Origin of the sequence: Burkholderia sp. PAMC 28687, from assembly GCF_001577465.1 — a bacterium.
Taxonomy (GTDB): Bacteria; Pseudomonadota; Gammaproteobacteria; order Burkholderiales; family Burkholderiaceae; genus Caballeronia.
This window is the reverse complement of sequence record NZ_CP014507.1, coordinates 970,059-1,083,841: the sequence shown is the minus strand read 5'-3', so window position 1 is coordinate 1,083,841 and position 113,783 is coordinate 970,059. Positions and strand designations below refer to the sequence as shown.

Below are 113,783 nucleotides of genomic sequence, written 5' to 3'. Positions count from 1 at the left end.
GCGCAACGTTGACGATGGTGACATCGAGTTGAGAGACCACGAAGCCCATGCTTGCCGTGGTGACGATCAGCGCCTGACGTGTGCTCAGTCCTGCGCGTGCGGAGTGAAGGTTCGAGTTCATGTGACCCAGCTTAACGAGCTGGAACGCACGACGTTTCCGTGAATCCTGAAATGTGCGTGCAAGGTTTTTGCATCACGCCCTGTTGCTTTCGTGCATCCCGATATGTGGTCCCGACCGCACGCCTGCGAAACGCCGTTTCGCCTGAAGCAGGCACGAGTCGGCACAAGCAGTGACCTCCCGCGACATATTGAAAGCATTTGTGACCGTGTTGTCCGGGAGTTTAGGAGTTGTCCGATAGAACAAGGTGGTGCCGCTCCGCAAAATTCGCGCGTTCAAAGCGGTCTTGTGAAGCTTCACGAGACCTTCTGCGATGCCTTCGATCCATCAAGCCGAAGTCATCGTGCGCAGCGTCACCGGCATCGTCATCATGCGTATCGCAATCCTGCAGTCCGATCCCCAGCACCGTTATGTCGTCGGCGAAATCGTCGAGCGGCTCGGCCATGTATGCATTCCCTTCAGCGACGGCCTGGCGATGTCGAAGTCGCTGTCGCGCTCGACCGTCGACATGCTGATCCTCGACTGGCATTCCTCCGGCTTGTCCGGCCTGGACCTGGTCAAGTCGATGCGCTCTGGCATTGGCGAACGCGTTCCCGTCATGTTCGCTTCCGCCGACGGCGGCGAGAGCAACATCGTGCGCGCGCTGACCGCCGGCGCCGATGACTTCGTCACGCACCCGGTGCGCAGCGCCGAATTCGGCGCGCGGATCGAGGCGTTGCTGCGGCGCGCTTATCCGGCGAATTCGGCGGCCGTCACCGAACTCGGTCCGTACCGGTTCGATTCACGCCAGCAAAGCGTGACGGTGCGCGGCCAGCCGGTGCAGTTGAGCGGCACGCAGTTCCGGCTCGCGTTGCTGTTCTTCTCGAACATCGGCCGCGTGCTGTCGCGGGACCACATTTTCGCCATGGTCTGGGGACGCGAGTTCCGCGAAAGCACACGTACCATCGACAGCCACGTGTCGCGCCTGAGGCTTGCGTTGAGCATCGAGCCGATCAACCATTTCCGCCTGCAACCGGTGTACAAGAGCGGATATCGCCTGCTGCATCTTTACGGCGATGAAGAAGCCACGCAGCAAATGTTGCAAGAGGAAGCGGCCGCTTGAGGTTTGCTTGAGGTTCGTTTGTGGAACTTGGAAAAAGCCGTCATTGGAACAATGACGGCTTTTTAAATGGACCATACGGTTAAGCGGTTCATATCGATTGCAAAACGCTGCGGCGTGCCGGGTTTCATCTGTGGGTCGTCAGTGGGGATGTCAAATGCAGCGCCCTGGATCTTCAGTCGCGCGTAGCGTTCGCCGCGACGCAATTCGATGCTTTCCACAATGCCCTCGAACGCGCCCGTTTGATCTCGTGTAATCGCCGACGCCGGAAGTCTCCACATGACGTTGCCTCCCATTGCGCTATCTTGCGCAATGCTCAAACGTAACGATCCACCCAGTTCGACCACGCCCGGTTCAACGAGCACGCCTTGTCCGACGTTGTGCAGACCCAGCAATTGCGCCGCGCGCAGCGTTGCCGGCCGCTCGAACACGTCGCTCATGGAACCCGCCTGAAGCACGCGGCCTTGTTCGATCAGGAGGACTTCATCGGCGAGAAGGGCAGCTTCATCGGGATCATGCGTAACGATCACCGTCACCGCCGATATCTCCTTTTGCAGCTCGCGCAGGGACTGCTGAAGACGCCGGCGGCGCGGGGTATCGAGGGCGGCGAAGGGTTCATCGAAGAGCAGAAGCTGACTGTGTTGCGTCAGCGCGCGAGCAAGCGCCACGCGTTGGCGCTGACCGAACGACAGCTCCTGCGGCAAGCGTTGAAGCAGGCTTGAAAGTCCAAGCTGCTCGACCCATTGCCGGGCGCTCGCGGCATCTGCGCTCAAGGGAAACGCGAGTTGCTGCGCGACCGTCATGTGCGGAAAGAGGCCATAGTCTTGCGGCATATAACCAATCTTGCGTGCCTCGGGCGGAAGGCCCGTCAACGACGCATCTCCCAGCGACACCATCGCCGTTTGTCCGGTTTCAAGTCCGGCTATCAGGCGCAAGGTCATCGACTTGCCTGAACCCGACGTTCCGATGATCGCAAGACGCCGTGTTTGCGGCGCCCATTTGATATCGAGATCGAAGCTGCCCAACTGTTTCTTCAATACGATGCTCAAACGGCGGTCGTCGGTATCGATTGCGGCATGTGATTGTGAAAGGTCATTGGTATCGTCTGCATTGACGAATTCCACGTTCGACGTAACGCGCCCGTTGCGGCTATAGATCGACAGTGCCGCGCACACAATGGCGATTGCAAGCGTAGGCAAAAGCAACGGCATCATGGCGGGCAGGCCCTGTCCGCCGAAGACCACGTACGTGTACACCGGCAGTGAATACGGGTGATACGCGACCATCACGGTCGCCCCGAATTCTCCGAACGCGCGCAACCAAGCAAGTGCAAGACCGGCGCTGATCGCGGGCCAGGCAACCGGCAGCGTCACACGAAAAAAGCGGCTGCCCGCGCGATGACCGAGCGTCGCGGCCACGTCTTCGAACATGGGGTCGACGGCGGCAAACGCCGAGCGTGCTGCAATGATCAAAAACGGCGCGGCGACAAACGTCTCCGCCAGCACGATGCCCGCAAACGAGTCGGTCAGCTTGCCGCCGGTCAGTTGCCCGACCCAGCTATAGGGGCCGAGCAAAAACAGCAGCAATACGCCACTGGTCAGCGGCGGCAACGCAAGCGGCAACTGCACGATAAAACCAAGCAACGCCGAACGCTTCGAAGTGGATCGTGCGAGCAGATACCCCAACGGCACGCCGCCGATCAGGATGACAAGCGACGCGACGCTCGCGCTTCCCGCCGATACCGCGACTGCCGAAAGCGTCGAGCGCCAGTCGACACCCTGCCAGTCCGCCGCGCCGATCTGCGGAATGCCGGCGAGGAACGGCGCGCATAGATAGACCGCGAGGAGCGCTGCGAGCCACGACAAAGGTCGCGCAGCGACGCGCCTCATTGCGTCGCGTCGATCACAGCCTGGAGCGACGGCGGCATGGCCTGCGCGTTACCTGTGACAGCGGGCTTGATGACATCGACGCCATGTTCCTTCAGCAACTCGCGTCCCTTTGCACTCAGCAGGAAGTCGACGAAACGCGTGGCGCCTGTTGAATTTGGCGCGTCGCCCAGGATGGCGAGCGTGTAGCTCGCCTTGGCCTGCAATTCAGGCGCGGGACGAATGGATGGAATCTTCAGGTCCGACGTTTCGGTCGAATAGAAGAAACCTGCATCGAGTTGTCCGGATTGCAGACGTCCGACAAGCGTTTCTTCAGGCAAGACCTGCTCCGGATTCTCGGCGGCGCCAAGGGTTTTCTCGACCAGATCAGGCTGGTGATAAAGGCCGGCCGCCTTCGTCACCATCTCGACCGTGAACGCGCCCTTCGGATCCAGCTTGGGATCGGTACGGCCGACCTTGATGCCCGGTTCCTGCAGAACCTGATCCCAGCGCTTGGTCTTGAATTCGCCCGCGAACTTGCTGCGCGGGTTATAGCCGATCATCAACGGCGATTCGGCGAAGGTCACATACCACGCGACATGATCGCCATTGGCCGCGCCCATCAAACCCGTGTTGACCTTCGGGCTTGCGCTGATGAACACATCACCGCGACGCAGTTTGCCCTTGATCTCGTTGGCAATCTTGTTTGAACCCGCCGCGTAGCCCTGGAAATGAAGACCGGTTTCCTTCTCGAACGCAGGACCGACACTGCGCTCCATCAGGTTCACGAGCGAGCCTGCATACAGGACGTTGACGACGTTGTCGTCGGCTACTGCGGTGTGCGCGAACATTGCGCCGGCCATCACTGCAACAGACACCATTGCCTTGCGGATCATCTTGTTCTCCACGGTTTTCCGATTCTGGTTGAAAGGTACCAAGAGGTAATAAAGTGCGTAATAAAGGGCGCTATATTACGCTGAGACATACGGAGTTCGCTAACCCGATCATCACGTCGAAAGGCGGTTTTTCGCGGCAATTGACTCGCGTCCGCCCTGTTGCGCAGGTAAACTTCTGGCTTGCCTGCGAACCGGCAATCACACTACAACGTGCGTTCTTGCCTTGCGGCCGTTCATGCCCGCCTGAGGACGCCGCAACCGGAGATAAAAATGCGTACAAGCGCCCGAAATCAATTTGTGGGTGAAGTGGTGGATGTCAAACACGGCGCCGTGAACGACGAAATCGTGCTGCGCGCCAACGACGGCCTCGAGATTGTCTCGGTGATTACGCATGGCAGTGCGACGTCCCTGGGTCTTGCGGCCGGAAAGGCTGCGTTTGCGTTGGTCAAGGCGTCGTCGGTCATCGTGATGGTCGACGTGGCCAACAGCCAGACGTCGGCGCGAAACAGCTTTGCCGGTACGATCTCGGCGGTCACGCCGGGCGCCGTGAATACGGAAGTCGTCATTACCGTAGCGGGCGGCGCTCAGATCGCGGCGATCGTCACGAATGAAAGTGCTCAACGTCTTGCGCTCGCGACCGGCAACGTGGCTACGGCGATCTTCAAGGCGTCGAGCGTGATCATCGGCGTGGATGACTAAGTCAGATTAGTTAGTGGCAGCGGCCTGGCCCAGCGGAATGATCCTCAAAATGCTGGCGCCGTTTGCTCCTTTTGCACGGTCCACGACGTAAAGCGAATGGTGCAAAGGGTCGATTGCCACACCGCGCGCATCGTCGAAACCGTTTGCGACTTCAGTCACCGTGTTGTCAGGCGTGATCCGGCATACCGCGGTTGCGTTGCATTTTGTGTAGAGCGCACCGCTTGTATCAATGGCAAGCAGATCCGGACCGTTGATCTTCACCACTTGCGTCTTGAGGCCGCCCGCTTGCGAATGATCCAGCAATCCGGCAAGGCTGGTCTTGAGAATCATGTTGTTCCCCTGGTCCGAAATCGATACCGCATCGCCTCGCAGGACAATTCCCACAGGTTTCGCCAACCCGGACAGCACGTTGTGTTCGGATGCCACGTGTGTGGATTCGTCGTAAGTGATCAGGCTTACGCCGCCCGTTGCGGGCGCGCTCCCCTCCTTGACGAACCATGTTGAAAGCAATCTTCGCGGGCCGATAACGGCCAGTCCCAACCGGCGCCGTGCGGGATCGATCCCCGAAAGCATTGCCACCGATTTGTTCGCGCCGATCTCCATTACGGCGCCGGACGTACCAAAACCGAAGCGTTCTATCAGCAATGTGCCCTTGGTCGAGAACGTCACCTGACTGAGCGCATTGGGTTGTCCCGCGACTGGCGCAATGACGGCAAACGGCACAAAGGTCTTGCCATCCGCCGATACAAGCACACTGTTGGTTTTATCGTCGGTTATGAAAATGCGGCCATCGGCTTGAGCAATAGCAATGCCGTTAGGGCGCGCATCGAGCGTTATTCGCTGAGGCGCGCTTGCGATTTGCGCAGACCCGCAACCCGCAAGCGATAACGCCACCGACGCCGACGACGCACAGAAAGCGATGCGCGGAAGGCTCACAAAACGCGCGGTCAGATATGAAAAATCCATGTTGGTTCTCGTTGCAGCGGGGCACTTAATATAACGCTTAAGTCCCGGTTGTTCCCGGCCGCACGCCGCATATGCGAAAAGCGGTATGTCCAACATGGCTCACGCGCATGTCAGCGTCGCTTTTCGACGTCGTAATATTCCGGTGGATATAATGACGTACCAGTTTTCTGCAACCGGTCCCTGGAGGACACAAGATGAGTGATGCCAACGCTCAGGCACTCTTAGTCGAGGACGCCAAGACTGTCATTTCGCTGGAGGGCGATTTCCTGCGTCCCTTGACGGTCGACCTCGCGGAATTCAGGCAACAACCTGCGGTTGTCTCCGATCCCTTCGACCTTCGCTGCTATACGACCAACCGTTTTATTCGAAGCGTGGATACGTACCGTGGCGTGCTGTTGAAGGATCTGATTCTGAGAGCGGGCTTGCAACCCGAGCCGGCAGGACAATTCAAGCGAACAGTTTTTATCGCCGTGGCGCAGGACGGGTACGCCGTGATTTTCTCTTGGCACGAGTTGTTCAATACGCCCGTAGGAGAGCGCGTGATCGTGGCTTATGAGTGTGGTGGCCGGACGATCACCAGCGAGGAGGGCGCGCCTATATTATTTTCCGGCGCAGACATTCTTCCAGCGCCGCGTCATGTAAAGCGGCTTGCGCGAATCGTGGCCCGCGTATTGACGGTCTAGACCACACTAAGCATTTGACTGCGAGCGCCGCGTGCAGCGCTCGCTTTCAATGCTAAATCAGAACTTGTGGCGCAAGCCGATACGAACCGCTACCTGGTTGTTCGCGCCCGTCCCCGAGTTGCCGAGGAAACTGGAGCTCGAACCAATTTCCGCCTGCACCGGAACGTTACGGCCATTGACCGTGTTGCTGCCAGACGCCTTCTGGTAAGCCACGATTCCGTAGACATCGGTACGCTTTGAGAACGCGTAGTCCAGCACGCTGTTGACCTGATGCCACTTGCCTTCGAAGTGGTCATCGAGCTTCGAGAACGTGTAGCCCAGGCCCGCGCTCAATGCCGGCGTGAATGCGTACTTTCCGCCCAGTTCATAGTTGTTCAGCTTCGACTCTGCGCCGGTGATCGGCTCGAACCTGGTGTGCGTCCAGAGGCCCCAGACCGTGCCGGCGCCAATCATGTAGCGCGCGCCGACGCCAAAGGTTTCGAGGTCACGCAAGCCGCCCGTGTTCACGTTGGCGATGCTTACGCTGAATGCAGGCGTGGCGCCATTCGGGAAGCGGATGTTCGTGTAGGCTGCGCCAATGCCGAACGGGCCTTGCGCATAGTTCACACCCGCGCTGACCGTGCTCGACGAACCTTGCGTGGTCGTGGTGCCGGCGGTCGTGGTCGGCGAACCGGCGAACGATCCCGCCTGGTTCGAGAAGCCGTACAAGGCGCCGAAGGTCAGGCCCGAGAAACCGGCGCTGCTGAACTTGATCGAGTTGTTGATACGGCTGGACGTGAGCTGGTCCAGGTCGTTGATGTGGTATGCGTAGTTGCCGGCAGGCGTCTGGCCGCCCATCGAATAGTTGCCGCCGAGGTAATCGGTCGAAAACGAATACTGACGGCCGAGCGTCACCGAGCCAATCCCTTTCTTCGCTATGCCCACATACGCCTGACGGCCGAACAGCGCGCCGCCCTGACCCAGCGTGCCGTCGCCGGAGCTGAAGCCGCTTTCCAACGTGAAGATGGCTTGCAGGCCGCCACCCAGGTCTTCTGCACCGCGCAGGCCCCAGCGGCTTCCTTGAGCAACGCCGTCGCCATAGCGGATCAAATGGTCGTGTCCGGTGGCCGTTGCTGCGTTGCTGACATAGCTCACACCGGCGTCGATCAAACCATAAAGCGTCACGCTGCTTTGTGCATGTGCGACTACGCCGAACGTACTGAGTGCGGCCGCCGCCACGATCTTCATTTTCATTGATCTTTCCTGGTTTTGTATTAGGTCGATGCTGCTAAGGTGTGCAGCGATCAGGCTTTTATTGAGGTGTATTTCGATTGCGAAATATCGACCGGAATATAACGATGCGTCAGCATTTGGTAAACGTGATTTTCGAGTTTGTATGGTTCCTGACACAATGGCTTGACGACATCTGCGGCGTGGCATACTGGTTGCCCACTCGGTTCGACTCATGCTCGATGCTCATCAATGGCACGTCCTGGCCCAATGCACAGAACCCGCGCTGACCTGATTGCCGCGTCGGCAAATCCGCATTCCTCTGACACCGTTTTATTCGCCACGCTGCTTTGTGCGCACGATGAACCGCATCTGCCGGGGTTGTCGCGCGAGCAAACGGCTTGGCTCTACACACGGCATTTCGGTGGGCTGGCGGCACCCATTGCCAAGGTAGGGATTCAAACAGAAGAGAACGCGGCGTTCGTTGAAACGCTTAGCCGTTTTTTGCTAAGTCATAGTGCCGATTCCGCCGATACGACGAACGCACAGTGCGTAGCGACGATCATCGCGCATGCGTGCTTGCGGCCCGACCATTTATGGCGTGACCTGGGCCTTGGCGGGCGTGATGAAGTCACTGCAATGCTTGGCCGATATTTTCCAGCGCTCGCAATGCGCAATACCGACGGAACGCGATGGAAGAAATTCCTGGCTCGAGAACTCGCGCTCTCGATGGGCATGGCGCCGCAACCCGCACCCGGATGTCCCGGCTGCGAAGATTTCGGCTTTTGTTTTGGTCCCGGGACATAGCGCGGCGGACATCCCGTCCAGCCGGCCTGCACAAGCCTCGGTCCGCGTCGCTCGTGTATGCTTTCGCGCATGGCCAAATCCACGAAAGCCCCGACCCCATCCGCATCGAATCAACCCGAGGTGCGTTTTCGCATGCGCATCCGGCAGGCGGATGCCGTTGCGATCGGACCGGGGAAAATCGATCTGCTCGAAGCCGTGCGGGAACACGGTTCCATTTCGGCCGCTGCGCGAAGTCTGAACATGTCATACAGGCGGGCGTGGCTGCTTATCGATGAGTTGAACCGGACGCTGAAGACGCCGGCGACGTCGTCGGAGACAGGTGGCTCGTCAGGTGGCGGGTGTGTGCTGACGCCGGTCGGCGAAAAGATCGTGCGGTTGTATCGGGAGATTGAAGAAGAAGCGGCAAGGAGTTGCTCGCCGCAGATTTCCGCGCTGACCCGGATGATGAAGCGCTAAGATTCGATTGCGCCGGCTTAGCCGTGCCGCAGGCAAAAGTGCGAGGCCGGGGGGTGCGAAGCTGTGCGCCTTAGTCGCGCCATCAATTCCATGAAGCTCGCGACGCTCGCGGTTCTCACCGGGTGATAATCGACCTGGTGACGATCACACACGCGCTTAAGCAGATTCACGGAATCGTGATCGATGCAATCCACCGGAAATACCACAATATCCGCACGTGGCAACGCAGCGGCAAACATGCCCTTGCGATCCTCTATGCCGCCGTCGTGCACGACAAAATCCCCACCTGCCGATTCGACCAGTTGCCTCAGCGCCGCGTTCGATCCCGGCCGGCCACCTACATACACCACGCGCTTGCCCGCGAGATTTTCGAGGTCCGCACTGCGCGATCCTGCTTTATCTCCCTGGGTGAGCATCGCTTGCTCGAGCGCGCTGCATTCGGCCTGCACGATGTTGAGCGTAGCAATGGTGTCGTCAAGGCGCGCGCTCAACGTACGTGCATGGTTCTGCTCATTGATCGTGCGTCGTTCCGCGGCTTCCCGGCGGCTGGTGTGAATTGCCAGGCGCTCGTCGCGAGCATTGAGCGCTTCGCGAAGCATCAGGACTTCAGCTTCGAGACTGCCCTCCGATACATCCGGCGCACGCTGCGCCTTCGCCGACATCTCCGCGAGTTGTCCGGTCAGCTCACGTATGGTCGCATCGCGCTCGGTGCCGAGTTCAAGCAGCTTGCCTTGCTGACGCTCGATCTTGTCCTTGAGCGCCGCATTTTCTTCCTCTAACGCGACCAACCGGCGAATGTCCGCGCGGTTAGCCGCGCCGACCAGATGCGACAGCATATGCAGGTCGCCGAACGCAACCTGCCGCACGCTCATGACGGCTTGCGGATGCGTCATCAGCGCCCAGTACGCGGGCGGGATGTCGCCGCTTTTGAGCGCTTCTTTCCACAGCGTCAACAATGCTTCAGGACTTTTTGCCGTTTCAAAGCGCCGCACCGCGCCCGAATAACGCGCATCGAGTGCCTTTTGCAAGGCCTTGGCGCCCTGGCCGCCTTCTATGGCGAGTTCCACCGCCGCATGATGAATTTCCAGGTCGCTTGCGTGCTGCTTGTCGAGATCGGTGAATTTGGGAACGAGCTTCCTGAGTTCACTCGTGCTCAGGCAGGTTCCAATAATCGAGCAATGCAGGTGCGAATCCAGGTCCACCAGCCGCGCGCGGCGGTTCGCGCTGCGAAGCTCCGCCTCGGAGGGCGCGCAGCATGCATCGGCCGATAAACGCTTGTAAGCGCCCGCGTTGCTTGCGGATTCACTCGAGGGCGCGCGGGCGAGGCCCGTCAGGGCGGAGCGGAAAGGGGGAACGGATTGCACATTCACCTCGAAACGATCTGAATTTCAAGCGGCAGGACATTAAAGCTGCACAAAACGGCACAAGGATTGTCCGGCGCATGGATACCGAAATATACCATCGAATATAACGGAGCAAATTTGAACCTCTGTGCCGGGCTTGCCGCTAGACGGATGCGCCGGTATTGGCGCGGTCGCGATAATGCTGCTCCAGCACGTGCTCGACGCATAGGCCAACGAAGGTCGCGTCCAGCCGTTGAAAGCCGCGCGCAACGCGCTGCAAACCCTCGGTTCCGCTTCCCGGCGTGACCTGGAAGACCAGGTCACGTTGTTGTTACGCCGAGCGCGCCGTGTCTATGGCAATGCGCAGATCATCGATCCGCACGAAACCCAGAGCGCGCGCGTGATCATAGAGCGACGTCAAGAGTTCGCCCAGCGACTGTCCGGTCGTCGCCTCGAGCGAGCGCGCATCGCCCAGCAAATCTTCGAGCATCAATACAAAACGGGCGACGCTTGCATGAAGGTTCCGGAACGCATCGACAACCTCGCGGATCGCTGCCGTATGTCCGGGATCGCGCGCGGTGTTGAGCGGCGTGATTGCGCCCGACAAACCAGACGGGATTGAAATCGACGCTGCGATGCGAGGTGTACTTGCCTGTTGCCCGGACATCGGGAACTCCTTGTAATGCTTTCAATAGCTATTTTCGGCTGCCGTGTGGACAATCTCCGGCGTAAGCGAATAGTACTGTGATATACAGGAGAATATAACGAACGCGACAATTCTGCGTTGCTCGGTGGTTTTTCCGGTGCTTGGAGGAGGAGGGCGACGCGTGGAATGGCTTCGTGATGAAGCCGGATCGATATGCGACTGGCGCGGGGAAAATGTCAGGCAAGCGCTGGGTCTTGCCCGACAGCAAAACGTATTTGCGCGTCGGCTTTAGTAAGCCGGCAAGACCGGGCGTGTCTCGATCGAATGCCTGATCAACGACTCGACCTCGCGCCGTTCGTCGCCTGCCAGCGGCAAGCGCGGCGGGCGGACCGGTTCGGTGCCAAGGCCGACCATCGCTTCGGCAAGCTTGATGTTCTGCACGAGCTTAGTGGAGACATCGAGCGCGAGCATGGGCGCGAACCAGCGGTAGATCGTGCGCGCATCGTCCAGGCGGCCGGCTTTAAGCAGCTTGAAAATGGCGACCGTCTCCTGCGGAAATGCGCAGACGAGCCCCGCGACCCAACCATGCGCGCCCATCAGGACGGCTTCCATTGCGAGGTTATCGACGCCACAAAAGAGCGCGTATCGATCGCCGACAACATTGACAAGGTCGGTGAACCGGCGCACGTCCCCGGCCGATTCCTTGATTGCGACGAACTTCTTTTCGTCCGCGAGCTCGGCGAACATGTCGGGCGTCACGTCCACGCCGTATGCAAGCGGGTTGTTGTAGACCATGATCGGCAGCGGGCTTGCGCTCGCAACCACACGATAATGATTCAGCGTCTCGCGACGATCCGATACATAACGCAGCCCCGGCAAGACCATATAACCCGCGGCGCCGTGCTTCACGCCGAGTTCGGCCTGACGGCAGCCGTCGAGCGTGCTGTTCTCCGCGATGGTCAGCAGCACGGGCACGCGGCCCTGGGCGGCATCGACGGCGATATCGAGCACGTCCAGCTTTTCGTCAAGCGAGAGCGTGGACGCTTCCCCCAGCGACCCGCAGACAATGATGCCGTCTACGCCTGCGCTGATTTGCGCGTCGATATTCTTACCGGTCCACTCGCGGTCTATGCTGAAATCCGCATTGAACTTGGTCGTAACGGCGGGCATGACGCCTTCCCAGATATGTGCCACGGCAGTGCTCCTGACAATGGTGAATGGAATAGAGTCTAAGCATTGCTGGACGGTTGGTCTTGCATCAGGCACGCAGGCTAGATGCCGATTTCGGCATAGCGAATTTCCTGGCTATGCCGCAAGACACCGCGATCAAACAAGCGCCGCAGCACTAGCCTGACTATGCTGAAATCGGCATTGAACGTGCCTAGTGCCACCAAGACGCAACGCGCCCCGATTCCTACGATGACAGCATGAAAACCCTGAACTTCATCGACTCGCATACCGGTGGCGAACCGACGCGCCTTGTCATATCCGGAGGCCCGGATCTTGGCACCGGGACGCTAACCCGTCGCCTCGACAATTTGCGCGAACAGCATGACGACTGGCGCGCAGGCGTCGTCATTGAGCCGCGCGGTTCTGACGTCATCGTGGGCGCGTTGTTGTGCGAGCCAGATGATCCCGAGTGCGCGGCGGCGGTGATCTTTTTCAATAACGTCGGTTATCTCGGCATGTGTGGTCACGGGACCATAGGACTCGTTGTATCGCTCGCTCATCTCGGGAGGATCCAGGCGGGATTGCACAAGATCCAGACGCCGGCAGGCGTCGTGGAAGCAACGCTCAATGAAGACGGCAGCGTGAGCGTTCGCAACGTCCCTGCGTACCGGTATCGACATGCGGTCACCGTCGATGTCCCCGGTCACGGACCGCTCACCGGCGACGTCGCCTGGGGCGGCAACTGGTTTTTTCTCGCGGCGGACCATGGTCAGGAACTTGCCACAAGCAACATCGGGCGTCTGACCGTGTTCACGGATGCCGTGCGCGATGCGCTGCAGGCGCAGAACATTACGGGCGCACACGGCGCGCTGATCGATCACATCGAATTGTTTGCAGACTCGCCGCATGAGGGTATCGACAGCCGCAACTTCGTCCTGTGCCCGGGCAGCGCTTACGATCGTTCGCCATGCGGCACCGGCACGAGCGCCAAAGTTGCGTGCCTTGCGGACGACGGCCAGCTTGCCGAGGGCGAGATATGGCGCCAGGAAAGCATTATCGGCAGCGTATTCGATGCCAGCTATCAGCGCGCTCACGTCGAAGGTAAAACCGTGGTGATTCCGGTCATCACCGGCCGGGCGCACATCATGGCGGAAGGCCGCCTGTGTTTCGAAAGTTCCGATCCGTTCGCCCGGGGAATCAAGGCCCTATGAGCGGTGGCTTCGAACCGCCTGCGGTCAGCACCAATTTTGGCGCGTGCGCGCCGCCTCTATAATCGGGCGCAGCGCAGTGCGCTCGAGGTCGATCAGTGGCCGATAAGCGCCACTCGCGGACATCGACGACGCCAGCGAGACGCGAATGATCACTACGACGGACCGTCCGGCGCCGCGTGCGCATGAACCCAGGAGCAGCCAGGCTGGCCTGCAGGCAGCGCTGCAATCTCCTGCGGGTGCGTCGACACTCGATTCCATGCTCGAGCATTTCAGGCTGCTTGAGCCCGTCTTCGACGCAATGCCCGACATCGTGTTCTTCATCAAGGACGAAGACGCGCGTTATGCGCTCGTGAACCGCGCGCTGGCATCGCGATGCGGCCTGAAAGACAAGTCCGGGTTGCTGGGCAAGACTGCGGAAGAAGTGTTCCCGCAGCGCTTCGGGCGCATCTATACGGCGCAGGATCGCTCGGTCATTGCGCAAGGCAATGCAATGATCGATCAGCTCGAACTGCATCTCTATCCGGCACGTCAGCCGGGATGGTGCATGACATCGAAACAGCCGCTGCACGATGCACACGGCAACGTGGTCGGTCTTGCGGGCATCTCACGCGACCTTCAGGCCGATGAAAGCACGCATCCCGCCTATAGCCGGCTTGCCGCCGTGGTCCAGCACATCCAGTGCAATTTCGTGCAGCCGCTGAATATGCCGCATCTCGCGGCCATGGCGAACATGTCCATCGCGCAACTCGAGCGATATTTCCACAAGGTGTTTCATCTGACGCCGCGGCAAGTGCTGCTCAAGACGCGGCTCGATGCAGCCACGGCCCTCCTTGTCACGCACGACAAGGTAACGGACGTGGCGGCGCTGTGCGGATACACCGACCATAGCGCGTTCACGCGTCAGTTCAAGGCGACCGTGGGTCTGACGCCGACGGAATATCGTGCGGTGTTGCGCTCCCACAGTTCGGGCACGTACCCGGCTGTGAAAAGCGCGGGCGTCGCGCAGTCGAATCAATAAGTCTGACGGTTTGTTGGAAGGTTGGCGCACCCAAAGTTACCCGCCTGCCGTTCAGTGCTGCGTGCTCAAAGCCACGACGTGCACCCGCGGCATTGCTCCGAACGCTTGTGCAGCATGGCTGCTGGCCCGATTGCTCATGCACTTTCTGCGGTCGGTCTGTTTTTTGCTCCATGGATGGTCGAAAGCAATGAGGCATACTGCGCCCGTTGAAAATCTTGAACCGTGCAATGTTCGACACCGGCATGCGCGGCTTACAACACGGTGCCGCATGGATCTCGCGCCGTCGTGCAGCAGTCAGCAGTCAGCCGCAATTAAGCGGACGCAGCATCGGCACCGGAATCCTGTTTGAGCTGTAAGAAAAGATAATGATGAATGAAGTAGCGAGACTGGGGCATGCCCGGATTGTGCTGGTCGAAGATGATCTGGAAAGCAGGGAATCACTGCGTATGTTGCTGGAGGAGGAAGGCGCGGATGTGGTTGCCGTTGCCGATGCCGAAGAGGGCGCCGAGACTGCCATTCGCGTACTGCCCGATGCTGTGATCTGCGACATCGACTTGCCGATGATGGATGGCTTCTACCTGATCCAACGTTTGCGCGACCACGAAATTCGAGGCAATCTGACGCCTTCGATTGCGATTGCCCTGACCGGCCACGATGGCGACGAATACCGCCTGCGAAGTATTGGCGAGGGGTTCCAGCATTTCATGACCAAGCCCGCACATCCGGACGCCTTGATCACGCTGATCCAGCAATCGCTCAGCGCGCGGATGCTGTCTTAGGCGGCTCGTACGACGGTCACGGGAGCGCATCCCATGGCCGCCGGAATCTGCCTAGGACCGGTCCCGGTTTCGCGCGCGGGTTGCGCCTGTGATGACCGCGATCCCGAGCAGGATCACATCGACGATCAGGATGGTGTGCTGTGTCACGTGCATGGCGACCAGCGCCCATGACACGCCACCGATCAGAATCAGCCAGCCGACGAGATAAATCACCAGGGTCATTGAATTGTCCTTTGCGTGCGTGTTGGTATGAGAGCCGTAAACCGGACCATGGCCCACGCATAAAGCGGGCCTAGTGCGCTGCATGCAAAAAAAAACCGACGACCGGCTCGGTTTGCCGACGCCCCGCGCACGCATGCGTGTTGTATTCTTTGCGCGTTCGCGCCCGGACTCCAACCTTTACGGCCTAGCCTACATGCTCATCGTTCACCACCTCAATAATTCCCGTTCACAACGTGTGCTCTGGATGCTGGAAGAATTGGGTGTCGAATACGACATCAAGCGTTATCAACGCGATCCGAACACCATGCTGGCGCCGCCCGAACTACGCGCGGTCCATCCGCTGGGCAAGTCACCGGTCATTACCGACGATAGCCGCACGCTCGCCGAATCCGGCGCAATCCTCGCGTATCTGAACGAGCGTTATGGGGAAGGCCGCTTTGCACCGCCACACGGCATCTCGCCTGAGCGGTTGCGCTACGACTACTGGATGCATTACGCAGAAGGCTCGGCCATGCCACCTTTGCTGCTCAAGCTGGTTGCGTTGCGCATCGGCAGCGCGCCCATGCCGTTCTTCGTCAAGCCGATCGCACGCCGGATCGCCCAGACCATGCAGGACAGTTTCATCGACCCGCAGTTGAAACTGCACTTTGGTTATGTGGAAAACGAATTGTCGAAGTCCGAGTGGTTTGCGGGAGACACCTTCAGCGCCGCCGATGTCCAGATGAGCTTTCCGCTCGAAGCCGCCAGCCAGCGCGCGGGCGCCAGATCCTTGCCGCGGATATCGGCATTCCTGCAGCGCATTCACGCGCGTCCGGCTTATCAGCGAGCGCTCGAACGCGGCGGCAAATACGACTTCGCGGACTAAACGGGCAGACGGGGCAGGGCGTTCGCGCGGCTTGCGTACAATGGCCGCTGATTTCCCGAATCCGGCTTGGAGCCAGGCGGTTTCAGGGCATGCTGAAGACGCCCGTCGATCCTCCTGAACAAGCACCCGAATCCCGTATTTAGCGCGAAGGCGAAGCATGGCTCGAATCGTCCCCGACGACTGGAAAAACCTGGAAGCGACCGGCGCGGCCGTGCGCGAACTCGACACGCTCGCATTGCTCGCGAAGCTTCCCGATGACTACACCGTGTATCACGGGGTGCACTGGACGCGCATCAACGAGGGTTTTTCCGTGTTCGGCGAAGCGGACTTCGTGGTGGTCGCGCCTTCCGGTCGGGTGCTCGTGATCGAGCAAAAGGCCGGCTTCCTGCGCGAGACGCCAGCCGGCCTGATGAAGGTCTACATGCAAAAGGAGCGCAACGTCGCCATTCAACTGGCGCGCACGCTCGAAAACCTGCACCGGCGGTTTACCGCGGCATTCGGCGCGGGCACGTATCGCATCGAAGAATTGCTTTATTGCCCGGACTATACAGTCAAGGACGTTTCCATAGCGGGCGTGCCGGAATCGCGCATTGTCGATGCCAGCCGCAAAGCGAAGCTGCCTTCGGTTGTCCTCGAGATCCTGCCGCCGGATGAACCGCGCTTCGAAGCATCGGCGCGCATCCATCATTTTCTCTCCGACGAACTCGCGCTCACGCCCGATACCAACGCGCTCGTCGGCCAGGCCGACATGCTCGTCACACGCTTGTCGGGCGGTCTGGCGACATGGGCGCGGCGCCTCGAATTCGAGCCGTTCAGGTTACGCGTGATCGGCACGGCCGGCTCGGGCAAGACCCAGCTCGCAGTGCAGGTCATGCGCGACGCAGTTGCCAAGGGACGCAGCGTGCTCTACGTCTGCTTCAACCGGCCGCTCGCTGATCACATCCGGCTGGTGGCACCGTCTGAAGCGCGCATTGCCAACTATCACCAGTTGAGCGCCGCCGTCACGCGCGACGCCGGCGCGCCGCCCGACTTCAGCCAGCCGAACGTATTTACTACGCTTGAAGAACGCTTCGCGAATGTCGAGATTGCCGAGCACTGGAAGTTCGACGTGTTGATTGTCGATGAAGGCCAGGACTTTCATGCGGTCTGGGTCGATGCGCTCGCGCGTCTTCTCAAGTCCGAAGGCGCATGGTGGTGGCTCGAAGATCCCATGCAGAACCTCTATTTCCGCGATCCCGTGCCGTTGCCGGGATGGACCACGTTGCGCGAGACCACGAATTACCGCAGCCCGCGCGACCTGCTTGCTTATATCCGCCGGATCGTGGGACGCGAAGTGAGGCTCGATGCCGGCAGCCCGTTCGACGGTTCCGAAGTCAGTCTGTCCACGTATGAAAACGGCCATCCCGACGAAGTGATCGAAGCGACCAAGCGCGCGATTACGCAAGCGCTGGCGCTGGGTTATCGGAAGCAGGATATCGCGGTGCTGTCGTTTCGCGGCAGGGAAGGATCGGTCCTGACGTCGCAGGAGCATCTCGGGCCGCATCGGCTGCGCAGTTTTACGGGATCTTACGATCTGTTCGGGAATCCGGAATATCGCGAGGGTGACGTGCTGCTCGAATCCATTTACCGGTTCAAGGGACAGTCGGCGCCGTGCGTGATCTTCACCGAAGTCGATTTCGATACCTTCGACGAACAGGTCGCACGGAAGTTTTTTGTCGGTGCGACGCGCGCGACCATGAAGCTGATCGTGGTGGCTTCCGAGCGCGCGGCACGCGCCTTCGACGAACAACACTGACCGGCGATGAAAAGGTTCGACCTGATTCGTTGCGTATTGCTGCTGCTGACCCTTGCATGCACGCCGCTCATGGCGAGCGCCGCGCCGGTCACGCTCGACGTGGAAGGGAAAATCAGTCGCACGAACGACCCTGACCACACCATCTACCGCATCAGCGAAGCCGAGCTGATGAAGTTGCCGCCGCACACCATCACGACATCGACAACCTGGACGCCCAAATCTGCCTTCACCGGTCCTTTGCTCGCCGACGTATTGCGTCTCGTGGGCGCGCATGGCGATCTGGTGGAGCTTCGCACGCTCGACGACTACGCCTACACCGTAAGCATCTCCGAAGCGGAGCGCTATGGTGCGATCCTCGCGTACAGCATGAACGGCACGCGTTTGAAGATCAGCAACTTCGGTCCGCTATTCCTGATCTATCCACGCGATGCCTATCCGCAGGAACTGACCGGTTCAGTGGCGGACGCGAAGTTCGTATGGCAAATCAAGGCGCTGGTCCTTAAATGATCGGTGCGTCGCTTCGCCGTCTGAAGGTTGCGTTGCTGCTCGCCGCCGCCATTGCGCCGCCGCTCGCGGGCGTGGGATATCTGCTGTATTCCACTTTGCTTGTGAACCAGAGCAACCAGCAACTCGACATGCCGTACGACGGTTTCTACTGGGACGGTGCACAGTTCCAGATTGCCTATGGACGCCTGGGTAATCAGATATTGCTGTATCGAAGCGGTATCGACGCCAACGTCGACGAAGTCAAGCTTCGCTACGAGATCCTTGAATCGAAGCTCGCCATCGTCACGGCTTCCACAGCGATGCTTGCTGATCGCGAAGCGCTGCGCAGCAGGCAGCAGGAAATTCTCAGGCAACTCGACGCTGCGCTCGAGTCCATTGAACCGGACATCGATGCATTGAGCGCCGACAGTGCGCACACGCTGAGGGTCATCGGCGTGTTGCGGCAGAACCAGGATGCGGTGAACGAACTGGCGAACGGGCGGCGTATCGTGGACGTTGCGGAGCGCGATTACATCGTGCGTGATTTCGTGTCCAAGCGCCGTTATCTGTTCGCGGGCGGCATGCTGCTCGCGCTGCTTTCCATGGTCGCGACGGCCATGCTGCTGCTCAACGGATACCGGCGGTCGCGGCTGATTCATCAGCAACGCGCGGCGCTCGAAGCGCAGCATCAGGCAACGCGCGCCGCGCGCGAGGCATCGCAGGCGAAGGACGCGTTTCTCGGCATGATCAGCCATGAACTGCGCACGCCGCTGCACGCGATCGTCTCGTCGGTGGAACTGCTGGAGCTCAATCTGCATAGCGAGGCCGATCGCAAGATCATCCAGCGGCTCGAAACCGGCGCACGCCATCTCGAAGCGCAGATGCGCGACCTCACCGACTTTGCGCGGCTCGGCGCCGGGAAGCTCGAATTGCGCCTGACCGTGTTCGATCCCATGGAACTGCTCGATTCCATCGTCGATGCAAACATTCCGGCCGCAACTGCAAAAGGTCTGGTGCTGCGGGGCCAGTTCGCTGGCGAAGCGGGGTTGATCGAATCTGATCAGCACCGGTTGCGGCAGATCGTGACCAACCTCGTGACGAACGCCGTCAAATACACGGATGCAGGGTCCATCGACGTGCGTTTCGAGCGCACGCTGGAGCGCCTCGATATCTCTGTAGTGGACACGGGTCCAGGTATTCCGCGCGAACAGTTGCCGTTGATCTTCAAGGAATTCACGCAACTGGATTCATCGACGACCCGCCGTTTCGATGGCGCCGGCATGGGCCTCGCCGTGGTCCGCGGTCTGGTCGAGTTGCTGGGCGGCGTGGTGAATGTATCGAGCGATATTGGGCAGGGCGCGGCGTTTCGTGTGAGCCTGCCAGCGGCGCCCGTGGCGCACGTACCTGAACGCGAACGGGCGCCGGCCGATTTGCCGCCGCTGAAAAAAGCGCGCGTGCTTGTGATCGACGACCACAATTCGATACGCGAATCGCTCTCTGAAATGCTTGCTCACCTGGGTTACGCAAGCGTGGCCATGGGTGATGTGGACAGCGCCCTTGTGTGGCTGGAGACGAATCAGGCCGACGTGATCCTCGCGGACCTGCATATGCCGGGCAAGGACGGGTATTCGTTCGTCAATGAATATCGGGCGCGTCGCGCGTCGGGCGCGAGTTTGCCGGTCATTGCGGTCAGCGCCTATGCGCCGGATCTCGTCGATCCAAGCGCGGCCATTCTGTTCTTCGATTACTTGCTCAAGCCTGTGCGCTATGAGGTGCTGAAAAGCGCGCTGGCGCGGGCTTTATCTGCGACGCGACGGGTTCATTAAAGCGCGCTACGCCCGCAACAGGCGCTTGGAAAGATCGGCGACGAGAATCGCCATGCGCGCCGGCTTTTCGAAACACGTCACGTTGTAGCGCTGGATGACGTCGCTGATTTCCGATTCGCTGGCCTTGCCGGTCGTCAGTTCGCCCGTCAGCACGAAAACCGGCGCATCAGGATTGTCCGAGTTGCGCACGGCGCGGATCGCATCGGCCGAGGTATGCGCGCCAAACAACCAGTCGATGACCACGGCATCGAAGACTTGCGTCTGCAGCGCTTCGGCAAAACCCTCCAGGCCATACAGCGCCACTGCCGCAAAGCCGCTGCGCTCCAGGTAGTCGTGGAGGTTGTCGGCGGAAGTCTGGTCGTCGTCGACTACCGCGATCAGCGGCTTGTCCATGTCGGTGCGGCGCGGCTGGATCTCGATCTTGTGGACGTCGTGCGCGGCTTGCAGCAGCACGCCTTCGTGCGTCGTCACGATCCACCTGCCATTCATGTTCTGCGCGATGAAATCCGGCCGGCTGCCGGGTTCGAGCGCGTCGCCTATCCATGCAACGCACGCGATTTCGGCGGCGCCGAGCTTGAGTACGGCGTCTTGCGCCGCGCCTTCGGTGTCGTCGACGTCGGCGTTCTTGGCATCGAAGAGCTGCAGCGCGGGTTCGTCGAAGGCTTCCGCCACGCGGCGGATCTGCGCGAGCGTCCAGGGACTGTTGCCGCGCAACTTGCGATGGCCCTGCGAGAAACTCAGGTCGAGGATGCGGCAAAGCTCGGCGGTCTGCTGCCGTTTGCCGATGCCGTGGCGATTCATCAGGTCGCGTACGCGCTGGGCGACGGCGAGGGAATCAGAAGATGAGGTTTCAGTGACCATGCTGCTGCTTACCGGTTAAAGCGTGTGGTGTCGACAGACTGAGAGGGGGGTATTGTAGGCGCAAGAGCGTGGCTCTTAGCAAAACACTTGAGCCGTTGAAAGGGTTTGCGCACATCTCGACCGGTTTTTCCCCAATGGCGGAAGGACTTTGAATCCGGTTGCGCGATACGCTAAAAGATGCAAACGTTAGCGTGGTTTGAAAGCGCACAGCGGTTATGCGGGTTCGGGATTCCCATATCGGTCAGGCAATTTAACAGCCATGCGCGTACAGTCGCAATTTGCGAAGGAAAATTTGCCGCGGGTCAATGCAGGATCGAACATCGGGGGCCGATGATGCGTGTCACCAAGTCTCTTAGAACGGCGGCAGGGTTTGCGACAGCATTGTTCGTGCTGTCGCCGGTGCTTGCACGTGCCGAGGCGATCGAGGAACAACTCGATTGCAAATCGTCGGGCCATACGTTTATCAGCGCGCTGTTGGCCGGGGGCGAGATCCAGAGCAAGCCGATGCGCGTCGAATCCAATTCCATCAATGCGTTCCGGCCGGCGCATGGCGTCAAGCTTACGGCCTACGACTACAAGGTTTTCGTGGTGCTGGGTTACCAGAAGGACGATCCCATTTTTGCGCAGGGCAAGGGCACGCCCATCGCGAATTCCGCTTATGGCGTCGTGGTGACCGCCCCTCCCGACGACGTCAGGGATCGCGTGCATCAAGCGGGAAGCAACGCGATCGTGCACGAAATAACGCCTGTCACGACTGCGGTTCTCTGCAAGTCGGAATGACGGGTTTCTTGAGAACCTTACGCTCGCACCGCACTATCACGCCAAGGCAAGCGTGCGGATGTAACCGCACGATCTTTCTCGTTGCTGGACAAAGTGGGCCTGCCGCGCCGGAAGCCATCCGTCTGCAAGGTGGTGCTGAACGCGTGCGCCGGTTCATTGGTGTCGAACGCGGGCAGCAAGCCGTGCCGGCTTCGCCGGCCTTGAAATCTACCGCGGCAGATATCCTTTGAGCGTGTCGCGGAATTTCTGGATCAGCGGTTCCTTTGAGCGCCCGCGCCGCAGGATCAGTCCAAATGGCGCCTGATAACCAAATGCTGCCGGTGCAAGCGCGCGCAAACGGCCATTGTCGACCCATGTCTGCGCATAATGCTCCGGCAAGAAGCCAATGAACGCGCCCGACAGAATGAGGATCAACTGTCCTTCCATGCTGTCGACCGTGGCTTCGCTGCGCTTGAAGCCGTGACGCGCAAGCTCGGTCTGGCTCCAGTAAGCGCGGCCGACCATCCGTTGCTGGCTGATGGTCTCGTGCGGTATCTGATGCTCGTTGAAAAGCGGATGCGTGTCGCTGCAATAAAGCCAGTGCTGCTCACGATAAAGCGAGTGATGAACCAGCCCGTTCATGCGCAGATGAAATGCGCCGATAGCAAGATCGAGCCGGTTCCCCAGCACGCTAAGCTGCAATTCGTACGGGCCTTGCACATGCAGATGCAAATGCAGCGCGGGATGTTCGCGCGTGAATGCGCCGATGACTTCGGACAAGGGCAGGGCCTTGTCGCTCACCGTTGAATCCAGCACGCCCAGCTTGATGCTGCCGCGCAACTCGCCGCGCAAGCCGGCGGCGTAACGCTCGAAGCCATCGACTTCGCCGATCAGGCGCAACGCTTCCTGATGAAACTCTTCGCCTTTGGGCGTAAGGCTGAAGCCGCCGCGCCCGCGATGACACAACACCACGCCCACCAGCGATTCAAGCTGGCTCATGTAGGTGCTGATGGCCGATGTAGATAGATTCAGTTCCTGTTGCGCTGCGGCGAAACCCTGATGCCGCACCACGCAGATAAAGATGCGCAGCAGGCGTGCTTCAGGCAAGACTGTAGCCACGACCAAGCTCCATGAAAACCGCGACAGATAAAGGCGCCGCGCCGATACTTTAGAAATACCTGAACTAAATATTTCGCACCAGCACTTTTTCGTCATGCCGCGCGCATTCAGAATCGGATGCATGCTTGTTCGATGAATGAATGCGAGGGACTTACCATGGAAAAGATCTTTCACCAGCCGCTGGGCGGCAACGAGATGCCGCGCTTCGGGGGTATTGCGACAATGCTGCGCCTGCCGCATCTGCAGTCCGCCGAGGGACTCGATGCCGCGTTCATAGGCGTGCCGCTGGATATCGGTACGTCGTTACGCCCCGGCACGCGTTTCGGGCCGCGCGGCATTCGTGCGGAGTCGGTCATGATCCGCCCTTACAACATGGCGACCGGCGCGGCGCCGTTCGACTCGCTGTCGGTGGCGGATATTGGCGACGTACCCATCAATACCTTCAATCTGCTCGACGCGGTGCGCATCATCGAAGAGCATTACGACGGCATTCTCAAGCACGATGTCAGACCGCTCTCGCTGGGCGGCGACCATACCATCACACTTCCCATCCTGCGTGCAATGCATCGGAAACACGGCAAGATCGGGCTCGTGCATGTGGATGCGCACGCCGACGTGAACGACCATATGTTTGGCGAGAAGATCGCGCACGGCACGACGTTTCGTCGTGCCGTGGAAGAGGGTCTGCTCGATTGCGAGCGCGTGGTGCAAATCGGTTTGCGGGCGCAGGGTTATACCGCCGACGACTTCAACTGGAGCCGGCGGCAAGGTTTTCGCGTCGTGCAGGCGGAGGAGTGCTGGCACAAATCGCTCGACCCGTTGATGACCGAAGTGCGGCGCAAGGTGGAGGGCGGCCCGGTCTATTTGAGTTTTGACATCGATGGTATCGACCCTGCCTGGGCGCCGGGTACGGGCACGCCGGAAATCGGCGGCCTGACGACGATTCAAGGCATGGAAATCATTCGGGGCTGCCACGGGCTGGACCTGATCGGATGCGATCTGGTGGAGGTGTCGCCACCCTACGACACAACTGGCAATACGTCGCTGCTCGGCGCCAATCTCCTGTATGAAATGCTTTGCGTGCTGCCGGGTGTGATCAGGCGTTAAGCTGTCGGGCACGCGCCACAAGGACAAGGACCCCACCATGCGAACCGCCCCGAACTCGCCTCCCGCCACGGAACAGAAAGTCCGCGAGGACCTCGCCGCGTTGTACCGGCTGGCTGCGCATTTCCGCATGACCGACATGATCGATACGCACATCACCGCGCGCTTGCCCGGCTCGCCCGATGATAAGCCCGCGTTCCTGATCAATCGGTATGGCGTGCTGTTCCACGAAATGCGGGCATCGGATCTGGTGAAGATCGACTATCAGGGCAAGGTGATCGATGACCGCGCCCGCGACATGCCCGAGCTTTTCAGGGTCAACGCGGCGGGCTTCACCATCCATTCCGCGTTGCATATGGCGCGCCACGACCTGGCGTTTGTGGTGCATACGCATACGGCGGCTGGCACGGCGGTGTCCGCGCAGGAGCACGGGCTCCTCCCCATCAGTCAGCACGCGCTGAAGTTCTACGGCAAGCTGGGCTATCACGACTACGAAGGCATTGCGCTCGACCTGGGCGAGCGTGATCGTCTTGTGGCGGACCTGGGTTCCCACAAAGCGATGATCCTGCGCAATCACGGCTTGCTCGCCGGAGGCGCTACGGCCGCGCACGCGTTCCATGAGATCTATTTCCTCGAGCGCGCGTGTCAGGCCCAAGTCCAGGCCATGGCCGGCGGCACGCAACTGCGTTTTCCTCCCGAACATGTCCGCGAACTGACCGCGCAGCAGTTCGAATCGGAGGGTGCCGACGGCATCACGGAACTTGCGTGGCAAGCGGCATTGCGTCTCATCGCCGATACGCAGCCCGACTACCGCTCGTGATCGTCCGAAAATCCGCATATGACCAAGCTCGTTCTTCCCGCCGACGACCCGCTCTGGCAGCACCCGAAAGTCATCGTCACGCCACACATGGCGGCGATCTCCACGCTGGATACCATCGGCTCGCAGATTGCGCAAAACGTGCGCCGGATGGTGCGCGGCGAACCGTTGCTCAACCAGGTCGATATCGCGCGCCACTAAGCTGCGCGGCCGCGTGTCGAGCCAGCTTGCCGCCGGCTCAGCGAACCAGCTTGCCTTTTTCATCGATGATCCGTTCGCCGTCTTCCTTGGCGAACGGACCTTTCTGCGCGGCCGAAAGAATCTCCAGGAGTTTCTCCGATGGCCGGCACAGACGCGTGCCCTCAGGCGTCACCACGAACGGACGATTGATCAGGATGGGATGCGCCACCATGGCGTCGAGCAATTGCTCGTCGGTCAGCGTTGCATCGGCGAGTTCGAGCTGCACGAATACAGCTTCTTTTTCGCGAAGCGCATCGCGCACGCCAAGCCCCGCGTCCTGAATGAGCCTGGTCAGCGCGGCGCGATCGGGCGGCGTCTTCAGATACTCGATGACCTTCGGTTCGATCCCTGCGTTGCGGATCAGCGCAAGCGTGTTGCGCGACGTGCCGCATAGCGGGTTGTGATAGATCGTGATGTCCATGTCGTCGTCTCCCTTACCTCTGAAAGTGCAGCCGGCCGGTTTTCATTCCCGGAATAATCGAAATGAAAGGATCCTTGTCGATGCAGCATAAGCAGATGCTATGACAGTTTACTCAAGTGACAGGTGGGATTGCCGTTAAAGGGTACGAGTCGGGGAACATTGCGGCTCCGGTTGCGCTCGTGGCACGGGTGTGCGCCGCCGCTTGCTAACAGTATCGAGACAACTGAGACATGAACATACTTTCGACGATCAAGGGCCGCCTCGGCATTGCCATGGCGTTTTTGGGGCTGTTGCTGGTGGTTATCGGCGGCTTGGGGCTGTGGGGCATGAGCCTGGGTAATCAAACCACGCGCAGCCTCTTCACCAATGAAATGCCCAGCGCGGTCTCCGCCGGCAACGCGGAGATGTTCACCGCGCGTGAGCGGCTCAGCTTCGACCGAGCAGCCTTGCTGGTCGGCAAGCCCGCGGCAGAGACGGCAATCGGGCGCGGCACATTGATGCGCGAACGCGCAGACAAGGAATGGGCCCGCTACGCCGCGTTGCCGCAAGGACCCGGCGAAAAGGAAATGGCCGATGCGTTCCAGGCCAAGCGTCTCGAACTGCAGAAAATGCTCGACGATGGCTACGCGAATGTCCGCGCAAACGACGCCGAGAAGATCGTTGCATCGGCGGAAGCCATGCAGGTCAAGTTCAACGAACTGGCCGCCATCGGCGAATCGCTGCGCAAGTACCAGTTCGATTCGGCGAAGAGCGACTTCGAACTCTCGCAGCAAAAGTTCAGCGAGTTCCGCACCATCAGCGTGGTGGCGATCATCATCGGATTACTGGCTGCGGCGTTTTCGTGGGTCTCGCTGCGCCGCGCGATCGGGCGTCCGCTCGACGAAGCGCTCGCACAATTCGATGCCATTGCTTCCGGCGACCTGCGCCGCGAACTGGTCGTGACATCGCGCGACGAGATGGGCCAGTTGCTCAACGGTCTCGCAAAGATGCAGGCAAGTCTGGTCGACACCGTGCGCTCGGTGCGTTCGGGCAGCGAGTCGATTGCATCGGCGACCAAGCAGATTGCAGCGGGCAACATCGATTTGTCGTCGCGCACGGAAGAGCAGGCGTCGGCGTTGCAGCAGACGGCGTCGAGCATGGACGAGCTGACCGGCACGGTGAAGCAGAACGCCGAGAACGCGCGTCAGGCGAGTTCGCTGGCCGCGAACGCGTCGGAGATTGCGAACAAGGGCAGCACGGTGGTCTCGCAAGTCGTCGATACCATGGGCGACATCAACCAGAGCTCGACGAAGATTGCGGACATCATCACGATCATTGAAGGCATCGCGTTCCAGACCAACATCCTGGCGTTGAACGCGGCGGTCGAAGCGGCGCGTGCGGGCGAACAGGGCCGTGGATTCGCGGTCGTGGCGGCGGAAGTGCGCAGTCTTGCGCAACGTTCGTCGGCGGCGGCCAAGGAGATCAAGGAACTGATCAACACGTCCGTTTCCCGTGTGCAGACAGGCACGACGCTGGTGGGCGACGCCGGCCGCACGATGTCCGAGATCATCGGCGCCGTGCAGCGCGTGACCGACATCATGGGCGAGATTGCAGCTGCTTCGCACGAGCAGAGCAGCGGTATCGAGCAGGTGGCGCTCGCCGTCACACAGATGGACGAAGTGACGCAACAAAACGCGGCGCTGGTGGAAGAGGCGGCGGCCGCGGCGCAATCGCTGGAAGATCAAGCGGGCGCGTTGAAGGCGGCGGTATCGGTGTTCCAACTGAACGATGGCGGCGTGGAAAGCGTCAAGGTCGTCGTGAAGCCGGCGCAGAAACCGACACCCCGTGCCGTTGCAACCCAGCGGCTGGCCCGGCTGAAAGCGCCGCTCGCGGGCGTGGAAAAAGCGAAGCCGGTTGCATTGGCGGGCGCGGCCGACTGGGAAGCGTTCTAAGCGGCAGTCGCCTTCTCAGCCAAGCAGCGAAACGCCAGGCTGATGCGCGGACCGGCCACTTCGCTCGTCTTCGGGATGCCGTGGTTGTGCGTGAATTGCGATGCGTAACTCATCACGAGCACGCTCCCCGCGTGCAGATCGACGTTGAGCGTGTGCCCCCTGCCTGATTTGGCGCGGATGCTCATGCGGCGCGTGGCGCCCAGCGAAAGAATGGCAATGGGCGCTTTCGCCACGAGTCCCTTGGTGTGGTCGTTGTGCGGCGCGACGCTGTCGTTGCCGTCACGATACAGATTCAGCCCGACACTGTTGAACGCCGCGCCGACGGTCGACCGGACCTGTTCCGCCGCCTGCAGCAGCGGCGCGGGCAGGTCGGCGGCATCGAGCGAAGAATGCGCCATGAGGCGTGGCACATCGACCTCGCGCTCGTACATCATGCGGCGCTGGTTGCTCCAGATCACGCCATCGAGCGCTTGCTCGAACCACGCTTGCGCCGTGGCGGGCGACACCACACCGGGCAGATAGCGAATCCCGCTTTCGGCGTCATCGATGAGATCGAGCGGCACGGGATCGAACAAATCGTTCTGATACACGATATTTCCTCAATCCGCCGAAAACGGCAGTTCGCCCTGGACGGCGATCGGCTCGGCGACATACGACCCCGCCGGCACCAGCGCCGTCACACGCACCCCCAGCAAACGCAAACGCCGGTCAAGCGGCACGCGCCGCAGGCATTCGGTGGCGGCGCGGCGGATATCGGTGGCGTCGGCCGTGGGCGCGGGCACCGTCAGGTCGCGCGTGACCGTGCTGAAGTCGTTGTAACGCAGCTTGATGCCGACCGTGCGGCCTTCGTAGCCTTTGCGCCGCAAGTCGTCGGCCACCCGCGTGCATAACTCCGTGAACGCCGCCGACAACGTGCTGCGATCCTGGCGCGGGTGAAGGTCGCGCTCGAACGTGGTTTCGCGGCTCATCGACTTGGGTTCCGAACTCACGACCACCGGCCGTTCGTCCTCACCTTGCGCGACTTCCACGAGCCACGCCGAATAGCTTCGCCCGAAGGTAGCCTGGAGCAGTTCCGGGTCCGCACGGGCCAGATCGCCGACCGTTTCTATGCCGATGCCGGCCAGCTTTTCGGTCGCCTTCGGCCCGATGCCGTTGACCTTGCGTACTGCCAGCGGCCAGATCCTCAGCGGGATATCGGCGGCGGTGAGGATGGTGAGGCCATCGGGCTTGTCCAGTTCCGAGCCGATCTTGGCCAGCAGCTTGTTCGGCGCGACGCTGATCGAGCACGACAGGGCGGTTGCGTCCCGCACGGCCTGCTTGATGCGCGCGGCGGTGTCGGCAGGGTCGCCCGGCAAATCCGTCAGATCGATATAGATTTCGTCGATACCGCGATTCTCGATTTGCGTGGTGAACGTGGCGACGGCTGCCTTGAAAAGCCGCGAATAATGCCGGTACGAATCGAAATCCGTGGGCAGCAAGAAGGCGTCCGGCGCGAGTTGCGCCGCTTTCATCATGCCCATGGCCGAAAACACACCGAGCGCCCGGGCCTCGTAAGTGGAAGTCGTTACCACGCCCCGGCCGGCGTAATCGCGCAGCTGGACGAAACGGCGGCTGCCGTCGGGCAGGGTTTGCGGCGTGGCGTTCCGGCCGCCGCCGATGACAACGGGCTGGCCGCGCAGTTCGGGATAGCGCAACAGTTCGACGGACGCGTAGAACGCGTCCATGTCGAGATGCGCGATACGGCGCGTGGTCACGACGGCGCTCCAGGATCGGACATGACATCATTTAGCTGTATGGATATACAGTATCTTACATCGAAATTGCCTGGCATGGCCGGCATCCACGCAAGGCCGGCACGTATTCAAAGGGTAAAAGCGCGTGTATAGGTCTATGATTACTCGTCTAATTTATGTCTATAGCCGGGTCCGGACCCGCCCTGGCTGCTACATGGGTTCACTCGAAGATTCAAGTAAATGACCACACAAGAAACCACCGCAGGCTTCTCCGACGAACGGCGCTTCGAGCTGCTGGTGAGCAACGTCAGTGACTACGCAATCTACATGCTCGACCTGAGCGGTCGCATCAATAGCTGGAACGCGGGCGCTCAACGGTTCAAGGGCTACACGGCCAGCGAGATCATCGGCAAGCATTTCTCTCTTTTCTATACCCCGGAAGACCAGCAAAACAACAGGCCTGCTCGCGCCCTGCGCACGGCGCGCGAAGAAGGCCGTTTCGAAGACGAGGGCTGGCGGGTGCGCAAGGACGGCACCCGTTTCTGGGCGAACGTCGTGATCGATCCGATCCGCGACCCCGAGGGCAATCTGGTCGGCTTCGCCAAGGTCACGCGCGATATCACCGAACGCAGGCGGCCGAGGAAGCCTTGCGCGGAAGCGAAGAACGGTTTCGCCTGCTCGTGCAGGGCGTGACGGATTACGCCATTTACATGCTGGCGCCGGACGGTGTGGTCACGAACTGGAATTCGGGGGCCGAGCGCATCAAGGGGTACACGCACGACGAGATCGTAGGCCAGCACTTCTCCTGCTTCTATACACCCGAGGATCGCCAGGCCGGCTCTCCTGCAAAAACGCTCGCAGCGGCTGCATCGGTGGGGAGGTTCGAGCAGGAAGGCTGGCGAGTCAGAAAAGATGGGACGCGGTTCTGGGCGCACGTTGTAGTCGATGCAGTCCATGACGATCATCAGAAACTGATCGGCTTCGCCAAGATCACGCGCGACGTCACCGAGCGCAAGTTGGCCGCAGAGGCGCTCGAGCGCGCCAACGCCGCACTGTTCCAGTCGCAAAAGATGGAGGCAGTCGGGCAGCTGACCGGCGGTATCGCGCATGATTTCAACAATCTGCTGACCGTCCTGTCGAGCAGCATGGACCTGTTGACCATGCGTCTGAGCAACCCATCGGACATCCGTATTCTCGATACGATGCGCCGAGCCGTCGAACGTGGCGCGACCCTCACGCAGCAGCTCTTGTCGTTTGCGCGCAAGCAGCCGCTGCAAGTCCAGAACTGCGACCTCAACGTGGTGATTGCCGGTTTCGAAGCGGTGCTCAAGCGCGCGGGCAACTCGAGTATCGAGATTGACTTTGCCTATGTGCCGGAACTGCGGATGGTCGCAATCGATGTTGCGCGGTTCGAGGCAGCGTTGCTCAACCTGGTGGTCAACGCGCGCGACGCGATGCCCGAGGGCGGCAAGATCATCGTGGCGGTGAACAACGCGGATCTCAAGGACGGCGATGTCGGCACACTCAAAGCTGGCGCTTTCATAGCGGTGACCGTAAGCGATACCGGGACGGGCATGCCGGACAAGGTCATTGCGCGCGCGTTCGAGCCGTTCTTTACGACCAAGGAAGTCGGCAAGGGCTCCGGGCTCGGCTTGAGCCAAGTGTATGGTTTCATTGCGCAGTCGGGCGGCGAGGTGCAGATCGACAGCAAAGAGGGGCATGGCAGCACGATCCGGCTGTATTTGCCAGCTATCGAGGACAGCGCGGTGGAGTCGAAAAGCGCGCTCGCGGCATCGCAAGAGATGATCCTCATGGTCGATGACGAACCGGACGTGCTCGACATAGGCGCGGAGTTGTGCAGGTCGATCGGCTATCAGGTCCTGACGGCGAACAACGCGAAGGAAGCGCTGGAGATGCTGAACCGGAGCGCCAATATCTCGATCTTGTTCACCGACGTCGTGATGCCTCAAGGCATGCATGGACTGGAGCTCGCGCGGACGGCGCGGGCGCTGTTGCCGCAATTGAAGGTCGTCCTTGCGTCGGGTTATCCGCTGCCCATGTTGAAGGAACAGCATGGCCCGACCGATGCATTCACCTTCATCACCAAGCCGTATCGGCTGGCCGATCTTGCTCAGGTGCTGCGCACGGCGACATAGACGAAGCGAGGAAACATGAGCAATGCATGGTTGTTCCAGATCCGGATCACTGCTTCGCCCGAACTCGCCGCGACCTTGCGCGGCGATCCGCAGCAGGTGCCGGAGCCGTTGAGTGATCTGCTGCGCCGGCATGACGCGTCGCTCGTGTGCCAGTTCGATGCATTCGCGGGTTATGTCGATGAAGCGGAAAAACTCGGAGTGGACAAATATCCGCTGTACCAATGGACCCGGGATACGATCGAGAACCCGGAGAAAAAGGCCAAATACCTGCGGTCGTTCACCGTCTACGTGAACGATGCGGATGTCTACGCCGCGGACATTGCCGACGCGCTGCAAGCGGGATTGTCCGCGCTCGCAGATCCGTCCGGCATAGAACGCGTCTCCAGGTTCGACACCAATCCGGCGAACAATCCTCGGCCGCCGGCTAAGGTCTAGCGGCATTCGCAACGGCGCCCGGCGTCCACCGGTAAACAATGATGCTCGACTCGTTGTAGTTGTCCTTCGTGACGACGTACTCGCCCGTCGAGCGCAGATAAGCCCTCAGGCCGTACATGGAATCGACGTCGTTGCCTACATCGACCGAGCCGGGATTGCTGTTCGCGAACGTCATGTCGAGACTGCCAGTCGCAAGATTGAACGCGTCGATGTTCGGCGCCGCATGCACATACCCGACAAACAAATAGTTGCCCGCCGCCGTGATCGATTTGGGATTCGCGCTCGTGAGCGTGATGACCGGGCTCGGCGACTTCTGGTTGCCCGCGCGCCAGCCGTGATAGACCTCGATGCGGGTGCCTATCGATGTCCAGTCCGCGCTGCCAATGATGCCTTGTCCGAGGATCATGGTGTCGCTGTCGGCAAGATAGATGATGCGTGTCAGCGGCAGGACGGATCTGGGCGTGGCATAGGCAAAGCCGGGTCCCCATGACGGTTTGCCGTCGGCATCGAAGCCCGTCAGCGGATAGAAGTAAATGCGGTTCGTCCTGTCCGGACCGGCCCAGACGTTCGCGTTGCTATCGAGCGAAAACCCGCCTGTGATCAACGTGCTCGAATTGAAGAGCGCGCCCGGCAGTGATCCATCCGGAATCGCAATGTATCCGTTCGCCGCGTTGAAGTGATAGACATTGAACACGCCCGGATTCTGGCCGGCCGCGACCATGACCCTGTTTGCGCCAACAGTTGCGAGTTGCGCGAAGTGCTGGCCGCGTTGGGTATCGTTGATATCGATTCGCGGGTCAGCCGGATAGTCGAACGGGTTCACCGTGTTCGCCACGAACGTGCCGCCGGCCGTGCCCGTATAGACGTTGAAACCGCCATAGAAAAACGCGCCGTCCGTGCCGGGGTCCGGTGCGCCGTTGCCCTCGAAGATGAGCGCCTGCAGTCTCCATCGAAGGATGTTCGACGTGTCGTACACATAGATGTCCGTGTTGCCGTTGCGGGCGAGGTCCCACGTGCCGCCCCACGGGTTGCTGAGCACATAGAGGTTGCCGGCCGCATCCTTGCCGATACCCACCACGCGCGTAAAGCGCCTGTCGCCGACCTGGCCCTTGATGCCGGATGTGGTGTCGAGATAACCGCCCTGAATCCCGAACGTGCCCACTTGAACCGGACTGCCCGATGTCTGGTAGATCTTGATGTTCATGTCGGGTCCCTGGTCGCCGACCAGGAGCTGCCCGTTGGTGGCATCGAAATAAAGCGCGGACGGACGCGACGCGGCGGCCATCTGGATGGTGGTCATGGTTGCACCGCCCGGACTGAATTCCACGATGGCGCCCGCTCCCTGCTGCGCGACCCAGAGGTTGCCGGAGGCGTCCAGCGCGAGCGCGCCGGGACCCGTCACGTTGATGTCGCTTTGCCAGACGCCGTCCGTGGTGTAGACGCGCACGCGATTGCCCGGGAAGTCGCTTGCGTAGAGCAGGGAGCCGGAGGTGGCAAGCCCCGTGATGACATCGGCGCGCTTTTCGGTCGTGGTCGCGCTGACGGCAATGGAAAAGTCCTGCGTCTTCGTCACGCGGTTGTACCGGCCCACGTAGCCGCTGCCTTTGTTCCTGTCATATTGCATGGCTGCAAAAATGGATGTCGCGTTGCCCGTGATCGCGCTGCCCTGAAATGCGTTGTGTATGCCGATGGAACCCGCGTTCTGGCGGTTCTGGTAGATCGCGATACCGCCCTCGTTCTCGTCCCAGAGCGACGCCGTGTAGACGATGCCTTCCGGCGCGATCCACATCGATCGGGCGCCGTTGCCTACGTAGGTGGAATTCGTACCAAACGTGTTCGCGATCCAGTCCGTGGAGTATTGCGCGTGACTGGGGCGTGCGATCGTGGCGAGCAGCACGAGCGCGCCTAAAAGAACGCGAAGGCGTGTCATAACCATGAGCGATGTTCTCCTGGACGTTTTTGGTGGGCTTGAGCGGGGTGGGCGCGTAGAGCGCGCGATTGCCCTGGGCGGCGTCTGCGAGGGGTGTATGTGATCGAGACGAGCCGATGCCTCAACCACGCTACGGCTGATCGTAAAGGGAAAATATTGGATAGCGCCGCCGATAAAAATCAAAAATAAATGGCGCGTCTTTATTTGACGTTATCGGCGTACTTGAATGCCGGAAATCTTTCGGTGATAACCGGTGGATCAGGTAATTACGTCATGCTTGGTCAACCTAATGGTGAAAGCCTGACCGGTTGTTTCAGGAATCAAACACCGTTGAAGGCACGAACACGAACCCTTCCATCAACCTGCGCGCACTTCGGCTCATGATGGCTTTCGTCACGATCCAGTCATTGTCTATCCGCCTGGTTTCGGCGCCGACCGCAAGGCTCCCCGATGGATGGCCGAAGCGGATCGACCCATGCGATTCAGGTACGAGCCGGTTGACCAGCGTCCCGGGAATGGCTGCCGCGACCGCAATGGCGACGGCCCCGGTACCGGTCATCGCATGGTGGAGTTTGCCCATCGAAAAAATGCGGGCGTTGATGTCGAGCGTCGCGGGGTCGATGTGCTTGCCGCTCGATGCCACGTAAGCGCTCGGCTTCGCGACGAACGCGAGCTTGGGCGTATGCGGCCTTGATTGCGTGGCTTCGCTGGCGGTCTTGGCGAGCCCCATGCGGACCGCCGCGTGCGCGCGAATCGCCTCGGCCTTGAGCAGCAACTCCGCGTTGCCATTCACGTCGCGCTGAAGTTCGTTGCCGTTCAGGCCCAAGGCTGTCGCATCGATGAAGATGGCCGGATTGCCGGCGTTGATCATCGTCATTTCGACTGCGCCGACGCCCGGTAAGTCGAGCACATCCGATGCGTTTCCGGTCGGGAACATGCCGCCGTCGGAGCCTTCGCCATCGCCGGCGGGGTCGAGGAATTCGATGCGGATTTCCGCTGCTGGAAACGTCACGCCATCGAGTTCGAAATCGCCTTCTTCCACGACTTCGCCGTCACGCATGGGCACGTGGGCAATGATCTTCGCGTTGATGTGGGCCTGCCAGATCCGGACCGTGGCGACCCCGTCGCGCGGGGCATCGACGAGACCCTGGGCGATCGCGAACGGACCCACTGCCGAGGTCAGGTTGCCACAATTGCCGGACCAGTCGACGACGGGTTTGTCGATGGCGACCTGCCCGAACCGGTAATCCACGTCACAATCTTCACGCGACGACGGCCCGACGATCACGACCTTGCTCGTGCTCGAGGTGGCGCCGCCCATGCCGTCGATGTGCTGGCCGTAGGGGTCCGGGCTGCCGATCACGCGCATGAGGATGCGGTCGCGCAGAGCGGGGTCTTCGGGCAGCCAGTCGTGACGGAAGAAAACGCCCTTGCTCGTGCCGCCACGCATGTAGACGGCAGGGATTTTTGTCTGGGCCAAGGTTTGTCTCCGGTGGGGGCGTGAGGGCCTATTTTGCGGCTTTAAACGTCTCTACGCTTTTCACGCCTCCACCTCCTCCATCCGCGGCACGATCGAACTCAGCCATTCCGATAACGCCACGAACGGTTCGTCGTTGGCAATTTCATCCGGGGCAACGAGGTAATAGCCCGATGCGCCGGTCATGGGTTTATCGAGGGGAACGACCAGCCTTCCCGACGACAATTCATCCGCCAGCAGGATCTCCGGCAGCAGCGCCACGCCCAGACCCGCCTGCGCGGCGCTCGTGAGCATCGTGAACAATTCATACCGGGCGCCACGGACCGCGCGCACGTCGTGTTCCAGTCCATTGAGCCGGAACCACGTACGCCAGGCGTCCGGTCTCGTCGATAAATGCAACAGCGGCAAATCAGTCAATTGATCCAGTGAAACCGGCGCGGCGCCCGCCAGTAACGACGGACTGCACACCGGCACGACCTTCCCCTCGCGGAACAGCAGCTTGCCTTGCGTCCCGGGCCAAACGGAATCGCCGAAGTACAGCGCGGCATCGAAAGGAGAGTCGCTGAACAGAAAAGGCTCCGTACGGATCGACAGGTTCACCGTGATATCCGGGCGCAACGCACGAAACTGCGGCAGTCGCGGAATCAGCCATTGACTCGCGAGCGTCGGAACGACCGCGATCTCCAGAATCCGCCCGACGCCACGCTGCGCCATCAATTCGAGCGTGTCACGTTCGATCCGGTCGAGATTCTTGCGCACGAGCGCGGCGTACTGCCTTCCGTGCGTGGTCAGCACAATGCGCTTCTTGATTCGCAGGAACAACGCGACGCCCAATCTGCTTTCCAGCGATGCCACTTGCCTGCACACCGCGCTTTGCGTGAGCGAGAGTTCGTTGGCGGCGCGTGTAAAGCTCTCATGGCGCGCGGCCGCTTCGAAAATCTGCAGCGCGACCAGATTGGGGATGCCTTTTCTCATGTGTTTACAAGCCTCGATAACGCAAAAAAACCGCACTTGGTGCATTTCAAGAACCAACTGATGAGTTTATATCAATTGCGTGGCTTTTTGACGCGTCCCAGAATCAGTTTCCATTGAATTGCGTACAGGGCTGATCGAGCCTTCCGCCCCTGCCGTACAGCATCAGCCGGAAACTCAAAGAATGAATCCCAACCTTGCCGCCCTGCTTTTTACCGTCGTTCCTGAAATGGAGGTCGCCGGATTAGTGCAATTGATGAACTTGCCCGCGGTAATGGACACGTTCACGCCAGGCACGGTCACCCGGGCCGAACTCGCTCAGGCGATGAACATGGCGCTGTTCGCCGACCTGCTCGAACGCGTGCCGAGCGGCCGTGCGTACACAGACGATCTGCAACACACGCAAACCCGCGTCCAGTTCGATCACGGCGCGCTGCGCACCGTGCGATGGAGCGAATCCGGCGCGTTGCCGCCGGGTGAGGCCGCGTTCACGCGCATTCTCCGGCCGCTGGGTTTTGTGCTGAACGGCACGTATCCGCTCGATCGAATCAAGATGACGGGGCGTTCGTACAAACACCTCGATGCCCCCAATGACATCGCCCAGTATTTCGTCAGCGAATTGCATCCCGGTCGTTTCAGCCCGGAATTCCAGCAGGCAGTGACGCGCGTGATCGGCGAAAGCGTGGATCCGCTGACACCGCAAGCGGTGGCGTCGCTCGCCGAGCTGGAGCGCGACGGCTCGCTGCCGCTCGCCATCGCGCTGGACCTGCTGCCGGTGATCGTGCGCTGTTTCGAGCGCCAGCATCCGGTGCCGCATCTGGCCGACTATGAAACGCTGCGCGCCGAATCGGCGGAAATGGCGTGGATCTCGACCGAAGGCAACGCGTTCAATCACGCAACGGATCGCGTGGACGATGTCTTCGCCGTCGCCGAGGCCCAGCGCGCGCTTGGCCGCCCGATCAAGGATTCGGTCGAGGTGTCGAAGTCGGGTCGTGTGCGCCAGACGGCGTTCCGTGCGGACCCGGTGCGCCGTGTGTTTATCGATAAAACCGGCGCGCAGATCGAGCGCGACGTGCCCGGCTCGTTCTATGAATTCATCAGCCGCGATACGGTTCTCGACAATGCCACCGGCCGCAGCGTGCTCGATCTCGGTTTCGATGCCGGCAACGCCACGGGCATCTTCAAGATGACGGCGGCCGCGTGACCACGAACGCGACTGCTGCATCGGATCTATACGACTTCACGGAGCCGTTCAAGGCGCCGCAAGGCTCCGCGATCCGCGAGCTCTTCAAGTACCTCAGCCGGCCGGGGATGATCTCGTTCGCGGGCGGCTATCCATCGAAGGATTTGTTCGACCGGGCTGGAATCGGGCGCGCGATGGAAGAGGCTTATCGCGCCGACCCGATTGCGTGCCTTCAGTATGGCGACACCGCCGGCGCGCCCGCACTGCGCCGCGCGATTGTGCGTTTGATGAACGATCGCAGCGTGGCGCGTGAAATCGATGACCTCATTGTGACCACCGGCTCGCAGCAAGGTCTCGACCTGTTGATCAAGATTTTGGTCGCGCCGGGCGACGCCGTGCTGATCGAAGAGCCTGCTTATCCGGCCGCGATCCAGGCGCTGCGTCTTGCGGGTGCGAAGCTGATTCCGGTGCGCACGGACGCGCAGGGCATCGACGTCGACGCCCTCACCGAACAACTCGAAGCGCTCGATCCGGCCGTGCGTCCGAAGTTGCTCTACACGGTGCCGACCTTCGCGAATCCAACCGGCACGACGTTGCCCGTGGAACGCCGCGAAGCGCTCGCACGCCTCGCAATGCGTTTTCGCTTCGTGCTGATCGAAGATGATCCATACGGCGAGCTGCGTTTCACGGGCGATCCGGTCAAACCGATCATTGCGCTTGCCGATGCCATTCCCGGCGCGCGCGACTGGGTCGTGTATTTCGGCAGTCTCTCGAAGATCGTTGCACCGGGCTTGCGTATCGGCTGGTCGATTGCGTCGCCCGCCATCACACGCCGCATGCTGGTCGCGAAGCAAACGAGCGATCTGTGCACGTCGCCGCTTGCGCAGGAAACGGCGCGGTTTTATCTGGAAAGCGGACGGCTGGCGGAGCACGTGCCGGTTATCGTGAAGGCGTACAAAAAGCGTTACGAGGCGTTGTCGAGCGCGCTGCGGCAGTTCGTTCCTGACGACATCGAGTATGTCGTGCCGCAGGGCGGCATGTTCGTATGGGCGCGCCTGAAGGGCGACCGCCTTGCCGCAGACGTACTCAAGCGCGCAATCGAGCAGAATGTGATTTACGTGCCTGGTCCGGCTTTCTACGTGCACAACGCCGATGAATCAAGCATGCGGCTTTCGTTTGCCGCCGCGCCGGGGGAGGCCGAAGTGTTCGAGGGTGTCCGCCGTCTCAAGCTCGCGCTGGCAAGCCGGTAACACGATGTCTCGCCAGACGCGGAGAAACGCGTTCTAATCGCATGATCCGGCGCGACGGATTGAAGGGGGTTGGTTCGTCCAACGCACCAAGTCGTACCGATTAATCATTTGCAACGGTATTTTTAGGCCCTGAAACTCTGTGCCGTCGTGTACGCATTTCATGCCGGCGCAGTTTCCAGAGCGGTGTTGATGTCGACGGCGGCGAGCCGCGCGCAACGCCCCGGCAGTAACCCGACATAAAGAGAGGAAGTGATGCAACTGAACGATATTCTTGGCGCACTCGGCGTAGACCTCGGCCAGTGGAAGGGCGACGCCCTCGTGGCGCGTTCGCCGCTCGATGGCGCAATGCTCGCCAAGCTCGCCGTCGATACCCCCGCCAGCGCCGCGCGCAAGATCGACGCGGCCCACGCCGCCTTCCTCAAATGGCGCACGGTGCCCGCGCCGCAGCGCGGCGAACTCGTGCGCGTGTTCGGTAACGTGTTGCGCGAGCACAAGGCCGCGCTTGGCAGCCTGGTGACGCTGGAAGCCGGCAAGATCACCTCCGAAGGCCTGGGCGAAGTGCAGGAAATGATCGACATCTGCGACTTCGCAGTCGGTCTCTCGCGCCAGCTTTACGGCCTGACCATCGCGTCCGAGCGTCCCGGGCATCGAATGATGGAAACGTGGCATCCGCTTGGCGTGGTCGGCGTGATCTCGGCATTCAATTTCCCGGTTGCCGTGTGGTCGTGGAACACGGCGCTGGCGATCGTCTGCGGCGATTCGGTCGTGTGGAAGCCTTCGGAGAAAACGCCCTTGACGGCCATCGCGTGTCACGCGCTGTTCGAAAAAGCGCTGCGCGAATTCGATAAGACCCATCCCGGCGTCGCGCCCGAAGGCCTGAGCCAGTTGCTGCTCGGCGAACGCGATATCGGCCAGACGCTGACCGAATCCACCAAGGTGCCGCTCGTCAGCGCCACCGGCAGCGTGCGCATGGGCATGGAAGTCGCGCAAGTGCTGGCGAAGCGCCTTGGCCGCAGCATTCTGGAACTCGGCGGCAATAACGCAGTGATCGTGGCGCCCAGCGCCGACCTGGATCTCGTCGTGCGCGGCGTGACGTTCTCGGCGGTCGGCACAGCAGGTCAGCGTTGCACGACGCTGCGCCGTCTCGTGGTTCACCGCAGCGTGGTCGACAAGCTGTTGCCGCGTCTGGAGAAAGCGTTTGCATCGGTGAAAGTGGGCAGTCCGCTTGAAAGCGATACGCTGGTCGGTCCGCTGGTCGATCGCGCCGCATTCGATGCGATGCAAAAAGCGTTGCGTGATGCACGCGAGCAAGGCGGCGACGTGAAGGGCGGCGAACGCGTGGAAATCGGCGGTCATGCCGATGCGTATTACGTGCGTCCCGCGTTCGTGCGGATGCCGGCGCAAACGGCCGTGGTCGAACGCGAGACCTTCGCGCCGATCCTCTACGTCCTGACCTACGACGATTTCGCCGATGCACTGCAACTGCAGAATGGCGTGCCGCAAGGTTTGTCGTCGGCGATCTTCACCAACGACATCCGTGAAGCGGAGCAATTCATGTCGGCGGCGGGCAGCGATTGCGGCATTGTGAACGTGAACATCGGCACGAGCGGCGCGGAAATTGGCGGCGCGTTCGGCGGTGAAAAGGAAACCGGCGGCGGCCGCGAATCGGGCTCCGACGCCTGGAAGGGCTACATGCGCCGCGCGACCAACACGATCAACTACAGCCGCGAATTGCCGCTTGCACAAGGCGTCAAGTTCGACGTGTAGTCAATAAAAGAAAGACAAGACGCCATACCCCGGCGTCGACCCTGCCGCCCGAAGCGTGCCAACCGCGGCACGTCAACCGGGCGGCGGACCTCCGCGTGTGTTCCATCGCGTTTCACTGTGAAGAGCCGTTTTTAAAGCGGCTTTTCAAGCGGTTCGCATCGCCTGTCTGATTGCTCAACTGTTTTCCGGAAGACCCTGGAGGCCACCGTGTCGTTTCTCGTGCTGGACAAACTGACAAAAGCCTACGGCGACCTGCACGCCGTCAGCGACGTGAGCCTCTCGGTCGAAAAGGGCGAGTTCGTCTCGCTGCTTGGACCATCGGGCTGCGGCAAGACCACGACGCTGCAGATGATCGCGGGTTTTATCGATGTCACGCAGGGCCGTATTTCGCTCGATGGCAAGGACATCACGAATGTCCGCCCGAACAAGCGCGGCCTCGGCGTGGTGTTTCAAAGCTACGCGCTGTTTCCACACATGACGGTGACGCAGAACGTGGGCTTCGGTCTGGAGATGCGCGGCATCGGCAAGGCCGAATGTGCGGAGCGGATTCGCGAAGCGCTTTCGCTCGTGCGGCTCGATGCGTTCGCCGCGCGTTATCCGCGTGAACTCTCGGGCGGCCAGCGCCAACGCGTGGCAATCGCACGTGCGCTCGTGATCAAGCCGCCGGTTCTGTTGCTCGATGAACCCATGTCCAACCTCGACGCCAAGTTGCGCGAGGAGATGCAGTTCGAACTACGCACCATCCAGCGCAAGGTCGGCACGACGACCGTAATGGTCACGCACGATCAGTCCGAGGCGTTGTCCATCAGTGACCGCGTGGTCGTGATGGAAGCAGGGCGTGTGACGCAGGTGGACTCGCCGTATCGTGCTTATGAGCGGCCCGAGAATCGATTTGTGTCGCAGTTCATCGGCAAGGCGAACATGCTTGCGGGCAAGGTGACCGAGGCGCGTCCCAACGAGGTGCATGTGGACCTCGGGCATGACCTGACCGGCATTGCTTGCATCGACGCAGGCACCGTCTGGCGCGAAGGCGACACGGTGACCTTATGCATTCGTCCAGAGAAATTGCACTTGTGCAAGGTGGGAACGGGACGGTTGTCGGCGACTGTCACGAGCCGGTTCTTCTTGGGCAGCCAGTGGTTGTATCGCGTCGACACCGCGCTCGGCGAAGTCCTCGTTTGCAGCCAGAACGAAGGCACGGAACCGGTGGCCGAAGGTGAGGCGGTGGGTATCGACTGGCATCGCGATTCCGTGCGTGTGATTCAGGAAGCGAACCATGGCTAGCATGCTCGAATCTACGAATAGATCTTCTCCGGACTCGTCGAACAAACCTCGCGCGCCGTGGCACGCGTTCGTGCCGCCGTGGCTGATGAGCTTGCCCGCGTTCATCTTGTTCGCGGTGCTCGTGCTCACGCCGCTCGCAATGACGGTTGTCCTGACCTTCTACAAGTTCGATCCGGCGAGCGGTCCCATCGCCGCGTTCCAGTTCGGCAATTACGCCGAAGTGCTGACGGACAGCTACTACCAGATCATCTTCGCCCGGACCTTCGGCATCGCGATCCTGACCACCTTGCTGTGCGTTGCGATCGGTGCGCCCGAAGCGTACGTGTTGTACAGGATGCGCGATCCGTGGCGTTCGATGTTCCTGCTCGTGATCCTTGCGCCCTTGCTCGTTTCGGTGGTCGTGCGCGCGTTCGGCTGGAGTATGTTGCTGAATACGGGCGGCATTGTGAACCAGTTCTTCGGACTGTTCGGCATGGGTCCGTACAAGCTCGAATACACGACGTTCGCGATCGTCATTGCACTCGTGCATGTGATGTTGCCGTTCATGGTGATCCCTGTGTGGACTTCATTGCAGAAGCTCGACCCGCAAGTCGAGAACGCGGCGCTCTCACTGATGGCATCGCCGGCTACGACCTTGCGACGGATCGTGTTGCCGCAAGTTGCGCCCGGCATTCTCTCGGGCAGCCTGATGGTGTTCGGGTTGTCGGCGAGCGCGTTTGCGATTCCGGGTCTGCTCGGTGGACGCCGTCTGAAAGTCGCGGCGACCGCGGTATACGATGAATTCCTTGGTTCGCTGAACTGGCCGCTCGGCGCGACCATTGCCATTTTGCTGCTGATCGCGAACCTCATCATCATGATCACGTATTACAGGGTTCTGGAGCGGCGTTACTCCAGAAGCCTCGGCTAAGGAGGCCGCCGCCATGCGAAAGAACGGCCTCATTGCACTGAGCTTCCACACGCTCGTGATCCTGTTCGTGCTTGCGCCGCTCGTGATCGTGGTGCTCGTCGCGTTCACGCCGGAGCAGACGTTGACGCTCCCCACGCACGGTTTGTCGCTGCGCTGGTTCCGCGCGATCCTCGACTATCCGGATTTCATTTCGGCGTTTGCGAACAGCATCAAGCTGGCGTTTTCATCGGCTACGTTGTCGCTCGCGCTCGCCTTGCCCGCGGCGCTCGCTATAGGGCGTGAACGCTTTCCCGGGCGCGAATTTCTCAACGGCCTGTTCCTCTCGCCGCTGGTGATTCCGAGCCTCGTGCTCGGCATCGCGTTCCTGCGTTTCTTCGCGATGATCGGCGCGACCGGATCGTTTCCGTGGCTCGTCGCGGCGCACATGATCATCATCACGCCGTTCGTGATGCGGCTCGTCCTGGCGTCGGTCAGTGGCATGGATCGCAGTATCGAACATGCGGCGCAGTCGCTTGGGGCTGACCGCTGGACCTCGTTTCGCCGTATCACGTTGCCGATGATTCTGCCCGGCATCACAGGCGGCTGGCTGCTGGCGTTCATCAACAGCTTCGATGAGCTGACCATGTCGATCTTCGTCACATCGCCGCAGACGGTCACGCTGCCTGTGCGCATGTACATGTACGCGACGGAATCGATCGACCCGATGATGGCATCGGTTTCCGCGCTCGTGATCTTCATCACCGCAGGCGCGATGATCCTGCTCGATCGCGTGTACGGACTGAACCGCATCCTGATCGGAACGCATTGATTCGAGCCCATGACACAAGACCCACAGCCGCAATTCGTTCGATTGACGGAGACACATCGCAAGGCCGTGAATTTTGTACTGGATGGTACATCTGCAACTGCGCTGACCGGCGATACGGTGCTGAGCGCCATCCTGCTGACCACGCGGCGCGTGCGCAACACCGAATTCAGCGGCGAACCGCGTGCGGGATTTTGCCTGATGGGCGCGTGCCAGGACTGCTGGGTGCAACTGGAAGACGGCACGCGGATCAGGGCATGTTCAACGATCATCAAGGACGGCATGTGTATTCAGACGCGGCCCATTGAAGCATGAGCGATCAAAAGCACATCGTGATTGTCGGCGCAGGTCCTGCGGGCGTGCGCGCGGCTGAGACACTGGTGGCGGCGGGCTTGAGGCCGGTTGTCATCGACGAAGCGGCGCGTGCCGGTGGTCAGATCTATCGGCAGCCGCCGGCCGATGCTGGCTTCGCCCGCGCCAAAAGCGCGCTATATGGCATGGAGGCGCGCAAGGCCGACGCCGTACATTCGACGATGGCAAACCTGATGTCGAAGCTGGATTACCGGCCGGATACGCTCGTCTGGGGATGCGGGGCGGGGCAACTCGATACCTTCCATGCGGGGCGTCAGCGCACGGTGCCGTATTCGCATCTGCTTATCGCGACGGGCGCAACGGATCGCATCCTGCCGTTCCCCGGATGGACCTTGCCGGGTGTTTATACGCTGGGCGCATCGCAGATTGCGTTGAAGGCGCAAGGCTGCTCGATTGGATGGCGGGTTGTGTTCGCGGGAACCGGGCCGCTGCTTTATCTCGTCGCATATCAGTATGCGAAAGCGGGCGCGCAGGTCGAAGCAATACTCGACACCAATCCATTCTCCAAACAATTCGCCGCGACGCCGCGTTTGCTGAAGCAACCATCTACGTTTGCGAAAGGTTTGTATTACGTCGGCTGGCTGGCGGCGCATGGCGTTCGCATCGAGCGCGGTGTGCGCATCGTGCGCGCTGACGGACACGGCGCCGTTCAGGGCATCACCTTCAGCGACGGCGCGCGTGAAATGACCATCCCGTGCGACGCAATCGGCTTTGGATACGGCTTGCGGTCCGAGACGCAGCTCGCTGATCTTGCCGGTTGCCGCTTCAGTTTCGATGTGCTGAATCGCGCATGGTTACCGGAGCGCGATACCGCTGGACGCAGCTCCGTAGCGGGTGTTTATCTGGCGGGCGATGGCGCAGGTATAGCCGGCGCGGACGCGGCTGAACTGGCCGGGCGACGCGCTGCATTGGCGATGCTCGAAGACCTCAAGCATCCTGCTGCGGACATCGGAGAAGCATCGAAACTCGACCGGCAACTTTCGACCATCGCTCGGTTTCGCGTGGGGCTGGAGCAGGCATTTGCGCCGCCTTCGGACTGTGCATCGGCATGGCCGGACGACATGACCGTATGCCGTTGTGAGGAAGTGACCGCGGGCACGTTACGCCGATGCATCCGTGATGGTGAAGCAAGCGAGATCAACCGGCTGAAGGCGCTCACGCGCGTCGGCATGGGCCGATGCCAGGGTCGCATGTGCGGCGCGGCTGCAGCCGAGTTGTTGAGTGCGGAGACGGGCAAGAGCATGGCCGATGTTGGTCGTTTGCGGGGACAGGCACCGATCAAGCCGGTGCCTTTATCGATTGCGTTGACGGCGGACATGAACGGCGCAGACGATCTTTCCCCGATCCCGGAGCACGCCCGCGATGAATGAAACCTTGCGCTTCGACGTGATGGTGGTGGGCGGCGGACTGGTTGGTTCATCGGCGGCGCTGATGCTTGCCAAGCGCGGCTTGAAGGTGGGCTTGTTCGAGCGCCGCTATTGCGGTGCGCAGGCGAGCGGGGTGAACTATGGCGGTGTTCGCCGGCAAGGACGTTCGGCAGTGCAATTGCCGCTTGCCGTGCGTGCGCGGGCGATCTGGGACAGGTTGCCGGAGTTGATCGGAACGGATGGCGAGTTTGTGATATCGGGCCATTTGCGCCTCGCGCGCAGTGAAGCGGACCTTGCGGCGCTCGAAGCATACGCGCAGGTCGCAAATCCATATGGTCTTGACCTGCAGGTGATGAGTGGTCCGTCGTTTCGCCGGCGCTACCCGTGGCTAGGCCCGGCGGCGTTGGGCGGTTCGTTATGTCCTGGCGATGGTCATGCGAATCCGCGAATCGTATCGCCTGCGTTTGCGCGCGCTGCGCGCGTGGCTGGCGCCGATGTCCGCGAGCAGACGGCGGTGACGCAAATCACGCGAGATGGCGAGCAGTTTGTGATCCAGGCGCGCCATGATTCGGGTGTGACGATTGAGGCGCGAGCTGACTGGCTGATCAATTCGGCGGGTGCGTGGGGCAACACCGTAGCGGGTTTCTTCGGTGAGTCCATTCCGATGGAGCCGATCTATCCGAACATGTGGGTGACGGAGCCGATGCCGTATTTCATCGATCACAATCTGGGCGTGTATGGCGGCGGAATCTACGCGCGTCAGGTATCGCGAGGAAACGTGGTGATTGGCGGCGGCCGTGGTTTGGGTGATGGAGAATATGCACAACCGCTGACCGGGACCACACGCACAGTAATGAGAGCGGCATGTGAGCTATTGCCGAGACTTAAAAACGCCTTGCTGTTGCGAACCTGGACTGGCGTCGAAGGCAGCACACCCGATGACAACCCCGTGATTGGCCCTAGCCAAACGACGCCAAAGCTGCTCCACGCTTTCGGCTTTTCGGGCGGTGGCTTTTTGCTTGCGCCGGGGGTTGGTGAAGTCCTGGCGGACTTGGTGATAGACGGAAAGACGAGCACACCGATAGATGGTTTCTCGATCAAGAGATGGTCGGGAGTAGCGGCTGCTTGACTGATAGTTCGCACGGCGCGTGAGGGGTGGTTTTCCTGCTTAACGGATTTCCACACTGGTGGCGAAGCGTGTGGGTTGCTGTTGACGGAGGGGGAGGGTTTCAAGTGTTCTGAATGCCGGCGTCGAGCGTTCTTCTGAAGTACCAAACAGATAAACGTGCACGATCGGGACACTTATGAGCCATCGGTGGAGAGGCGTTTTCTTTGCTTCGTTTCTTTTTCGCCGTTGGAAAAAGAAATGAAGTCCCGCCACGGACAGTGGCTAATAGTGCTAAAAAAGTCATTTAAAACGGAACTCGCGAAAGCCTTAAAAGCAGCAATCCAGCACCAAACCTGACCGCAACGAACACTGTCCCGAGCGCGAGCGCAAAACCCGTGAAATGAAGTCCCGCCACGGACAGTGGCTAATAGTGCGAAAAAGAACAGTTAGAGCGAGATGCGTGCGGGCGCAAAAAGCATCAACCCGGCAAAGAACCACCCGCTAAAGCAAAAGCAAACCCCCAACAACAAAACGACGAAAAGACCCTGTTACCAAGGAGCAACTCCAATGAAAAAATCCCTAGCGAGTCTCACGAGCGCCCTATGTGCTGCGGGCCTTTTGGCCTCGATCCCCGCCCACGCAGAAACCAAGACCATATACATAGGAATGAACGGTGGCCCGATGGAAAAGGCCTACACCAGCGAGGTGCTCCCTGACTTCGAAAAGGCCAACAACGTCAAGGTAGTCGTAGTCCCGGGCACGTCCTCGGACATCCTGGCGAAGCTGTTGGCAAATAAAGCAAAACCGCAAATCCACGTAGTGTTCCTTGACGATGGCGTCATGGCCCGCGCTGTCAGCATGGGTGTATGCCAGAAAATGGCGGCAGGTCCCGAGCTCCAGCAACTCTACCCCTTCGCACGCATGAAGGACGACATCGGCGCAGGCGTGCAGCTCGGCATGACCGGCATCGCATACAACACGAAGTTGTTCAAGGAAAAAGGCTGGGCACCGCCGACCTCCTGGATGGACTTCGCCGATCCAAAATACAAGGACAAGGTGGTCTTCCAGTCGGCATCGAGCAGCACGTTCGGCCTGCATGGTTTCCTGATGATCAACCGCCTTGAAGGCGGCACGGAAAAGAACGTCGAGCCTGGCTTCACCAAGTGGCAGAGCACGGTAGGCAAGAACGTGATCGAGTACATTCCGAACTCGGCGAAGATCTCGGAGATGGTGCAAACGGGTCAGGCCGGATTGTTCCCGCTGACCCCAACGGCCGCCGGCGATCTGCAGACGAAGGGCATTCCCGTTGCCTACGTGAACCCGAAGGAAGGACCGGTGCTCCTGCTCGTGGATGAATGCGTCGTCGCGAATAATCCCGACCCGGAACTGGCGCAGAAACTTGCGGCGTTCATGATCTCGGCGTCGGCGCAAACGAAGGCGGCGAGCGCCGGTCGCCAGATTCCGACGAACCGTCAGGCGAAGATGACCGACGCCATGCAGCAGCAACTCGGCAATCTCGATGACCTCGTAAAGAAGGTCAACACGGTGGACTGGGATGTGATCAACGCGAATCGTCCGCAGTGGGACGCGCGCTGGAATCGTCAGGTCGAGCGTTAATCGAGGCTTGATTGAACAACGGGCGTGGCTTCAGGCAACGCCCGTTTTGTCACTCCGGTTTGGCGGCGAGCGCTATGGACATTACGTCGGCAAGCGGCTGTTCGCCGTTGGCAAGCAAACCGTCAATTGCGCCCTGAAGGTCGCGTCGCTCCTTGTTCTGGCCGAGCTTCGATTTCCCGACCAGCCGCGTGATCTCGATTTCGATGCCGACAATGGCCGCCAGCATCGAATCGATATATTCGCGGGTTGAATCGCCCATTCTCCAGGGCTTCTCCTCGCCGGCTTCATGCACTCTCGTGAGCCGCCCAACGAGTCCGCGCAGGAATTTTTCGTCATCGCGGATCGTGATCGTTCCATGTGCATGGACTACCTGATAGTTCCATGTCGGCACTTGCCGATGCGCCTCGTGCTTGCTCGGGTACCAGTTCGGCGAAATGTAGTGCTCGGGTCCGCGAAAGATCACGAGCACCTCGGCGCCGTCCACCACTTCTTTCCAGACCGGATTCGCCCGCGCGACGTGCGCTCGCAGAATGCCATGACTGCCCGCCGATGCATCCAGTTCGAAGGGCACATGATTCGCATCGAGTCCGTCCGGGCCGTGGGTGACGAGCGCGGCAAGCGGGTATTCGTTCATCAGCCGATGAAGCTCGTCAGCGCGAGTTTCGGCAAAGTGGGCGGGGATATACATTCAGGCTCCTGTTTCCTTGGCGGCTTGATCGGCCCCGGAAGCAATCCCCGATGCCAACACGCAATGATGCGCTAAAAACCGCCTGCGGAAACAGGGCCAATTTCGAAGAATTCGCCCAGCCACTTCGTTTTTCCGTGCGGGCTTATTCCTGCGAGTTGATCACGACCTTCGATACCGCGTGCTCCTGCAGGCCCCATTTCGTCAGGATCTTCTTGTAGGTGCCGTCGGCGAGCAGCTTTCCGAACGCTTGCTTCATGGCGTCGCTCAACGCGGTGTTGTCCTTCGCCATGCCGATGGCCGTGTACTGCGAAAGGAAGGGCTGTCCAATCGGCGCGTACGCATCCTTTTCGAGCGTGTTCTGATATGGCAAGGTCTCGCCGCCTTGCACCGCCGCGTCGAGCCGGCCCTGACGCAATTGCAGGCGGGCATCGGCGGAACCGTCCGTGCCGACGACCACGATTGCAGGCTTGCCGGCCTTTACGCAATGCTCGTCGCTCCATGTCTTGGTGTCGTCGGGAAACGATGTACGCCGGCTCGACCCCACGCGTTTTCCGCAGACTGCTTCGATCTGCGCGTATTCGCCGCCGCGTGCTTTCAGCGTGTAGAACTGCGGACCGGTCTTGATGTAATCGAGGAAGTTCACGGATTCTCGACGCGGCGGCAAGTCGGTCATGCCCGACAAGATCACGTCCACACGATGCGTGGTCAGCGCGCTCATCATCTGGTCGAAACTGGTTTCTTCCCACTTCAGCTTGACGCCCATCTTCGCGGCGAGCGCATTGCCGAGATCGACGTCGAGACCGGTGAGTTCGTCGGTGGCGGGGTCCTTGTATTCGAACGGCGGATAGTTCGGCACGATGGCAGCCGTAAGCGTTCCTTTGCCGCCAACGGGCGTTTGGGCGTGCGCAAACGATGCACTCAGCATCACGGCCCCAAATAGAAAACTGCCAAGGGTGCGCCGGAACAAGGAGTCGATCATGAGTAGTCGCCTGAGCTAGAGGTTGATGGGCAATACGGTTACGCCGTAAAAAATCAGGACAGCACGGCCGATATGAAGTCCTGCGTACGCTGCTGCTGCGGTTGAGACAACACTTGTTCGGGGGTACCGGTTTCCACGATCTTGCCTTGATCCATGAAGACAACGCGGTTCGCCACTTCGCGGGCGAAGCCGAGTTCGTGCGTGACCACGATCATCGTCATGCCGCTCCTCGCGAGATCGCGCATCACGCTCAGCACTTCGCCGACGAGTTCAGGGTCGAGCGCGGAGGTGGGTTCATCGAAGAGCATGAGCTGCGGATGCATCGCCAGGGCGCGTGCTATGGCGACGCGCTGCTGCTGGCCGCCCGACAACTCCACCGGGAAGGCATCGCACTTGTGGCCGAGGCCGACGCGCGTCAGCAACGCCCGTGCTTCTTCCACCGCTTCGGATTTTTTCTTCTTCAGCACCTGCACCGGTCCCTCGATCACGTTTTCCAGTGCGGTCATATGGGGGAACAGGTTGAAGCGCTGAAACACCATGCCGGTCGCGAGCCGTTGATGCGCCATCTGTTTCTCTGAAAGCGGGTAAAGCTTGTTCTCCACGCGACGGTATCCGACCAGTTCTCCGTTCACCCACAGCGCGCCGCCGCTGATGGTTTCGAGCTGGTTGATACAGCGCAGGAACGTGCTTTTGCCCGAGCCCGATGGCCCGATGATGCAAAGCACCTCGCCTTTCTCGACGTCGAGGTGAACGCCCTGCAGCGCCTGAAATTCGCCATAGGACTTGCGTAGATCGACGGCTTTGACTAATGGGTTCATGGCTGTATTCATCCCCGTGTTCTCTGGCGTCATTGCTTCGCCGACGCGCGGCCCGCGCCGCGTGCAAAGCGGACTTCGACGCGTGACTGCAGCATGGAAAGCACGGTGACGATCACCAGATACCAGACGCCCGCGACCATCAGCAATTCGATCACGCGGGCGTTTGCGTAATAGATATTCTCGGCGTTGTGCAGCATCTCGGCGTACTGGATCACGCTTGCAAGCGACGTGAGTTTCGCCATGCCGATCAGTTCATTGCCGATAGGCGGCACGATCACGCGCATGGCCTGCGGCAGGATGATGCGGCGCAGCGCCTGCAACCTCGGCATGCCGATGGACTTGGCGGCTTCGTACTGGCCGGTATCGACGGAAAGGAGACCCGCGCGCACGACTTCGGATGTGTACGCACCCTGGTTGATGCCAAGCCCGAGCAACGCGGCAAGGAACGGCGTCATGATGTCGACGGTACGGAACTCGAACAATCCGGGAATGCCCATGATGGGAAACACGAGCGCCAGGTTGAACCACAACAGCAACTGAAGGATCACCGGCGTGCCGCGAAACAGCCACACATAGGCATAAGCGACGCTGCGCAGGACCGGGTTGGTCGAGAGCCGCATGATCGCCACGACCACGCCTAGCACGATGCCAAGCGCCATCGCGAGAATGGTCATGATGACGGTATTGGCGAGACCTTTCAGGATCGACTTGGCTGTAAGGAAACGCGCGACCACCGCCCAATCGATCTGTCCGCGCGCAAACGCCAGGACGATGTACGCGACTATCGCGAGGATCACGGCCGATGCAACATAGCGTCCGTAATAACGCCGCGGAACGTGTTCGAAGTGCGAGATATCGGCGAACGCGCCGGCGCTTTCGTGCGCCGCGCGATGGTTCGATTCCCGTTCGTTCGATGCACTCAGCATGTAGGTCCCTTGTAGTCGGCCGCCCATACGGCCTGTTTGTCTATTGCCGTGCGCAGCCGCGTGATCTGTTCCTTCACGCGGGCCGGCGCCGTGCCGCCATACCCGCTGCGCGCTGCGACCGCGGCGTCCAGCGTGACGTGATCGAGGACGGCGGGTTCAAGCCGTGCATCGACTTGAGCGAGCGTCGCAATCGATATATCGCCGAGTTCAATACCTTGTTGCTCGCACGCCCGCACCAGCGCGCCGGTGATCTCGTGCGCTTCGCTGAACGGCACGCCGCGCAGCGCGAGCCAGTCGGCGACTTCGGTTGCCAGCGTAAACCCGAGCGGCGCCTGAGCACGCATTTCAGCCACGTTCACGCGCATTGTGCGGATCATACCGGCCATGGCGGGTAGCACGAGTTCGAGTGTATCGATGCTGTCGAACGCCGCGATCTTGTCTTCCGCCAGATCGCGGTTATATGCGAGCGGCAAAGACTTGAGCGTGGCCAGCAAGCCGCTCAGGTTGCCGATCAACCGGCCCGCCTTGCCGCGCGTGAGCTCTGCGATATCCGAGTTCTTCTTTTGCGGCATGATCGAGCTGCCGGTGGCGTAGGCGTCGTCGAGTTCGACCCAGCGGAACTGGCGCGATGTCCACAGGATCACTTCTTCGGACAAGCGCGAAAGATTCACCGACAACATGCTCAGGATAAACGTGAACTCGGCGACGTGGTCGCGTGAAGCGACGGCATCGATGGAGTTTTCGCACGGGCCGTCGTAACCGAGTTCAAGCGCCGACAGATCGGCGCGCAAACAGATCGCGGACCCGGCCAACGCCGCCGCGCCCAGCGGCGAGCGCGCGGAACGGCGGTCCCAGTCGACCAGACGGTCCACATCGCGATAGATCGATTGCGCATGCGCGAGCAACTGATGCGCAAACACGATCGGCTGAGCCGGCTGCAAATGCGTGAAGCCGGCCGTGATGGTTTCCACGTGCGCGTTTGCCTGTTCAATCAACGCATCCTGCAGTTCATTCACCGCGATCGCGAGCTGTCGTGCCTTGTCCCGCAGATACAAACGCAAGTCGTTCGCCGCCTGGTCGTTGCGCGAACGTCCTGCGCGCAGTTTCCCGCCGACCGCCTTCAGCCGCTGCGTCAGCTCGCGTTCCAGGAACGTGTGGACGTCTTCATCGGCGAGGATGGGCGCAAGTTCGCCCGCGGCGAATTCCTTTTCGATCTGATCCATCGTGCCGAGCAACTGCTCGAGCTCGGCCGCGCTCAGGATCCCCGCGCGTTCGAGTTCGTTCGCGTGCGCACGCGAACCGGCAAGATCGTAGGGGGCAAGGCGAAAGAAGCTGGGATCCGAACGGGAGAGGTTTTCCAGCGCGAGCGAGGGTCCGGATTTGAAGCGGCCGCCCCAGAGGCGTTCGGTTGCTGCATTTGTGGTCATGGGGTTTTCCTGTTCGTTAAGGCGTTCTGCTCATTACGACTAGCTTAATCGTTCAAATTTTTTGCTTGTACAGAGAATTAAATTCGCATCAAATCAAATTTTTCTCAGCATCTCCGGGTTCCCGCCATGCGCCACAGATTGCCGCCGCTCAACCCGTTGCGCGCATTTGAAGCCACCGCCCGGCACGGCACGGTCGCGGCCGCCGCCGACGAACTCAGCGTCACCGCGAGCGCCGTCAGTCATCAGGTGCGTGTGCTGGAAAGTACGCTGGGCGTCGCCCTGTTCATCCGTTCGAAGGCGCGCGTGAAGCTGACGCCCGCGGGCGAGGCGTTGCTGCAACCGGTCAAGACCGCGTTCGACATGATCGCGACGGCCGTCGTGAGGCTCGATTCGCCGGCGATCGCGGGGGACCTGGTGGTATCGGCGCCATTGCTGTTTACGTCGCGCTGGCTCGCGCGGCACATCGGCGATTTCCTCGACCAGTTTCCGGCGGTGAACCTGAAGCTGATTCCGTCGAACGATGACAAGGAAATCTATTCCTCCGATGTCGACCTGTGCATCCGCTACGGCGAAGGTCGCTGGCGCGATCGCGACGTCGAGCTCATCACGCATCCGGTCTTGTTCCCCGTGGTGAGCCCCGCGTTGATGAACGGTCCGCGCACATTGCGCACGGTGCAGGACCTGGCGAACCGGACCTTGTTCTGCGAATACGCCGGTTCATGGACACGATGGCTCGCGGCGGCATCGGCGGACAAACTTGCGGGCTTGCGCATCCTCGAGATCGGCATTGCGCACGTCGGGATCGAAGCGGCCGTGCGAGGGCAGGGCGTGGCGCTGGGCGACAGCGTCTCGGTACGCGACGATCTCGCCGATGGCACCCTGATCCGCCCGTTTCGCATCACTGTGCCGGCGAAGCATGCGTATTATTGGGTGCGTCGAACTGAACTGATGGAGTCGCCGCTGATCGCGGCGTTCATGGCATGGGTGGACGACAAACTGGGGTAGAACGCGGGACTTGTTTCGGCGAATAGCGCGGATTGATCGTCGCAAATCCCTGATTCGCGGCGACGGCATGCGCGGTAAGCTCTGATCGTCGATTCTCACTTTCCATTTAATGGCAGACATGACCGCAAACGCGCCGCATGGCGTTGTGCTTCAGGCAGACGCGCATCGGCAGAGCGGCCGCTTTGCCGATGCGCTGGCGCTTGTGCAACCCCTGCTCGACTCTTGCGACGCAGGTGCCGATCGCGTGCTGGCACTGGACATCGCGGCGTTCTGTTCGCTCGGCCTGGGCCGGACACTCGACGCGGAAAAATACTGGCGAGTATCGATCGAGATCGCGCCTGACGTTACCGGCGCGTATCAAAACCTGGGTGTGATGTTGAAGGGACTCGGCCGCGTCGCCGAAGCGGAAATGCTGTTTCGCGAGGTGCTGGCAAAAAGCCCCGACACAGCGGAGGCGCGTTTCCACCTTGCCAGCATACTGTTCCGGGAACATCGCTTTGGGGACGCCGAGGCCGAATATCGGCACGTGCTGCGGATCATGCCGGCCGCCGCAGAAGCGCACAACAATCTGGGCAACCTGCTTGAGGTGCTCGATCGCTTTTCAGAAGCCGAATCGCACATCCGGATCGCGTTGTGCCTCAACCCTGAACTTGCGGAAGCGCACTATAACCTCGCCAGTCTGATGCGTCAGGTCCGGCGTCTGGACGAGTCCGAATCGGCTTACCGTCGGGCGCTCGTGCTGCGTCCCGGCTATCGGGACGCGTCACTCGGTCTCTCGACGCTGCTGATGAGCATGGGGCGCTTCGACGAAGGCTGGGAACGCTACGAATCGCGTTACGATTACCCGCTGTTTGTTCACGGTCAGTCGAAGACGATGCTTGGCTGTCAGCAATGGCAAGGCGAGCCGCTCGCCGGCAAGTCGTTGCTGGTCTGGCAGGAAGACGGCCTCGGCGACATGGTTCAGTTCGCCCGGTACCTGCCGATGCTCAAAGCAGCAGGCGCGCGGCACGTCGCGCTTGGGTGCGTGAACGCGTTGCATCGGCTACTTGCAAACGGCAGTGGTGTCGACGCGGTGCTGGATCACGCCACGGCACAGGCGCAATCCGCATCGTTCGATTACTGGACCAGTCTTGTGAGCGCGCCGCTGCATTTCAGGACTACAGTCGAGAGCATTCCTGAGCCGTTGCGTTTGCGTCTGGATCAAGCGCTTATCGATCAATGGCGCCCTCCAATCGCCGCACTCCGCGGTGCCGTCAGGATCGGGCTTGTATGGAAAGGCAACCCGAAACATCACAACGACGCAAACCGCTCCCTGCCTTCCGTGGCGACGCTCGCGCCCCTCTGGTCCGTGCCCGGCGCCCGTTTCGTGAGTCTGCAAAAAGGACAGGGCGAAGAGGAGGCGGCCTGTGCGCCGGAGAATCAGCCGCTGCTGCATCTCGGCTCGGCGGTGACGGATCTCGCGGACAGCGCTGCGGTCATCGCCGAGCTTGATCTCGTGATCTGCGTGGATACGTCGATTGCACACCTTGCGGCTTCGCTGGGCAAGCCGTGCTGGGTCTTGCTGCCCGCTCGCGATGTGGACTGGCGCTGGATGAATGACCGCGATGATTCGCCGTGGTATCCGCAGAACGTGCGCCTCTTCAGGCAAAGAAGCGGGGATCGCGGATGGGCTCGTGTGATCGAACGGATCGTTCCGTCCTTAGCCGCGTTCGTGGGGGCCGCGTCCCTTCTGGACTGACACCAGGTTCCTCTTCAAACGGCCTGCGCGATTTTCGCCGGCAACTGTACCGGGTCTTCGCCCATCTGTTCGATCCGGATATGCGGGTCCCGTGCAAACCGGAAGCCGTTGCGGCCTTTTCGCTTGGCTTCGTACATCGCGCCGTCCGCGCTGCTGATGAGTTCATCGGCGGATGCCTGGCGGGCGTCGGTGCACATCGTGATGCCTACGCTCGTACTGATGTCGACGGTGACGCCCGGCAGGACAAACGGACGCGTCAAGGTGCGGCAGATGTCCTGCGCAACCCGGCTGCACGCATTCGCCGTAGCGATTCCCTGACTCAGGATGATGAATTCGTCGCCGGCGAGGCGGCTGACAACATCGTTCTGGCGAACGACTTTCTTCAATCGCTTGCCCACTTCGATCAGCAATGCATCACCGGCGTCGTGCCCGTAGGTATCGTTGACGGTCTTGAACCCGTCGAGATCGAGAAAGAACAATGCGAACGGGACGGCTTCGCGCTTGCCGTGTTCGACTGCTCGGGCCAGTTCTTCATGCAATGCCCGGCGATTCGGCAGGCCGGTCAACGGGTCAAGCATGGCCTTGGCCAAGAGCACGTTTTCCGCGAGCTTCCGGTCGGTGATGTCCTGGCTCATGATGTAAAAGCCCGCGACCTTGTCGCCGCGAATATCGGGAATGTAGGTCGCGCTCCAGATGCGCTCATGCTGCGGCCAATAGCGGACATTGTCGTACGTGACCCGCTCGCCCGTCAGGGCGCGTTCGAAGTACGGACGAAGCTCCTCGAAAAGTGAAGAACCCAGTGTCTCCTCGAGCGATTTCCCGCGCAGGCTGCCCGGCTCCACGCCGAAGACATCGCGATACACGTCGTTGTTGAACTGGTAGCGCAGGTTCGCGTCTACATGGCCGATAAGAATCGGCAGGTTATTGGTGATGGTCTGCAGCGTTTCCCGGCTCTGCGTCAATTCGGCCGTGCGTTCGGTGACGCGCTGCTCGAGCTCGTGCTGATAGTCGCGCAGGAACTTCTCGCTGTCCTTGCGCGCTGAGATGTCCTGGATGACGCTGATGAAGTGCAGCGGCTGACCGGTTTCATCGCGTACGAGCGCCACGCTCAGGTCGACCCAGACGATCGTGCCGTCTCGTCGCCTGTAGCGCTTTTCCAGCGAATAAGTCTTCCTTCGGCCGAACAGCAGATCGGCGACGAGTTGGAGATCCATCGCAAGATCGGCTTCCACCGTGATTTCCGGGAACGTCAGGCTGAGGAGCTGTTCGGCGCTATAGCCGGTGATTTCGCACAGTTTGGAATTGACATCGATAAACCGGCCGCTCAGATCGACGATGGCCTTTCCGGTTGGCGTCTGCCTGAAAATGGTCTCGAAGCGCGATGCGCTCAGCGCGAGATTACGGCGGTCGAATTCCTGCACGGCCCGGCCAACCCGCGCGGTTTCCTTGTGCAGCAATTCTCTTTCAACGGTGCGCGCCAGGTCGTGCAACGCGCTGATGGCGGAGCCGCTGAGCGTGCGGGGTTTTGTATCGATCACGCATAGCGTGCCGAGCACGAGACCTTCCGCGGAACGCAGCGGAATCCCCGCATAAAAGCGGATGAACGGTGCGCCAGTGACCAGCGGGTTATCTGCAAAGCGGGCATCTTCGAGCGCATCCTCCACCAGCAGGATCTTGTCGATATCCAGCGCATGCGCGCAAAAGGCGAGGTCGCGGCTGGTTTCGCAAACGTCGAGGCCTACTCGCGATTTAAACCACTGACGGTATTCATCGACCAGGGAGATCAGGGCGATCGGCACCTGCAGCATCTCGGCAGCGATCCGGGTGATGCGATCAAAGGCTTCGTCAGCGGGTGTATCGAGGACGTCCAGCCCTTGTAAGAGGCGTAGTCGAGCTGCTTCGTTTGCGGGCACAGGCGCTTTCGACATATACCTTTTAGTGGTGGAAGCTGGTTATCAGTTAATTCGTAGTATCGACTCCTGAGGCCACAACTTTAGTCATGCCCCAATTTAAATCTCCAACTTTTCCGTTTTCATAATGAAAAATTTACCGGCTGGACATGGAGGCAATATTTCTCCTGTGCACTCGATTGTCGAAAAGCGTTCCACGGTAAGTGTCCTGCCCGAAACAACAGTTCGATATGCACAGATTTGCGATATAAACATTCCTCTGATGAGAACGGTGGATCAGCGCGTCGCTGCAAACGGCTGATTTCCGAAAAATTCTGGCTTTTTTCATCCGATGTAACCAAATGTATTTGATTTTCATCTGGCTCGCGTATCATTTACTCATACTAAAGCGGTTATGTATCTTTTACCGTTTTGGAAATGTTGAATCGGGGAGCTTTACGTCGGGGTCCTTTGCATTTTCGATCCGTCACGGCGACATGTTTAACCGTCGCGTTCTGGCACCGATTAGCCAAACGTTTGCTTCAGACGCGCAAACCTAGTACCGAACTGAAGAAACGGTTCAAGTTTCATGTTTTCCTACCGTTAATTCAATTGCGTGCATTAGATATCCTAAACAAACCTTCATGAAGGAACTACCTCCTCAAGAAATTAGGATCACAAAGTAAATCTAGCAAGGGCCGTTCATCGGCGGCCTTTCTCGTTCGCATTGCACAAAAACTGACCAAACTTTTTTATGCCGGACTTTGCCCGGCAGGGGAAAACTCGCCATGTTGAAACGACGTCAATTTCTTGGTGGCCTTGCGGCCTTCAGTAGCAGCTATTTGTTGGCCGCATGCGGTGGCGGCTCGGGCGCAAGCAGTACCGGCGCCGCTGTGAGCGCTGCAGCGAATGTCCAGGCATTGCAGAACGCGGCCATCGGGGGGGCATCGACTAATGGAGCGACAATACCTCCGGCGGCCTCCTTGACCGACAGCAACGGTGCCGTCTGGACGCTGTCCGGCGGCGTGGTGTACAAGAATGGCGCGGTCGCCGGCGTCAACTACAACGTATCGCTGGTACTGTGGTTCAGCAACACCATCTATCACGAGAATTCTTCCGGAAAGTTCTATGCGTGGTCAGGTTCGGGCTGGTCCGCTTGTCTTGATCCGCGTTCTGCGAGAGGCACCTCGCCCAACGGTACGACCATCCCGACCGGCACGTATATCAACGACGCAGTCGGCAGACAGTGGACAGTCACGAACGGCGTGATTTACCGCGACGGCGTGGTGGCCGGCATCAACTATGGCGTCGCCTTGCTGCTCTGGTACGGCGGCAACATGTGGCATCAGAACACGAGCGGGCAGTTCTACGTCTGGGCCGACGTGGGCGCCGCAGGCTGGCTGCATGCCACTGACCCTCGCATCGCGACCGCGCCGGTTGCCGGAAATTTCTACGGTATCAACGGGCACTTCGACTACACCTATAGCCCTGCGCAAGTTGTAACGATGCTGAAGGGTTTGGGCATGTCGACCTACCGCGTCGGCGTCAGCGACGACCCCACGCAGCTCAACGCGGTGTCGGCCCTTGCACAAGCTTTCCAGTCGGCCGGCATGACGCTTTTCGTGCTGATCAACCAGGGAATGACCGACGCATCCGGGAACGTGCTGAGCGGCGAGAGCGTCGCTTACAACCAGGCTTACATGGTTGGATCGACCGTTGCGAACAGGCTGAAACAGTACGGTGTGACCATGTACGAATGCGGGAACGAGCTGACCCGCCAGAATTCGACCATTCTGGACTTCAATCAGGCGGGTAATACGGCGGCCGACTTCAACAATGCGAACTGGCCGGCCATGCGAGGTGTGATGCGAGGTATGCTCGATGGCGTGAGGTCGGTTCAGCCGAACGCCAAGTGCGGCATCAATTTTTGCGCCTCCGACATCGGCGCCGCAGACGCCTTGTGGGAAGGCTCGCAACCTGACGGGACCACGGGACATCCGATCGTGCGCTGGGACATCACGACGTGGCACAACTACGAGGTGTACGGTGACATCTTCAACATCGGCACGGACGGCGCGGGCCCGGGCTTCGACTTGCCGACATACTGCAAGGCCCGGTACGGTGTGCCGTTCATGATCACCGAGTGGAATACGGGTCCTGAGCAAACGCAGGCCTACCGTGCGACCTACATCACAACCCAGTTGACGAACCTGTATCAGGCGCGGAAAACCCACAATATTCAATCGACGATGTATTACGTGCTCGACAGCGGCAACAACACCTTCGGGATCGTTACTGCCGGCGTGAAGTCGATTCTCCCCTACGCGGCCTTTGCAACTTTCATCGCGGCCAACGCCGACGTTTGAACGTTGTTTCTGAAGCACGACTGCCGGGTCGCGCTCCCTGCTTCGGCAGCAGGGAGCGCGACCCGTTTGTGCATTTCCGTTTGGCCGGCCACATATCGCATTGACGCGACAAAGCACAATCAGTTGAAGAACCGACTTGTTCCGGCCCGAGCGGAATGCCGGCGACAGTCAACCTAGTCAATGCGATATTGGAGAAACAATGGGTTGGAAAAACCTGCTGATCGAAGCGCCCGTCTGGTTAATCAGCCGGTTCTACCGGCCGCGCTTCGATCCGAACCGCACGACGCCCCGCGAGATTCTGGTGTTGCGCCCGAATGATTTCGGTGAGCTGCTCACCACCACTCCGCTTTTCGAAGCGCTGCGCAAGCGCTTTCCGACGACGCGCCTGATCGCCGGTGTAGGAAGCTGGGGGCGTCCCATTCTGGAAAACAATCCGTTCGTCGATGAAATCGTCGAGATCGATGCGCCCTGGAACAACAAGCTCGTCGAGGACCGGTCGCATCGCAATGTAATGCGGTTTCTCTGGAAGTCGCCGCAAGTCGCGGCACTGCGCGCACGAGGCGGTTTTGACGTGGGTATCGACGTGCTCGGCAGCTACATGGGCGCGGTGCTGTTGATGCGCGCGGGCGTCAGATACCGCATTGGCGTGCGCGGGTATCGCGGCGGCTGGAGCGGCTGCCAGGATTACATCGAGTTCGCCAGGCGGCAATGCGGCCGGGCCGCGCTCGGGCAAGCGGAACTGCTCGGTGCGAAGACGCTGCCGGAGGCACGTCCTCAGCTTTTCCTGACCGACGACGAACGCTTGCAAGCGGCGCAGGTCTGGACCGCGGGCGAGGCCGGCGGCCGCCGCACGGTGCGGATAGTTGCCGGCGTGGGCGCCGGCGTTTCAAGCAAGGCCTGGGATGCGCGGCAGGTCGGGGACGCGCTAACCCGGATTGCGGAGGCAATGGAAAAGGCCGGTAATGCATGCAATATCGTGATCGTCGGCAACGACACCGACCGGCTGCGCGCGGAAGAGGCCATGGCCGCTGCGAGTCCGGCTACGGCGATCCGTTCGATGGCGGGAGAAGTATCGATGCGCATCATGTTTGCGCTGGTCGAGAATGCGGACGTCGTGCTGACGAATTCCTCCATGCTGCTGCACGTCGCCGCCGCTTTCCAGCGTCCGACAGTTGCCGTGATCGGCGGCAGCGTGACGCGGCCCGAGGTTCACGACGCTATCTGGGGTTATCCACCGCCTTACCGGAGCGTTGCGCCCGAGCGGTACGTTCCTGGCGAGCATGCTCTGAACTGGCCGAGCGTCGAGCGGGTCGTGGACGCTGTCATCGAGTCGTTGGAATTGCAGCGCGCCCGGGGAAATAACTGCGCAGAACCTGTTGTCTAGAACCGGTCGTGTCCATAGGTTTTGTTCAAGTGTTTGAACATTGAAAGGTTTTTCGTTTTGATTTTCACCGGAAGCATGAGGAGGGCGTGCAGAGTTTTCTGGCAGTTTTGCCATTTTGGCGCCATTTAGGCGTTGGGGCTTGGCCGTTAAGATGCGGGCGTCGGCGGTTTGCGCGGAGGTTGGTTTGCCTGGGACATCAGGCTCGCCGAATGCGTGCAGTCCCGGCACTGGCTCAGTCATTTTCTTTTCCTGCTTTTTTCGAGCGCGTCTTAATGTGGATCGTCAACGTTGCGCTGAAGCGGCCCTACACATTCATTGTGATGGCCATCATGATCCTGTTGGCGACGCCGTTCGCGCTCCTGACAACGCCCGTCGACGTCCTGCCGGAAATCAATATTCCGGTCGTCAGCATCATCTGGACATACACGGGTTTGTCGGCCGAAGACATGGCGAACCGTATCGCCCAGGTCAACGAGCGTAGCCTCACGACCACGGTCAACGATATCGAGCATGTCGAGTCGCAGTCGTTGCCGGGCATCGCCATCATCAAGGTCTTCCTGCAGCCGAATGCGAACATCCAGACTGCGATTGCGCAGACGGTGGCCGTCGAACAGGCGCAGTTGAAACAGATGCCGCCCGGCGCCACACCGCCGCTCGTGCTGAGTTATTCGGCATCGAGCATTCCGGTGATCCAGCTCGGGTTGTCGAGCCAGACGCTCTCCGAACAAGACCTGAACGACTCGGCGCTGAACTTCCTGCGCCCGCAACTAGTGACCATTCCGGGCGCGTCGGTGCCCTATCCGTACGGCGGCAAGAGCCGGCTGATTTCCGTGGATCTGAATACGCGCGCGCTGCTGGCGAAGGGCCTCACGCCCTCCGATGTCGTCAGCGCTTTCAACGCGCAGAACCTGATCTTGCCAACGGGCACAGCCAAGATCGGCCCGAAGGAATACACCATCAACATGAACGGTTCGCCGGCGACCATCGCCGCGTTGAACGAGATCCCCGTGCGCACCGTGAACGGTGCGACTACTTACTTGCGTGAAGTCGCTCACGTGCGCGACGGTTTCTCTCCGCAGACGAACATCGTGAGGCAGAACGGACAGCGCGGTGTGCTGATATCGGTCATGAAAAACGGCAGCGCATCGACGCTGTCGATCGTCAATTCGTTGCGCGCCATCTTGCCGAGCGCAAAAGCGTCGCTGCCTGAAGACCTCACGATCACGGCGCTCTTCGATCAGTCCGTGTTCGTGAAAGCCGCCGTGCAGGGCGTGATCAAGGAAGCCGTGATCGCCGCCGCCTTGACCGCCGCGATGATCCTGCTGTTCCTCGGCAACTGGCGCAGCACCTGCATCATCGCGATATCGATTCCGCTTTCGATCCTGTCGTCGCTGCTGGCGCTGCATGCGCTAGGGCAGACCATCAACATCATGACGCTCGGCGGCCTTGCGCTCGCGGTGGGTATCCTGGTCGACGACGCGACGGTGACCATCGAGAATATCGAGCGGCATTTGCACATGGGCACGGACCTGCACGAGGCGATCCTGGAGGGCGCGGGCGAAATCGCGATTCCGGCGCTCGTGTCCACGTTATGTATCTGTATTGTGTTCGTGCCGATGTTCTTTCTTACCGGCGTGGCGAAGTTCCTGTTCGTGCCCCTCGCCGAAGCCGTGGTGTTCGCCATGCTCGCGTCCTATGTGCTTTCGCGGACGCTCGTGCCGACGCTCGCCATGCTGCTGATGGGTCACGCGCACAAGCCGAAAAAGAACGCGAAGCCGAATCTGTTCATGCGCCTGTATCATCGTTTCGATGCCGGTTTCGAGCGGATGCGCGCCACCTACATTGTGATCCTGAGCACGTTGCTCGTGCGCCGCCGCTTGTTCGCAGTGGGATTCCTGAGCTTTTGTATTGTCTCGGTCGGACTCGTGTTCGTGCTCGGCGAAGACTTTTTCCCCAGCGTAGATTCCGGCAACATCCGGCTTCACATGCGCGCTCCGACGGGTACGCGCATTGAAGAAACCGCGCGGCTCGCGGACGATGTCGAGCGCGTCGTGCGTCAGGTCGTGCCCGCCAGCCAGCTCGAAACCATCCTCGACAACCTCGGGCTTCCGTACAGCGGTATCAACCTTTCATACAGCAACGCGGGAACCATCGGCACGCTCGATGGCGAGATCCAGGTCGCATTGAAGCCCGACCACGATCCGACCGCGGGTTTCGTGGACAAGCTGCGCACCATTCTTCCCCAGAAATTTCCAGGCGTGGACTTCTTCTTCCAGCCGGCTGACATCGTCACGCAGATCCTTAACTTCGGTTTGCCGGCAGCCGTCGATGTGCAGATTTCCGGTGCGAACCAGCGCGGCAATTTCGAAGTTGCGTCCGGCCTGATGAAGTCGATCCGGCAAATTCCCGGCACCGTCGACACCCACATCCAGCAGAAGTTCGACCAGCCGGTGCTCAACCTGCAAATGGACCGCACGCGGCTGCAGCAGCTCAACCTGACGGCGAACAACGTCGCGCAGAACGTGCTGGTATCGCTGTCGGGCAGCTCGCAAACGTCACCGGGTTTCTGGTTCAACAACAAGAATGGCGTGGAGTATCAGGTCGCGGTGCAGACGCCGCAGTACCAGATTTCTTCCATCGATGAGCTGCTGCGCACACCTGTTTCCGGCAGCGCAACGGGTCCTACGCAACTGCTCGGCAATCTCGTGCGCGTCTCGCCGCAAAGCCAGTTCGCCGTGGTGACGCGCTACAACATCAAGCCGGTCATCGATGTATTCGTAAGCGTCGAAGGACGCGATCTCGGCAGCGTCGCGAAGGAGGTGGACAAGCTCGTGGACCAGGCGCGCGCCAAGTTGCCGCGCGGCAGCGAGATCACCGTGCGCGGCCAGGTCGCGACCATGCGCTCATCGTTCTTCGGCCTGGGCGTGGGCGTCGCGATGGCCATCGTGCTGGTGTATCTGCTGATCGTGGTGAACTTCCAGTCGTGGGTCGACCCGCTGATCATCATCAGCGCATTGCCCGCGGCGCTGGCGGGTATTGCATGGATGCTGTTTCTCACGGGCACGCACCTGAGTGTCCCGGCGCTCACCGGCGCGATCATGACCATGGGTGTGGCGACCGCGAACAGTATCCTGATGGTGTCGTTCGCAAGACAGCGCCTGCAGGCCGGCGCGCCGCCGCTCACCGCCGCACTCGAAGCGGGCGCGAGCCGTATCCGGCCGGTCCTGATGACGGCATTCGCAATGATCATCGGCATGATTCCGATGGCGCTCGGGCTTGGCGAAGGCGCCGAGCAGAATGCGCCGCTCGGGCGCGCAGTGATCGGCGGCCTGCTGTTTGCAACCGTATCCACCCTTTTCTTCGTGCCGCTTATCTTTGCGGGCATCCATAGCCGGCTGGCCCGGCGGCGCGAGCGTTCGGAAAACGACCATGACGACGATGATCGCGATGGCCACGGCACGCCCGAACATGCACCAAGTTAAAACTGGCTGAACGATATGACCGAAAAAACTCACGCATCGCTGGGGATTCCCGTCAGGGAATCCGACGAGGGCCACGCGTTGCCGCCCCGGGGGCGCGAATGGAAGCGCGCGAAGATCGCAGTGGTGATCGTGCTGATCGTGCTCGCGGCGGGGGCCGTGCGCACCGTGGTATCGAACGTGTCGGAAAGCCACGCGGCGACCGAGACCTCTCAGCAAAACGCGAAGGTGTACGTCAACGTGATCTCGCCGAAACCGGCGGAAGGCGGCGGCGAAACCGTGTTGCCCGGCACCTTGCGAGGCTACGTGGAGTCGCCCATCTATGCGCGGGCGACCGGCTATCTGCTGCACTGGTATGCGGATATCGGCGTACGCGTGAAGCAGGGCCAGTTGCTTGCCACGCTCGATACCCCCGAGATCGACCAGGAGCTTGCGCAAGCGGTCGCGCAGCGCGACCAGACGGCATCGAGCCTCGTGCTCGCGAAGAGTTCGTTCACGCGCTGGCAGCAACTGCGTCAGCGCGACGCCGTGTCCCAGCAGGAACTCGATGAACGCCAGAGCACCTTCAACCAGGGCGTCGCGAACCTCGCGGCAGCGAACGCGAACGTGCAGCGCCTGAAGCAGCTCGAGTCGTTCAAGCGCATCGTGGCCCCGTTCACGGGCGTGGTGACGCAGCGCAACGTGGACGTCGGCGATCTTATCGATGCCGGCAGCGGCGCGAGCCGTGCGCTCTTCGCAATGGCGCAGGCCGACCCGTTGCGGGTCTACGTGCAGCTTCCGCAGGCATATGCCCAGAACATCAAGCCCGGGCAGGACGTGATCGTCACGCAAGCGGAACTGCCGGGGCAGCAGTTCCATGGAAGCATCGCGAATATCTCCGGCGCAATCGATGTCCCCACGCGTTCGCTGCAGGTCGAAGTGCGCTTGCCGAATCCGGACAACAAGTTGCGCCCGGGTGCTTACGTTCAGGTGGCGTTGCCGGGTGTCGCGCGGGCGCCGCTGGTCGTTCCTGGCAACGTGCTGCTGTTTCGCGCCGAAGGGCCGCGGGTTGCTGTCGTCGACCAGAACGGCAAGGTCGTCTTGCGCAAGATCGTCATTGCGCAGGACCTGGGGCGAACGCTGGAAATCGAAAGCGGCATAGAGCAGAGCGACAAGATCATCGTCAATCCGAGCGATTCCATCGCGGACGGCGACCCGGTCACCATAGCGCCGCTCAAGCCTGCAAAGAAGGGGATGTCGTGATGGAGGCGCATCGGACCATGCGGCTGGGGGCGCTGGCAGCCGGCGCGATCCTGCTGTCCGCCTGCACGGTCGGGCCGGACTACAAGCAGCCGGTTGCGCAGACGCCGCCCGAGTGGCAGACGGATTCGTACTGGCGCGTCGCCGAACCTTCGCATGCGCCGCTTGGCGCCAACTGGTGGACGAGTTACGGCGACGCAACCCTCAACGGCTTCGTGGATCAGGCGCTCGCGCAGAACCAGACGCTCGCCGCGGCGCTCGCCCATTACGCGCAGGCACGCGCGACGCTCGCGAACAACGCGGCGCAACGCCTGCCCGAGGTCGATTTCGGCGCGACCGGCGCACGCGCCCGGATCTCGCAGAATCGGCCGCAAACCAATTACGCAACGCCGACGCAGTCGACGGTTCAGAACGACATTCGCGTTGGTCCGACCATCGATTACGACACGGATCTGTTCGGCCGGATTCGCCGCGAAATCGAAAGCGCGACGGCGTCCGCGCAGCAATCCGCCGATGATCTTGCAAACGCGCGCCTCGTGCTCACCACGGATCTCGCGAACGACTACTTCTCGATGCGCGAACTCGACGCCGAGATCGACGTGCTGAACCGCTCGGTCGTACTGCAACAGAAGGCGCTGGATTACGTGACGACGCAGCACGATCTCGGCTCGGTGTCCGGGCTCGACGTGCTGCAGCAGAAATCCGAACTCGATACCACCCGCGTACAGGCGCGCCTGCTGCTCAACCAGCGCGCCCAGTTCGAGCATGCGATCGCGGCGCTGATTGGCGTGCCCGCGCCGCAGTTTGCCATTGCGCCGAAGGTGATCGATGCCAACGTGCCGATCATCCCGCTCGGCTTGCCGAGCGATCTGCTGCAACGGCGTCCGGACATCGCATCGGCGGAACGTGCGATGGCCGCCGCCAACGCGCAGATCGGCGTGGCGAAGGCGGCCTATTTCCCGAGCCTTTCGCTGATGCCGGGTATCGGCTGGGAAAGCACGCAGTTCGCCAGCCTGCTGAGCGCGCCCACCTTGATGTGGACGCTCGGCGCAACGGTCGGCCAGGTCATCTTCGATGGCGGGCGGCGCGCCGCGAACGTGGATTTCGCGAGCGCGGGTTATCAGGCCGCCGAGGCAAATTATCGGCAGACGGTGCTTAACGCGTTCCAGCAAGTCCAGGACGGGGTAACGGGTTTATCGGTGCTCGATGCCGCCGCGAAGGAGTCGCAAGAGGCCGTGACCGACGCGCGGCGCCTCTTGACGCTCGCGAACGATCGCTATTCGGGCGGCCTCGTCGCGTTTCTCGATGTGATCACCGCGCAGCAGTCGCTGCTCACGAGCGAGCGGCAGGATGTGCAGATTCACGGGCAACAGCTGACAATGTCGGTGTCGCTGGTGAAAGCGCTGGGCGGCGGCTGGGACGTGAATACGCCCCTTGCAGGCTCGCCCGCACCCGCCAATACGATGGCAGCGAACCCGCCGTCATCGCAGTGACAGAGCCATTACGTTTCCTATAATGGAAGAACGTACATAAGAAGGCGCGCATGAAACTGCTCATCGTGGAAGACGAACACAAGGTAGTCGACTACCTGCGCTCCGGGCTGACGGAGCAGGGCTGGATAGTCGATGTCGCCATGGACGGCGAGGAGGGCACGCATCTCGCGATCGAGTTCGATTACGACGTGATCGTACTCGACGTGATGCTGCCCAAGCGCGACGGCTTCAGCGTGCTGAAGGCGCTCCGGGCACACAAGGCGACGCCCGTGATCATGCTGACCGCGCGTGACCAGATCAACGACCGCGTGCGCGGCCTGCGCGAAGGCGCGGACGATTACCTGACCAAACCGTTTTCATTCCTCGAACTCGTCGAGCGGCTGCACGCGCTCGCGCGCCGCACGCGTGCGCAGGAATCCACGCTGATCGCACTGGGCGATCTGTATGTGGATTTGATCGGCCGCCGGGCGACGCGCGACGGCATACGGCTTGACCTGACCGCGAAGGAGTTCCAGTTGCTGAGCGTTCTGGCGCGCCGCCAGGGCGACATCCTGTCGAAGACGGCCATCACGGAGCTGGTGTGGGAGGTCAATTTCGACAGCCACACCAACGTGGTGGAAACCGCGATCAAGCGGCTGCGCGCGAAGCTCGACGGTCCGTTCCGGACCAAGCTGCTGCACACGGTGCGCGGCATGGGTTACGTCCTCGAGGTCCGCGACGAAGCGGCCGCATCATGAACCGGTCCATCTCGCGCCGTCTTGCATTCATGTTCGCGGCGGTCGCGCTGTTCGTGTTCACGCTCGTAGGCTCCGGGCTATTCCTGGTACTGAGCACCCAGCTTGAACAGCATTTGCGCGAATCGCTCGATGACCGCAGCGAGATTGCGAAGATCATCGTTTATCACGCGATGACACCCGAGAAATGGAAGCTCGCGCGCGAACGCCTTGCCGACATGACCCCCCGCGACGGCTACACCCGCTATTCGGTGACGAGCAGCAATCCGGCATTCAGCATCGGGCAACCGATGACAGGCCAGGTGGTCGATCGCTGGCCCGGCGGTTACGAACGCGTCCGGACGAACGACGGCAAATGCGACATGCTCATCAACACGATCGAGATCCCGTCGTATGGCGACAGGCCCGCGGTTCAGCTCCAGGTCGGCGCGGGTTATGCCGCGAACACGCGCACCATGCGCGCGTTTGGTTTTGCGCTTGCGGCGTTATCGGCGCTTGGAAGTCTCGGGGTCTTGTTGTTGAGTTATTCGGTCACGCGTCTGGGCCTCGCGCCGCTCACCCGGCTGACACGCGACGCTTCGGCAGTCAGCCCGAACAATCGCTCGCAGCGTCTCAACACGAGTTCGCTGCCGCTCGAACTGAGCGATCTCGCCAACTCGTTCAACGGCGCACTGGAGCGGCTCGACGCCGCGTACGGACGGCTCGAGTCGTTCAATGCCGATGTCGCGCACGAGTTGCGCACGCCGGTCACGATCCTGATCGGGCAGACGGAAGTTGCGTTGACGCGCAATCGTTCAGTCGACGACCTGCGCCAGACGCTGCAATCCAATCTGGAAGAGTTCGGTCGCATGCGGGCGATCATCAACGACATGCTGTTCCTCGCGCGTGCCGACCAGGGCGAACGAGCGACGGGTCTCGTCGATACATCGCTTGCCGCCGAAGTCGCGCACACGCTGGAGTTTCTCGAGATTCCGCTGGAAGAGGCGCAGGTCCATGCGATTTCTTCCGGCGACGCCTTCGTGCGCGTCAACAAATCGCTATTCGGCCGCGCATGCATCAACTTGCTGATGAACGCGATCCAGCATTGCGAGGCGGGATCAGTCATCAGCGTTTCGATCAGGCGCGAAGGCGATCAGGTGCGCGTGGCGGTGGCGAACCCGGGGCAAGCGATAGAACCGGGCGTGCTCGATCATCTGTTCGACCGGTTTTACCGGGCGGAAGTATCGCGTACGAACAGCCGCGAGAATCATGGACTGGGCCTGGCTATCGTGAAAGCGACGGCCGAGATGCACGGCGGCAAGGTGTTCGCGACCAGTGCGGGTGGCATCAATACGTTCGGGTTTTCCGTCGAGGCGTCGGAAATCGTCGAGCAGCCCCAGGCTCCGCCCGATTTACGGGTTCAAGAACCGCGCGTCGAAACCTCGATGCAGACGGCTTCAATCAGCCACTAAGCTGGCTGGCAGTAAGATCATGCTTGCCCGGCGACATTGCTCGTCGGGGAGTTACCGTTCTCCGGTTGCCGCGCATCGAGGTGGCCGATCTTGCCAACTACACTTTCACGTACTCACCGAAAAGTTGTCGTACAACGTACCTGCTTGTCGGGTGGTTGTCGCAATTGACTCTCCACTCGCCAATGACCCGCGCGGGCTGCTCTAAACGGCGAGATGGTTTATATACGGGCCTTCGTGCGTCCATGCGCAAGAATTCAGCGTTCACCTGCAACCTTACGTTTAAGGGTTAACGGTTATGGAAAGCGTAGTCCGTCCCGGTTATGTTCTCATACGACAACATACATCGATAAACGCGCCGTAAAGAGCGTCCTCCTGCGGCCGTTACCTGGCCGTCGGCCGGCATCGGCCCCAAATCGATCCGCATAAAATCCATACGAAGAGCGAGGAGACGAAATGATTCTGTCCGGCCGATTACTGGCTAGGTTTTCAGCGAAGCTGACCGTGCTGTGCGGCGCGTTGAGCGCGGTGGCGGCTATTGCCGTGATCACCACGCCTGCCGCGCACGCGGCCGACCCTGTGTCGATCAACATCGTCGACGTAGCGGGCAACCTGCAGCTCACGCAAAAGGCGTTCGAAGCATTCAAGGCGAAAAATCCGCAGCTCGTTTCCAACATTACCTTCACCAACGCGCCCGCCCCGCAATTGCCCGGCAAGATCAAGGCGATGCAGGCCGCCGGACGCTCCGACATCGACCTCGTGCTGACCGGCACCGACGCGCTGGCTGCGGGTATCGAACAGAAGCTGTGGATGAAACTGCTGCCCGAACAATCGGCCTCATTCCCCGGTCTCCTCGATAAATACGCACCCGGTCCGCGCAAGATGCAGGACATAGCGCAGGGTTACGGCATTGAAGTGACGTACATGCCTGCCGGTCCGCTGATCGAATACAACCCGGCGAAGGTCACCGATCCGCCGAAGACGCCCGAGCAGTTGCTCGCATGGTGCAAGGCACATCCGGACAAGCTCATCTATGCACGCCCGGCCAACTCCGGTCCGGGACGCACTTTCCTGATGGGCCTGCCATACGTTCTCGGCGACAAGGACCCGCGTGACCCCATCAACGGCTGGGACAAAACATGGGCCTTCCTCAAGCAACTGAATGATTGCATTCCTTATTACCCGGGCGGAACATCGGCGGTGATGAAGGAGCTGGGCGAAGGCTCGCGCGACATGACGCTCACGGTGACAGGCTGGGACATCAATCCGCGCGCATTGGGTCTGGTGCCGGCGGAGTTCAAGGTCCAGGCTTTCGACAACATGACGTGGGTCAACGACGCCCACTATATGGTGATCCCGAACGGCGTGCCGAAGGAGAAGCTCGACGTGCTCTACAAGATGATGAACTTCATGCTCGAACCGGCGCAGCAGGCCATGACTTTCGACGATGGTTATTTCTATCCGGGGCCGGCCGTAAAGGGCGTAATGATCGAATCGGCGCCGGCGAAGAGCCAGGACGTGATCAAGAGGTACGGCCGTCCGGAATACGCAAAGCTGTTGGCTGACCGTCCGCATGTGGTGCCGTTGAGCGCGACCGCGATGGTTGCCGCGTTCCAGAAATGGGACCGCGAGATCGGTTCGCAGAAGTCGAAGTAAGGCAGGCGAAGTAAAGCGCCTAAAGCCGTGCGGTTTTCATCAAGCCGTACGGCGTCGTTAACAGCTTCATCAACAGCTTCATCAACAGCTTCGTGAGTGAAGTATCAGGAACCTGCCATGAAACATCAGTTCGATGAGTTGCGACTAGATTCCGTCAGCCGCAGTTTCATGAACGCCGAAGGCCAGGCGGTCGCGGCATTGCGCGGACTTGCATTGAGTATCCAGCGCGGCGAGTTCATTGCGTTGCTGGGACCTTCCGGATGCGGCAAGTCGACGGCGCTCAATTGCATCGCCGGATTGCAGCCGCTGACCGGCGGAAAGATCTGGCTCGATACACAGCGTATCGATGTCCTCCCACCCGAGAAGCGCGGGTTCGGCATGGTGTTCCAGAACTATGCGTTGTTCCCGCATATGTCGGTGCTGGATAACGTCGGCTTCGGCCTCAAGATGCGGGGCGTAGCCAAGAGCGAAGCCGCGCGCCGGGCGTTCGAAGCGTTGCAGATGGTGCAGCTCGTCGGACAGGAAAAGAAGCTGCCTGGACAGTTGTCCGGTGGCCAGCAACAGCGTGTTGCCATCGCGCGGGCGATCGTGATCGAACCGTCGCTCGTATTGATGGACGAACCGCTTTCTAACCTGGATACGAAGTTGCGCATTGAAATGCGTGCCGAGATCCGGCGCATTCACAGCCAGCTCGGACGCTCGACCATTTATGTGACGCACGATCAGGACGAGGCGTTGTCGATGGCGGATCGTATCGTGGTGATGCGTGAAGGCACCGTGCAGCAAGTCGCGTCGCCGAAAGAGATTTACGAGCGGCCCGGCAATCTGCATGTGGCGCGTTTCCTGGGGTATCGGAACGTGGCGGAGTTCACGCTGGAAGGCATGGCGGGCGAGGGCGTTGCGGTCAACGCGAATGGCGTGCGCCTGGTCGGCATGCCGATGGCCGGTTTCAACACCAAGCGCGTGAGCGTTGCAATGCGTCCCGAGGATATCGACCGTGCGTCGCCGGGTGCGGAGAATTCATTTAACGCCGAAGTGCTGACGGTCGAATACGGCGGCCAGGATTCGCTGATCCGCGTCAAGGCCGCGTTCGGTTTGTTGTGGGCGCGCGTGACGGGCGACGTAGCCGTTGGCGAAGTCATCACACTTCGCGTGCCGCCACTGCGTACGCTCGTATATGAAGGGGAAGCGCAATGAGCTCGCCACCGCTGCCGCTACCCAATGCGGTTCCGCGCGACGCCAAGGCATGGCTCGTCTCGCCGGCGCTGATCTTCATCTTCGCGTTGTTCGTCTACCCGTTCATCTACGGCCTGGTGCTTTCGTTCCAGCCCATGAACGGCGGTTCCGCGTTCGCCAATTACATCACGTTCTTCACCGATACCGCGATGTGGCCCACCATCATCGTCACGTTGAAGCTCGCTGTTCCGGCGACGATCATCAACGTGGGATTATCGGTTCCGGTTGCCTTCGCGTTGCGGCGCAATTCGCCGTACCAGAAGTTCGTGACCACGCTGCTCGTAATTCCGGTGACACTCGGCACCGTGTTGATTGCCGATGGCATGCTGACGTATTTCGGCCCCAACGGCTGGTTCTCGCAAGCGGTGCACGGACTGCATTTTTATCGCGATGAAGTCCGGCTCACGCATAACTATTGGGGCGTGCTGATATCGCTGATCGTGTCGGGGTTTCCGTTTGCGTTCTTGCTGACGCTCTCGTACGTGACCGGCATCGATCCGACGCTTGCACGTGCCGCCGCTACCCTTGGCGCTAGTCCTTGGCAGCAGTTCAAGCAGATCTACCTGCCGCTTCTGATGCCGGGGCTCACCATGGCTGCGTGCCTCTCGTTCGTGCAGGCGTTCTCGGTGTTTCCATCGGCGGTTCTGCTTGGCGCGCCGGCCGGCCCCACCCGCGTGATCTCGATCGCTGCTGCGGAAGCCGCCTTCGAGAACTATGATTATTCGCTTGCATCCGCCATTGCGATGGTTATGGGCTTCGTACAATTGCTGGTGGTCGCGGGCATGCTCAGCACGCGGCGCTTCTTCTACACGGGTCCGGTGACCGGAGGTAAAGGCTGATGGCAACCGATAATCACGCACCCGTGTGGTCCGCTTCCTCCCGTGCTCCGGCGCCCGACAGTCGTAACGACGGCGCTCAACCCGCAAAGCCGATGAAACCCCATGTGAGCCTCGGCGACCGTGTCTGGAAGATGTTCGTCTGGGGCGCGATGGCGTTTTTCCTCTTCAACGTGCTGTTGCTGATTGCAACTGTCGCGGTGAATTCGGTGGCGACGCGCTGGTTCGGTACGCTGTTGCCGGCCGGTTTCACGCTGCACTGGTACGCGCAGGCTTGGGGCGACTTTCAGTTGGCGAGCGTGCTGTGGGTGACCATGGAAGTCGTTGGCTCGGTGGTGCTTTTGTCGATAGCGCTTGGTGTACCCGCAGCCTATGCGCTCGCCCGGGTGCAGTTTCGCGGCAAACGTTTTGCGATGCTCGTGTTCCTGTTGCCGCTGATGGTGCCGCCGGTCACTTACGGCATTCCGATGGCGACCGTCATGTACAAGGTTGGTCTTGCTGGAACGCTGAGCGGCGTGATCCTTGCGAACCTCGTGCCGGCGTTGCCGTTTGTGATTTTGGTGATGACGCCGTTCATTGAACAGATCGATCCGAATCTCGAAGCGGCCGCGCGGATCTTTGGCGCGAACACGGCGAAGTACTTTCGATATGTGCTGCTGCCGCTGTTGATGCCCGGGATGCTTGCCGCGGGGTTGCTTGTGCTGGTTCGGACCATTGGCATGTTCGAGTTGACGTTTTTTACTGCTGGGCCGACTACGCAGACGCTTGTTGTCGCGCTCTATTACGCTGTGTTTTCGACGGGTGTGAGAGCACCTCAGTCCATTGATGCAATGGCGATGATCTATATGGCTATCACGCTGGTGTGGGTGTTGATCGCGCTGCAGTTTGTTAGTCCGACGCAGCTTGTTTCGAGGGTTAAGGAGCAGAGGTAAGGGGTGGGAGGTGGGCGGTCGGGGTTGGGGCCGGGTTGCTGCTTTTTAGGCTACCGCGGGTTCTGTTCTAGCTGTTCTCTTTTGCACTTTTAGCCACTGTGCGTGGCGGGACTTCATTTCACGGGTTATGCGCTGGCGCTCGGGACAGTGTTCGTTGCGGTCGGGGCTGGTGCCGGGTTGCTGCTGTTTGGGATACCACGCATTCTGTTCTACCTGACTTCTTTAGCACTATTAGCCACTGTGCGTGGCGGCACTTCATTTCTTGGTCCTTCGGCGACAAAGAAACGAAGCAAAGAAAACGCCTTCCAACCGCTAATTCTTAAGTGTCCCGAGCGTGCAGTGACAACTGTTTGGTACTTCACAAGAACGCTCGACGCCGCAATCAAGAACACTTGAAACCCTTCCCCTCCGTCAACGGCAACCCACACGCTTCGCCACCAGTGTGAGAATCCGTTAATCAGGCCTCCGCGCTGCGCGCGCTGGCGCCCAAACAGAAGGGGCGGCTGTTCTGATGGCGAAGTCTCGGGCAAGTTCAGGATGGTGTGGTCCGTTATGGTTTCGCTTGCGCTCGACCGATGTTATGCGTTGTGCAGGTTTCCGTATTGACGGCCACAATTACTGGTGGCGAAGCGTGTGGGTATCTGTTGACGGAGGGGGAGGGTTTCGAGTGTTCTGAATTCCGGCGTCGAGCGTTCTTCTGAAGTACCAAACAGTTGTACGTGCACGCTCGGGACACTTAAGAATTAGCGGTTGAGAGGCGTTTTCTTTGCTTCGTTTCTTTGTCGCCGAAGGACCAAGAAATGAAGTCCCGCCACGGACAGTGGCTAATAGTGCTAAAAAAGTCAGCCAACACAAAACGCGCGGTAGCCTCAAGAGCAACAACCCGGCATCAACCCTGACCGCTGCCAAAAACCGACCAAGCGCCAGCGAACAACCCGTGCACATCCCCATCACAATCTCCGACCGCTAAACCCGGAACCATCAAAACCATGGACCAGTCCCCCCACTACATCCAAGTCCACCCCAACGACAATGTAGCGATTGTCGTCAACGACGGTGGCCTGCCCGAAGGCGCAACCTTCCCCGATGGTCTCGCGCTGCGCGAACGCATCCCCCAAGGCCATAAAGTCGCGCTGGCGGACCTCGCCGAAAACGATGCCGTCATACGCTACGACGTGGTCATCGGCTATGCGCTAAAGGACCTGCCCAAGGGAAGCTGGATCAACGAGCGCGTAATCCGCATGCCCGAGCCGCCAGGCCTCGAAGACTTGCCGATCGCGACGCGCGTCCCGCCCGACATGCCGCCGCTCGAAGGCTTCACCTTCGAAGGCTATCGCAACGCCGATGGCACCGTCGGCTCGCGCAATATCCTCGCCATCACGACGACCGTGCAATGTGTATCGGGCGTGGTCGCACACGCGGTCGCGCGCATCAAGGCGGAACTGCTGCCACGTTATCCGAATGTGGATGACGTCGTCGGGCTCGAACATACCTACGGTTGTGGCGTGGCTATCGATGCAACCGATGCCATGGTCCCCATTCGCACCGTGCGAAACATCAGCCTGAACCCGAACTTCGGCGGCGAAGTGATGATGGTGAGTCTCGGTTGCGAAAAGCTACAGCCCGAACGCCTCATGCCCGCCGGCACGATCCCGATCGCGATGCAGGACGAAGCCAACGGTGACGTCGTCGTACTGCAGGACAATGCGCACGTCGGCTTCCAGTCGATGATCGATTCCATCATGCGCACAGCCACGCGCCATCTCGAACGCCTGAACCAGCGGCGGCGCGAGACGTGTCCCGCCTCCGACCTGACGATCGGCGTGCAGTGCGGCGGCAGCGATGCGTTCTCCGGACTCACGGCGAATCCCGCGGTCGGTTTCGCAACCGACTTGCTGGTGCGGGCAGGCGCAACGGTGATGTTTTCGGAAGTGACCGAAGTCCGTGACGGCGTCGATCAACTGACGAGCCGCGCTGCGAACGCGGAGGTCGCGCAGGCGATCATCCGCGAGATGCAGTGGTACGACAGCTATCTGAAGCGCGGCGGCGCGGACCGCAGCGCGAACACGACGCCCGGCAATAAAAAAGGCGGCTTGTCGAACATCGTCGAAAAAGCGATGGGTTCGATCATCAAGTCCGGCAATTCGGCCATCTCCGGCGTGCTTTCACCCGGCGAGAAAGTGAAGCAGAAAGGCTTGATCTTCGCTGCAACGCCCGCCAGCGATTTTATTTGCGGCACGCTGCAAGTGGCCGCCGGTATCAACCTGCATGTCTTCACGACCGGACGCGGCACGCCGTACAGCCTTGCCGAAGTACCGGTCATCAAGATGGCGACGCGTTCCGATCTTGCGCGCCGCTGGCATGATCTGATGGACATCGATGCCGGCAGGATCGCAACGGGCGACGCGACGATCGAGGACGTGGGCTGGGAACTGTTCCGCCTGATGCTCGATGTCGCGAGCGGACGCAAGCAGACGTGTGCCGAGAAGCTCAAGTTGCATAACGCGTTGACGTTGTTCAATCCTGCGCCTGTGACGTGAATGAAACGGCTCGGCTCGCGCCGGCTTGATACAGGCGCGGACGATGGCTCTGAGCCGAGCGCGGCGATCACAGTCGCCCATCCTGACGGCCTCATCGGAAGAGTTCGACCTGCCGCTCTCCCACGAATGCGGAGGGTCGTCCGACTCGGCAGTTCTTCAGCATCCGGCTACCGCAATGTGTCGCGCTCGACGAGAGCGCTCACCATATCTGCCATGTTCTCGGTTCCCCAAGTGCACAGCGGGACAATCCGGTCGGTCAGACTGCGGCCGAGCGGAGTCAGCGCGTAGTCCACGCGCGGTGGCACCTCCTTGTAGTCGGTCCTCACCAGCACGCGATCGGTCTCCAGTTCCTTCAATTGCTGGATCAGCACCTTGGCGCTGACGCCATGGACGTTGCGCTTGATCTCACCGTAGCGCTTCGGGCCGTCGAGCAGGAAGTACAGGATCAGCGGCTTCCACTTGCCCGCGATGATGCTGAGTGTGGCCGCGAGCCCGTAGGAGTAACGGCCACCGCAATGTTCAGAAGAGTCAGTCATATCATGGTTACCAAAAGGTGCATACTTGTGCTTAGGTTATCAGAAGTGCATGCTTGTCTCAAGAAAGCAGTTCCCTGCTTCCGGACAACTTCAAGGAAGGATGCACGACATGACCAGACTCAATGGAAAGACCGCGGTGATCACTGGGGGCGCCACCGGCATCGGCCTCGCCTCAGCAAAGCGGTTCATCGAAGAGGGCGCCTTCGTCTTCATCTTCGGCCGCCGGCAAGAAGCGCTCGACGCCGCCGTGGCCGACCTCGGTCCTAATGCCCGCGCGGTGAAGGGCTCGGTCTCGAATGAGGCTGACCTCGACCGGCTCTACGCGGCGGTGAAGGCCGAGCGCGGAACCCTCGACATAGTTTTCGCCAATGCCGGGGCGGGAAGCCAGGCTGCGCTCGGCAAGATCACCGCCGAGCACATCGACGAACACTTCGACACCAATGTGAAGGGTACGATCTTCACAGTCCAGAAGGCGCTGCCGCTGATGGGCAAGGGCGGTTCGATCATCCTGACCGGATCGAGCGCCGGTACCACGGGCGCCCCGGCAATGAGCGCTTATAGCGCGAGCAAGGCGGCAGTGCGCAACCTCGCGCGGACCTGGGCGGAGGATCTGAAGGGCACCGGCATCCGGGTCAACGTGCTGTCGCCCGGGGGGACTGCGACCGATCTCGCGAAGGCAGCGCTAGGCGAGGAAGGCATGAAGGTCTTCGCCTCGATGAATCCGCTCCAGCGCATGGCCGATCCGGCAGAAATCGGGGCTGTGGCCGCCTTCCTCGCGTCGTCGGACAGCAGCTTCATGACCGCCAGCGAGGTCGCCGTCGACGGCGGCCTGGCGCAACTCTGATGCGCTACGCCCGCCGGTCACTCCATTCCATATTCGGAGCCCGTAGGGCGTATTAATCGAAGGAGAATGTATGAGCTACGCAATCATCGGCTTCGGCAAGATCGGCCAGGCGCTTGCCAAGGCGTTTGCCCGAAGCGGCATCGAAGTATCCGTTGCAACCACGCGCGACCCGGAAAGCTTTGCATCCGCCGCGGCCGCGATCGGACCCATGATCATTCCCAAAAAATTGGAGGAAGCGGTCAAGGCGGACATCGTATTCTTGGCTGTGCGTTTCGAGTCGCACCGGGATGTCGCGAAGGCGCTGTCCACCTGGCAGGGCAAGACCATCGTCGATGTGACCAACGCCTATGGCGTGCCGCCCGAGGAACTGGAGGGACAACCTTCTTCCAGGGTCGTCGCGCAGGCCTTCACTGGCGGAAGACTGGTCAAGGGTTTCAATCATCTGGGCGCGGCCGTCCTTGACCAGGATCCGGCCGTACAGGGTGGCAGGAGAGTCGTGTTCCTGGCGAGCGACGATGACGGCGCAGCAGCGAAGATTGGTACGGTTGCGGAAGATCTCGGTTTCTCGCCGATCAAACTTGGCGGCCTTTCGGAAGGTGGACTGCTTGTGCAGGCGCGCGGAAATAGCTGGGGTCAACTGATCTTCAAGGACCTGGTCAAGTTCGACGGATGAATTCCATGGGTGATGCAACGTTCGCTGGAACGGGTTGCATTGCTCACTTCGCCTTGTCCTGCCCCAGCATCTTCTGCGCTTGCGCCGCGTTCTCCTTGCTGACGAGAATCGAAGGCACGTATGTCGCGGGCGGTATCGTGCGATCGCCCGCAAGATACCGTGCGACGTTGTCGACAGCCGTCTTGCCGATCAAGTAAGGCTGTTGTGCGACCACGGCCGCTGCGCTTGAACGCGCGTCCTTCACGAGCGCGACTGCTTCGGGACTTCCATCCACGCCATAGGTCCGGATCTCGCTGCGGTGCGCTGCATCCACCGCTTGCGTGGCGCCTACTTGCGGCCCGTCCCATGCGGCCCAGATCGCCTGCACGGTTCCCTTCGGGTACTTTTCAAGCAGCCTCGCAACCTGCTGACGTGCGTTTTCCACCGTATTCGGAATGACTTCGTGCAACTCGGGTTCGATGATCGTGATCTTCGGATACCACCTCAGCACAGCGCGCAGCATCTCGTAGCGGATGGCATCGACCGGCGTGTTATAGAAGCCATTGAACACCATGATCTTTCCTTCACCGCGAAGATCGTTGGCGAGCTTCAACGCCAGTTGCTCGCCAATATAAAAGTTATCCGATGTCGTGACGTTGATGCTCGACGGACTGGCGGTATCGACGGTGAAAAGCGGAATGCCTGCCTCGCGAATCTTCTTGAGGTACGGTTCGAGCAGCGCGGCCGAACCAAGCTGTTCGATGATCGCATCAGGCATCTGCCCGGTCAGCGCCTGCAACTGCTCGACTTGCCTGCTGTCTTCGCGGCCCGCGTCCATGGGAATGGGCGTGCCGCCAAGCCGTTTCACTTCATCGATTTGTCCCCGGTAAGCCTTCAAATCCCAGTAGTGTTCCGTGCCGGCCACGCTGATGCCGATCCGCTTTCCCTTGAGCGTTGGCGCGCTGTTCGAATTAGCGTTGGGATCCGCGGCGAGGGCGCCATATGGCTGCAATAGAAGCACGGTCGCAATGAAGATGCCGCACATCGTGCTGCATCTTCGAAGCATTGCGTTGGTCTTTGTAGTGTCGAGCTTGGTGACCATGTTGAATCGTTTTGACTGAGTTAATGAAGGACATAAGAACTAAACACTAGGTGCCCTGGATGCTCATTTTAGATTCATCAACAACCACGACCGCCCTTTAACGAAACGCTCTCATTTGCGAGGACATCAACTGCAGCATCTTGTTCGATGCCACCGACAACTTCCTTCCTGCACGCGTGACCAGGTGCGCTTCGGCCTTCTTCAGTATTGGATGATCGATTTCGATGGCGAGCAGTTCGCCCGCTGCCAGTTCGGTCGTCACGGCGAACGCAGGCAGGACAGCGAGACCCAGGTTTGATTTTGCGAACTGCTTGAGGATGTTGATGGAGTTGGTCGTGACAACGGGATCGAGCCTGACCTTTTCCGCGAATTCGACGGCCTGGAGCATCTGCCGCGTGCCGTAGGTCGCATGTGTTGCCGCCAACGGATAACCCGCCAGCTCTTTGACGCTCATGGTTTTCTGCTTGCTGGAACGAATGAACTTCGGATTGACGATGGCCATCATCGGTTGCTGCTTGATCGCGCGCGACACGATCTTGGGTTCGCCCGGCGGGTTATAAACCAGTCCGATCTCGCCTTCGTCTTCGGAGATTCTGCGCATGACGTCGTTCGTGCTGCCGAGATCGAGGTTGATCTTGATCCCGGGGTAAAGCCTGCAGAAATGCTGCATGGGTCCGGCCAGGACGTCGGAAACAAAACCTTCTCCGAGCACGACACCGACCGTTCCTGTTCTCAACCCGCGCAATTCCTGCAGACGCGAGATCAGGTCGTCCTTGTGCGCGAGTTGCTCGCGGAAGTATTCGATCAGGATCTGGCCGGCCTCCGTGGGCCGCACGCCGCGTGCGTGCCGCTCGAGCAATGCCGCGTCCAGTTCCGTCTCCAGCAAGCCGATTTGCCGGCTCACCGCCGAAGGCGCTACGTCGAGCCAGTCGGCGGCGGCGCGGATCGTGCCGCATCGGACCGCCTCGAAAAAATAGACGATTCTGCTTTCGGTCAGGTTGTCGGCCATGGCGTGGTTTTCCAGCGCGCGCTTCGAGGGTGAGTGTTCTAAAAATCAGAACGATATCAATATTGGCGTTGATTGATTATAGGGTCTTGCCGACCGAAGATAAGCCTTCCAAACACGCTCGACGACGGACAGACCTTTTCTCTCCGGCCGGGGCGTATTCCCGATGGAGTGGATTTATGCAGACGGTTGGTGTGGTGGGATTGGGGAACATGGGGCGCGGCATGGCGCTTTCGCTCAAACGCGGCGGTTATGCCGTGCTTGGATTCGATGCGGCGCCCGGTGTCGCGGCCGCGCTCGAAGCCGAGGGTGTCTCGCCGCGCGCGTCCATTGCCGACATCACGCGGGACGCGGATGTGCTGGTCTTGTCGCTGCCGACATCGGCGATCGTGGAAGCGGTCGTACTCGGTGAAGGCGGAATTGCCGCGCATGGAAAGGCGGGGCTCATCGTTGTCGATACAACCACGGCCGAGCCGAACAGCACGCGCAAGGTCGCGGCTGCGTTGGCGGAGCTGAAGATCGGTTTCGTCGATGCTCCCGTGAGCGGCGGTCCGAAAGGCGCGGCAACTGCAACCATGACCATGGTTCTCGGCGGTTCGGAACAGGCCGTCGCGGCGGTCGAGCCGATCCTCGCCGTGATGAGCGCGAAGCGCGTGCATGTCGGCCCGGTCGGCGCGGGGCACGTCACGAAGATCATCAACAACTTGCTGACGGGCGTGCATCTGCTCGCAACGAGTGAAGCGGTGCGCGCGGCAAAGGCCGCCGGCGTGGATCCGGAGAAGCTGGTCGAAGCGCTCAACGGCGGTTCGGGCCGCAACAGCGCGACGCTCACGAACTATCCCACGTGGATCTTCACCGACACGTTCGATTCCGGTTTCACCATGAAACTGATGCGCAAGGACGTGCGCCTCGCGATGGACTTGCTGCGCGCTCAGGACATCGATGCACCGGTCGCCACGGAAGCAGGGCGCTTGTGGGCGGAAAGCGAAAAGACCATCGGCGATGCGGAGGACTTCAATCGCATCGTGCAATTCATCGAACCAAAGTAAGCGAATTCCGGAGAATCAAAATGGATGACAACGCAGCAGAAAACCTGTTGGCCGCCTTCGCGCATTTCTTCCCGAACGCAAAGACAATCGGATCGTATGTTGGCGGTGAATTGATAGAAGGAACGGGCGAACTGATCCAGCTCTACGATGCCGCCACCGGCAAGCCGAGCCTTTCGTACAAGGATGGCGGCGCGGCCATCGTCGATATCGCCGCGGATGCTGCACAGCGCGCGCAGAAACAATGGTGGGCGATGACGCACGCCGCACGCGGGCGCGTGATGTTCGACATTGCGCGCGAGTTGCGGCGCGATACCGAAAACCTCGCGCGCCTTGAATCGATGGGCTCTGGCAAGCCCATTCGCGATTGCCGTGGCGAAGTCGCCAAGGTCGCGGAAATGTTCGAGTACTACGGCGGCTGGGCCGACAAGTTCTACGGCGACGTGATCCCCGTTCCGACATCGCATCTGAACTACACGCGTCGCGAACCGGCGGGCACCGTCTTGCAGATCACGCCCTGGAACGCGCCGGTCTTCACATGCGGATGGCAACTTGCACCGGCCATCTGCATGGGTAATGCAGTGTTGCTGAAGCCGTCGGAGATGACGCCTTTTACGTCGCTCGTCGTTGCCATGCTCGCGGAAAAGGCGGGTGCGCCCAAGGGCTTGATCAACGTTCTCGCAGGTCTTGGACACACCGTTGCGCAAGCTGCAATTGCGCACAAGGCAGTGAAGAAAGTCGTGTTCGTCGGTTCGCCCGCGACCGGCGTGCGCATTGCAGAAGCGGCGGCCAAACGGGTGCTGCCCTGCGTGCTGGAACTCGGTGGCAAGTCGGCCAACATCATCTTCGCCGATGCCAACCTGAAGCACGCCGCGCTGACCGCGCAAGCCGCGATCTTCGCCGGAGCCGGCCAGAGTTGCGTGGCGGGATCGCGTCTCCTGGTCCAGCGTTCGGTCTATGACGAGTTCGTCGGCATGGTCGCAGCGGGCGCGCGCAAGATCAAGGTAGGTCTTCCGCTCGATGACGCCACCGAAGTCGGCCCGATCAATAACGTCACCCAGTACAACCATGTGATGAAGATGATCGCAAGCGGCGTGGAGGCGGGTGCAACGCTCGCAGCGGGATCGGCTGAGCGATCCGATGGCGGCTACTTCGTCTCGCCGACGGTGCTGTCGAACGTCACGAACGAAATGGATGTGGCGCGCACGGAGATTTTCGGACCGGTGGTGGCCGCCATTCCGTTCGATACCGAAGAAGAGGCGCTTGCCATCGCGAACGATACCGAGTTTGGTCTCGCCGGCGCGGTGTGGACCAACGACGTGGGCCGTGCTCATCGCGTGGCGGGTCAGGTCAATGCCGGAACGTTCTGGATCAATGGCTATAAAACCATTAATGTCGCGTCTCCGTTCGGTGGCTATGGTATGAGTGGATACGGACGTTCGAGCGGCGTGGAAGCGTTGTACGAGTACACGCAGACCAAGAGCGTGTGGGTTGAAACGGCTAAAGAACCGGCAACTGCATTCGGCTATCTTTGAATTGTTTTATAAGGCAACATGCCTTCCCGCGTTGGACCGAAGCGGGAAGACAAGAGGACATAAAGGAGAAAAACAATGGCAAGCACGGTGGCTGCGCAACAACGGGGCAGTGATGGCTTGAGGAGCGCGAAGCTCTTCTTTTATGCAGCAGTCATCCTGCTCATTGCCGAATTCATCGGCTCGTTCACGTTCAAGGTCGGGCCGGGAAAAGTCGTTCTTCTCCCCATGATCTGGGCGCTTCTTCTCGGCGCCGCTCTAGGTCTGGCAAGTGGCCGATGGAGCGGCGCCGCGCGGCTCGACGTCAAGACGCAGTTCCTCGCGGCGGCCGTTTTGCAGCCTGCGCTTCTCTTGTTTGTCGCCAAGCTGGGATTGCTGGTGGGCGGTGCGTTGCCGAAGCTCGCCGCGTCGGGCTGGGCGCTGGCGTTCCAGGAGCTCGGGCATTTCGTCGGGACCATCCTGCTCGGTTTGCCGCTTGCTTTGCTGCTCGGTATCAAGCGCGAGGCGATCGGCGCGACCTTTTCCGTGGGGCGCGAACCGAGTCTTGCGATCATCGGCGAAAAGTACGGCATGGACTCGCCGGAAGGTCGCGGCGTGCTTGCCGAGTATCTGACGGGGACGGTCTTCGGCGCGGTGTTCATCGCGATCTTTGCGGGCTTTGTCGCAAGCCTGAACATCTTCCATCCGCTTGCGCTTGCAATGGGTTCGGGTGTTGGGTCGGGCAGCATGATGGCCGCCGCATCGGGTGCAATCGCCGCACAGCAGACGCCCGAAATGGCGAAGGCCGTGCTGACGTTTGCCGCCGCGAGCAACCTGATCACGACGACCGTCGGCACCTACTTCACGCTCTTCATTTCGTTGCCGATGGCCGTGTGGGGATACCGCATTCTCGAGCCGCTGATCGGGCGTACGAGCAAGGCATCGGATGCATCGAAGGTCATTGAAGACGAGCGTCCGAAGCTCGGCGATGTCGAAACCGCCGCGCCCGAGCTGGGTTATCGCGGGAAGCTGGTCGCGTGGGGCGTGACGGCGGTGTTCGCACTCGGTTGCGACTGGATCACGCACGGCACCACGCCGTTTTCCGGTTTCCCCGGCATGTTGATCATGGTGCTTGCGACCATTGTTGGCGACGCCATCTACACAGTGAGCGGACGCAAGATCCCGGCGGTCTGCTGGGTCTCGATAGTCGCGATGTTCCTGACGTCACCGTGGTGTCCGTGGGCGTCACAGATATCGGCGTACAGCGCACAGAACGATTTTCTCAGCATCACCACGCCCATGTTGACCTTTGCAGGCCTCTCGATTGCCAAGGACATCCCCGCGTTTCGCCGGCTGGGATGGCGCATCGTGCTGGTTTCGTTCGTGGCGAATGCGGGAACGTTCCTGGGCGCGACGCTGGTGGCGCAGTTCTTCCACGTCTGAGCGTTCGAACACCCTTACTTCGACGCCAGATACCGCTGCGGCGAATCCCCGCCGCCTCACGCCCGGATCTGAAACTCAGGCAGTACCTCCGCCGCGAGTTCTTCAAGAATCTCGCGCGTTGGGCGCTTCGATGCCTGCAGGTTCAGCGTGACGTGATGCGTGCCGTTCTCGCGCATCTCTCGCAGAATCCTGATGAGATCGTTGCTCCCCGTCCGGTATCCCAGCGAGCGAGGCTCGGCGGCTTCGTTTCGATCGGCGGCGAGATCGAGCCCCATCGCCACGCCGAACGCCCGAAACTCGCCCGGCGCGACGCGATCGACCGCCGCCCTCCACATGCTGTACCTCGCGCGCTGCTTTTCCGGCTCTCGGTGATACGTCATCCAGCCGATCGCATTGCGTGCAATCCAGTCGACGCTCTGGCCGCCTGAACCGACGGCGATCATCGGAACGGGTGTCGCCGATGTTGGTAACAGGAAGAATCCGGGCGCGTCCGGCGGCGACTGGTCCGGAATGACCCTTGGTTCGCGGCCAATCGCGGCCGCGACCGTATCCCAATGCCGCCGATACACCTCCCGCCGCTCGTTCGCATCGATGCCAAACGCCGCGTATTCATGCGGACGATCGCCGGAGCCAAGGCCCAGGATGAATCGCCCTCTACTCAGTGTGTTCACCGATATCGCACCCTTCGCGATATGAAGCGGATGCCGCAGCGTCAGCACGATTGCGCCGCTGGCGAGCGCGATGTTCTTGGTGTGCGACGCTACCGCGCCAAGCAATACCCAGGGATCGAGATGCCCGACCGGGTCCGGGTAGTCGCTGCTGTTCAACGGCACGTCGCGCACCCACAGCGCGGCGAAGCCAAGCTCGTCTGCGAGGCGGGCCAACGCGATCTGTTCATCGAAGTCGGCTACGGCGTTGCCCGACGACAGCATCGGCAGGGTCAAGCCGATTGAAAGCCGCCCCTCGGCAAACACCGTGTGTTCGATGACTTCCGGCATGTCCACTCCGCATGTTGTTACCCTGACTTCCGAGTAGTGACAGCGATGCTATCACCGCGCTGCGATCCGCTTTCGCTATCGCATCATCGAATACTCGGATTGTTCGGCTATGACTTGGCCCCTATAGTGCTTGCAACAGCAGAAAACATCCAACACAAGGAGACACGATGAACCAGATCGATCTGGCCGGACGGACCGTTGTGATTACCGGCGGCGCACGCGGTATCGGTTATGCGGTGGCGCAACGCGCGCTGGCTTCGGGCGCTGAAGTCGCGCTGTGGGACATCGATTCCGAGCGGCTCGAACGCGCCCGTGGCGAACTGTCGAATGGCGGCAAGGTGAGCGTCGCCGTGGTCGAACTGACCGAGGAAACATCGGTTGAACAGGCGGTTCAGCAGACGCTGGAAGCGCATCGCAAGATCGACGTGCTGATCAACTGCGCCGGTATCACGGGCGGCAACGGCACGACATGGGAACTCGCGCCCGATGTCTGGCGCCGCGTGATCGACGTGAACCTGATCGGCCCGTATCTCACCTGCCGCGCAATCGTGCCGCATATGCTGAAGGAAGGGTATGGGCGTATCGTGAACATTGCATCAGTGGCCGGCAAGGAAGGCAACCCGAACGCATCGCACTACAGCGCTTCGAAGGCGGGTCTTATCGGACTGACGAAGTCGCTCGGCAAGGAACTCGCCACGCGCGGCATTCTCGTGAATGCCGTGACGCCGGCTGCTGCCAAGACCGAGATCTTCGATTCGATGTCGCAGCAGCACATCGACTACATGCTCTCCAAGATCCCGATGAACCGCTTCCTTCTGCCGGAAGAAGCGGCGTCGCTGATCCTGTGGCTCAGTTCCGAGGATTGCGCATTCAGCACGGCGTCGGTGTTCGATCTGTCGGGCGGACGCGCGACTTACTAAAGCTTTGTGCTTCACGCGGGCGTTGCTCGCGACATAACAATATCCGGAGACACGCATGAGCGATCCCGCAAATGCGGAGGACGCCGTCACCGCTCGCGTGATGCGTCGCCTGCTGCCGTTCCTGTTGCTGATGTACATGCTTGCGTTCCTCGACCGGGCGAACATCGGCTTCGCACAGAAAGCGCTTCAGCACGATACGGGTTTGTCGAACGCCGCGTTCGCATTCGGCGCGGGTGTGTTCTTCGTGGGTTATGCACTCTTCGAAGTGCCGAGCAACCTGCTGCTGCATCGCGTGGGCGCGAAGCTCTGGATGTGCCGGATCATGGTGACATGGGGGCTTGTGTCGGCGGCAATGGCGTTCGCGCATACGGCCACGGCGTTCTACGTCTTGCGCTTCATGCTCGGCGTGGCGGAAGCAGGATTTTTCCCCGGCATCGTCTATTACCTCACGCGATGGTTTCCGCAATCCGCGCGTGCAAGGGCGTTGGGCGTGTTTTATTTCGGCGCGCCGCTCGCGTTCATCTTCGGCAGTCCGCTGTCGGGCGCGTTGCTCGACCTTCACGGCGCGCTCGGATTTGCCGGTTGGCAATGGCTCTTTCTGGTCGAAGGTGTGCTGGCATCGCTCGTGGGAATCTGGGCGTTCTGGTATCTCGACAACGATCCGTCCAAGGCGCGCTGGCTCGATGCAAACCAACGCAGCCTGCTGATCGCGCGACTCGACCAGGACGCGGCGACCGCATCCGCGCATGGTCCGCGTTCCGTGTTTGCCGCGCTGGTCGATCCGCGCGTGCTGATTTTGTCGGCGGTGTATTTCCTGATCCAGATGTCCGTGTATGGCGTGATCTTTTATCTGCCGCAACAGGTGGCCGCGCTGATGGGCGCGCATGTCGGCGCCAAGGTCGGCTTCGTGACGGCGATTCCGTGGCTGTGCGCGGTGCTCGTCACGTGGATCGTGCCGCGTTACGCGGATCGTCACGCGCAGCACAGGCGTCTCGCTGTCGTGATGCTGGTCGTGGCGGGATTGGGTATCGCGATCTCGGGGCTCGCGGGCCAGCCGCTGATTTCGCTGATCGCCCTGTGTTTTGCCGCAAGCGGACTGATTGCCGCGCAGCCGCTCTTCTGGACCTTTCCGACGCATTATCTGACGGGCGCTGCGGCGGCGGGCGCGATTGCGCTGATCAACTCGCTCGGCGGCCTCGGCGGTTTCGTCGCGCCGATGATCCGTACGAGCGCCGAGCGTTTCTACGATTCAACGAGCGCCGGCCTCGTGCTTCTCGGCGTCGTTGCCGTGCTCGCCGCGATAGCCATCATCGTGTTTGTGCGACCCGCGCGGACATCTGCTTACACACCTGGCGAACGCGCCAAAGCATCCTGAACACCAGAACTTAAACGGAGTCCGATCATGTCCATGCCTACCATTCGCCACGTCCGCGCGTTCACCGTTCGCGGCGGCGGCGCCGACTACCACGACCAGGGCGCCGATCACTGGATCGATGACCACGTCTCCACGCCAATGGCGCGTTATCCCGAGTACAGGCAAAGCCGGCAGTCGTTTGGCCTGAACGTGCTCGGCTCGCTGGTCGTCGAGATCGAAGCAAGCGATGGAACCGTCGGCTTTGCAGTGACCACGGGCGGCGAGATCGGCGCGTTCATCGTGGAGAAGCATCTGGCGAGATTCCTTGAAGGCCAGCGCGTGACGGACATCGAAAAGATGTGGGACCAGATGTATTTCGCCACGCTCTATTACGGGCGTAAAGGTATCGTGCTCAACGCAATATCAGGGGTGGATCTTGCGCTGTGGGACTTGCTTGCGAAGGTGCGCAAGGAACCGGTATTTCACCTCTTGGGCGGACCCGTTCGCGACGAACTGCAATTTTATGCAACGGGCGCACGTCCGGATCTGGCGAAGGGGATGGGGTTTATCGGCGGGAAGATGCCATTGCAACATGGGCCTGCCGAGGGCGAAGAAGGGCTCCTGAAGAACATTGCCAAGCTCGCCGATATGCGCGCGAAAGTGGGCGACGATTTCTGGCTGATGCTGGATTGCTGGATGAGCCTCGACCTGAACTACGCCACACGTCTTGCGCATGCAGCGAAAGAGCATGGCCTGAAGTGGATTGAAGAAGCGCTGCCGCCCGACGACTATTGGGGTTACGCCGAACTGCGCCGTTCGGTGCCGCGCGGCATGATGGTGACGACCGGCGAGCACGAAGCCACACGCTGGGGTTTCCGTATGCTGTTTGAAATGGGTTGCGCCGATCTCGTGCAGCCCGATGTGGGCTGGTGCGGCGGCATCACGGAACTGATCAAGATCTCGGCGCTTGCCGACGCGCATAACGTGCTTGTCGTGCCGCATGGTTCATCGGTATATAGCTATCATTTCGTGGTCACAAGACATAACTCGCCGTTCGCCGAGTTCCTGATGATGGCGCCCAAAGCCGATGAAGTCGTGCCCATGTTCAACCCGCTTTTGCTGGATGAACCCGTGCCCGTGAATGGCCGGATGAAGGTGCCGGAGACGCCGGGTTTCGGCGTGCGGCTCAATCCCGAATGCACGCTGACGCGTCCTTATACACACTGAGCCTATTGAGGTTAATCGTGCTGCTCGAGAACAAAGTGGTGATCGTGACCGGCGCATCGCGAGGCATTGGCCGCGCGATCGCGGTGGCGTGCGCGAAGGAAGGCGCGGACGTCGTGCTGAATTACTGGGGCGATAACGACCGCTCATACGGACGTTTATCCGCTGTGGAAGAAGTCACCGGCGAGATCGAACAACTCGGCCAGCGTGTGATTGCGGTGGAAGGCAATGTTGCCGAGCGCGAGACGGGTATCGAACTGGTGAAGCACGCTGTCGATGCATTCGGTCACGTGGATGTCCTCGCAAGCAACGCCGGCATCTGCCCGTTTCATGCATTCCTGGACATGCCGGCGTCGGTGTATGAAGCGACGGTCGGCGTGAACCTGAACGGCGCGTTCTATGTCACGCAGGCGGTAGCGAACCAGATGAAGTTGCAGGGAACGGGCGGCGCGATTGTCGCGACGAGCTCGATCAGCGCACTGGTTGGCGGCGCGATGCAGACGCATTACACGCCGACCAAGGCGGGCGTGCATTCGCTGATGCAATCGTGCGCGATCGCGTTGGGACCTTACGGCATTCGCTGCAATTCGGTGATGCCCGGCACGATCGCCACCGACCTGAACGCCGAAGATCTAGCCAATTCCGAAAAGCGCGCCTACATGGAAAAGCGCATTCCGCTGGGACGTCTGGGTCAGCCCGACGACGTCGCACAATGCGTGACGTTTCTCGCGTCCGACCGCGCCCGGTACGTGACGGGTGCATCGTTACTGGTAGATGGCGGTTTGTTCGTCAACCTTCAGTGAGTTTCAGTGAATGAACCCGCCGAGTATTTGCGCAGCAATGCAATGCAGTATTCGGCGGGTTCGCTGAGCGTTTCGTTTTTGCGTCGCAGAAGGCCGAAGCCCGAAAGGCTCTTGCCGATTTCAATGGGCAGTTCGACCAGCAGATGCGCGCGCAAATAGTCGCGCACCACTGATTCAGGCAGCATCGCCACGGCGTCGCTGTTTTGCAGAAGCTGCAACGTTGCGAAGATCGATGCGCATTCAACTATGTTGGAAGGCGATGCAAGTTTTGCACGAGCAAGCTCTTCTTCGAACAAGGCGCGAGCAGGGCTCGTGATGGGCTGCAGTATCCACGGCCATGAGATCAGCGCATCAAGTGAAAGCGATGCCTGTTTGCCCAGCGGGTGACCGGCGCGCACGACAAGACGCATCGCTTCACGGGAAAGCGGTTCGAAATCGAAGTCGTTGTGTTGCAGCGGCGTGGTGAGGCGGCCGAGCGCAAGATCCACTTCCCGACGATGCAGCAGTTGCACGACCTGGTCGCTGGTTTCGCCAAGAATGCGGACATTGAGCAGCGGCCGTTCGCTTTTGAGTTCCGCAATGGCCATGGCGAGCACATCGGGCGCGGCGCCCATGATCGCGCCGACCGTGAGTTGTCCGTGTCCGCCGCGCCGCTTGCTTTCCAGGTCGGCGGCAAAGCGGGTGAGGTCGGCAAGCGAGCGGCGCGCGTAGGCGAGCGTGGTGACGCCAAGCGGCGTGGGCTGCATGCCGCGCGCGTTGCGCTCGAACAGGAGGAAGCCGAACGCTTCCTCTATGTCGCTCAGCATGCGGCTGGCGCTGGGTTGTGCGACGTTGATGATTTCGGCCGCCTGATGCAGGTTGCGGGCGTCATCGAGCGCGACCAGCAGCGCAAGGTGCTTGAATTTGAGGCGATTGACGAGGGCGATCTGGGACACGTTCTGGGTCATTGGCACTCCGCGAGGAACTCCGGCCTGCGATTCGGTTTTGCGATCGGCTGATCCTGACTTCGGATTGTCATGTTATCAGTCGGCGAATTATAGTCGTAGCCAAACGACGCTACGCCGTAGCTTCAACACTTATAAAAGGCAAGCCGCAATGGAGACGATTGCGTTCAGGATGACCCTCAAGCCGGGCATGCGCGATGAATACGAGCGGCGTCATCGCGAGATCTGGCCCGAGCTGGTGGAAGCCTTGCGGCACGCCGGCGTGCGCGACTACTGGATCTTTCTCGACGAACCCACCGGCCAGCTCTTCGCCACGCTCAAGCGTGCGGCCGATCACGGCATGGACGCGCTGCCCGATTTGCCCGTGATGCGCAAATGGTGGGACAGCATGGCCGAACTCATGGAAACGAATCCCGACCGCTCGCCGGTGCAGGCCGCGCTCGTGCCGGTTTTCCATCTTCCCTGATTACGCCCGGTATCTACAGTCAATACGCTTTGGCTCGCTTTCAGCTTTTCGGCACGAGGACATATTCATGCAGGTTGTCGATCCGCACATTCATCTTTGGGATTTGAAGACGCATCACTATCCGTGGCTGGCAAGCCCGGGAAAGTCGTTCGTGGGCGACGCACGCGACCTGAAGCATGACTATCTGATCAAGGATTATTTGAGCGAGACGGGCTCGGTGCAGGTGCTGAAGACCGTGCATGTGGACGCGAATCACGATCCGGACGACCCCGTCGAAGAGACGCGCTGGCTGCAGCAAGTCGCCGATAACGAAGGCCGCGGCTTGCCCAACGCAATCGTGGCGGGCGCGGATCTGTCGGCGGAAAACGCGCATGAAATTCTCGAGGCGCATGCGGCGTTCAAGAACACGCGCGGCATTCGCCAGATATTGAACGTGCATTCGAACCCGCTCTACAACTACGTAAGCCGGCACTTCATGCGTGATGCGCAATGGCGCACGAATTTCGCGCTGTTGAAGCAGTATTCGCTGTCCTTCGATCTGCAGCTCTACCCGTCGCAGATGCATGAAGCGGCTCAGTTGGCGCAAGAGCATCCCGATACGCAGTTCATCGTGAACCATGCGGGCATGTGCGTGGATCGTGATTCCGCCGAAGGCAAGGCCGAATGGCGTGACGGCATGAAAGCGTTGGCAGCACGCCCGAATGTAGCGGTAAAAGTCAGCGGCCTTGCAATGTTCGATCACGAATGGACCGTGGAAAGCTTTCGTCCCTACGTGCTCGAAACCATCGATACATTCGGTTGCGACCGGTCGATGTTCGCATCGAACTTTCCGGTGGACCGGTTGTTCGCCACGTATGAAGGACTGTGGAAGGCGTATGCGTCTATCGTGAAGCATTTCAGCGATACAGAAAAAGATGCGCTCTTCAAAAGCAACGCAGAGCGAATCTATCGCATCTGAAGGAGACAGGCATGAGCACGAATCAAACGCCTCGGCTGGAGTTGAGGCACGCGAGCAAGTCGTTCGGGCGCGTGCGCGCGCTCGGCGACGGCAGCCTCGCGTTATGGCCAGGAGAGGTGCACGCGCTGCTTGGCGAAAACGGCGCGGGCAAGTCGACGCTGGTCAAGTTGCTTGCGGGCGTTTATCAGCCGGACTCGGGCGAATTGCTCGTCGACGGCGTGGCGCGCACGTTCGCGAATCCCGCTGAAGCACGCGACGCAGGCCTTGCCGTGATCTACCAGGAACCGACGCTGTTCGCGGACCTTTCGATCGCCGAAAACATCTACATGGGGCGTCAACCGCGCGATCGCATCGGACGGATTCGTTACGACGAGATGAATCGCGAAGTCGATGCACTGCTGCAATCGCTGGGCGTCAATCTGCGTGCTGAACGTCTGGTGCGCGGTTTGTCGATCGCTGACCAGCAAGTGGTCGAGATCGCCAAGGCGCTGTCGCTCAATGCAAACGTGCTCATCATGGACGAACCCACCGCGGCGTTGTCGTTGACGGAAGTCGAGCGTCTGTTTGCAATCGTGCGTGCATTGCGTGAACGCGATGCCGCCATCTTGTTCATCACGCATCGGCTCGATGAAGTCTTTGCGCTGACGCAGCGCCTGACCATCATGCGCGACGGCATGAAGGTTTTCGACTCGATGACCACCGACATGACCATCGATTCCATCGTGAGCAAGATGGTTGGACGCGATCTCGATACGTTCTATCCGAAAGCCGATGTTCCGCCGGGCGAGGTTCGTCTTTCGGTGCGAGGCCTCACGCGCGACGGCGTCTTCAAGAATATTTCCTTCGATGTCCACGCGGGCGAGATCGTCGCTTTAGCGGGACTGGTCGGCGCGGGGCGCAGCGAAGTCGCGCGGGCAATCTTCGGTATCGATCCGGTGGATGCGGGTGAAGTAAAGATCGCGGGCAAGACGCTGCAACTCGGCCGTCCGCAAGCCGCGGTTCGCGCGGGACTCGCGCTTGTTCCCGAAGACCGACGCGCGCAGGGCCTGGCTCTGGGGCTGAGCATTGCGCGCAATGCGTCGCTCACTGTACTTGGCCGGCTCGTCAAGCACGGGCTGATCTCGGCGCGTAGCGAGACCAATCTCGCCTCCGATTGGGGCAAGCGCCTGCGTCTGAAGGCGAGCGATCTGGATGCGCCCGTCGGCACGCTCTCGGGCGGCAATCAACAAAAGGTCGTGCTCGGAAAGTGGCTTGCCACAGGCCCTAAAGTGCTGATCATCGATGAACCGACGCGCGGTATCGACGTCGGTGCAAAAGCCGAAGTCTATAAGACCCTTGCCGATCTGGTCCGTGAAGGCATGGCGGTCCTGATGATTTCCAGCGAGTTGCCGGAAGTCCTCGGCATGGCCGACCGCATCCTGGTGATGCACGAAGGCCGGATCAGCGCCGACATTCCACGCGCCGATGCCAACGAAGAACGCGTGATGAGCGCGGCGCTCGGCGCTTTGCCATCGACGCTAGGGAAGGCCGCATGATGACCCGACATTCTCCCGCGATGCCGGCCGTGCACGCACCCAAACCGAAGCGCCGCAATGTGCTCGCGGAACTCGTTCGCAGCCGCGAGGCGACGCTGTTTGTCGTGCTGATTGCGTTGATAGCGGCCACCGCAGCAGTCAAACCCGAGTTCCTCAATCTGCAGAACCTGCGCGACGTATTGCTCAACGTATCGATCATCGGCTTGCTGACCGCCGGCATGACGGTCGTGATGCTGATGCGGCACATCGATTTGTCGGTGGCGTCGGTGGTTGGCGTGAGCGCATATTCCGTCGGCGCGCTTTATGTGATGTTCCCGCATATGCCCATCATCCTCGCGATGCTTGCAGGGATCGCGATCGGCTTTTTGATCGGCGCGGTGAACGGGACGCTCGTGACGTTTGGGCGTGTGCCGTCTCTGGTCGCGACGCTGTCCACGTTGTACATCGTACGGGGTGCCGATTACGCGTGGGTCCACGGCGGCCAGATCAACGCAACGAGCCTGCCCGATGCCTTCTCGCGCATCGCCACGGGCACGCTGCTGGGCATTCCGAATCTCGTGCTGATCGCAGTGGTGGTGCTTGTCGTGATCGGCATCTACCTCAAGCAATATCGCGGTGGCCGCGAGCATTACGCGATCGGCTCCAACCCCGAGGCCGCGCGTCTCGCGGGCATCCAGGTCGAGCGCCGCGTGATGATCGGTTTTCTGTTGTCGGGCGCGATTGCGGGTCTGGCAGGGGTTTTGTGGCTCGCCCGTTTCGGCACCGTCGATGCCAGCACGGCGAAAGGCATCGAGTTGCAGGTCGTGGCTGCGGCGGTCGTCGGCAGCGTCGCGATCACGGGCGGCGTGGGCACGATCATGGGCGCGACCCTCGGCGCGCTCGTGCTGGGCGTGATCAATATCGCGCTCGTGGTGCTACGCGTGTCGCCGTTCTGGCAACAAGCAATTCAAGGCGCGCTGATCGTTGCGGCGATCGCGCTCGACACAATGCTGGCGCGTTCCGTCGCACGGCGCATGATGAGGAAACGCGATCATGGCTAAACCCGATTCTGCACTCGCGCTGACCAAGCGGCGCCATCTCTCGTGGGAGACCATGCTCGTTGCGGTCCTCGTGCTCGCGCTGGTCCTGGGCCGCGTGTTGTCGCCCGAGTTTTTATCGAGCGCCAATCTCTCCAACATGCTCGCCGACTTCACCGAGATCGCGCTGATCGCCTTGCCGATGACGCTGATCATCGTCGCGGCCGAGATCGATTTGTCGGTGGCGTCGGTGCTCGGCGCATCGAGCGCACTGATGGGCGTGCTCTGGCACATGGGCCTGCCGATGCCGCTCGTGATTGCCATCGTAATGGTTGCCGGGACGCTCGCCGGGCTCTTCAACGGCCTCGTGATCGTGCGCTTCAACCTGCCTTCGCTTGCGGTCACCATCGGCACGCTGGCGCTCTTTCGCGGGCTTGCGTACGTGCTGCTCGGCGATCAGGCCGTGGCCGATTTCCCTGCCTCTTACACATCGTTTGGCATCGACACCATCGCCGCTTTCCTGCCGATGCCTTTCGTGCTCGTGATCATCGGAGCGATCGTTTTTACCGTGCTGTTGCAGGCCACGCCTTTCGGCCGCAGCCTCTACGCGATAGGCGCAAACCCGGTTGCGGCGCAATTCTCCGGCATCGATGTAGCCCGTACAAAGATCAAGCTGTTCATGCTCTCTGGCGCGATGAGCGCGCTCGCCGGAATTGTCTACACGCTGCGTTTCACGAGCGCGCGCGGCGACAATGGCGAAGGCTTCGAGTTGTCCGTGATCGCGGCCGTGCTGTTCGGCGGCGTGAGTATTTTCGGCGGAAGAGGATCGATGATCGGCGTGCTGTTGTCGTTGCTGATCATTGGTGTGCTGCGCAATGCGCTGACTTTGTCCGACGTCTCCAGCGAAACGCTGACCATTGTGACCGGCGGCCTGTTGCTGTCGTCGGTGTTGATCCCGAATCTTGTTGCACGTTGACGTGTCATGCGCGAAAAGCGCCTGATGACGCAGACGCTTTGATGAAAGTTGGCTTTTTAAAACCAGCGTGAAGACTCCAAAAAAACGGAGCGGCGCGCGACATCAGGAGACACAAGCATGTTCAAACCCTTTCACTCACTTCGCGGTCCGGTGCTATGCGCCGCACTGATCGCGATCTCCGCGGCGGCCACAGTGCCGATCAGTGCGGCCGCCGCTGATCTGAAGAAGGACCTGAAGATCGCCTTCTTGCCGAAGCAGATCAACAACCCGTATGAAGTGATCGCCGATGAAGGCGGCCTTGCCGCAATCAAGGAGATGGGCGGGCAGGGCAAGGTGGTCGGACCATCGGATGCGGGCGCGTCGTCGCAGGTGCAATACATCAACACGCTGATCACGCAACGCCAGAACGCGATCGTGGTGGCCGCCAACGATGCAAACGCAGTCGTTCCGTACCTGAAAAAAGCGATGGCGCAAGGCATCAAGGTCGTGACGTTCGACTCCGATACTGCGCCCGACGGCCGCCAGATCTTCGTGAACCAGGCGAACTCGGAAGCGATCGGCCGTGGACAGATCCAGCTATTGTCGAAACTGGTGGGCGGCGAGGGCGAGTTCGCGATTCTCTCGGCCACGCCGAACGCGACCAACCAGAACACCTGGATCAAGTACATGCAGGAGGAGTTGAAGAAGCCTGAGTACGCGAAGCTGAAGCTCGTGAAGATCGCCTACGGCAATGACGACGACCAGAAATCGTTCGTCGAAACGCAGGGCTTGCTGCAGGCATATCCGAACCTTAAGGGCATCATTTCGCCGACCACTGTGGGTATCGCGGCAGCGGCGCGTTATATCTCGACGTCGCCGGCCAAAGGCAAAGTGATGGTCACGGGCCTCGGCACACCGAACCAGATGCGCGCGTTCGTGAAGAACGGCACCGTCACGGCGTTCCAGTTGTGGGACCCGGGTCAACTCGGTTATCTCGCGGCGTACGCGGCAGCCAACCTCGCGTCGGGCACGATCACCGGGAAGGAAGGCGACAGCTTCGAAGCGGGCAAGCTCGGCAAGCGCACGGTAGGCAAGAGCGGTGAGGTCGTACTCGGACCGCCGACGACGTTCGATTCATCGAATATCGATAACTTCAACTTCTAGAGCGTTTGGCAATAGCCGCTGCAAACGCCCTTCGGGGCGTTTCAGACGGTTTAATGAAAGTAGATGGTTCCACCGTGGACAAGGCAACGCCGTCCCTGGTCAGTCTGCAGGTTGCAGCCTGACACGCCTGAAGCCCGCAGTCCCGAAGCGACTAATCCAGCGACTGAGCCAGCAGCTTCAAACCCTGTAGAACTCTATATCTTGCCCGGCATGCACAGCGCGTTTGAGCCACTCTGGCATTTCACCTTCTCCGTCCCACGTGTCGCCGCTTGCATTCCTGAATACCGGCGTAGCGCCGTTGGCGTTCTCAGGCATTTGAGGCATGGAAGGTAGCGCGCGCTTTGTGGCGCTCGAACTCTTCGTCAATGGGGGAGGAGTAACAGAAGCCTGCGCTTCGGCCAATGCTTCGGCCAGTGCTGTTTCGGAAATGCCAAACTCAGCCATTCGGCTGCGCAAATAGGCAATGATGCTGTCTCGCTTTCTTTCGTCCACGGCTGTCCTGATTCAGCTTTTACTTTCTTGAAGGCGAGCCATCTGCCCGCGCGGACCGGGGCGGCTCGAGGAATAAGTGGGTTGACTAAAATCGTGGCGCGCTGAATGGCACGCGTCAATTAGTGTAATACCGCAAATCGCCGCCTTACTCGCAACAACCAATAATGGGTTGCTGCGAATGCGGTTCTACAAACTGGTTACTGTGGTTGAGATCGGTGCAAAGCGATGAGTTGCCGATTCAGCGGCTGAAAGCTCACGACCAGATCGGTGCACGACTGGCGGCTGGTCTTGTTTCAGAAACACCTTCGACCCAGCCGCGCATTTAACAATTTGTCCCGACACCCGCGGGCGCCACGAGGAAATGATAGCGCCGAATGCCGCTATTGTATGCCTAAATCATTTTAGCGATTATGTTGCTCGCCTGGCAGTTCCGCGCCATGCGCGCGAATTGCAGCAATCAGTTCCGCCGGCGTGATTTCATAACGCACTTCACGATGAATGCCTGCCTTCCGTTCGTCGACTTCAATCAGTAGAACAGCCTTGCCATCCGCAGCCGGCTCGAGACGCAACGTACGCACTTCCTGACCGGTTGCCTCATCACGCTCCGTCAGCAAGGTCATGGATCCTGTGGCGGGACTTCTGGCCATTCTCTCTCTCCCTTCCAATAATCCGACAGCTTGTTGTCGAGACCCTTCGTCAACGCGTCAGGCACTAAAAACGGGCATTGCGCGCCGGGTCGTGAGGTCACTGACCTTATTATTGCTTGTCAAAACGATACCCGTCCAGTATTGAACGCGGGTTCGCTGCGCCGCGTTCCATCCTGAAAGAACGCAGCCCGAAGTGATGCTTTACGACGACAATGCGGCGCGTGCCTGCGCCGTGATTTCGAACGAGCGCAGCCGCGCAGCCTGATCGTAGATTTGCGCGGTGACCATCAGTTCGTCGGGCTGCGTCTGTTCAATCAGCGACGCCAGTCCTGCTTCCACTTCCCGCTGGTCGCCGATTACCGAACATGCCAGTGAATGATCGACGCCCGCGCGTTCTCCGTCGTTCCACGGAATCTGTTTCACGGGCGGGGGCAACTGACCCGGCGTGCCGCGGCGCAGGTTGATGAACTGCTGCTGCAACGATGTGAACAGGAACTCCGCCTCGGCGGTGGTATCGGCGGCGAAGACGTTGACGCCGACCATCGCGTAAGGACGATCCAGTTGCTTAGATGGGCGGAATTGCGACCGGTAGACCTGCAGTGCTGTCAGCAGGTAATCCGGCGCGAAATGCGAGGCGAATGCGAACGGCAGCCCGAGCGCGGCGGCGAGCTGCGCGCTGAACGTGGATGACCCCAGCAGCCAGATCGGCACTTCCAGCCCCGCGCCCGGCACCGCGCGTACGCGCTGGCCTTCGACCGGTTCGGCGAAATAGCGCTGCAGCTCGACCACGTCGTCGGGAAAACTGTCGGCGCTGCCGTGCAGGTCGCGACGCAGCGCGCGAGCCGTCGTCTGGTCGGTGCCGGGCGCGCGGCCCAGTCCCAGGTCGATGCGCCCCGGAAACAGCGACGCGAGCGTGCCGAACTGCTCCGCGATCACGAGCGGCGCGTGGTTCGGCAGCATGACGCCGCCGGAGCCGACGCGAATCGTGCTGGTGCCTGCGGCAACGTGTCCGATCACAACCGATGTCGCGGCGCTCGCAATGCCCGTCATGTTGTGATGTTCGGCCAGCCAGAAGCGCAGGTAGCCGAGTTTTTCGGCGTGCTGGGCGAGCTCGCGTGAATGTTGAAACGCATCGGCGGCGGTCGATCCGACGGGGATCGGTGAGAGGTCGAGAACTGAAAAGGGGATCATTGCGGCTTCCGTGACTTCGAGCGGGCGGCTGTGCGTGCGGCGGACGAAAACACACCGTGAGCGCGCACCGCGAACGCGTGGCTAAATGCCGATTGTGCCGAAAGTCTTGAAAGTCTGCCGTGACCGCCCTCAGGCGAGGCGAGGGTAGCCGTGCCTCGCGGCGTCGGATTCGAGATCGATGATCGCCGAATAATCGCTCAACTGACGCTGCGCGAAGCCGCCGAGTTTGAGGCGCGTTGCCAGCGGTGCATCCTGGGTGAGGGCGCGGGAAAGAGCGGTTCGAAGCGCATCGATTCCATCCGCCGGAACCCTCTTCGACGCAATCAGCGGCAAGCCCGGCGACGAGGCCGTCACGCCAATCTCGATGACGCCATCGGCGAGTGCTGGAAGATGTTCGCGCACGAAGGCGAAGGTCACGCAGTCGATGGCGGCAATGTCGGCACGATCGTCGGCAAGCGCTTTGAGCGACGCCAGATGCCCTCCGGTTTCGACCAGCGACGAGAAGAACGCACGGCCATTCGCGAATGGCGCAACGGCGTGGCGCAGCAGGTTCATGCCGCTGTTGGAGTCGTCGCTGTTATAGGCGGCGCGCTGGCCTCGACTGGATTCGAGCGATGTCACGCTCGCCGCCTTGCGCGCGACCAGCACGCTTCGATAATCCCCGTTCGCGCAGCCATCGATGGAAAAAATCGGGGTCGCGACTAGCTGCACGCGGCCGTCAAGCGCGTGCATCAGCGGATAACCGCAGGTCTGGGTAAGGAGCACGTCGTCGCGCAGCCAGAATTCGGTCAGCGATGTGTCGGGATCGACCAGCTCCAGCGTATCGCCGCGAGCGTCGAGCCACGGCCGCAGTTGACTGCGCACGTGTTCCAGCAGCACGCGCCAGTCCCCGGCGAGCGTTGGTGTGACGTTGTACATCGGTAAAGCCGCAAGCCATTTCATGCAGGTTCGTTGTCCCTTATACGGCTTGCGCGACTCCGGATTTTGCGTCCTTGGCAGCTGCGAGTTCGGCGAGCGCGATCTGATCGGCGCGGGCATGCAGCGGATGCAGCGCCGGCGCTACCGGTTTTACGCCGTGCCGGACCATCCATTCCTGATAACCCCGCACGATAAAGCCGCCGTTTCGCTGCAAGTAAGCATCGCGTTCGTCATGATAGATCGCCGATAACGCGAACCACGGCGCGCCCGGCAGATCATGATGGACCGAGTGGAAGTTGTTGTTCAGGAACAGCAGCCGCCAGAACCACGATGCTTCGTTGATGACGGTGCGTTCACTGATTTTATCGGCTGCGCGGTGTTCCTGGAATGAGCGGATTGCGCTCAGGGCCAGCGCCGGGTATCCCACGCCGAAAACGAAAACGAGAGGACTGATGCCGCAATAACGGTCGAGCCACGTGACAAGCAGACCGAGCAGCACGAGATGGAGCGCCCATGCGCCAGCCATCCGGGCGTTGCCGCGCGCAATTGCGACCATTGCCGAACCGAGCGTCGATGCAATCGAAAACCAGGGCGCGAGCACAATGCGTCCAATGAACGTGTTGCGAAACGTGAGCAGGCCACGCACGATGAACCCCGCGTCGCGCCAGCGTTCCGCCGATACAAAATAGGTTTCCGGATCCAGATCGGGATCTGTGAGATGAACGTCGTCGTGATGGCGCAGATGCGACTCGCGATACACCGCGTACGGAAACCACACCGCGAGCGGCGCAATGCCGAACGACGCGTTGAGCAACGGAAAGCGGGTCGGATGGCCGTGCAGCAATTCGTGCTGCAACGAAAGATAAAGGCAGGAAAGCACCGCAAGGATCCCGACGGCGAGCGGCACGCCAAGGGCGCGTGCATTGAGCGCCGTGCCAAACCATCCGCCATACAGGGCCACGATCAGGAGCCACGTGGGCCATTCGCTGCGCCAGCGCCATGAAGCGCGAAGCTGATGGATGGTGCGGCGTTGGGCGTCGTCGATATAAATACTCATGGGAATTCGGTGACGGATCGAGCCACGATCTTAGCGTCGCGTCGCCCCCGGCCAAACCAAGCGATTCCGCTAAGCTTGTTCCCATGCGATGAATCTGATTATCACGGTGTTGACGCACTCCACATTTCAGACGGTGTAAGGATTTAGTAGGCATCTTTCCTGCTCCTGCGATGCAACCCCAACCATGGTCGGGGTGGCTCGTTCGTCCGGACTTGGCCAAGACAAGACAGCGCGACGTCGGCCATGGCCCGGCGGGCGCTGCAGGGAGCGCGCGATGCCGCAAAAGCAGGAAGCAGAACAAAAGAATCAGGAAGCAGGGTCGAACTCTCCCCATCTCGACAGCGACGAAAAGGAACAGGCCGCCGAACATTCGTCCCCGCACGCGCTCGTGATCCACGAGATCGTTCGCGAGGAAGGCGAGAATTCGATGGACCGTACCTTCTTCGCGCTGGCGTGGTCGGCGCTGGCGGCGGGGTTATCGATAGGATTTTCGTTTCTCACGCAGGCCACGCTTTTAAGCGCGTTACCCGATGAACCCTGGCGCGACCTGGTGGCATCGTTTGGATACACGATCGGATTCGTGATCGTGATTCTCGGACGCCAGCAATTGTTCACCGAAAGCACCCTGAGCGCCGTATTGCCCGTGCTCACGCGCCGCGATCTGAAGACCTTGTTGAAGACGTTCCGGCTATGGGCGATCGTGCTGTCGTTCAACCTGATCGGGACGATCATCTTCGCCGCGATCCTGCAGATCCACGGTGTGTTCTCTGACGATGTCGTCGGGTCGCTCGGCAAGCTTGCGCAGTTACCGATCTCCGGCAGCTTCGGCGTGACCGTAGTCCGCGCGATCTTCGCAGGATGGCTGATCGCGCTGATGGTATGGCTGCTGCCGAGCGCGCGCTCCGCCCGTTTCCTGACAATCCTGCTGATCACCTACACGGTCGCCGTGAGCAAGCTGTCGCATGTGATCGCGGGGTCCGTGGAAACGTCGTACGCGGTCATGACGGGCGCCGCGACCATTCGCGATTACCTGCTCGTATTCCTGTTGCCGACGTTCATCGGCAATATGATCGGCGGGATCTCGCTCGTGGCGATCGTCAATCACGCGGCGATTGCGCCCGAGATCGACTGATGCTTCTGCCTGCTTGCGAGCGGCACGCCTCCAGGGCACGCTGTTCGCAAGCAACAACATATGACCAACGAAAGCGCACTCAATGCGCGCAATGGCGAAAGCGTCGTGATTACGCCGCTTTCGCCCAAAGCCTGTTGGTCGATCTCTTGCCCCCGGATACCGGACCGCCGGGCGGCTGTGAAAACGAATCGAGAACCTTGCGCAATGCATCGATACGTTGCCGCTGAGCCGGCACGAGCACGTGTTCACCGCCTACCGCAGCAAGCCGTTCACGCCAGTAGTCCACATTCATCGCGCCTGTCGGCTTCTGGCTCATTGCGCGCAACTGGCCGATTGCGCGTTCAATGTGCTGGAGTTCCGCGTCCGCATGCGACGATGTTTTCAAGCCCCCAGATGTTGCACCCTGTTTGTTTTTCATCTGCGCCACCGTTTTTGCCGGCGTACTGCCGCGAGCGCTGCCACCTGTTTCGATGACATAGCCCGTCGTGCGTCGTCCGGCTTTTTTTCCCCTTCGCCTGCGCGCTTATCTGCGCGTCGGGCGGCCCCGGTTTGATGCGACCGTCGATGCATACTCGCCCGGTGTGGCGGCCATGCACTGTCTGGAATCGCACATTGGGCGCGCCGCTGGGTGCGCAGGGGAACACGGGAGTTTTACGGATGAAATACGCAAACGTTTTCGCGGTAAAGAGTCCGTGATGGGACGCTCGCGTAGTAAGGATTACCCGGTGCTTGGGTCGCGTGGCTTGCCGCTGCGTTTGATCTGCTCGTCCATCGCAAGGTCGAGCTTGCTCACGCGTCGTGGTTTTTCAGGCTTGAGCGCGTTCACGAACGCGACAAAATCGTCGAGCCGCAGGGGCGAGGACAGTTTTTGCTCGCCGGCGAGCGCGCGGTCGACGAGATAGAAAAGGCCGCCGCTCAGGCTGATAGCGGCGTACTGAGGATTGCCCGAGCGTGTCTTGAGGCGTTCAACGGCGTTGATGGCTTTAGTGGACCGCACGATCGGCTCGTCTGACTTGCTGTCCGGCTTTGAAAGGCGAACTCATCAGGAACCGTTGGTTCCGGGCGCGCATTTCTTGCTCGCGCCTTCGAGCCACAAGTTCGACACGTGCCGTTCGCCCGGATAAAACCGGTACGAGGTCTCGCCGTTGTCGAAGCGAACCTTGATCACATTGGAATCGCCGAATTCGAGCATCGTGCCTTGAGGAATCGGTGTTTTCTTGAACTTCGCGTCGTGCTTTTGCGCCTCGTCCGTCAGGCACTGGACGATGCTCGTGACCGATGCGTTCGTGGCGGTTTCGACTTCGGGTTGTCCGGCGTCGGCATTATGAAACTGGCCGCAGGCCTGGAGCAAAAACAAGGGAAGCGCGAGAGCGCAGGCAATCTTTTTCATGGTGTCCTTCAAAAATTCGGCCACAGCAACGTTGGGTCTGTCATACCGATTACATCACAGCGGCCTTACGATTTACGTAAAAGCGCGTCAGGCGTCGGGCGGCACGCCCAGAAGCTGCATGGTTCCACCGACAACGCCTGAAAACACCGGCCCTGCCACGGTCCCGCCGTAATACGAGCCTGCCGACGGTTCATCGATCATCACCGCGACAATCACTTGCGGGTCGCTCATGGGCGCCATTCCGACAAACGACGCACGATACTTGTTCGCAGCATAGGTTCGCCCGACCTGTTTGCGCGCCGTACCGGTCTTGCCGCCCACCCGATAACCCTCTACCGCTGCCGCACGTCCCGTGCCACGGGGCCCCATCGCGAGTTCGAGCATGTTGCGCACGGCCGCGGCCGTCGTGGCCTTGGTGACCTGAACCGGTTCCGGTGCGGCTTTGCCGCGTACGAGCGTCGACTGGCGGAATTCACCCGTGCCGGCATAAGCCGTATAAACCTGCGCGATCTGCAACAGCGACAAGGACAGGCCATAGCCGTAAGCCATGGTCGCCTGCTCGATAGGCCTCCAGCGCTGGTACGCGCGCAAGCGCCCCGTCGCCGCACCGGGGAACATCAGCTCCGGCGCCTGCCCTATGCCATATTCGCGGTACTTGTCCCAAACCGTCTGCGCGGGCAGCTTGAGCGAGAGCTTCGTCAACGCAATATTGCTCGACATCTGCACGGCCTCCGACACCGTAATGACGCCGTGATTCGATGTATCGTGGATCGTGTTCGGGCCGAGCTTGAAGGTGCCCGGCGAGGTATCGATACGGGTATCGGGGCGCACCTGTCCCATATCGATGGCAAGCGCCGCGACCAGCGGCTTGATGGTCGAGCCGGGCTCGAACGTGTCGGTGAGCGCCCGGTTGCGCAACTGCTCGCCGGTCAGGCGCGAGCGATCGTTCGGGTCGAAGGTCGGATAGTTGGCGAGCGCGAGGATCTCGCCGTTCTTGGCATCCAGCACGACCACGCTGCCCGCGCGTGCCTTGTGCCTTTTGATCGCCGCCGCCAGTTGCGTATGCGCGAGCTGCTGGATGCGCCGGTCGATGGTCAGGTGGATGGTCTCGCCGTTCTCGGGTAATTCGGCTTCGCCAATCTCCGACACAACACGCCCCAGCCGGTCGCGGATCACTTCGCGCTGACCGTGTTCCCCGGTGAGGCGATCGTTCGCGGCGAGCTCGACGCCCTCCTGGCCGTGGTCCTCGTTATCGGTGAAACCGACGATATGCGCCGCCGACTCTCCCTCGGGATAAAAGCGCTTGGTGTCTGCGACGAGCGTGACCCCCGCCAGACCCGTTTCCGCGATGCGCGTCGCCTGGTCGGCATCGACCTGACGTTTCAGCAGGACGAACGAACGCTCCGTTCCGAGCCGGCGGGCGAGTTCCTTTTCGGGCATGTCGAGCAGCCGCGCGACATGCGGCCGGGTTTCGGCACTGAAGCGCGACGGCGTCGCCCAGATCGAATAGGTTGCGAGGCTCACGGCGAGCATCGCGCCGTTACGGTCGACAATTCGCCCGCGCGTGGCGGCGAGTTCGAGTGTGCGCTGATACCGCTTTTGTCCCTCGCCGATGTAGAAGTCCTGGTTCACGACCTGAACCCACAGCGCGCGCGCCGCCAGCGTCGCGAACGCGGCGAACATCAGCATGACGATGAAAGTGGAACGCCACTGAGGCAGCCGGCTTTCGAGGACGGCGTTCTTCACGGGCGTCCGGTACGCTTCGTGAGCGCGCCTGGCGGTTTTACGCATGCTTGGGTCGGCTCGTTTGATGGTCAGGTCGCGGCGGATGCGGCTTGCGCAGCCAGGTGCTCGAGCACGCTTGCAAGTTTGGCGTCCGTCGGTAATGTGATGCCAAAGGTGTCTTCCAGCACGCCGCGCAGCTCGGCGGCCGACGTGAGTTCGCGATGCTCTTCAGCCGTGCCCCGGCGGGTCACCGTCCGGTCGAACAACGTCTGGCGTTGCCCCGGGATCACGCGCGCCACGATCAGGTGATTGACGAAGATCGAATCGGGGAGGGTGGACACGTAATGGTTCGCCATGGCGTAGTCGGAGGGCACCTGGGGTTCGAGATCGAACCGGTACACGGGCTTCCACGTCTCGCCGAGCTTAACCAGCAGCTTGAAATCGCCGCGCTCGATCAGATCGAGGCGGAAGGTCTCGTGCGGCGTGGCCTGTTCACGGCCGTTATCGAACACTAGGGGAGCGGTGAGCGTCATGCTGCCGAAACCAACGTCGGCGAGCCAGGTTTCATCCGGCGTTTCCACGAGCAGCATCATGTGCGTGCGCGGCAGCATGGCATCCGGATCGGCCCACAGCACGCGCGCTGCAAGCCCGGTCGTCTCGAATCCGATGGTCTCCAGCACTGCGCGAAACAGCAGGTTGTGTTCATAGCAATAACCACCGCGGCGCGCGCTCACGAGCTTTGCGAACACCGACTCGAGGTCGAGCCGCGGCGTGACGCCAAGCAGCGTGTCGATGTTTTCAAACGGGATGGCCTGCGGGTGCAGCCGGTGCAGCGCATGCAGCGTTTCAGCGCTCGCTTCATGCGGGCCGGTATAACCGATGCGGTCGAAATAGGCGGCGAGCTGCACCGGCGAGACTGTCTGAATCATGTGTGGAACTCCTGCCCTGATGATGGAAAAAGTCGGCCGGGCGTGCCGCCGCGAGGTGCCGACATTCTACCGGCACAGCCCGGTCTTGATTACAAATTGCATACGGCGGCGGGCATAAGCTCGCCGATTGGTCACGATTTTGAACTGTGAGACGGCTAAGATGGTCTTTAATAGGCGGTGCGTTCAACTCTTCTCTTAAAGAACCCTATGTCGACCCCACTTGCTACTGCTACGTCCTCCCCGCCGGCTCCCGGCAAACATCCTGCCCCACCATGCACGCTCGTGATCTTCGGCGCTGCCGGCGACCTCACCAAGCGGCTCTTGATGCCGGCACTGTACAACCTCTCGTCGGACGGTCTGCTCGACGACAAGATGAAGATCATCGGTGTCAATCACGGCGAGCTCGAAACCAGCGCCTGGCGTGACCAGCTCACTGAATCGCTCAAGAGTTTCGCCGCCGACAAGGCCGGCGCCTTTCATACATCCCAGCTCGACGAAAAGGCATGGAACTGGGTTGCCGACCGCCTGCAGTACGTTGCAGGCGAGTTCGAAACGGATGACGTATTCAACAAGCTAAAGCAGACTTTGGGTGAAAGTGGAAATGTCATTTTTTATCTCGCCGTCAGCTCGCGCTTCTTCAAGCCCATTGTCGAGCGACTCGGCAAGGCAGGATTACTGAAAGAAAACGATCAGGCGTTCCGGCGCGTGGTCATCGAAAAGCCGTTTGGGCATGACTACGCATCGGCGAAAGATTTGAATGAGAGCATTCTCAAGTTCGCCGGCGAAAATCAGATTTATCGCATTGATCACTTTCTCGGCAAGGACACCGTTCAGAGCATTCTTGCCGTGCGCTTTGCCAACGCGTTGTTCGAACCGATCTTCCGGCGTGAATATATCGATCACGTACAGATCACGGCGGCGGAAACCATCGGCGTGGAAGGGCGTGGCGGATTCTACGAGCAAACCGGCGCATTTCGCGACATGGTTCCTAACCACCTGTTCCAGTTGCTCGGCATGGTCGCCATGGAACCGCCGAATTCCTTCGACGCTGAAGCCGTCCGCGACAAGAAAGCCGAGATCTTCGACGCCATCCAGCCGCTGAAAGCCGGCGACGTGGTGCTCGGACAATACGAGAAGTCCGCGAGCATGCCGGGTTATCGCGAGGAAAAGGACGTTGCGCCTGACAGCCAGACGGAAACGTACGCGGCGGCGCGGGTGTATGTCGAGAACTGGCGCTGGGCCGGCGTACCGTTCTACCTGCGCACGGGCAAGCGCATGACGGCGCGGCGCACGGAGATATCGATTCAACTGAAAGCCGTGCCGTTCCTGCTGTTTCGCGACACACCCGTCGATACGCTCGTGCCGAACGTGCTGACATTGCGCATCGATCCGCAACACGGTACGACCTTCGACTTCAACGTCAAGGTGCCGGGTCCGGTGATGCAGGTCGGGGCGGTGCAGTCGTCGTTCAAATACGGCGATTTCTTCGATGAAAAACCGAACGTAGGCTACGAAACGCTGCTGTACGACTGCATGCTCGGCGACGAAACGCTGTTCCAGCGCGCGGACAGCATCGAGACGAGCTGGGCGGCAGTCGACGCCGTTCTGCATCCCGAAGGCGGTCCGTTGCCGGTTCATGGCTACGAGGCGGGAAGCGCCGGCCCAAAGGAAGCCGACGCACTGCTGCAGGCTGATGGCCGCGCATGGCGTCCGCTTGGCGACGAACACACGAAAAATGCCGGTCACAACGACAAGAACTGAGGAGAAACCTGATGGGGACAGCAGCAAAAAAGGCAGCGGCAAGCACACCGGCGAAACGCAGTGCCACGAAAGACCGCACGCACCTCGAAAGAATCCTTGCCATCGATGTTGGCGGGACGGGCCTGAAAGCGGCCATCATCGACGCGCACGGGACCATGAAGACCGAGCGCCTGAAAGTCGCGACGCCGCATCCGTGCCCGCCTGAGTTGCTGGTGGACACGCTGGTCAAGCTGGTCGAGCCGTTGATGCTGCCGTTGCCGGCGACGCATATCTCGATCGGCTTTCCTGGCGTGGTGCGCGACAACCATGTGCTGACCGCGCCGAACCTCGGCAATGAAAGCTGGCGCAACATCCCGCTCGCGCAAATGCTTTCGGATCAGCTCGGCCACCACTTGCCGGTGCGCATCATCAACGACGCCGAGATGCAGGGATTGGCGGCTATCGAAGGAAAGGGGATCGAACTCGTGCTGACGCTCGGTACAGGCGCCGGCACCGCGCTCTTCCGCGATGGCGAGCTGATGCCGCATCTGGAACTCGCGCATCATCCGGTCAGCAAGAACAAGACGTACGACGAATATCTCGGTAATGCCGCGCGCGACAAGGCGGGTAACAAGCGCTGGAACCGTCGTGTGGAAAAGGTCATCGGCATCCTGAGTTCGCTCGTGAACTACGACCGCCTCTGGATCGGCGGCGGCAACGCGGCCAATCTAAAGTTCGATTTGCCGGATAACGTGAAAGTGGTGTCGAACGAAGCGGGCATCGAAGGCGGCGCGCGTCTCTGGCATCCGCGTTCGGTACGCGAAACGCGGCAATTGCCGCCGGGGACATTCGAATGATGCCCAAGGGTTTGAAGCTGACCAAACGCTCACAGGACGACTCCGATCGCGCGGCGGAGGCGTTATCGAAGGTCGAACTCGTGATCACCGATTGCGACGGCACGCTGCTCTACACCGATAAAACCCTCGGCGAGCCCGCAAAGGAAGCCGTGCGCAACCTGAGCGCCGCGGGCGTGCGCTTTACGGTTGCGAGCAGCCGGCCGGGCAAGGGCATGCGCACGATCGTGGATACGCTCGGTATCAAGACGCCGTTTGCCGCGTTCAACGGCGGCAAACTTGTGGACCCCGCCGGCTGGAAGACCATGAACGCGCATTGGCTCGCGCGTGATGCCGCCGAAATTGCGCTGGAAAGCCTGGCGCGCGACGGGATCGATGCGTGGGTGTTTATCGACGACCAGTGGTACATCACGAATCCCGCCGGCGAGTACGTGCCACTCGAGCGCCGGACCGTGGGATACGACGCGGTGGTGGTGAAGCGGTTCGAGGACATCGACCTGGGTTCCGTTGAGAAGATCGTGGCGTCGACCAGTAACGCGGCTTTGCTCGAACGCAAGGAAGCCGAGTTTGCAGGCACGTTGAAGGGCCAGGCCACTGCCATGCGTTCGCAAAGCTATTACCTCGACATCACGCATCCGCTCGCCAACAAAGGTGAAGGCATCCGCGAACTTGCGCAGCTTGCCGGCGTGGCGCTGGAAAACGTGGCGGTGCTGGGGGATATGCAGAACGACGTCGCCATGTTCGATGTTGCGGGCGTGTCGATTGTGATGGGGCAGGCGTCGGCGCAGGTGCAGGCAAACGCCACCTTCGTATCGTCGACAAACGACGAAGACGGGTTCGCAGTGGGCGTGAACGGATTGCTCGCGGCCCGGAAAGGGGAAAAAGTTTTTTGACAGACGGGAGAGCGACATCGGCGCCATGCGATGCTGCCTGACAGCATCCAGCGGCGGCGCCGACGAAGCCTGGCTCTCGGCGTTGCTGCGTTGTTACCTGTTGCCCACGGCGCGCATTGACGCGTGCCTTATACGGACATCCGGTCTTAACGGCGACGCATTTGCGGACGCGGTCCACCGCCGCCGGTAGCGCGCTCGTCCTTGTGCCGGAAGTTGATCCGGCCTTTCGTCAGGTCATACACCGACAATTCCAGCGTCACGCGGTCACCAGCAAGAATCCGGATGTGATTCTTGCGCATGCGGCCCGATGCATACGCGCCCACGACCACGCCGTTATCCAGCGTCACGCGGTAGCGGCTGTCGGGAAGCACTTCGTCAACAATGCCGTCCAGCTCGAGTAATTCTTCTTTCGCCATATAAAGCTCCTTAATTCGTCGTTCGATGCGATTGTATGCGAGACCAGCATGCAACCGCGATGCCTTTTATCGGATATCAATCACCGATAGTCACAGATCTGCAACAGACTGTCCGTCGATCTGACCGTCGATCAGCTTTTCCGCATGCAACAAGCAGGCCCGCCGCGCCTGTCCGCCATTTTCGAAACTTCCGTCCTGCTCGATGCGGAACACGCGGCTTTCGCCCGTGGCTTCTTCACCAGCCGGCGGCGCGCGGCAGATACGCACCGATGCTTCGTAACCGGTATCGGCTGCACGAACCGCTGCGCCTTGACGTGCTCCGCGCGGGTAGATCAGCGGGTGAATTTCGTAACCCTTGTACGTCTTAAGCGGCTTGACCAGTTCTTTCATGTTTCGTGAATTCCTGTATTGCGCCCGCCCGGGCATCGAAATAGTGCATTCGATGCGTCACAACCCCGCCGACGGCCAGTCCGGGCGCCTCGGCGCTCGCGGTCGATCAGCGGTTTCGAGCAAAAAATAGCGCACGGCGCACTCGGGGTGCAGCCGTTCGCCGGGCTGTAGGTGTCGAAGAACGCCGGGGTAAAGCGCGCAATACCGTGAGTCATACACGATATAACGCATGGACTAAGCCATCCGCCGACGTCGCTGCTGTTTAAACTTTGAAGACGACTCTGAAGACGAGTGCCTGGCCGCGTTTCGATGCGAAGCCTGCACTGCCGGGGCGATGACACTCAACCAGAACTTGCGCTGAAATGCCGGGTGGATCGCTGCTGCCGTGGCGAACACGCTGCGCCAAGGCGCACTGTGTAATGTTAGACAGCAAATCAGAAAAAAGTTCTGCTGTCGCCGGAGGCCCCGCCTCTCGATGCTGCAATGCTGACGTGGCCTCAGACCTGAGCGGCTCGTCCGCTTTCGGATCAATGCTGCTCATTCGCGCCCGCCGTCCCGCTGCTTTCCGGCAGCATCGAAAGATCCATTATACCGTCATAGCCAGCCCGCCTTGCGGAACCGCCAGCAAAGGAAGATGTCGACCAGCAGCATCACGGTGATGCACGCCGGATAGCCATATGCCCAGTCCAGTTCCGGAATCTTGTGGAAATTCATGCCGTAGATGCCGGCAATCATGGTCGGAACCGCAAAAAGCGCAGCAAATGACCCCAAACGTTTGGTCACCTCGCTTTCCGCCAGCGAAATCAGCCCCAAATTGACTTGGATGGCGGTGACGACCATTTCCCGGCGTCCCTCGATGGTCTTCACAATGCGCTGCAGATGGTCGTAGACATCGCGGAAATAGTCCTGCATGCCGTCGCAGACGCCCGGCGCGCGGCCGCCATAGAGTTTGCTGACCGCCTCCAGCAACGGCGCCGTGTGATGCTGCAGCAAGACGAGGCGACGCTTCAACGAATACAGGTCTTCGATGATCACCCGCGACGCCGCCGAGCCATTGCGCTCGAAAATGCGCTCCTCGAGTTCATCGAGTTCCGATCCGAGCGCTTCCAGGATGGGGAAATAGCGGTCGACGACGTTATCGATCAGGGCGTACATCACGAACGCCGGGCCGTGCTTGAGCAGATGCGGCTCGCGCTCGCAGCGCGTGCGCACTTCCTGGAAACCCTGGCTGGTCCGGTTGCGCACCGAGAGCACGTAGTTCTGGCCCACGAACACATTGATCTCGCCGACCACGAGTTCGTCCTCGGCGTCGAGTTCGACCGTGTGGAGCACGCAAAACAGCGAATCCGTGTATTCCTCGATCTTCGGACGCTGGTGGCCGTGCTGGGCATCTTCCACCGCGAGTTCATGCAGCCCGAACTGGTGCGTCATGTGCGCGAGTTCGCCGGGACCCGGGTCTTTCAAGGCGACCCACACGAAGCAGTCGGGAACATCCCGATAGGCGGAGATATCGTCGATGGGGACATCGGCGAGCTTGCGGCCATCTTGATAGGCCGCGCAATTGACCAGCATGTAGTCCGCCCTTCTTACACGGTAATGAAACCGGCGCGGCCCACCCCGCACTGATACTGGATGCGTGGTGAAGCCGTCCGCCGGAACTTCCGTGAATCTTAGCGGATTTGCGAATCTGCCCAAGGCGAGGGCGCGTATCGGGTGGCCGGCGGGCGGCGCCGGCCACGAGGTGAAGCCTAACTGTTCGAATAATCCGATGCCATCTCGGAACTAAGCCGGGGCGTCTCGACCGGCGCCAGTGTGTTGTCACGCTTCGTGAGCTTGCCTTCCACCGACGCGCCGACATCCATGCGCAGTTGCTGGTAATAGATGTTGCCGTTCACGTGCGCGTTCGATTGCAGTTCCACGAAATGCTCGACGGTCACATCGCCATTGATGGTCCCGTTGATCACGATGTCATAGGCCACGACATTGCCCGTGATCGATCCCTGGTCGCTGACGACCAGCAATGTCTGCTCGCCTGGACGCCCGGTCACGTTGCCCTTGACATGTCCGTCCATGCGCAGCCCGTCACTGAATTCGAGATTGCCGGCGATCTGGACATCGTGTGCGATCAGCGTGGCAAGCTTGGCCTGGCCGACGCCGGTGTTTTTTTTTGCTTTGAACATGGATGACCCCTTTCTGGTCTGGATTGCGATTTCGATACTGGCCGCGTGCAAGGCGCGTGGCCGGCGCCTGGAAGCCCTGGATGCTGCGTTAGTTGGATTTGTCGCGCTGGCGTTTGATGAACGCGAGATCAGTGCGCATCTGATGCATTTCGGCCGCACTGTCGGTTGCCTGCTGCTGCAGCACGAGCCGCGTCGCGACCTCGTGATCGAGCGCGATCTGCGCCTTTGCGAGCTGTTCGCGAATTTCACGCTCGGACATGGGCGGTGCGCACAAGGCATCGGCTTTCTTGCTGTTTTCCCGCGATGTCACGAGCGCAAAGCCTGCTGCCGCGAGCGCTGCGGCGGCGCACGCGGCAGCAAGCAGGCCGAGCATGATCATGGCCCAGCTCGGCCCCCGGCGCGAAGTCAGCGAATAGGTGCGGCGCGTGAGGCGATGCGTCGCCCGGCGTTTGTCAGCTTGCGGCATGGGAAGTCGGCTTGAAGAGCGCGAGATAGTGCTTGGGATTGACCTGCGTTCCGTCGACGATCACCTCGAAATGCAAGTGCGGTCCGGTCGAGCGGCCGGTGGAACCGATTTCGCCGATCTTCTGGCCGGGCATCACGAGGTCGCCGACCTTCACGAAGATCTTCGACGTATGACCGTAGCGCGTCACCATGCCGGTGCTGTGCTGGATATCGATTGCATTGCCGTATCCGCCGTGCGGTCCCGCCTGGATCACGCGGCCGCCCGCGCTTGCGAAGATGGGCGTGCCTGACGGCGCGACG

The 113,783-nt window shown here is 60.8% G+C and carries 107 protein-coding genes and 1 pseudogene (2 of these 108 cut by a window edge); 63 read left to right on the top strand and 45 right to left on the bottom strand.

Annotated elements, in window-relative coordinates; all coding sequences use genetic code 11:
• A protein-coding gene (locus AX768_RS27810; protein WP_062003265.1) for an MFS transporter crosses the window boundary here: on the bottom strand, positions 1–121 show its start. 1,292 nt of this gene lie to the left of the window's left edge; 121 of the gene's 1,413 nt are visible here — the first part of the coding sequence; the start codon lies at positions 119–121; its stop codon lies off the left edge, out of view.
• Between the two features lie 367 nt (positions 122–488).
• Here AX768_RS27810 and AX768_RS27805 point away from each other — a divergent pair, with 367 nt between their 5' ends.
• Complete coding sequence (locus tag AX768_RS27805; protein WP_062003727.1) at positions 489–1,220, top strand: response regulator transcription factor; 732 nt, start codon at positions 489–491, stop codon at positions 1,218–1,220.
• 62 nt (positions 1,221–1,282) lie between these two features.
• On the opposite strand, the gene AX768_RS27800 is transcribed toward AX768_RS27805, so the two are convergent.
• Positions 1,283–3,106: an ABC transporter ATP-binding protein/permease gene (locus tag AX768_RS27800; RefSeq protein WP_062003264.1), complete on the bottom strand. Its 1,824-nt coding sequence runs from the start codon at positions 3,104–3,106 to the stop codon at positions 1,283–1,285.
• Complete coding sequence (locus tag AX768_RS27795) at positions 3,103–3,978, bottom strand: extracellular solute-binding protein (protein ID WP_062003726.1); 876 nt, start codon at positions 3,976–3,978, stop codon at positions 3,103–3,105. Before AX768_RS27795 ends, AX768_RS27800 begins: the two co-directional genes overlap by 4 nt.
• Before the next feature lie 270 nt (positions 3,979–4,248).
• On the opposite strand from AX768_RS27795, the gene AX768_RS27790 reads away from it, so the two are divergent.
• The gene (locus tag AX768_RS27790; protein WP_062003263.1) at positions 4,249–4,677 is read left to right on the top strand and encodes a TOBE domain-containing protein; all 429 of its coding nucleotides are present in this window, start codon (positions 4,249–4,251) and stop codon (positions 4,675–4,677) included.
• Positions 4,678–4,683: 6 nt separating this feature from the next.
• Here AX768_RS27790 and AX768_RS27785 read toward each other — a convergent pair whose 3' ends face one another.
• Complete coding sequence (locus tag AX768_RS27785) at positions 4,684–5,643, bottom strand: hypothetical protein (protein ID WP_062003262.1); 960 nt, start codon at positions 5,641–5,643, stop codon at positions 4,684–4,686.
• Between the two features lie 194 nt (positions 5,644–5,837).
• Here AX768_RS27785 and AX768_RS27780 point away from each other — a divergent pair, with 194 nt between their 5' ends.
• Positions 5,838–6,326, top strand: a complete 489-nt coding sequence (locus AX768_RS27780; protein ID WP_062003261.1) for a molybdopterin-dependent oxidoreductase — start codon at positions 5,838–5,840, stop codon at positions 6,324–6,326.
• A gap of 57 nt (positions 6,327–6,383) precedes the next feature.
• Here the strand turns inward: AX768_RS27780 and AX768_RS27775 are convergent, their stop codons facing one another.
• Positions 6,384–7,559 carry a porin gene (locus AX768_RS27775; RefSeq protein WP_062003260.1) on the bottom strand — a complete coding sequence of 392 codons (1,176 nt, stop codon included), beginning with the start codon at positions 7,557–7,559 and terminating at the stop codon, positions 6,384–6,386.
• Between the two features lie 228 nt (positions 7,560–7,787).
• Here AX768_RS27775 and AX768_RS27770 point away from each other — a divergent pair, with 228 nt between their 5' ends.
• Both AX768_RS27770 and AX768_RS27765 read left to right on the top strand, forming a co-directional pair.
• A complete protein-coding gene (locus tag AX768_RS27770; protein ID WP_062003259.1) occupies positions 7,788–8,342 on the top strand; it encodes a nitrogen fixation protein NifQ in 555 nt (184 codons plus the stop codon).
• A gap of 132 nt (positions 8,343–8,474) precedes the next feature.
• Complete coding sequence (locus AX768_RS27765) at positions 8,475–8,798, top strand: winged helix-turn-helix domain-containing protein (protein ID WP_197672690.1); 324 nt, start codon at positions 8,475–8,477, stop codon at positions 8,796–8,798.
• Between the two features lie 17 nt (positions 8,799–8,815).
• Here the strand turns inward: AX768_RS27765 and AX768_RS27760 are convergent, their stop codons facing one another.
• The 3 genes from AX768_RS27760 to AX768_RS27750 form a co-directional block, all read right to left on the bottom strand.
• Entirely contained in the window at positions 8,816–10,162 is a 1,347-nt protein-coding gene (locus tag AX768_RS27760) for a DUF2325 domain-containing protein (RefSeq protein ID WP_231941567.1), read from the bottom strand.
• 310 nt (positions 10,163–10,472) lie between these two features.
• The gene (locus AX768_RS27755) at positions 10,473–10,808 is read right to left on the bottom strand and encodes a hypothetical protein (protein WP_155524352.1); all 336 of its coding nucleotides are present in this window, start codon (positions 10,806–10,808) and stop codon (positions 10,473–10,475) included.
• 267 nt (positions 10,809–11,075) lie between these two features.
• Entirely contained in the window at positions 11,076–11,981 is a 906-nt protein-coding gene (locus AX768_RS27750) for a dihydrodipicolinate synthase family protein (protein ID WP_062003256.1), read from the bottom strand.
• 233 nt (positions 11,982–12,214) lie between these two features.
• Here AX768_RS27750 and AX768_RS27745 point away from each other — a divergent pair, with 233 nt between their 5' ends.
• The 4 genes from AX768_RS27745 (at position 12,215) to AX768_RS27735 (ending at position 14,965) form a co-directional block, all read left to right on the top strand.
• Positions 12,215–13,168, top strand: a complete 954-nt coding sequence (locus AX768_RS27745; RefSeq protein ID WP_062003255.1) for a 4-hydroxyproline epimerase — start codon at positions 12,215–12,217, stop codon at positions 13,166–13,168.
• A gap of 256 nt (positions 13,169–13,424) precedes the next feature.
• Positions 13,425–14,186 (top strand): AraC family transcriptional regulator, encoded by a 762-nt coding sequence (locus AX768_RS27740; RefSeq protein ID WP_062003724.1) that lies wholly within the window; start codon positions 13,425–13,427, stop codon positions 14,184–14,186.
• Between the two features lie 227 nt (positions 14,187–14,413).
• Positions 14,414–14,542, top strand: a complete 129-nt coding sequence (locus tag AX768_RS34170; RefSeq protein ID WP_257722386.1) for a hypothetical protein — start codon at positions 14,414–14,416, stop codon at positions 14,540–14,542.
• Positions 14,543–14,551: 9 nt separating this feature from the next.
• On the top strand, positions 14,552–14,965 hold the full coding sequence (locus tag AX768_RS27735; RefSeq protein WP_086381144.1) for a response regulator: 414 nt from the start codon (positions 14,552–14,554) through the stop codon (positions 14,963–14,965).
• 51 nt (positions 14,966–15,016) lie between these two features.
• On the opposite strand, the gene AX768_RS33360 is transcribed toward AX768_RS27735, so the two are convergent.
• Positions 15,017–15,187, bottom strand: a complete 171-nt coding sequence (locus AX768_RS33360) for a hypothetical protein (protein WP_162916082.1) — start codon at positions 15,185–15,187, stop codon at positions 15,017–15,019.
• A gap of 193 nt (positions 15,188–15,380) precedes the next feature.
• On the opposite strand from AX768_RS33360, the gene AX768_RS27725 reads away from it, so the two are divergent.
• From AX768_RS27725 to AX768_RS27710, 4 genes are all read left to right on the top strand, one after another.
• Complete coding sequence (locus AX768_RS27725; RefSeq protein WP_062003722.1) at positions 15,381–16,052, top strand: glutathione S-transferase; 672 nt, start codon at positions 15,381–15,383, stop codon at positions 16,050–16,052.
• Between the two features lie 157 nt (positions 16,053–16,209).
• Complete coding sequence (locus tag AX768_RS27720; RefSeq protein WP_062003253.1) at positions 16,210–17,847, top strand: ATP-binding domain-containing protein; 1,638 nt, start codon at positions 16,210–16,212, stop codon at positions 17,845–17,847.
• Positions 17,848–17,916: 69 nt separating this feature from the next.
• Positions 17,917–18,354, top strand: a complete 438-nt coding sequence (locus AX768_RS27715; RefSeq protein ID WP_231941618.1) for a molybdopterin-dependent oxidoreductase — start codon at positions 17,917–17,919, stop codon at positions 18,352–18,354.
• Complete coding sequence (locus AX768_RS27710) at positions 18,351–20,159, top strand: ATP-binding response regulator (protein ID WP_062003251.1); 1,809 nt, start codon at positions 18,351–18,353, stop codon at positions 20,157–20,159. Before AX768_RS27715 ends, AX768_RS27710 begins: the two co-directional genes overlap by 4 nt.
• A 6-nt stretch (positions 20,160–20,165) precedes the next feature.
• On the opposite strand, the gene AX768_RS27705 is transcribed toward AX768_RS27710, so the two are convergent.
• Positions 20,166–21,020, bottom strand: coding sequence for a helix-turn-helix domain-containing protein (locus tag AX768_RS27705; protein WP_062003250.1), 855 nt, complete (start codon positions 21,018–21,020; stop codon positions 20,166–20,168).
• Positions 21,021–21,350: 330 nt separating this feature from the next.
• Between AX768_RS27705 and AX768_RS27700 the strand changes: the two genes are divergently transcribed.
• Positions 21,351–21,800, top strand: a complete 450-nt coding sequence (locus AX768_RS27700) for a hypothetical protein (RefSeq protein ID WP_231941566.1) — start codon at positions 21,351–21,353, stop codon at positions 21,798–21,800.
• A gap of 207 nt (positions 21,801–22,007) precedes the next feature.
• Here AX768_RS27700 and AX768_RS27695 read toward each other — a convergent pair whose 3' ends face one another.
• Entirely contained in the window at positions 22,008–22,898 is an 891-nt protein-coding gene (locus tag AX768_RS27695) for a LysR family transcriptional regulator (protein ID WP_062003720.1), read from the bottom strand.
• 156 nt (positions 22,899–23,054) lie between these two features.
• Between AX768_RS27695 and speB the strand changes: the two genes are divergently transcribed.
• The 3 genes from speB to AX768_RS27680 are packed head-to-tail and all read left to right on the top strand — an operon-like array spanning position 23,055 to position 25,020.
• Positions 23,055–24,005 carry an agmatinase gene (gene speB, locus AX768_RS27690; protein ID WP_062003249.1) on the top strand — a complete coding sequence of 317 codons (951 nt, stop codon included), beginning with the start codon at positions 23,055–23,057 and terminating at the stop codon, positions 24,003–24,005.
• Positions 24,006–24,042: 37 nt separating this feature from the next.
• Positions 24,043–24,822: a class II aldolase/adducin family protein gene (locus tag AX768_RS27685; protein ID WP_062003248.1), complete on the top strand. Its 780-nt coding sequence runs from the start codon at positions 24,043–24,045 to the stop codon at positions 24,820–24,822.
• 18 nt (positions 24,823–24,840) lie between these two features.
• A complete protein-coding gene (locus AX768_RS27680) occupies positions 24,841–25,020 on the top strand; it encodes a hypothetical protein (RefSeq protein WP_062003247.1) in 180 nt (59 codons plus the stop codon).
• 37 nt (positions 25,021–25,057) lie between these two features.
• On the opposite strand, the gene arsC is transcribed toward AX768_RS27680, so the two are convergent.
• Entirely contained in the window at positions 25,058–25,480 is a 423-nt protein-coding gene (gene arsC / locus AX768_RS27675) for an arsenate reductase (glutaredoxin) (protein WP_062003246.1), read from the bottom strand.
• A gap of 230 nt (positions 25,481–25,710) precedes the next feature.
• Here arsC and AX768_RS27670 point away from each other — a divergent pair, with 230 nt between their 5' ends.
• On the top strand, positions 25,711–27,411 hold the full coding sequence (locus tag AX768_RS27670) for a methyl-accepting chemotaxis protein (protein WP_082779111.1): 1,701 nt from the start codon (positions 25,711–25,713) through the stop codon (positions 27,409–27,411).
• Here the strand turns inward: AX768_RS27670 and AX768_RS27665 are convergent.
• A complete protein-coding gene (locus AX768_RS27665; protein WP_335340485.1) occupies positions 27,408–28,001 on the bottom strand; it encodes an alpha-ketoglutarate-dependent dioxygenase AlkB family protein in 594 nt (197 codons plus the stop codon). The two genes, AX768_RS27670 and AX768_RS27665, sit on opposite strands and share 4 nt — an antisense overlap.
• Before the next feature lie 9 nt (positions 28,002–28,010).
• Entirely contained in the window at positions 28,011–29,135 is a 1,125-nt protein-coding gene (locus AX768_RS27660; RefSeq protein WP_062003244.1) for a Y-family DNA polymerase, read from the bottom strand.
• A gap of 249 nt (positions 29,136–29,384) precedes the next feature.
• On the opposite strand from AX768_RS27660, the pseudogene AX768_RS27650 reads away from it, so the two are divergent.
• Together AX768_RS27650 and AX768_RS27645 are read left to right on the top strand one after the other, a co-directional pair.
• Positions 29,385–31,300: pseudogene (locus tag AX768_RS27650) on the top strand (PAS domain S-box protein).
• A 15-nt stretch (positions 31,301–31,315) separates the two neighbouring features.
• Complete coding sequence (locus AX768_RS27645) at positions 31,316–31,735, top strand: hypothetical protein (RefSeq protein ID WP_062003241.1); 420 nt, start codon at positions 31,316–31,318, stop codon at positions 31,733–31,735.
• Here the strand turns inward: AX768_RS27645 and AX768_RS27640 are convergent.
• The 3 genes from AX768_RS27640 to AX768_RS27630 all read right to left on the bottom strand — a co-directional run bounded on the left by AX768_RS27640 (position 31,725) and on the right by AX768_RS27630 (position 36,117).
• A complete protein-coding gene (locus AX768_RS27640) occupies positions 31,725–33,671 on the bottom strand; it encodes an SMP-30/gluconolactonase/LRE family protein (protein WP_062003240.1) in 1,947 nt (648 codons plus the stop codon). The two genes, AX768_RS27645 and AX768_RS27640, sit on opposite strands and share 11 nt — an antisense overlap.
• Before the next feature lie 307 nt (positions 33,672–33,978).
• Positions 33,979–35,115 (bottom strand): 2-methylaconitate cis-trans isomerase PrpF, encoded by a 1,137-nt coding sequence (gene prpF / locus AX768_RS27635; RefSeq protein ID WP_268271672.1) that lies wholly within the window; start codon positions 35,113–35,115, stop codon positions 33,979–33,981.
• Between the two features lie 90 nt (positions 35,116–35,205).
• Positions 35,206–36,117, bottom strand: a complete 912-nt coding sequence (locus AX768_RS27630; RefSeq protein ID WP_062003238.1) for a LysR substrate-binding domain-containing protein — start codon at positions 36,115–36,117, stop codon at positions 35,206–35,208.
• A gap of 226 nt (positions 36,118–36,343) precedes the next feature.
• Between AX768_RS27630 and AX768_RS27625 the strand changes: the two genes are divergently transcribed.
• The 10 genes from AX768_RS27625 (at position 36,344) to AX768_RS27580 (ending at position 47,774) form a co-directional block, all read left to right on the top strand.
• Positions 36,344–37,318, top strand: a complete 975-nt coding sequence (locus tag AX768_RS27625; RefSeq protein WP_442857275.1) for a DUF1338 domain-containing protein — start codon at positions 36,344–36,346, stop codon at positions 37,316–37,318.
• Positions 37,315–38,547: an aminotransferase-like domain-containing protein gene (locus AX768_RS27620; RefSeq protein WP_062003236.1), complete on the top strand. Its 1,233-nt coding sequence runs from the start codon at positions 37,315–37,317 to the stop codon at positions 38,545–38,547. Before AX768_RS27625 ends, AX768_RS27620 begins: the two co-directional genes overlap by 4 nt.
• Positions 38,548–38,799: 252 nt before the next feature.
• Positions 38,800–40,314 (top strand): L-piperidine-6-carboxylate dehydrogenase, encoded by a 1,515-nt coding sequence (gene amaB, locus AX768_RS27615; protein WP_062003235.1) that lies wholly within the window; start codon positions 38,800–38,802, stop codon positions 40,312–40,314.
• A gap of 207 nt (positions 40,315–40,521) precedes the next feature.
• Positions 40,522–41,598: an ABC transporter ATP-binding protein gene (locus AX768_RS27610; protein ID WP_062003234.1), complete on the top strand. Its 1,077-nt coding sequence runs from the start codon at positions 40,522–40,524 to the stop codon at positions 41,596–41,598.
• The gene (locus tag AX768_RS27605; protein ID WP_062003233.1) at positions 41,591–42,505 is read left to right on the top strand and encodes an ABC transporter permease; all 915 of its coding nucleotides are present in this window, start codon (positions 41,591–41,593) and stop codon (positions 42,503–42,505) included. The genes AX768_RS27610 and AX768_RS27605 overlap by 8 nt, the downstream gene beginning before the upstream one ends.
• Before the next feature lie 13 nt (positions 42,506–42,518).
• Positions 42,519–43,313: an ABC transporter permease gene (locus tag AX768_RS27600; RefSeq protein ID WP_062003232.1), complete on the top strand. Its 795-nt coding sequence runs from the start codon at positions 42,519–42,521 to the stop codon at positions 43,311–43,313.
• Between the two features lie 9 nt (positions 43,314–43,322).
• Complete coding sequence (locus AX768_RS27595; protein WP_062003231.1) at positions 43,323–43,625, top strand: (2Fe-2S)-binding protein; 303 nt, start codon at positions 43,323–43,325, stop codon at positions 43,623–43,625.
• Positions 43,622–45,052: an FAD/NAD(P)-dependent oxidoreductase gene (locus tag AX768_RS27590; protein WP_062003230.1), complete on the top strand. Its 1,431-nt coding sequence runs from the start codon at positions 43,622–43,624 to the stop codon at positions 45,050–45,052. Before AX768_RS27595 ends, AX768_RS27590 begins: the two co-directional genes overlap by 4 nt.
• Positions 45,045–46,178: an NAD(P)/FAD-dependent oxidoreductase gene (locus tag AX768_RS27585; RefSeq protein WP_062003229.1), complete on the top strand. Its 1,134-nt coding sequence runs from the start codon at positions 45,045–45,047 to the stop codon at positions 46,176–46,178. Before AX768_RS27590 ends, AX768_RS27585 begins: the two co-directional genes overlap by 8 nt.
• Positions 46,179–46,724: 546 nt before the next feature.
• Positions 46,725–47,774 (top strand): ABC transporter substrate-binding protein, encoded by a 1,050-nt coding sequence (locus AX768_RS27580; protein WP_062003228.1) that lies wholly within the window; start codon positions 46,725–46,727, stop codon positions 47,772–47,774.
• Between the two features lie 49 nt (positions 47,775–47,823).
• Here the strand turns inward: AX768_RS27580 and AX768_RS27575 are convergent, their stop codons facing one another.
• The 5 genes from AX768_RS27575 to argH all read right to left on the bottom strand — a co-directional run bounded on the left by AX768_RS27575 (position 47,824) and on the right by argH (position 52,612).
• On the bottom strand, positions 47,824–48,462 hold the full coding sequence (locus tag AX768_RS27575) for an FMN-binding negative transcriptional regulator (protein ID WP_062003227.1): 639 nt from the start codon (positions 48,460–48,462) through the stop codon (positions 47,824–47,826).
• A 142-nt stretch (positions 48,463–48,604) separates the two neighbouring features.
• Positions 48,605–49,441: an ABC transporter substrate-binding protein gene (locus tag AX768_RS27570; protein WP_062003226.1), complete on the bottom strand. Its 837-nt coding sequence runs from the start codon at positions 49,439–49,441 to the stop codon at positions 48,605–48,607.
• Between the two features lie 53 nt (positions 49,442–49,494).
• Positions 49,495–50,259, bottom strand: coding sequence for an amino acid ABC transporter ATP-binding protein (locus tag AX768_RS27565; RefSeq protein WP_062003719.1), 765 nt, complete (start codon positions 50,257–50,259; stop codon positions 49,495–49,497).
• 29 nt (positions 50,260–50,288) lie between these two features.
• The gene (locus AX768_RS27560; protein WP_062003225.1) at positions 50,289–51,185 is read right to left on the bottom strand and encodes an amino acid ABC transporter permease; all 897 of its coding nucleotides are present in this window, start codon (positions 51,183–51,185) and stop codon (positions 50,289–50,291) included.
• A complete protein-coding gene (argH, locus tag AX768_RS27555; protein ID WP_062003224.1) occupies positions 51,179–52,612 on the bottom strand; it encodes an argininosuccinate lyase in 1,434 nt (477 codons plus the stop codon). The genes AX768_RS27560 and argH overlap by 7 nt, the downstream gene beginning before the upstream one ends.
• Before the next feature lie 126 nt (positions 52,613–52,738).
• On the opposite strand from argH, the gene AX768_RS27550 reads away from it, so the two are divergent.
• Complete coding sequence (locus AX768_RS27550; protein WP_062003223.1) at positions 52,739–53,617, top strand: LysR substrate-binding domain-containing protein; 879 nt, start codon at positions 52,739–52,741, stop codon at positions 53,615–53,617.
• A gap of 118 nt (positions 53,618–53,735) precedes the next feature.
• Complete coding sequence (locus AX768_RS27545; RefSeq protein ID WP_172812032.1) at positions 53,736–55,355, top strand: tetratricopeptide repeat protein; 1,620 nt, start codon at positions 53,736–53,738, stop codon at positions 55,353–55,355.
• Positions 55,356–55,369: 14 nt separating this feature from the next.
• Here AX768_RS27545 and AX768_RS27540 read toward each other — a convergent pair whose 3' ends face one another.
• On the bottom strand, positions 55,370–57,283 hold the full coding sequence (locus AX768_RS27540; protein WP_062003222.1) for a bifunctional diguanylate cyclase/phosphodiesterase: 1,914 nt from the start codon (positions 57,281–57,283) through the stop codon (positions 55,370–55,372).
• Between the two features lie 749 nt (positions 57,284–58,032).
• Here AX768_RS27540 and AX768_RS27535 point away from each other — a divergent pair.
• The 12 genes from AX768_RS27535 (at position 58,033) to garD (ending at position 76,587) form a co-directional block, all read left to right on the top strand.
• Positions 58,033–59,610 (top strand): hypothetical protein, encoded by a 1,578-nt coding sequence (locus AX768_RS27535; RefSeq protein WP_062003221.1) that lies wholly within the window; start codon positions 58,033–58,035, stop codon positions 59,608–59,610.
• Positions 59,611–59,809: 199 nt separating this feature from the next.
• On the top strand, positions 59,810–60,994 hold the full coding sequence (locus AX768_RS27530; RefSeq protein WP_062003220.1) for a glycosyltransferase family 9 protein: 1,185 nt from the start codon (positions 59,810–59,812) through the stop codon (positions 60,992–60,994).
• A gap of 272 nt (positions 60,995–61,266) precedes the next feature.
• Positions 61,267–64,476 carry an efflux RND transporter permease subunit gene (locus AX768_RS27525; RefSeq protein ID WP_062003219.1) on the top strand — a complete coding sequence of 1,070 codons (3,210 nt, stop codon included), beginning with the start codon at positions 61,267–61,269 and terminating at the stop codon, positions 64,474–64,476.
• A gap of 15 nt (positions 64,477–64,491) precedes the next feature.
• Entirely contained in the window at positions 64,492–65,715 is a 1,224-nt protein-coding gene (locus AX768_RS27520; RefSeq protein ID WP_062003218.1) for an efflux RND transporter periplasmic adaptor subunit, read from the top strand.
• A complete protein-coding gene (locus tag AX768_RS27515; protein ID WP_062003217.1) occupies positions 65,715–67,205 on the top strand; it encodes an efflux transporter outer membrane subunit in 1,491 nt (496 codons plus the stop codon). Before AX768_RS27520 ends, AX768_RS27515 begins: the two co-directional genes overlap by 1 nt.
• Before the next feature lie 50 nt (positions 67,206–67,255).
• A complete protein-coding gene (locus tag AX768_RS27510) occupies positions 67,256–67,942 on the top strand; it encodes a heavy metal response regulator transcription factor (protein WP_062003216.1) in 687 nt (228 codons plus the stop codon).
• Positions 67,939–69,390, top strand: a complete 1,452-nt coding sequence (locus tag AX768_RS27505) for a heavy metal sensor histidine kinase (protein ID WP_082771497.1) — start codon at positions 67,939–67,941, stop codon at positions 69,388–69,390. Before AX768_RS27510 ends, AX768_RS27505 begins: the two co-directional genes overlap by 4 nt.
• 453 nt (positions 69,391–69,843) lie before the next feature.
• Positions 69,844–71,043 carry an ABC transporter substrate-binding protein gene (locus AX768_RS27500; protein ID WP_062003215.1) on the top strand — a complete coding sequence of 400 codons (1,200 nt, stop codon included), beginning with the start codon at positions 69,844–69,846 and terminating at the stop codon, positions 71,041–71,043.
• 117 nt (positions 71,044–71,160) lie between these two features.
• On the top strand, positions 71,161–72,240 hold the full coding sequence (locus tag AX768_RS27495) for an ABC transporter ATP-binding protein (RefSeq protein ID WP_062003717.1): 1,080 nt from the start codon (positions 71,161–71,163) through the stop codon (positions 72,238–72,240).
• Positions 72,237–73,118 (top strand): ABC transporter permease, encoded by an 882-nt coding sequence (locus AX768_RS27490; protein WP_062003214.1) that lies wholly within the window; start codon positions 72,237–72,239, stop codon positions 73,116–73,118. Before AX768_RS27495 ends, AX768_RS27490 begins: the two co-directional genes overlap by 4 nt.
• Positions 73,118–74,047 (top strand): ABC transporter permease, encoded by a 930-nt coding sequence (locus AX768_RS27485; protein WP_062003213.1) that lies wholly within the window; start codon positions 73,118–73,120, stop codon positions 74,045–74,047. Before AX768_RS27490 ends, AX768_RS27485 begins: the two co-directional genes overlap by 1 nt.
• Before the next feature lie 989 nt (positions 74,048–75,036).
• Entirely contained in the window at positions 75,037–76,587 is a 1,551-nt protein-coding gene (garD, locus tag AX768_RS27480) for a galactarate dehydratase (protein ID WP_062003212.1), read from the top strand.
• A gap of 167 nt (positions 76,588–76,754) precedes the next feature.
• On the opposite strand, the gene AX768_RS27475 is transcribed toward garD, so the two are convergent.
• Positions 76,755–77,123 (bottom strand): winged helix-turn-helix transcriptional regulator, encoded by a 369-nt coding sequence (locus AX768_RS27475; RefSeq protein ID WP_062003211.1) that lies wholly within the window; start codon positions 77,121–77,123, stop codon positions 76,755–76,757.
• Positions 77,124–77,232: 109 nt separating this feature from the next.
• Here AX768_RS27475 and AX768_RS27470 point away from each other — a divergent pair, with 109 nt between their 5' ends.
• The gene (locus tag AX768_RS27470) at positions 77,233–77,967 is read left to right on the top strand and encodes an SDR family NAD(P)-dependent oxidoreductase (RefSeq protein WP_062003716.1); all 735 of its coding nucleotides are present in this window, start codon (positions 77,233–77,235) and stop codon (positions 77,965–77,967) included.
• A gap of 70 nt (positions 77,968–78,037) precedes the next feature.
• On the top strand, positions 78,038–78,640 hold the full coding sequence (locus AX768_RS27465; RefSeq protein ID WP_062003210.1) for an NADPH-dependent F420 reductase: 603 nt from the start codon (positions 78,038–78,040) through the stop codon (positions 78,638–78,640).
• 43 nt (positions 78,641–78,683) lie between these two features.
• Here AX768_RS27465 and AX768_RS27460 read toward each other — a convergent pair whose 3' ends face one another.
• Together AX768_RS27460 and AX768_RS27455 are read right to left on the bottom strand one after the other, a co-directional pair.
• A complete protein-coding gene (locus AX768_RS27460) occupies positions 78,684–79,664 on the bottom strand; it encodes a sugar ABC transporter substrate-binding protein (protein WP_082779146.1) in 981 nt (326 codons plus the stop codon).
• Positions 79,665–79,818: 154 nt separating this feature from the next.
• Positions 79,819–80,730, bottom strand: coding sequence for a LysR family transcriptional regulator (locus AX768_RS27455; protein WP_062003209.1), 912 nt, complete (start codon positions 80,728–80,730; stop codon positions 79,819–79,821).
• A gap of 176 nt (positions 80,731–80,906) precedes the next feature.
• On the opposite strand from AX768_RS27455, the gene AX768_RS27450 reads away from it, so the two are divergent.
• The 3 genes from AX768_RS27450 (at position 80,907) to AX768_RS27440 (ending at position 84,727) form a co-directional block, all read left to right on the top strand.
• Complete coding sequence (locus tag AX768_RS27450; protein ID WP_062003208.1) at positions 80,907–81,776, top strand: NAD(P)-dependent oxidoreductase; 870 nt, start codon at positions 80,907–80,909, stop codon at positions 81,774–81,776.
• Between the two features lie 20 nt (positions 81,777–81,796).
• Positions 81,797–83,308, top strand: coding sequence for an aldehyde dehydrogenase family protein (locus AX768_RS27445; protein WP_062003207.1), 1,512 nt, complete (start codon positions 81,797–81,799; stop codon positions 83,306–83,308).
• A gap of 75 nt (positions 83,309–83,383) precedes the next feature.
• Entirely contained in the window at positions 83,384–84,727 is a 1,344-nt protein-coding gene (locus AX768_RS27440) for a DUF3100 domain-containing protein (protein ID WP_062003206.1), read from the top strand.
• A 56-nt stretch (positions 84,728–84,783) separates the two neighbouring features.
• Here the strand turns inward: AX768_RS27440 and AX768_RS27435 are convergent, their stop codons facing one another.
• Positions 84,784–85,725, bottom strand: a complete 942-nt coding sequence (locus AX768_RS27435) for an LLM class oxidoreductase (RefSeq protein WP_062003205.1) — start codon at positions 85,723–85,725, stop codon at positions 84,784–84,786.
• Between the two features lie 167 nt (positions 85,726–85,892).
• On the opposite strand from AX768_RS27435, the gene AX768_RS27430 reads away from it, so the two are divergent.
• The 4 genes from AX768_RS27430 to AX768_RS27415 are packed head-to-tail and all read left to right on the top strand — an operon-like array spanning position 85,893 to position 90,026.
• A complete protein-coding gene (locus AX768_RS27430; RefSeq protein ID WP_062003204.1) occupies positions 85,893–86,645 on the top strand; it encodes an SDR family NAD(P)-dependent oxidoreductase in 753 nt (250 codons plus the stop codon).
• A 55-nt stretch (positions 86,646–86,700) separates the two neighbouring features.
• Positions 86,701–88,020, top strand: coding sequence for an MFS transporter (locus AX768_RS27425; RefSeq protein ID WP_062003203.1), 1,320 nt, complete (start codon positions 86,701–86,703; stop codon positions 88,018–88,020).
• Between the two features lie 27 nt (positions 88,021–88,047).
• Positions 88,048–89,226, top strand: coding sequence for an L-rhamnonate dehydratase (rhmD, locus tag AX768_RS27420; RefSeq protein WP_062003202.1), 1,179 nt, complete (start codon positions 88,048–88,050; stop codon positions 89,224–89,226).
• A gap of 17 nt (positions 89,227–89,243) precedes the next feature.
• Positions 89,244–90,026 (top strand): SDR family NAD(P)-dependent oxidoreductase, encoded by a 783-nt coding sequence (locus AX768_RS27415; protein ID WP_062003201.1) that lies wholly within the window; start codon positions 89,244–89,246, stop codon positions 90,024–90,026.
• On the opposite strand, the gene AX768_RS27410 is transcribed toward AX768_RS27415, so the two are convergent.
• A complete protein-coding gene (locus tag AX768_RS27410) occupies positions 90,020–90,973 on the bottom strand; it encodes a LysR family transcriptional regulator (protein WP_062003200.1) in 954 nt (317 codons plus the stop codon). The genes AX768_RS27415 and AX768_RS27410 overlap by 7 nt on opposite strands.
• A 148-nt stretch (positions 90,974–91,121) precedes the next feature.
• Here AX768_RS27410 and rhaM point away from each other — a divergent pair, with 148 nt between their 5' ends.
• The 6 genes from rhaM to rhaS all read left to right on the top strand — a co-directional run bounded on the left by rhaM (position 91,122) and on the right by rhaS (position 97,064).
• On the top strand, positions 91,122–91,436 hold the full coding sequence (gene rhaM / locus AX768_RS27405; protein ID WP_062003199.1) for an L-rhamnose mutarotase: 315 nt from the start codon (positions 91,122–91,124) through the stop codon (positions 91,434–91,436).
• A 67-nt stretch (positions 91,437–91,503) separates the two neighbouring features.
• Positions 91,504–92,394 (top strand): amidohydrolase family protein, encoded by an 891-nt coding sequence (locus tag AX768_RS27400; protein ID WP_062003198.1) that lies wholly within the window; start codon positions 91,504–91,506, stop codon positions 92,392–92,394.
• A gap of 11 nt (positions 92,395–92,405) precedes the next feature.
• Positions 92,406–93,929 (top strand): sugar ABC transporter ATP-binding protein, encoded by a 1,524-nt coding sequence (locus AX768_RS27395; protein ID WP_062003197.1) that lies wholly within the window; start codon positions 92,406–92,408, stop codon positions 93,927–93,929.
• Entirely contained in the window at positions 93,929–94,969 is a 1,041-nt protein-coding gene (locus tag AX768_RS27390) for an ABC transporter permease (protein WP_062003714.1), read from the top strand. Before AX768_RS27395 ends, AX768_RS27390 begins: the two co-directional genes overlap by 1 nt.
• Positions 94,962–95,921, top strand: a complete 960-nt coding sequence (locus AX768_RS27385) for an ABC transporter permease (RefSeq protein WP_062003196.1) — start codon at positions 94,962–94,964, stop codon at positions 95,919–95,921. The genes AX768_RS27390 and AX768_RS27385 overlap by 8 nt, the downstream gene beginning before the upstream one ends.
• 117 nt (positions 95,922–96,038) lie before the next feature.
• Complete coding sequence (gene rhaS, locus AX768_RS27380) at positions 96,039–97,064, top strand: rhamnose ABC transporter substrate-binding protein (protein WP_062003195.1); 1,026 nt, start codon at positions 96,039–96,041, stop codon at positions 97,062–97,064.
• Positions 97,065–97,241: 177 nt separating this feature from the next.
• Here rhaS and AX768_RS27375 read toward each other — a convergent pair whose 3' ends face one another.
• From AX768_RS27375 to AX768_RS27355, 5 genes are all read right to left on the bottom strand, one after another.
• On the bottom strand, positions 97,242–97,556 hold the full coding sequence (locus tag AX768_RS27375) for an H-NS family nucleoid-associated regulatory protein (RefSeq protein WP_056364829.1): 315 nt from the start codon (positions 97,554–97,556) through the stop codon (positions 97,242–97,244).
• 401 nt (positions 97,557–97,957) lie between these two features.
• Entirely contained in the window at positions 97,958–98,203 is a 246-nt protein-coding gene (locus AX768_RS27370; protein ID WP_062003194.1) for a hypothetical protein, read from the bottom strand.
• Positions 98,204–98,404: 201 nt separating this feature from the next.
• Positions 98,405–99,394, bottom strand: a complete 990-nt coding sequence (locus tag AX768_RS27365; protein ID WP_062003193.1) for an LLM class flavin-dependent oxidoreductase — start codon at positions 99,392–99,394, stop codon at positions 98,405–98,407.
• 129 nt (positions 99,395–99,523) lie between these two features.
• Positions 99,524–100,336: a phosphate/phosphite/phosphonate ABC transporter substrate-binding protein gene (locus AX768_RS27360; protein ID WP_062003192.1), complete on the bottom strand. Its 813-nt coding sequence runs from the start codon at positions 100,334–100,336 to the stop codon at positions 99,524–99,526.
• A 16-nt stretch (positions 100,337–100,352) separates the two neighbouring features.
• Positions 100,353–101,369: a fatty acid desaturase gene (locus AX768_RS27355; protein WP_082779109.1), complete on the bottom strand. Its 1,017-nt coding sequence runs from the start codon at positions 101,367–101,369 to the stop codon at positions 100,353–100,355.
• Positions 101,370–101,643: 274 nt separating this feature from the next.
• On the opposite strand from AX768_RS27355, the gene AX768_RS27350 reads away from it, so the two are divergent.
• Complete coding sequence (locus AX768_RS27350) at positions 101,644–102,501, top strand: formate/nitrite transporter family protein (protein WP_062003191.1); 858 nt, start codon at positions 101,644–101,646, stop codon at positions 102,499–102,501.
• 109 nt (positions 102,502–102,610) lie between these two features.
• On the opposite strand, the gene AX768_RS27345 is transcribed toward AX768_RS27350, so the two are convergent.
• The 5 genes from AX768_RS27345 to AX768_RS27325 form a co-directional block, all read right to left on the bottom strand.
• The gene (locus AX768_RS27345; RefSeq protein ID WP_062003190.1) at positions 102,611–102,919 is read right to left on the bottom strand and encodes a hypothetical protein; all 309 of its coding nucleotides are present in this window, start codon (positions 102,917–102,919) and stop codon (positions 102,611–102,613) included.
• A gap of 300 nt (positions 102,920–103,219) precedes the next feature.
• On the bottom strand, positions 103,220–103,498 hold the full coding sequence (locus AX768_RS27340; protein ID WP_062003189.1) for a hypothetical protein: 279 nt from the start codon (positions 103,496–103,498) through the stop codon (positions 103,220–103,222).
• A 45-nt stretch (positions 103,499–103,543) separates the two neighbouring features.
• On the bottom strand, positions 103,544–103,891 hold the full coding sequence (locus AX768_RS27335) for a hypothetical protein (RefSeq protein ID WP_062003713.1): 348 nt from the start codon (positions 103,889–103,891) through the stop codon (positions 103,544–103,546).
• An 87-nt stretch (positions 103,892–103,978) separates the two neighbouring features.
• Complete coding sequence (locus tag AX768_RS27330) at positions 103,979–105,682, bottom strand: peptidoglycan D,D-transpeptidase FtsI family protein (protein WP_062003188.1); 1,704 nt, start codon at positions 105,680–105,682, stop codon at positions 103,979–103,981.
• 23 nt (positions 105,683–105,705) lie between these two features.
• Positions 105,706–106,545: an arylamine N-acetyltransferase family protein gene (locus AX768_RS27325; RefSeq protein WP_062003187.1), complete on the bottom strand. Its 840-nt coding sequence runs from the start codon at positions 106,543–106,545 to the stop codon at positions 105,706–105,708.
• 207 nt (positions 106,546–106,752) lie between these two features.
• Here AX768_RS27325 and zwf point away from each other — a divergent pair, with 207 nt between their 5' ends.
• Genes zwf through AX768_RS27310 form a run of 3 tightly spaced genes read left to right on the top strand, consistent with a single transcriptional unit; the run spans position 106,753 to position 110,032 of the window.
• Positions 106,753–108,306, top strand: a complete 1,554-nt coding sequence (zwf, locus tag AX768_RS27320) for a glucose-6-phosphate dehydrogenase (protein ID WP_062003186.1) — start codon at positions 106,753–106,755, stop codon at positions 108,304–108,306.
• A gap of 11 nt (positions 108,307–108,317) precedes the next feature.
• The gene (locus tag AX768_RS27315; protein ID WP_082779108.1) at positions 108,318–109,142 is read left to right on the top strand and encodes an ROK family protein; all 825 of its coding nucleotides are present in this window, start codon (positions 108,318–108,320) and stop codon (positions 109,140–109,142) included.
• Complete coding sequence (locus AX768_RS27310) at positions 109,139–110,032, top strand: Cof-type HAD-IIB family hydrolase (protein ID WP_062003185.1); 894 nt, start codon at positions 109,139–109,141, stop codon at positions 110,030–110,032. The genes AX768_RS27315 and AX768_RS27310 overlap by 4 nt, the downstream gene beginning before the upstream one ends.
• A 146-nt stretch (positions 110,033–110,178) precedes the next feature.
• On the opposite strand, the gene infA is transcribed toward AX768_RS27310, so the two are convergent.
• From infA to AX768_RS27280, 7 genes are all read right to left on the bottom strand, one after another.
• On the bottom strand, positions 110,179–110,448 hold the full coding sequence (infA, locus tag AX768_RS27305; protein WP_050382773.1) for a translation initiation factor IF-1: 270 nt from the start codon (positions 110,446–110,448) through the stop codon (positions 110,179–110,181).
• A gap of 90 nt (positions 110,449–110,538) precedes the next feature.
• Positions 110,539–110,829: a hypothetical protein gene (locus tag AX768_RS27300; RefSeq protein WP_172812043.1), complete on the bottom strand. Its 291-nt coding sequence runs from the start codon at positions 110,827–110,829 to the stop codon at positions 110,539–110,541.
• A gap of 271 nt (positions 110,830–111,100) precedes the next feature.
• Complete coding sequence (locus tag AX768_RS33045) at positions 111,101–111,379, bottom strand: hypothetical protein (protein ID WP_144022133.1); 279 nt, start codon at positions 111,377–111,379, stop codon at positions 111,101–111,103.
• 53 nt (positions 111,380–111,432) lie between these two features.
• Positions 111,433–112,410 carry a magnesium/cobalt transporter CorA gene (gene corA, locus AX768_RS27295; protein ID WP_062003183.1) on the bottom strand — a complete coding sequence of 326 codons (978 nt, stop codon included), beginning with the start codon at positions 112,408–112,410 and terminating at the stop codon, positions 111,433–111,435.
• 176 nt (positions 112,411–112,586) lie between these two features.
• Positions 112,587–113,018, bottom strand: a complete 432-nt coding sequence (locus tag AX768_RS27290) for a bactofilin family protein (RefSeq protein ID WP_062003182.1) — start codon at positions 113,016–113,018, stop codon at positions 112,587–112,589.
• Positions 113,019–113,106: 88 nt separating this feature from the next.
• A complete protein-coding gene (locus AX768_RS27285) occupies positions 113,107–113,484 on the bottom strand; it encodes a hypothetical protein (RefSeq protein WP_062003181.1) in 378 nt (125 codons plus the stop codon).
• Positions 113,471–113,783: the 3' portion of a M23 family metallopeptidase gene (locus tag AX768_RS27280; protein ID WP_062003180.1), read on the bottom strand. Its footprint extends 773 nt past the window's final position; 313 of the gene's 1,086 nt are visible here — the last part of the coding sequence; the start codon falls outside the window, past its right edge; the stop codon is at positions 113,471–113,473. Before AX768_RS27280 ends, AX768_RS27285 begins: the two co-directional genes overlap by 14 nt.

Excerpts from the sequence above, each read along its gene's own strand:
- rhmD (WP_062003202.1), top strand. The coding sequence starts at position 88,048 with ATGTCCATGCCTACCATTCGCCACGTCCGCGCGTTCACCGTTCGCGGC.
- AX768_RS27475 (WP_062003211.1), bottom strand. The coding sequence starts at position 77,123 with ATGACTGACTCTTCTGAACATTGCGGTGGCCGTTACTCCTACGGGCTC.
- AX768_RS27525 (WP_062003219.1), top strand. The coding sequence starts at position 61,267 with ATGTGGATCGTCAACGTTGCGCTGAAGCGGCCCTACACATTCATTGTG.
- rhaS (WP_062003195.1), top strand. The coding sequence starts at position 96,039 with ATGTTCAAACCCTTTCACTCACTTCGCGGTCCGGTGCTATGCGCCGCA.
- AX768_RS27805 (WP_062003727.1), top strand. The coding sequence starts at position 489 with ATGCGTATCGCAATCCTGCAGTCCGATCCCCAGCACCGTTATGTCGTC.
- AX768_RS27770 (WP_062003259.1), top strand. The coding sequence starts at position 7,788 with ATGGCACGTCCTGGCCCAATGCACAGAACCCGCGCTGACCTGATTGCC.
- corA (WP_062003183.1), bottom strand. The coding sequence starts at position 112,410 with ATGCTGGTCAATTGCGCGGCCTATCAAGATGGCCGCAAGCTCGCCGAT.
- AX768_RS27775 (WP_062003260.1), bottom strand. The coding sequence starts at position 7,559 with ATGAAAATGAAGATCGTGGCGGCGGCCGCACTCAGTACGTTCGGCGTA.
- AX768_RS27435 (WP_062003205.1), bottom strand. The coding sequence starts at position 85,725 with ATGCCGGAAGTCATCGAACACACGGTGTTTGCCGAGGGGCGGCTTTCA.
- speB (WP_062003249.1), top strand. The coding sequence starts at position 23,055 with ATGGAAAAGATCTTTCACCAGCCGCTGGGCGGCAACGAGATGCCGCGC.
- AX768_RS27625 (WP_442857275.1), top strand. The coding sequence starts at position 36,344 with ATGGAGGTCGCCGGATTAGTGCAATTGATGAACTTGCCCGCGGTAATG.
- AX768_RS27575 (WP_062003227.1), bottom strand. The coding sequence starts at position 48,462 with ATGTATATCCCCGCCCACTTTGCCGAAACTCGCGCTGACGAGCTTCAT.
- AX768_RS27745 (WP_062003255.1), top strand. The coding sequence starts at position 12,215 with ATGAAAACCCTGAACTTCATCGACTCGCATACCGGTGGCGAACCGACG.
- AX768_RS27365 (WP_062003193.1), bottom strand. The coding sequence starts at position 99,394 with ATGATCCCCTTTTCAGTTCTCGACCTCTCACCGATCCCCGTCGGATCG.
- garD (WP_062003212.1), top strand. The coding sequence starts at position 75,037 with ATGGACCAGTCCCCCCACTACATCCAAGTCCACCCCAACGACAATGTA.
- AX768_RS33360 (WP_162916082.1), bottom strand. The coding sequence starts at position 15,187 with ATGACCCTGGTGATTTATCTCGTCGGCTGGCTGATTCTGATCGGTGGC.
- AX768_RS27520 (WP_062003218.1), top strand. The coding sequence starts at position 64,492 with ATGACCGAAAAAACTCACGCATCGCTGGGGATTCCCGTCAGGGAATCC.
- AX768_RS27345 (WP_062003190.1), bottom strand. The coding sequence starts at position 102,919 with ATGAAAAACAAACAGGGTGCAACATCTGGGGGCTTGAAAACATCGTCG.
- rhaM (WP_062003199.1), top strand. The coding sequence starts at position 91,122 with ATGGAGACGATTGCGTTCAGGATGACCCTCAAGCCGGGCATGCGCGAT.
- AX768_RS27455 (WP_062003209.1), bottom strand. The coding sequence starts at position 80,730 with ATGGCCGACAACCTGACCGAAAGCAGAATCGTCTATTTTTTCGAGGCG.
- AX768_RS27735 (WP_086381144.1), top strand. The coding sequence starts at position 14,552 with ATGATGAATGAAGTAGCGAGACTGGGGCATGCCCGGATTGTGCTGGTC.
- AX768_RS27725 (WP_062003722.1), top strand. The coding sequence starts at position 15,381 with ATGCTCATCGTTCACCACCTCAATAATTCCCGTTCACAACGTGTGCTC.
- AX768_RS27395 (WP_062003197.1), top strand. The coding sequence starts at position 92,406 with ATGAGCACGAATCAAACGCCTCGGCTGGAGTTGAGGCACGCGAGCAAG.
- AX768_RS27465 (WP_062003210.1), top strand. The coding sequence starts at position 78,038 with ATGAGCTACGCAATCATCGGCTTCGGCAAGATCGGCCAGGCGCTTGCC.
- AX768_RS27640 (WP_062003240.1), bottom strand. The coding sequence starts at position 33,671 with ATGGTTATGACACGCCTTCGCGTTCTTTTAGGCGCGCTCGTGCTGCTC.
- AX768_RS27720 (WP_062003253.1), top strand. The coding sequence starts at position 16,210 with ATGGCTCGAATCGTCCCCGACGACTGGAAAAACCTGGAAGCGACCGGC.
- AX768_RS27600 (WP_062003232.1), top strand. The coding sequence starts at position 42,519 with ATGCGAAAGAACGGCCTCATTGCACTGAGCTTCCACACGCTCGTGATC.
- AX768_RS27540 (WP_062003222.1), bottom strand. The coding sequence starts at position 57,283 with ATGTCGAAAGCGCCTGTGCCCGCAAACGAAGCAGCTCGACTACGCCTC.
- AX768_RS27285 (WP_062003181.1), bottom strand. The coding sequence starts at position 113,484 with ATGCCGCAAGCTGACAAACGCCGGGCGACGCATCGCCTCACGCGCCGC.
- AX768_RS27400 (WP_062003198.1), top strand. The coding sequence starts at position 91,504 with ATGCAGGTTGTCGATCCGCACATTCATCTTTGGGATTTGAAGACGCAT.
- AX768_RS27550 (WP_062003223.1), top strand. The coding sequence starts at position 52,739 with ATGCGCCACAGATTGCCGCCGCTCAACCCGTTGCGCGCATTTGAAGCC.
- AX768_RS27670 (WP_082779111.1), top strand. The coding sequence starts at position 25,711 with ATGAACATACTTTCGACGATCAAGGGCCGCCTCGGCATTGCCATGGCG.
- AX768_RS27790 (WP_062003263.1), top strand. The coding sequence starts at position 4,249 with ATGCGTACAAGCGCCCGAAATCAATTTGTGGGTGAAGTGGTGGATGTC.
- AX768_RS27660 (WP_062003244.1), bottom strand. The coding sequence starts at position 29,135 with ATGGACGCGTTCTACGCGTCCGTCGAACTGTTGCGCTATCCCGAACTG.
- AX768_RS27370 (WP_062003194.1), bottom strand. The coding sequence starts at position 98,203 with ATGGCCAGAAGTCCCGCCACAGGATCCATGACCTTGCTGACGGAGCGT.
- AX768_RS27545 (WP_172812032.1), top strand. The coding sequence starts at position 53,736 with ATGACCGCAAACGCGCCGCATGGCGTTGTGCTTCAGGCAGACGCGCAT.
- AX768_RS27710 (WP_062003251.1), top strand. The coding sequence starts at position 18,351 with ATGATCGGTGCGTCGCTTCGCCGTCTGAAGGTTGCGTTGCTGCTCGCC.
- AX768_RS27800 (WP_062003264.1), bottom strand. The coding sequence starts at position 3,106 with ATGAGGCGCGTCGCTGCGCGACCTTTGTCGTGGCTCGCAGCGCTCCTC.
- arsC (WP_062003246.1), bottom strand. The coding sequence starts at position 25,480 with ATGGACATCACGATCTATCACAACCCGCTATGCGGCACGTCGCGCAAC.
- AX768_RS27390 (WP_062003714.1), top strand. The coding sequence starts at position 93,929 with ATGACCCGACATTCTCCCGCGATGCCGGCCGTGCACGCACCCAAACCG.
- AX768_RS27330 (WP_062003188.1), bottom strand. The coding sequence starts at position 105,682 with ATGCGTAAAACCGCCAGGCGCGCTCACGAAGCGTACCGGACGCCCGTG.
- AX768_RS27700 (WP_231941566.1), top strand. The coding sequence starts at position 21,351 with ATGATGCGTGTCACCAAGTCTCTTAGAACGGCGGCAGGGTTTGCGACA.
- AX768_RS27315 (WP_082779108.1), top strand. The coding sequence starts at position 108,318 with ATGGGGACAGCAGCAAAAAAGGCAGCGGCAAGCACACCGGCGAAACGC.
- AX768_RS27740 (WP_062003724.1), top strand. The coding sequence starts at position 13,425 with ATGCTCGAGCATTTCAGGCTGCTTGAGCCCGTCTTCGACGCAATGCCC.
- prpF (WP_268271672.1), bottom strand. The coding sequence starts at position 35,115 with ATGCGTGGCGGCACGAGCAAGGGCGTTTTCTTCCGTCACGACTGGCTG.
- AX768_RS27585 (WP_062003229.1), top strand. The coding sequence starts at position 45,045 with ATGAATGAAACCTTGCGCTTCGACGTGATGGTGGTGGGCGGCGGACTG.
- AX768_RS27605 (WP_062003233.1), top strand. The coding sequence starts at position 41,591 with ATGGCTAGCATGCTCGAATCTACGAATAGATCTTCTCCGGACTCGTCG.
- AX768_RS27590 (WP_062003230.1), top strand. The coding sequence starts at position 43,622 with ATGAGCGATCAAAAGCACATCGTGATTGTCGGCGCAGGTCCTGCGGGC.
- AX768_RS27580 (WP_062003228.1), top strand. The coding sequence starts at position 46,725 with ATGAAAAAATCCCTAGCGAGTCTCACGAGCGCCCTATGTGCTGCGGGC.
- AX768_RS27350 (WP_062003191.1), top strand. The coding sequence starts at position 101,644 with ATGCCGCAAAAGCAGGAAGCAGAACAAAAGAATCAGGAAGCAGGGTCG.
- AX768_RS27410 (WP_062003200.1), bottom strand. The coding sequence starts at position 90,973 with ATGACCCAGAACGTGTCCCAGATCGCCCTCGTCAATCGCCTCAAATTC.
- AX768_RS27485 (WP_062003213.1), top strand. The coding sequence starts at position 73,118 with ATGGCAACCGATAATCACGCACCCGTGTGGTCCGCTTCCTCCCGTGCT.
- AX768_RS27500 (WP_062003215.1), top strand. The coding sequence starts at position 69,844 with ATGATTCTGTCCGGCCGATTACTGGCTAGGTTTTCAGCGAAGCTGACC.
- zwf (WP_062003186.1), top strand. The coding sequence starts at position 106,753 with ATGTCGACCCCACTTGCTACTGCTACGTCCTCCCCGCCGGCTCCCGGC.
- AX768_RS27360 (WP_062003192.1), bottom strand. The coding sequence starts at position 100,336 with ATGAAATGGCTTGCGGCTTTACCGATGTACAACGTCACACCAACGCTC.
- AX768_RS27535 (WP_062003221.1), top strand. The coding sequence starts at position 58,033 with ATGTTGAAACGACGTCAATTTCTTGGTGGCCTTGCGGCCTTCAGTAGC.
- AX768_RS27325 (WP_062003187.1), bottom strand. The coding sequence starts at position 106,545 with ATGATTCAGACAGTCTCGCCGGTGCAGCTCGCCGCCTATTTCGACCGC.
- amaB (WP_062003235.1), top strand. The coding sequence starts at position 38,800 with ATGCAACTGAACGATATTCTTGGCGCACTCGGCGTAGACCTCGGCCAG.
- AX768_RS27425 (WP_062003203.1), top strand. The coding sequence starts at position 86,701 with ATGAGCGATCCCGCAAATGCGGAGGACGCCGTCACCGCTCGCGTGATG.
- AX768_RS27445 (WP_062003207.1), top strand. The coding sequence starts at position 81,797 with ATGGATGACAACGCAGCAGAAAACCTGTTGGCCGCCTTCGCGCATTTC.
- AX768_RS27530 (WP_062003220.1), top strand. The coding sequence starts at position 59,810 with ATGGGTTGGAAAAACCTGCTGATCGAAGCGCCCGTCTGGTTAATCAGC.
- AX768_RS27680 (WP_062003247.1), top strand. The coding sequence starts at position 24,841 with ATGACCAAGCTCGTTCTTCCCGCCGACGACCCGCTCTGGCAGCACCCG.
- AX768_RS27705 (WP_062003250.1), bottom strand. The coding sequence starts at position 21,020 with ATGGTCACTGAAACCTCATCTTCTGATTCCCTCGCCGTCGCCCAGCGC.
- AX768_RS27460 (WP_082779146.1), bottom strand. The coding sequence starts at position 79,664 with ATGTGCGGCATCTTCATTGCGACCGTGCTTCTATTGCAGCCATATGGC.
- AX768_RS27310 (WP_062003185.1), top strand. The coding sequence starts at position 109,139 with ATGATGCCCAAGGGTTTGAAGCTGACCAAACGCTCACAGGACGACTCC.
- AX768_RS27505 (WP_082771497.1), top strand. The coding sequence starts at position 67,939 with ATGAACCGGTCCATCTCGCGCCGTCTTGCATTCATGTTCGCGGCGGTC.
- AX768_RS27490 (WP_062003214.1), top strand. The coding sequence starts at position 72,237 with ATGAGCTCGCCACCGCTGCCGCTACCCAATGCGGTTCCGCGCGACGCC.
- AX768_RS27510 (WP_062003216.1), top strand. The coding sequence starts at position 67,256 with ATGAAACTGCTCATCGTGGAAGACGAACACAAGGTAGTCGACTACCTG.
- AX768_RS27630 (WP_062003238.1), bottom strand. The coding sequence starts at position 36,117 with ATGAGAAAAGGCATCCCCAATCTGGTCGCGCTGCAGATTTTCGAAGCG.
- AX768_RS27290 (WP_062003182.1), bottom strand. The coding sequence starts at position 113,018 with ATGTTCAAAGCAAAAAAAAACACCGGCGTCGGCCAGGCCAAGCTTGCC.
- AX768_RS27780 (WP_062003261.1), top strand. The coding sequence starts at position 5,838 with ATGAGTGATGCCAACGCTCAGGCACTCTTAGTCGAGGACGCCAAGACT.
- AX768_RS27515 (WP_062003217.1), top strand. The coding sequence starts at position 65,715 with ATGGAGGCGCATCGGACCATGCGGCTGGGGGCGCTGGCAGCCGGCGCG.
- AX768_RS27785 (WP_062003262.1), bottom strand. The coding sequence starts at position 5,643 with ATGGATTTTTCATATCTGACCGCGCGTTTTGTGAGCCTTCCGCGCATC.
- AX768_RS27755 (WP_155524352.1), bottom strand. The coding sequence starts at position 10,808 with ATGTCCGGGCAACAGGCAAGTACACCTCGCATCGCAGCGTCGATTTCA.
- AX768_RS27715 (WP_231941618.1), top strand. The coding sequence starts at position 17,917 with ATGGCGAGCGCCGCGCCGGTCACGCTCGACGTGGAAGGGAAAATCAGT.
- AX768_RS27595 (WP_062003231.1), top strand. The coding sequence starts at position 43,323 with ATGACACAAGACCCACAGCCGCAATTCGTTCGATTGACGGAGACACAT.
- AX768_RS27570 (WP_062003226.1), bottom strand. The coding sequence starts at position 49,441 with ATGATCGACTCCTTGTTCCGGCGCACCCTTGGCAGTTTTCTATTTGGG.
- AX768_RS27385 (WP_062003196.1), top strand. The coding sequence starts at position 94,962 with ATGGCTAAACCCGATTCTGCACTCGCGCTGACCAAGCGGCGCCATCTC.
- AX768_RS27560 (WP_062003225.1), bottom strand. The coding sequence starts at position 51,185 with ATGCTGAGTGCATCGAACGAACGGGAATCGAACCATCGCGCGGCGCAC.
- argH (WP_062003224.1), bottom strand. The coding sequence starts at position 52,612 with ATGACCACAAATGCAGCAACCGAACGCCTCTGGGGCGGCCGCTTCAAA.
- AX768_RS27765 (WP_197672690.1), top strand. The coding sequence starts at position 8,475 with ATGCGCATCCGGCAGGCGGATGCCGTTGCGATCGGACCGGGGAAAATC.
- AX768_RS27430 (WP_062003204.1), top strand. The coding sequence starts at position 85,893 with ATGAACCAGATCGATCTGGCCGGACGGACCGTTGTGATTACCGGCGGC.
- AX768_RS27470 (WP_062003716.1), top strand. The coding sequence starts at position 77,233 with ATGACCAGACTCAATGGAAAGACCGCGGTGATCACTGGGGGCGCCACC.
- AX768_RS27495 (WP_062003717.1), top strand. The coding sequence starts at position 71,161 with ATGAAACATCAGTTCGATGAGTTGCGACTAGATTCCGTCAGCCGCAGT.
- AX768_RS27335 (WP_062003713.1), bottom strand. The coding sequence starts at position 103,891 with ATGAAAAAGATTGCCTGCGCTCTCGCGCTTCCCTTGTTTTTGCTCCAG.
- AX768_RS27685 (WP_062003248.1), top strand. The coding sequence starts at position 24,043 with ATGCGAACCGCCCCGAACTCGCCTCCCGCCACGGAACAGAAAGTCCGC.
- AX768_RS27450 (WP_062003208.1), top strand. The coding sequence starts at position 80,907 with ATGCAGACGGTTGGTGTGGTGGGATTGGGGAACATGGGGCGCGGCATG.
- AX768_RS27645 (WP_062003241.1), top strand. The coding sequence starts at position 31,316 with ATGAGCAATGCATGGTTGTTCCAGATCCGGATCACTGCTTCGCCCGAA.
- AX768_RS27565 (WP_062003719.1), bottom strand. The coding sequence starts at position 50,259 with ATGAACCCATTAGTCAAAGCCGTCGATCTACGCAAGTCCTATGGCGAA.
- AX768_RS27355 (WP_082779109.1), bottom strand. The coding sequence starts at position 101,369 with ATGAGTATTTATATCGACGACGCCCAACGCCGCACCATCCATCAGCTT.
- AX768_RS27440 (WP_062003206.1), top strand. The coding sequence starts at position 83,384 with ATGGCAAGCACGGTGGCTGCGCAACAACGGGGCAGTGATGGCTTGAGG.
- AX768_RS34170 (WP_257722386.1), top strand. The coding sequence starts at position 14,414 with ATGTTCGACACCGGCATGCGCGGCTTACAACACGGTGCCGCATGGATC.
- infA (WP_050382773.1), bottom strand. The coding sequence starts at position 110,448 with ATGGCGAAAGAAGAATTACTCGAGCTGGACGGCATTGTTGACGAAGTG.
- AX768_RS27795 (WP_062003726.1), bottom strand. The coding sequence starts at position 3,978 with ATGATCCGCAAGGCAATGGTGTCTGTTGCAGTGATGGCCGGCGCAATG.
- AX768_RS33045 (WP_144022133.1), bottom strand. The coding sequence starts at position 111,379 with ATGAGCAGCATTGATCCGAAAGCGGACGAGCCGCTCAGGTCTGAGGCC.